125 protein-coding genes, 11 tRNA genes, 1 other RNA gene and 1 pseudogene (1 of these 138 running past the window's edge) are annotated in these 111,266 nt (G+C 36.6%); 83 read left to right on the top strand and 55 right to left on the bottom strand.

From position 1 onward, the window contains the following. Positions 1–190, bottom strand: part of the annotated coding region (locus tag ACW8TM_RS05700; RefSeq protein WP_491532299.1) for a hypothetical protein (this coding region is incomplete at its 3' end). The annotated region extends 399 nt beyond the left edge of the window; 190 of its 589 annotated nt are in view. A gap of 179 nt (positions 191–369) precedes the next feature. Here ACW8TM_RS05700 and ACW8TM_RS05695 point away from each other — a divergent pair. Beyond that, a tRNA-Asp gene (locus tag ACW8TM_RS05695) sits at positions 370–442 on the top strand. A gap of 134 nt (positions 443–576) precedes the next feature. On the opposite strand, the gene ACW8TM_RS05690 is transcribed toward ACW8TM_RS05695, so the two are convergent. Continuing rightward, entirely contained in the window at positions 577–1,248 is a 672-nt protein-coding gene (locus ACW8TM_RS05690; protein WP_491532298.1) for a hypothetical protein, read from the bottom strand. Between the two features lie 16 nt (positions 1,249–1,264). Further along, the gene (locus ACW8TM_RS05685; protein ID WP_491532297.1) at positions 1,265–1,855 is read right to left on the bottom strand and encodes a hypothetical protein; all 591 of its coding nucleotides are present in this window, start codon (positions 1,853–1,855) and stop codon (positions 1,265–1,267) included. A 99-nt stretch (positions 1,856–1,954) separates the two neighbouring features. Between ACW8TM_RS05685 and ACW8TM_RS05680 the strand changes: the two genes are divergently transcribed. Continuing rightward, positions 1,955–2,674, top strand: coding sequence for a hypothetical protein (locus tag ACW8TM_RS05680; RefSeq protein ID WP_491532296.1), 720 nt, complete (start codon positions 1,955–1,957; stop codon positions 2,672–2,674). A 429-nt stretch (positions 2,675–3,103) separates the two neighbouring features. On the opposite strand, the pseudogene ACW8TM_RS05675 reads toward ACW8TM_RS05680, so the two are convergent. Next, positions 3,104–3,246, bottom strand: a pseudogene (locus ACW8TM_RS05675) (DUF433 domain-containing protein). 202 nt (positions 3,247–3,448) lie between these two features. Here ACW8TM_RS05675 and ACW8TM_RS05670 point away from each other — a divergent pair. Both ACW8TM_RS05670 and ACW8TM_RS05665 read left to right on the top strand, forming a co-directional pair. After that, complete coding sequence (locus ACW8TM_RS05670) at positions 3,449–3,676, top strand: type II toxin-antitoxin system CcdA family antitoxin (protein WP_491532295.1); 228 nt, start codon at positions 3,449–3,451, stop codon at positions 3,674–3,676. Further along, entirely contained in the window at positions 3,655–4,086 is a 432-nt protein-coding gene (locus ACW8TM_RS05665; protein ID WP_491532294.1) for a type II toxin-antitoxin system VapC family toxin, read from the top strand. Before ACW8TM_RS05670 ends, ACW8TM_RS05665 begins: the two co-directional genes overlap by 22 nt. A gap of 1 nt (position 4,087) precedes the next feature. Here ACW8TM_RS05665 and ACW8TM_RS05660 read toward each other — a convergent pair whose 3' ends face one another. The 4 genes from ACW8TM_RS05660 to ACW8TM_RS05645 form a co-directional block, all read right to left on the bottom strand. Next, the gene (locus ACW8TM_RS05660; RefSeq protein ID WP_491532312.1) at positions 4,088–4,249 is read right to left on the bottom strand and encodes a hypothetical protein; all 162 of its coding nucleotides are present in this window, start codon (positions 4,247–4,249) and stop codon (positions 4,088–4,090) included. A gap of 325 nt (positions 4,250–4,574) precedes the next feature. Continuing rightward, positions 4,575–5,327, bottom strand: a complete 753-nt coding sequence (locus tag ACW8TM_RS05655) for an ABC transporter permease (RefSeq protein WP_491532293.1) — start codon at positions 5,325–5,327, stop codon at positions 4,575–4,577. Between the two features lie 7 nt (positions 5,328–5,334). Continuing rightward, the gene (locus ACW8TM_RS05650) at positions 5,335–6,261 is read right to left on the bottom strand and encodes an ABC transporter ATP-binding protein (protein ID WP_491532292.1); all 927 of its coding nucleotides are present in this window, start codon (positions 6,259–6,261) and stop codon (positions 5,335–5,337) included. Then, the gene (locus ACW8TM_RS05645; RefSeq protein ID WP_491532311.1) at positions 6,262–6,504 is read right to left on the bottom strand and encodes an ArsR family transcriptional regulator; all 243 of its coding nucleotides are present in this window, start codon (positions 6,502–6,504) and stop codon (positions 6,262–6,264) included. A gap of 129 nt (positions 6,505–6,633) precedes the next feature. Between ACW8TM_RS05645 and ACW8TM_RS05640 the strand changes: the two genes are divergently transcribed. The 3 genes from ACW8TM_RS05640 to ACW8TM_RS05630 all read left to right on the top strand — a co-directional run bounded on the left by ACW8TM_RS05640 (position 6,634) and on the right by ACW8TM_RS05630 (position 10,179). Then, on the top strand, positions 6,634–7,110 hold the full coding sequence (locus ACW8TM_RS05640; RefSeq protein WP_491532291.1) for a PaREP1 family protein: 477 nt from the start codon (positions 6,634–6,636) through the stop codon (positions 7,108–7,110). Between the two features lie 317 nt (positions 7,111–7,427). Beyond that, positions 7,428–9,374 (top strand): ferrous iron transport protein B, encoded by a 1,947-nt coding sequence (gene feoB / locus ACW8TM_RS05635; RefSeq protein WP_491532290.1) that lies wholly within the window; start codon positions 7,428–7,430, stop codon positions 9,372–9,374. A 166-nt stretch (positions 9,375–9,540) separates the two neighbouring features. Further along, on the top strand, positions 9,541–10,179 hold the full coding sequence (locus tag ACW8TM_RS05630; RefSeq protein WP_491532289.1) for a metal-dependent transcriptional regulator: 639 nt from the start codon (positions 9,541–9,543) through the stop codon (positions 10,177–10,179). A gap of 35 nt (positions 10,180–10,214) precedes the next feature. Here the strand turns inward: ACW8TM_RS05630 and ACW8TM_RS05625 are convergent, their stop codons facing one another. The 5 genes from ACW8TM_RS05625 to ACW8TM_RS05605 form a co-directional block, all read right to left on the bottom strand. Continuing rightward, positions 10,215–10,757: a hypothetical protein gene (locus ACW8TM_RS05625; RefSeq protein WP_491532288.1), complete on the bottom strand. Its 543-nt coding sequence runs from the start codon at positions 10,755–10,757 to the stop codon at positions 10,215–10,217. An 11-nt stretch (positions 10,758–10,768) separates the two neighbouring features. Continuing rightward, positions 10,769–11,020: a sulfurtransferase TusA family protein gene (locus tag ACW8TM_RS05620; protein WP_491532287.1), complete on the bottom strand. Its 252-nt coding sequence runs from the start codon at positions 11,018–11,020 to the stop codon at positions 10,769–10,771. Beyond that, positions 11,010–12,521 (bottom strand): nitrite/sulfite reductase, encoded by a 1,512-nt coding sequence (locus tag ACW8TM_RS05615; protein WP_491532286.1) that lies wholly within the window; start codon positions 12,519–12,521, stop codon positions 11,010–11,012. Before ACW8TM_RS05615 ends, ACW8TM_RS05620 begins: the two co-directional genes overlap by 11 nt. After that, positions 12,522–13,778, bottom strand: coding sequence for a YeiH family protein (locus tag ACW8TM_RS05610; RefSeq protein ID WP_491532285.1), 1,257 nt, complete (start codon positions 13,776–13,778; stop codon positions 12,522–12,524). An 87-nt stretch (positions 13,779–13,865) separates the two neighbouring features. Beyond that, entirely contained in the window at positions 13,866–14,981 is a 1,116-nt protein-coding gene (locus tag ACW8TM_RS05605; RefSeq protein ID WP_491532284.1) for a pyridoxal-phosphate dependent enzyme, read from the bottom strand. Between the two features lie 280 nt (positions 14,982–15,261). Between ACW8TM_RS05605 and ACW8TM_RS05600 the strand changes: the two genes are divergently transcribed. The 5 genes from ACW8TM_RS05600 to ACW8TM_RS05580 all read left to right on the top strand — a co-directional run bounded on the left by ACW8TM_RS05600 (position 15,262) and on the right by ACW8TM_RS05580 (position 19,353). Next, complete coding sequence (locus ACW8TM_RS05600; protein WP_491532283.1) at positions 15,262–15,906, top strand: cupin domain-containing protein; 645 nt, start codon at positions 15,262–15,264, stop codon at positions 15,904–15,906. A 246-nt stretch (positions 15,907–16,152) separates the two neighbouring features. Then, positions 16,153–16,308: a hypothetical protein gene (locus ACW8TM_RS05595; RefSeq protein WP_491532282.1), complete on the top strand. Its 156-nt coding sequence runs from the start codon at positions 16,153–16,155 to the stop codon at positions 16,306–16,308. Beyond that, positions 16,301–16,477, top strand: a complete 177-nt coding sequence (locus ACW8TM_RS05590; RefSeq protein ID WP_491532281.1) for a hypothetical protein — start codon at positions 16,301–16,303, stop codon at positions 16,475–16,477. The genes ACW8TM_RS05595 and ACW8TM_RS05590 overlap by 8 nt, the downstream gene beginning before the upstream one ends. 359 nt (positions 16,478–16,836) lie before the next feature. Further along, positions 16,837–18,195, top strand: a complete 1,359-nt coding sequence (locus ACW8TM_RS05585) for a hypothetical protein (protein WP_491532280.1) — start codon at positions 16,837–16,839, stop codon at positions 18,193–18,195. Positions 18,196–18,258: 63 nt separating this feature from the next. Next, on the top strand, positions 18,259–19,353 hold the full coding sequence (locus ACW8TM_RS05580; RefSeq protein WP_491532279.1) for a M24 family metallopeptidase: 1,095 nt from the start codon (positions 18,259–18,261) through the stop codon (positions 19,351–19,353). Between the two features lie 115 nt (positions 19,354–19,468). Here the strand turns inward: ACW8TM_RS05580 and ACW8TM_RS05575 are convergent, their stop codons facing one another. Beyond that, positions 19,469–20,347: a V4R domain-containing protein gene (locus ACW8TM_RS05575; protein WP_491532278.1), complete on the bottom strand. Its 879-nt coding sequence runs from the start codon at positions 20,345–20,347 to the stop codon at positions 19,469–19,471. Positions 20,348–20,777: 430 nt separating this feature from the next. Further along, on the bottom strand, positions 20,778–21,590 hold the full coding sequence (locus ACW8TM_RS05570) for a V4R domain-containing protein (RefSeq protein WP_491532277.1): 813 nt from the start codon (positions 21,588–21,590) through the stop codon (positions 20,778–20,780). Positions 21,591–21,874: 284 nt separating this feature from the next. On the opposite strand from ACW8TM_RS05570, the gene ACW8TM_RS05565 reads away from it, so the two are divergent. The 7 genes from ACW8TM_RS05565 to ACW8TM_RS05535 all read left to right on the top strand — a co-directional run bounded on the left by ACW8TM_RS05565 (position 21,875) and on the right by ACW8TM_RS05535 (position 30,936). Next, positions 21,875–22,117: a DNA-directed RNA polymerase subunit H gene (locus ACW8TM_RS05565; RefSeq protein WP_491532276.1), complete on the top strand. Its 243-nt coding sequence runs from the start codon at positions 21,875–21,877 to the stop codon at positions 22,115–22,117. Then, complete coding sequence (locus ACW8TM_RS05560; RefSeq protein WP_491532310.1) at positions 22,101–25,463, top strand: DNA-directed RNA polymerase subunit B; 3,363 nt, start codon at positions 22,101–22,103, stop codon at positions 25,461–25,463. The genes ACW8TM_RS05565 and ACW8TM_RS05560 overlap by 17 nt, the downstream gene beginning before the upstream one ends. A 15-nt stretch (positions 25,464–25,478) precedes the next feature. Next, positions 25,479–28,130, top strand: coding sequence for a DNA-directed RNA polymerase subunit A' (locus tag ACW8TM_RS05555; protein WP_491532275.1), 2,652 nt, complete (start codon positions 25,479–25,481; stop codon positions 28,128–28,130). Then, positions 28,127–29,302, top strand: a complete 1,176-nt coding sequence (gene rpoA2, locus ACW8TM_RS05550; RefSeq protein ID WP_491532309.1) for a DNA-directed RNA polymerase subunit A'' — start codon at positions 28,127–28,129, stop codon at positions 29,300–29,302. Before ACW8TM_RS05555 ends, rpoA2 begins: the two co-directional genes overlap by 4 nt. Before the next feature lie 31 nt (positions 29,303–29,333). Beyond that, positions 29,334–29,714, top strand: coding sequence for a 50S ribosomal protein L30e (locus ACW8TM_RS05545; RefSeq protein ID WP_491532274.1), 381 nt, complete (start codon positions 29,334–29,336; stop codon positions 29,712–29,714). A gap of 2 nt (positions 29,715–29,716) precedes the next feature. After that, positions 29,717–30,151, top strand: coding sequence for a NusA-like transcription termination signal-binding factor (locus ACW8TM_RS05540; RefSeq protein WP_491532308.1), 435 nt, complete (start codon positions 29,717–29,719; stop codon positions 30,149–30,151). 71 nt (positions 30,152–30,222) lie between these two features. Continuing rightward, complete coding sequence (locus ACW8TM_RS05535) at positions 30,223–30,936, top strand: acyltransferase (protein WP_491532273.1); 714 nt, start codon at positions 30,223–30,225, stop codon at positions 30,934–30,936. A gap of 2 nt (positions 30,937–30,938) precedes the next feature. On the opposite strand, the gene ACW8TM_RS05530 is transcribed toward ACW8TM_RS05535, so the two are convergent. The 5 genes from ACW8TM_RS05530 to ACW8TM_RS05510 form a co-directional block, all read right to left on the bottom strand. Next, the gene (locus tag ACW8TM_RS05530) at positions 30,939–31,382 is read right to left on the bottom strand and encodes a 30S ribosomal protein S12 (RefSeq protein ID WP_491532272.1); all 444 of its coding nucleotides are present in this window, start codon (positions 31,380–31,382) and stop codon (positions 30,939–30,941) included. Between the two features lie 356 nt (positions 31,383–31,738). Beyond that, the gene (locus ACW8TM_RS05525; RefSeq protein ID WP_491532271.1) at positions 31,739–32,695 is read right to left on the bottom strand and encodes a thiamine pyrophosphate-dependent enzyme; all 957 of its coding nucleotides are present in this window, start codon (positions 32,693–32,695) and stop codon (positions 31,739–31,741) included. Beyond that, positions 32,692–33,921, bottom strand: coding sequence for a transketolase C-terminal domain-containing protein (locus ACW8TM_RS05520; protein WP_491532270.1), 1,230 nt, complete (start codon positions 33,919–33,921; stop codon positions 32,692–32,694). The genes ACW8TM_RS05525 and ACW8TM_RS05520 overlap by 4 nt, the downstream gene beginning before the upstream one ends. A 5-nt stretch (positions 33,922–33,926) precedes the next feature. Then, complete coding sequence (locus ACW8TM_RS05515) at positions 33,927–34,196, bottom strand: 4Fe-4S binding protein (RefSeq protein ID WP_491532269.1); 270 nt, start codon at positions 34,194–34,196, stop codon at positions 33,927–33,929. Then, positions 34,193–34,753, bottom strand: coding sequence for a 2-oxoacid:acceptor oxidoreductase subunit gamma family protein (locus ACW8TM_RS05510; RefSeq protein ID WP_491532268.1), 561 nt, complete (start codon positions 34,751–34,753; stop codon positions 34,193–34,195). Before ACW8TM_RS05510 ends, ACW8TM_RS05515 begins: the two co-directional genes overlap by 4 nt. A gap of 145 nt (positions 34,754–34,898) precedes the next feature. Here ACW8TM_RS05510 and ACW8TM_RS05505 point away from each other — a divergent pair, with 145 nt between their 5' ends. The 4 genes from ACW8TM_RS05505 to ACW8TM_RS05490 all read left to right on the top strand — a co-directional run bounded on the left by ACW8TM_RS05505 (position 34,899) and on the right by ACW8TM_RS05490 (position 38,087). Next, on the top strand, positions 34,899–35,477 hold the full coding sequence (locus tag ACW8TM_RS05505; protein WP_491532267.1) for a 30S ribosomal protein S7: 579 nt from the start codon (positions 34,899–34,901) through the stop codon (positions 35,475–35,477). Between the two features lie 102 nt (positions 35,478–35,579). Beyond that, positions 35,580–36,887 (top strand): translation elongation factor EF-1 subunit alpha, encoded by a 1,308-nt coding sequence (gene tuf / locus ACW8TM_RS05500; RefSeq protein WP_491532266.1) that lies wholly within the window; start codon positions 35,580–35,582, stop codon positions 36,885–36,887. A 22-nt stretch (positions 36,888–36,909) separates the two neighbouring features. Further along, complete coding sequence (rpsJ, locus tag ACW8TM_RS05495; RefSeq protein ID WP_491532265.1) at positions 36,910–37,218, top strand: 30S ribosomal protein S10; 309 nt, start codon at positions 36,910–36,912, stop codon at positions 37,216–37,218. 197 nt (positions 37,219–37,415) lie between these two features. Next, the gene (locus tag ACW8TM_RS05490; RefSeq protein WP_491532264.1) at positions 37,416–38,087 is read left to right on the top strand and encodes an HAD family hydrolase; all 672 of its coding nucleotides are present in this window, start codon (positions 37,416–37,418) and stop codon (positions 38,085–38,087) included. A 454-nt stretch (positions 38,088–38,541) separates the two neighbouring features. Here ACW8TM_RS05490 and ACW8TM_RS05485 read toward each other — a convergent pair whose 3' ends face one another. The 4 genes from ACW8TM_RS05485 to ACW8TM_RS05470 form a co-directional block, all read right to left on the bottom strand. Next, entirely contained in the window at positions 38,542–39,012 is a 471-nt protein-coding gene (locus tag ACW8TM_RS05485; RefSeq protein WP_491532263.1) for a hypothetical protein, read from the bottom strand. Positions 39,013–39,043: 31 nt separating this feature from the next. Then, positions 39,044–39,436, bottom strand: a complete 393-nt coding sequence (locus tag ACW8TM_RS05480) for a hypothetical protein (RefSeq protein ID WP_491532262.1) — start codon at positions 39,434–39,436, stop codon at positions 39,044–39,046. 5 nt (positions 39,437–39,441) lie between these two features. Then, positions 39,442–39,771: a zinc ribbon domain-containing protein gene (locus tag ACW8TM_RS05475; protein ID WP_491532307.1), complete on the bottom strand. Its 330-nt coding sequence runs from the start codon at positions 39,769–39,771 to the stop codon at positions 39,442–39,444. 7 nt (positions 39,772–39,778) lie between these two features. Next, positions 39,779–39,898 (bottom strand) — tRNA-Ser (locus ACW8TM_RS05470). 95 nt (positions 39,899–39,993) lie between these two features. On the opposite strand from ACW8TM_RS05470, the gene ACW8TM_RS05465 reads away from it, so the two are divergent. Beyond that, complete coding sequence (locus ACW8TM_RS05465) at positions 39,994–40,431, top strand: archease (protein ID WP_491532261.1); 438 nt, start codon at positions 39,994–39,996, stop codon at positions 40,429–40,431. On the opposite strand, the gene ACW8TM_RS05460 is transcribed toward ACW8TM_RS05465, so the two are convergent. After that, positions 40,428–40,907 (bottom strand): HVO_A0114 family putative DNA-binding protein, encoded by a 480-nt coding sequence (locus tag ACW8TM_RS05460; protein ID WP_491532260.1) that lies wholly within the window; start codon positions 40,905–40,907, stop codon positions 40,428–40,430. The genes ACW8TM_RS05465 and ACW8TM_RS05460 overlap by 4 nt on opposite strands. Before the next feature lie 53 nt (positions 40,908–40,960). On the opposite strand from ACW8TM_RS05460, the gene ACW8TM_RS05455 reads away from it, so the two are divergent. The 8 genes from ACW8TM_RS05455 (at position 40,961) to ACW8TM_RS05420 (ending at position 46,867) form a co-directional block, all read left to right on the top strand. Continuing rightward, positions 40,961–42,412: an RtcB family protein gene (locus ACW8TM_RS05455; RefSeq protein ID WP_491532259.1), complete on the top strand. Its 1,452-nt coding sequence runs from the start codon at positions 40,961–40,963 to the stop codon at positions 42,410–42,412. Positions 42,413–42,536: 124 nt separating this feature from the next. After that, positions 42,537–43,418 carry a putative RNA uridine N3 methyltransferase gene (locus ACW8TM_RS05450; protein ID WP_491532258.1) on the top strand — a complete coding sequence of 294 codons (882 nt, stop codon included), beginning with the start codon at positions 42,537–42,539 and terminating at the stop codon, positions 43,416–43,418. Positions 43,419–43,487: 69 nt separating this feature from the next. Further along, positions 43,488–44,483: a 50S ribosomal protein L3 gene (locus ACW8TM_RS05445; RefSeq protein ID WP_491532257.1), complete on the top strand. Its 996-nt coding sequence runs from the start codon at positions 43,488–43,490 to the stop codon at positions 44,481–44,483. 14 nt (positions 44,484–44,497) lie between these two features. Then, positions 44,498–45,307 carry a 50S ribosomal protein L4 gene (gene rpl4p / locus ACW8TM_RS05440; RefSeq protein WP_491532306.1) on the top strand — a complete coding sequence of 270 codons (810 nt, stop codon included), beginning with the start codon at positions 44,498–44,500 and terminating at the stop codon, positions 45,305–45,307. Between the two features lie 68 nt (positions 45,308–45,375). After that, positions 45,376–45,642 (top strand): 50S ribosomal protein L23, encoded by a 267-nt coding sequence (locus tag ACW8TM_RS05435; RefSeq protein ID WP_491532256.1) that lies wholly within the window; start codon positions 45,376–45,378, stop codon positions 45,640–45,642. Between the two features lie 12 nt (positions 45,643–45,654). Beyond that, on the top strand, positions 45,655–46,395 hold the full coding sequence (locus ACW8TM_RS05430) for a 50S ribosomal protein L2 (RefSeq protein ID WP_491532255.1): 741 nt from the start codon (positions 45,655–45,657) through the stop codon (positions 46,393–46,395). Between the two features lie 63 nt (positions 46,396–46,458). Further along, the gene (locus tag ACW8TM_RS05425) at positions 46,459–46,728 is read left to right on the top strand and encodes a TRAM domain-containing protein (protein ID WP_491532254.1); all 270 of its coding nucleotides are present in this window, start codon (positions 46,459–46,461) and stop codon (positions 46,726–46,728) included. Positions 46,729–46,769: 41 nt separating this feature from the next. Further along, positions 46,770–46,867, top strand: a tRNA-Leu gene (locus ACW8TM_RS05420). Positions 46,868–47,320: 453 nt separating this feature from the next. Here ACW8TM_RS05420 and ACW8TM_RS05415 read toward each other — a convergent pair. Next, positions 47,321–49,279 (bottom strand): heavy metal translocating P-type ATPase, encoded by a 1,959-nt coding sequence (locus ACW8TM_RS05415; protein ID WP_491532253.1) that lies wholly within the window; start codon positions 49,277–49,279, stop codon positions 47,321–47,323. A 142-nt stretch (positions 49,280–49,421) separates the two neighbouring features. Here ACW8TM_RS05415 and nikR (ACW8TM_RS05410) point away from each other — a divergent pair, with 142 nt between their 5' ends. From nikR (ACW8TM_RS05410) to ACW8TM_RS05375, 8 genes are all read left to right on the top strand, one after another. After that, positions 49,422–49,838 carry a nickel-responsive transcriptional regulator NikR gene (gene nikR / locus ACW8TM_RS05410; RefSeq protein WP_491532252.1) on the top strand — a complete coding sequence of 139 codons (417 nt, stop codon included), beginning with the start codon at positions 49,422–49,424 and terminating at the stop codon, positions 49,836–49,838. A gap of 248 nt (positions 49,839–50,086) precedes the next feature. Next, positions 50,087–51,208, top strand: coding sequence for a 2-oxoacid:acceptor oxidoreductase subunit alpha (locus tag ACW8TM_RS05405; RefSeq protein WP_491532305.1), 1,122 nt, complete (start codon positions 50,087–50,089; stop codon positions 51,206–51,208). Continuing rightward, entirely contained in the window at positions 51,195–52,073 is an 879-nt protein-coding gene (locus tag ACW8TM_RS05400; RefSeq protein WP_491532251.1) for a thiamine pyrophosphate-dependent enzyme, read from the top strand. The genes ACW8TM_RS05405 and ACW8TM_RS05400 overlap by 14 nt, the downstream gene beginning before the upstream one ends. After that, on the top strand, positions 52,066–52,623 hold the full coding sequence (locus ACW8TM_RS05395; RefSeq protein WP_491532304.1) for a 2-oxoacid:ferredoxin oxidoreductase subunit gamma: 558 nt from the start codon (positions 52,066–52,068) through the stop codon (positions 52,621–52,623). The genes ACW8TM_RS05400 and ACW8TM_RS05395 overlap by 8 nt, the downstream gene beginning before the upstream one ends. Before the next feature lies 1 nt (position 52,624). Continuing rightward, positions 52,625–53,047 carry a hydrogenase iron-sulfur subunit gene (locus ACW8TM_RS05390; RefSeq protein ID WP_491532303.1) on the top strand — a complete coding sequence of 141 codons (423 nt, stop codon included), beginning with the start codon at positions 52,625–52,627 and terminating at the stop codon, positions 53,045–53,047. Continuing rightward, positions 53,040–53,939: an NADH-quinone oxidoreductase subunit B family protein gene (locus tag ACW8TM_RS05385; protein ID WP_491532250.1), complete on the top strand. Its 900-nt coding sequence runs from the start codon at positions 53,040–53,042 to the stop codon at positions 53,937–53,939. Before ACW8TM_RS05390 ends, ACW8TM_RS05385 begins: the two co-directional genes overlap by 8 nt. After that, positions 53,939–55,345 (top strand): Ni/Fe hydrogenase subunit alpha, encoded by a 1,407-nt coding sequence (locus tag ACW8TM_RS05380; protein ID WP_491532249.1) that lies wholly within the window; start codon positions 53,939–53,941, stop codon positions 55,343–55,345. Before ACW8TM_RS05385 ends, ACW8TM_RS05380 begins: the two co-directional genes overlap by 1 nt. A 50-nt stretch (positions 55,346–55,395) precedes the next feature. Then, positions 55,396–56,568: a PUA domain-containing protein gene (locus ACW8TM_RS05375; protein ID WP_491532248.1), complete on the top strand. Its 1,173-nt coding sequence runs from the start codon at positions 55,396–55,398 to the stop codon at positions 56,566–56,568. Here ACW8TM_RS05375 and ACW8TM_RS05370 read toward each other — a convergent pair. Together ACW8TM_RS05370 and ACW8TM_RS05365 are read right to left on the bottom strand one after the other, a co-directional pair. Then, the gene (locus ACW8TM_RS05370) at positions 56,558–57,073 is read right to left on the bottom strand and encodes an NOB1 family endonuclease (protein ID WP_491532247.1); all 516 of its coding nucleotides are present in this window, start codon (positions 57,071–57,073) and stop codon (positions 56,558–56,560) included. The two genes, ACW8TM_RS05375 and ACW8TM_RS05370, sit on opposite strands and share 11 nt — an antisense overlap. Beyond that, a complete protein-coding gene (locus tag ACW8TM_RS05365) occupies positions 57,066–57,905 on the bottom strand; it encodes an NAD(+)/NADH kinase (RefSeq protein ID WP_491532246.1) in 840 nt (279 codons plus the stop codon). Before ACW8TM_RS05365 ends, ACW8TM_RS05370 begins: the two co-directional genes overlap by 8 nt. 94 nt (positions 57,906–57,999) lie before the next feature. Here ACW8TM_RS05365 and ACW8TM_RS05360 point away from each other — a divergent pair, with 94 nt between their 5' ends. From ACW8TM_RS05360 to ACW8TM_RS05345, 4 genes are read left to right on the top strand one after another with little or no spacing between them, the layout of a single operon-like run. Next, positions 58,000–58,392 carry a translation initiation factor IF-5A gene (locus ACW8TM_RS05360; RefSeq protein ID WP_491532245.1) on the top strand — a complete coding sequence of 131 codons (393 nt, stop codon included), beginning with the start codon at positions 58,000–58,002 and terminating at the stop codon, positions 58,390–58,392. A gap of 11 nt (positions 58,393–58,403) precedes the next feature. Further along, a complete protein-coding gene (locus ACW8TM_RS05355; protein ID WP_491532244.1) occupies positions 58,404–58,658 on the top strand; it encodes an Asp-tRNA(Asn)/Glu-tRNA(Gln) amidotransferase subunit GatC in 255 nt (84 codons plus the stop codon). A gap of 5 nt (positions 58,659–58,663) precedes the next feature. Further along, positions 58,664–60,043: an Asp-tRNA(Asn)/Glu-tRNA(Gln) amidotransferase subunit GatA gene (gatA, locus tag ACW8TM_RS05350; protein ID WP_491532243.1), complete on the top strand. Its 1,380-nt coding sequence runs from the start codon at positions 58,664–58,666 to the stop codon at positions 60,041–60,043. Position 60,044: 1 nt separating this feature from the next. Further along, on the top strand, positions 60,045–61,352 hold the full coding sequence (locus ACW8TM_RS05345) for an amidohydrolase (RefSeq protein ID WP_491532242.1): 1,308 nt from the start codon (positions 60,045–60,047) through the stop codon (positions 61,350–61,352). On the opposite strand, the gene ACW8TM_RS05340 is transcribed toward ACW8TM_RS05345, so the two are convergent. Continuing rightward, positions 61,320–62,015, bottom strand: a complete 696-nt coding sequence (locus tag ACW8TM_RS05340; protein WP_491532241.1) for a diphthine--ammonia ligase — start codon at positions 62,013–62,015, stop codon at positions 61,320–61,322. The genes ACW8TM_RS05345 and ACW8TM_RS05340 overlap by 33 nt on opposite strands. Positions 62,016–62,080: 65 nt before the next feature. On the opposite strand from ACW8TM_RS05340, the gene gatB reads away from it, so the two are divergent. The 10 genes from gatB to ACW8TM_RS05290 all read left to right on the top strand — a co-directional run bounded on the left by gatB (position 62,081) and on the right by ACW8TM_RS05290 (position 70,256). Continuing rightward, on the top strand, positions 62,081–63,472 hold the full coding sequence (gatB, locus tag ACW8TM_RS05335) for an Asp-tRNA(Asn)/Glu-tRNA(Gln) amidotransferase subunit GatB (RefSeq protein WP_491532302.1): 1,392 nt from the start codon (positions 62,081–62,083) through the stop codon (positions 63,470–63,472). 3 nt (positions 63,473–63,475) lie between these two features. Continuing rightward, a complete protein-coding gene (locus tag ACW8TM_RS05330; RefSeq protein WP_491532240.1) occupies positions 63,476–64,813 on the top strand; it encodes a signal recognition particle protein Srp54 in 1,338 nt (445 codons plus the stop codon). Then, positions 64,794–65,372: a hypothetical protein gene (locus ACW8TM_RS05325; RefSeq protein ID WP_491532239.1), complete on the top strand. Its 579-nt coding sequence runs from the start codon at positions 64,794–64,796 to the stop codon at positions 65,370–65,372. The genes ACW8TM_RS05330 and ACW8TM_RS05325 overlap by 20 nt, the downstream gene beginning before the upstream one ends. Then, the gene (locus ACW8TM_RS05320; protein WP_491532238.1) at positions 65,359–66,717 is read left to right on the top strand and encodes a tRNA pseudouridine(54/55) synthase Pus10; all 1,359 of its coding nucleotides are present in this window, start codon (positions 65,359–65,361) and stop codon (positions 66,715–66,717) included. Before ACW8TM_RS05325 ends, ACW8TM_RS05320 begins: the two co-directional genes overlap by 14 nt. Positions 66,718–66,789: 72 nt before the next feature. Next, positions 66,790–67,095, top strand: a complete 306-nt coding sequence (locus ACW8TM_RS05315) for a 50S ribosomal protein L21e (RefSeq protein ID WP_491532237.1) — start codon at positions 66,790–66,792, stop codon at positions 67,093–67,095. Positions 67,096–67,107: 12 nt separating this feature from the next. Continuing rightward, complete coding sequence (locus tag ACW8TM_RS05310; protein WP_491532236.1) at positions 67,108–67,455, top strand: RNA polymerase Rpb4 family protein; 348 nt, start codon at positions 67,108–67,110, stop codon at positions 67,453–67,455. Between the two features lie 25 nt (positions 67,456–67,480). Then, positions 67,481–68,062, top strand: coding sequence for a DUF655 domain-containing protein (locus ACW8TM_RS05305; RefSeq protein WP_491532235.1), 582 nt, complete (start codon positions 67,481–67,483; stop codon positions 68,060–68,062). A gap of 10 nt (positions 68,063–68,072) precedes the next feature. Continuing rightward, the gene (gene rsmA, locus ACW8TM_RS05300) at positions 68,073–68,939 is read left to right on the top strand and encodes a 16S rRNA (adenine(1518)-N(6)/adenine(1519)-N(6))-dimethyltransferase RsmA (protein WP_491532234.1); all 867 of its coding nucleotides are present in this window, start codon (positions 68,073–68,075) and stop codon (positions 68,937–68,939) included. Beyond that, a complete protein-coding gene (locus ACW8TM_RS05295; RefSeq protein ID WP_491532233.1) occupies positions 68,917–69,534 on the top strand; it encodes a HemK2/MTQ2 family protein methyltransferase in 618 nt (205 codons plus the stop codon). Before rsmA ends, ACW8TM_RS05295 begins: the two co-directional genes overlap by 23 nt. Before the next feature lie 2 nt (positions 69,535–69,536). Further along, on the top strand, positions 69,537–70,256 hold the full coding sequence (locus tag ACW8TM_RS05290; RefSeq protein WP_491532232.1) for an RNA methyltransferase: 720 nt from the start codon (positions 69,537–69,539) through the stop codon (positions 70,254–70,256). On the opposite strand, the gene ACW8TM_RS05285 is transcribed toward ACW8TM_RS05290, so the two are convergent. Genes ACW8TM_RS05285 through ACW8TM_RS05275 form a run of 3 tightly spaced genes read right to left on the bottom strand, consistent with a single transcriptional unit; the run spans position 70,230 to position 72,392 of the window. After that, positions 70,230–71,339, bottom strand: coding sequence for a radical SAM protein (locus ACW8TM_RS05285; RefSeq protein ID WP_491532231.1), 1,110 nt, complete (start codon positions 71,337–71,339; stop codon positions 70,230–70,232). The two genes, ACW8TM_RS05290 and ACW8TM_RS05285, sit on opposite strands and share 27 nt — an antisense overlap. A 37-nt stretch (positions 71,340–71,376) precedes the next feature. After that, positions 71,377–71,652, bottom strand: a complete 276-nt coding sequence (locus tag ACW8TM_RS05280; RefSeq protein ID WP_491532230.1) for a hypothetical protein — start codon at positions 71,650–71,652, stop codon at positions 71,377–71,379. 32 nt (positions 71,653–71,684) lie between these two features. Then, positions 71,685–72,392: a nucleotidyltransferase domain-containing protein gene (locus tag ACW8TM_RS05275; RefSeq protein WP_491532229.1), complete on the bottom strand. Its 708-nt coding sequence runs from the start codon at positions 72,390–72,392 to the stop codon at positions 71,685–71,687. 90 nt (positions 72,393–72,482) lie between these two features. Between ACW8TM_RS05275 and ACW8TM_RS05270 the strand changes: the two genes are divergently transcribed. Together ACW8TM_RS05270 and ACW8TM_RS05265 are read left to right on the top strand one after the other, a co-directional pair. Next, on the top strand, positions 72,483–73,664 hold the full coding sequence (locus ACW8TM_RS05270; RefSeq protein ID WP_491532228.1) for a site-2 protease family protein: 1,182 nt from the start codon (positions 72,483–72,485) through the stop codon (positions 73,662–73,664). A 16-nt stretch (positions 73,665–73,680) separates the two neighbouring features. Beyond that, a complete protein-coding gene (locus ACW8TM_RS05265; protein WP_491532227.1) occupies positions 73,681–74,616 on the top strand; it encodes a TIGR00269 family protein in 936 nt (311 codons plus the stop codon). A gap of 8 nt (positions 74,617–74,624) precedes the next feature. Here the strand turns inward: ACW8TM_RS05265 and ffs are convergent. Both ffs and ACW8TM_RS05255 read right to left on the bottom strand, forming a co-directional pair. Next, an RNA gene (ffs, locus tag ACW8TM_RS05260) (signal recognition particle sRNA) lies at positions 74,625–74,953 on the bottom strand. Positions 74,954–75,030: 77 nt separating this feature from the next. Further along, positions 75,031–75,129, bottom strand: a tRNA-Ser gene (locus tag ACW8TM_RS05255). 143 nt (positions 75,130–75,272) lie between these two features. Here ACW8TM_RS05255 and ACW8TM_RS05250 point away from each other — a divergent pair. The 4 genes from ACW8TM_RS05250 to ACW8TM_RS05235 all read left to right on the top strand — a co-directional run bounded on the left by ACW8TM_RS05250 (position 75,273) and on the right by ACW8TM_RS05235 (position 77,640). Continuing rightward, entirely contained in the window at positions 75,273–76,235 is a 963-nt protein-coding gene (locus ACW8TM_RS05250) for a DNA cytosine methyltransferase (RefSeq protein WP_491532226.1), read from the top strand. Positions 76,236–76,252: 17 nt separating this feature from the next. Beyond that, a complete protein-coding gene (locus tag ACW8TM_RS05245; RefSeq protein WP_491532225.1) occupies positions 76,253–76,732 on the top strand; it encodes a RecB-family nuclease in 480 nt (159 codons plus the stop codon). Positions 76,733–76,994: 262 nt separating this feature from the next. Next, positions 76,995–77,330 carry a class I SAM-dependent methyltransferase gene (locus ACW8TM_RS05240; protein WP_491532224.1) on the top strand — a complete coding sequence of 112 codons (336 nt, stop codon included), beginning with the start codon at positions 76,995–76,997 and terminating at the stop codon, positions 77,328–77,330. 97 nt (positions 77,331–77,427) lie between these two features. Continuing rightward, on the top strand, positions 77,428–77,640 hold the full coding sequence (locus ACW8TM_RS05235; RefSeq protein ID WP_491532223.1) for a hypothetical protein: 213 nt from the start codon (positions 77,428–77,430) through the stop codon (positions 77,638–77,640). Between the two features lie 41 nt (positions 77,641–77,681). Here ACW8TM_RS05235 and ACW8TM_RS05230 read toward each other — a convergent pair. From ACW8TM_RS05230 to ACW8TM_RS05220, 3 genes are all read right to left on the bottom strand, one after another. Continuing rightward, positions 77,682–77,758 (bottom strand) — tRNA-Val (locus tag ACW8TM_RS05230). A 67-nt stretch (positions 77,759–77,825) separates the two neighbouring features. Beyond that, positions 77,826–78,308 (bottom strand): hypothetical protein, encoded by a 483-nt coding sequence (locus ACW8TM_RS05225; RefSeq protein WP_491532222.1) that lies wholly within the window; start codon positions 78,306–78,308, stop codon positions 77,826–77,828. Next, positions 78,305–79,063, bottom strand: a complete 759-nt coding sequence (locus ACW8TM_RS05220; RefSeq protein ID WP_491532221.1) for a KaiC domain-containing protein — start codon at positions 79,061–79,063, stop codon at positions 78,305–78,307. Before ACW8TM_RS05220 ends, ACW8TM_RS05225 begins: the two co-directional genes overlap by 4 nt. A gap of 150 nt (positions 79,064–79,213) precedes the next feature. Between ACW8TM_RS05220 and ACW8TM_RS05215 the strand changes: the two genes are divergently transcribed. Beyond that, positions 79,214–79,290: transfer RNA gene (locus ACW8TM_RS05215), tRNA-Ala, on the top strand. Between the two features lie 135 nt (positions 79,291–79,425). Here ACW8TM_RS05215 and ACW8TM_RS05210 read toward each other — a convergent pair. Both ACW8TM_RS05210 and ACW8TM_RS05205 read right to left on the bottom strand, forming a co-directional pair. Continuing rightward, on the bottom strand, positions 79,426–80,790 hold the full coding sequence (locus ACW8TM_RS05210; RefSeq protein ID WP_491532220.1) for an FAD-binding oxidoreductase: 1,365 nt from the start codon (positions 80,788–80,790) through the stop codon (positions 79,426–79,428). Between the two features lie 51 nt (positions 80,791–80,841). Then, the gene (locus ACW8TM_RS05205; RefSeq protein ID WP_491532219.1) at positions 80,842–81,117 is read right to left on the bottom strand and encodes a hypothetical protein; all 276 of its coding nucleotides are present in this window, start codon (positions 81,115–81,117) and stop codon (positions 80,842–80,844) included. 146 nt (positions 81,118–81,263) lie between these two features. Here ACW8TM_RS05205 and nikR (ACW8TM_RS05200) point away from each other — a divergent pair, with 146 nt between their 5' ends. Continuing rightward, positions 81,264–81,671, top strand: coding sequence for a nickel-responsive transcriptional regulator NikR (gene nikR / locus ACW8TM_RS05200; RefSeq protein ID WP_491532218.1), 408 nt, complete (start codon positions 81,264–81,266; stop codon positions 81,669–81,671). Between the two features lie 128 nt (positions 81,672–81,799). Here nikR (ACW8TM_RS05200) and ACW8TM_RS05195 read toward each other — a convergent pair. After that, positions 81,800–81,925: transfer RNA gene (locus ACW8TM_RS05195), tRNA-Ile, on the bottom strand. Positions 81,926–81,995: 70 nt separating this feature from the next. On the opposite strand from ACW8TM_RS05195, the gene map reads away from it, so the two are divergent. The 4 genes from map (at position 81,996) to ACW8TM_RS05175 (ending at position 85,290) form a co-directional block, all read left to right on the top strand. Then, positions 81,996–82,898, top strand: a complete 903-nt coding sequence (gene map, locus ACW8TM_RS05190; RefSeq protein ID WP_491532217.1) for a type II methionyl aminopeptidase — start codon at positions 81,996–81,998, stop codon at positions 82,896–82,898. 84 nt (positions 82,899–82,982) lie between these two features. Continuing rightward, a complete protein-coding gene (locus ACW8TM_RS05185; RefSeq protein ID WP_491532216.1) occupies positions 82,983–83,420 on the top strand; it encodes a hypothetical protein in 438 nt (145 codons plus the stop codon). 171 nt (positions 83,421–83,591) lie between these two features. Beyond that, positions 83,592–83,879 (top strand): hypothetical protein, encoded by a 288-nt coding sequence (locus ACW8TM_RS05180; RefSeq protein WP_491532215.1) that lies wholly within the window; start codon positions 83,592–83,594, stop codon positions 83,877–83,879. A 19-nt stretch (positions 83,880–83,898) separates the two neighbouring features. Then, positions 83,899–85,290 (top strand): SLC13 family permease, encoded by a 1,392-nt coding sequence (locus ACW8TM_RS05175; protein ID WP_491532214.1) that lies wholly within the window; start codon positions 83,899–83,901, stop codon positions 85,288–85,290. A 59-nt stretch (positions 85,291–85,349) separates the two neighbouring features. Here the strand turns inward: ACW8TM_RS05175 and ACW8TM_RS05170 are convergent. Both ACW8TM_RS05170 and ACW8TM_RS05165 read right to left on the bottom strand, forming a co-directional pair. After that, a tRNA-Thr gene (locus ACW8TM_RS05170) sits at positions 85,350–85,424 on the bottom strand. Positions 85,425–85,540: 116 nt separating this feature from the next. Continuing rightward, positions 85,541–85,696: a hypothetical protein gene (locus tag ACW8TM_RS05165; RefSeq protein WP_491532213.1), complete on the bottom strand. Its 156-nt coding sequence runs from the start codon at positions 85,694–85,696 to the stop codon at positions 85,541–85,543. Positions 85,697–85,816: 120 nt separating this feature from the next. Here ACW8TM_RS05165 and ACW8TM_RS05160 point away from each other — a divergent pair, with 120 nt between their 5' ends. The 3 genes from ACW8TM_RS05160 to ACW8TM_RS05150 are packed head-to-tail and all read left to right on the top strand — an operon-like array spanning position 85,817 to position 88,436. Next, positions 85,817–86,608, top strand: a complete 792-nt coding sequence (locus ACW8TM_RS05160) for an XdhC family protein (protein ID WP_491532212.1) — start codon at positions 85,817–85,819, stop codon at positions 86,606–86,608. Then, complete coding sequence (locus ACW8TM_RS05155) at positions 86,605–87,195, top strand: nucleotidyltransferase family protein (protein ID WP_491532211.1); 591 nt, start codon at positions 86,605–86,607, stop codon at positions 87,193–87,195. Before ACW8TM_RS05160 ends, ACW8TM_RS05155 begins: the two co-directional genes overlap by 4 nt. A gap of 11 nt (positions 87,196–87,206) precedes the next feature. Continuing rightward, the gene (locus ACW8TM_RS05150) at positions 87,207–88,436 is read left to right on the top strand and encodes a molybdopterin molybdotransferase MoeA (protein ID WP_491532210.1); all 1,230 of its coding nucleotides are present in this window, start codon (positions 87,207–87,209) and stop codon (positions 88,434–88,436) included. A gap of 70 nt (positions 88,437–88,506) precedes the next feature. On the opposite strand, the gene ACW8TM_RS05145 is transcribed toward ACW8TM_RS05150, so the two are convergent. The 5 genes from ACW8TM_RS05145 to pheS all read right to left on the bottom strand — a co-directional run bounded on the left by ACW8TM_RS05145 (position 88,507) and on the right by pheS (position 95,221). Beyond that, positions 88,507–89,376 carry an ABC transporter permease gene (locus tag ACW8TM_RS05145; protein ID WP_491532209.1) on the bottom strand — a complete coding sequence of 290 codons (870 nt, stop codon included), beginning with the start codon at positions 89,374–89,376 and terminating at the stop codon, positions 88,507–88,509. Further along, positions 89,369–90,436 (bottom strand): ABC transporter ATP-binding protein, encoded by a 1,068-nt coding sequence (locus tag ACW8TM_RS05140; RefSeq protein WP_491532208.1) that lies wholly within the window; start codon positions 90,434–90,436, stop codon positions 89,369–89,371. Before ACW8TM_RS05140 ends, ACW8TM_RS05145 begins: the two co-directional genes overlap by 8 nt. After that, on the bottom strand, positions 90,430–91,773 hold the full coding sequence (locus tag ACW8TM_RS05135; protein WP_491532207.1) for a radical SAM protein: 1,344 nt from the start codon (positions 91,771–91,773) through the stop codon (positions 90,430–90,432). Before ACW8TM_RS05135 ends, ACW8TM_RS05140 begins: the two co-directional genes overlap by 7 nt. A 234-nt stretch (positions 91,774–92,007) precedes the next feature. Continuing rightward, complete coding sequence (gene pheT / locus ACW8TM_RS05130; protein WP_491532206.1) at positions 92,008–93,711, bottom strand: phenylalanine--tRNA ligase subunit beta; 1,704 nt, start codon at positions 93,709–93,711, stop codon at positions 92,008–92,010. Position 93,712: 1 nt separating this feature from the next. Beyond that, positions 93,713–95,221 (bottom strand): phenylalanine--tRNA ligase subunit alpha, encoded by a 1,509-nt coding sequence (gene pheS / locus ACW8TM_RS05125; protein WP_491532301.1) that lies wholly within the window; start codon positions 95,219–95,221, stop codon positions 93,713–93,715. Between the two features lie 551 nt (positions 95,222–95,772). Here pheS and ACW8TM_RS05120 point away from each other — a divergent pair. Then, positions 95,773–96,441, top strand: a complete 669-nt coding sequence (locus ACW8TM_RS05120) for a class I SAM-dependent methyltransferase (RefSeq protein WP_491532205.1) — start codon at positions 95,773–95,775, stop codon at positions 96,439–96,441. A gap of 20 nt (positions 96,442–96,461) precedes the next feature. On the opposite strand, the gene ACW8TM_RS05115 is transcribed toward ACW8TM_RS05120, so the two are convergent. Then, positions 96,462–96,809 (bottom strand): hemerythrin domain-containing protein, encoded by a 348-nt coding sequence (locus tag ACW8TM_RS05115; protein ID WP_491532300.1) that lies wholly within the window; start codon positions 96,807–96,809, stop codon positions 96,462–96,464. 235 nt (positions 96,810–97,044) lie between these two features. Here ACW8TM_RS05115 and ACW8TM_RS05110 point away from each other — a divergent pair, with 235 nt between their 5' ends. Beyond that, positions 97,045–97,968: a vacuolar protein sorting-associated family 26 protein gene (locus ACW8TM_RS05110; protein WP_491532204.1), complete on the top strand. Its 924-nt coding sequence runs from the start codon at positions 97,045–97,047 to the stop codon at positions 97,966–97,968. 122 nt (positions 97,969–98,090) lie between these two features. On the opposite strand, the gene ACW8TM_RS05105 is transcribed toward ACW8TM_RS05110, so the two are convergent. Continuing rightward, positions 98,091–98,178: transfer RNA gene (locus ACW8TM_RS05105), tRNA-Leu, on the bottom strand. A gap of 75 nt (positions 98,179–98,253) precedes the next feature. Between ACW8TM_RS05105 and ACW8TM_RS05100 the strand changes: the two genes are divergently transcribed. Beyond that, positions 98,254–99,015: a DUF72 domain-containing protein gene (locus tag ACW8TM_RS05100; RefSeq protein ID WP_491532203.1), complete on the top strand. Its 762-nt coding sequence runs from the start codon at positions 98,254–98,256 to the stop codon at positions 99,013–99,015. On the opposite strand, the gene mtnA is transcribed toward ACW8TM_RS05100, so the two are convergent. Continuing rightward, positions 99,004–100,038, bottom strand: coding sequence for an S-methyl-5-thioribose-1-phosphate isomerase (gene mtnA, locus ACW8TM_RS05095; RefSeq protein ID WP_491532202.1), 1,035 nt, complete (start codon positions 100,036–100,038; stop codon positions 99,004–99,006). The two genes, ACW8TM_RS05100 and mtnA, sit on opposite strands and share 12 nt — an antisense overlap. Then, on the bottom strand, positions 100,019–100,522 hold the full coding sequence (hycI, locus tag ACW8TM_RS05090; protein WP_491532201.1) for a hydrogenase maturation peptidase HycI: 504 nt from the start codon (positions 100,520–100,522) through the stop codon (positions 100,019–100,021). The genes mtnA and hycI overlap by 20 nt, the downstream gene beginning before the upstream one ends. 70 nt (positions 100,523–100,592) lie before the next feature. Between hycI and endA the strand changes: the two genes are divergently transcribed. The 6 genes from endA to ACW8TM_RS05060 all read left to right on the top strand — a co-directional run bounded on the left by endA (position 100,593) and on the right by ACW8TM_RS05060 (position 104,517). Then, positions 100,593–101,117 carry a tRNA-intron lyase gene (gene endA / locus ACW8TM_RS05085; protein ID WP_491532200.1) on the top strand — a complete coding sequence of 175 codons (525 nt, stop codon included), beginning with the start codon at positions 100,593–100,595 and terminating at the stop codon, positions 101,115–101,117. 8 nt (positions 101,118–101,125) lie between these two features. Continuing rightward, on the top strand, positions 101,126–101,989 hold the full coding sequence (locus ACW8TM_RS05080) for a UbiA family prenyltransferase (RefSeq protein WP_491532199.1): 864 nt from the start codon (positions 101,126–101,128) through the stop codon (positions 101,987–101,989). Positions 101,990–101,995: 6 nt separating this feature from the next. Next, entirely contained in the window at positions 101,996–103,288 is a 1,293-nt protein-coding gene (gene hisS, locus ACW8TM_RS05075) for a histidine--tRNA ligase (RefSeq protein ID WP_491532198.1), read from the top strand. Positions 103,289–103,308: 20 nt separating this feature from the next. Further along, complete coding sequence (locus ACW8TM_RS05070) at positions 103,309–103,605, top strand: hypothetical protein (protein ID WP_491532197.1); 297 nt, start codon at positions 103,309–103,311, stop codon at positions 103,603–103,605. Between the two features lie 58 nt (positions 103,606–103,663). After that, positions 103,664–103,754, top strand: a tRNA-Arg gene (locus tag ACW8TM_RS05065). Positions 103,755–103,881: 127 nt separating this feature from the next. Further along, positions 103,882–104,517, top strand: a complete 636-nt coding sequence (locus ACW8TM_RS05060) for a V-type ATP synthase subunit D (protein WP_491532196.1) — start codon at positions 103,882–103,884, stop codon at positions 104,515–104,517. Here ACW8TM_RS05060 and ACW8TM_RS05055 read toward each other — a convergent pair whose 3' ends face one another. The 3 genes from ACW8TM_RS05055 to ACW8TM_RS05045 are packed head-to-tail and all read right to left on the bottom strand — an operon-like array spanning position 104,518 to position 106,564. Further along, complete coding sequence (locus ACW8TM_RS05055; protein ID WP_491532195.1) at positions 104,518–104,868, bottom strand: nascent polypeptide-associated complex protein; 351 nt, start codon at positions 104,866–104,868, stop codon at positions 104,518–104,520. A 27-nt stretch (positions 104,869–104,895) separates the two neighbouring features. After that, positions 104,896–105,363 carry a PUA domain-containing protein gene (locus ACW8TM_RS05050; RefSeq protein WP_491532194.1) on the bottom strand — a complete coding sequence of 156 codons (468 nt, stop codon included), beginning with the start codon at positions 105,361–105,363 and terminating at the stop codon, positions 104,896–104,898. A 10-nt stretch (positions 105,364–105,373) separates the two neighbouring features. Next, the gene (locus tag ACW8TM_RS05045; protein ID WP_491532193.1) at positions 105,374–106,564 is read right to left on the bottom strand and encodes a proteasome-activating nucleotidase; all 1,191 of its coding nucleotides are present in this window, start codon (positions 106,562–106,564) and stop codon (positions 105,374–105,376) included. Between the two features lie 113 nt (positions 106,565–106,677). Between ACW8TM_RS05045 and ACW8TM_RS05040 the strand changes: the two genes are divergently transcribed. Beyond that, the gene (locus tag ACW8TM_RS05040) at positions 106,678–107,169 is read left to right on the top strand and encodes a multiprotein bridging factor aMBF1 (RefSeq protein ID WP_491532192.1); all 492 of its coding nucleotides are present in this window, start codon (positions 106,678–106,680) and stop codon (positions 107,167–107,169) included. Here ACW8TM_RS05040 and hflX read toward each other — a convergent pair. Continuing rightward, the gene (hflX, locus tag ACW8TM_RS05035; protein ID WP_491532191.1) at positions 107,166–108,257 is read right to left on the bottom strand and encodes a GTPase HflX; all 1,092 of its coding nucleotides are present in this window, start codon (positions 108,255–108,257) and stop codon (positions 107,166–107,168) included. The genes ACW8TM_RS05040 and hflX overlap by 4 nt on opposite strands. A gap of 51 nt (positions 108,258–108,308) precedes the next feature. On the opposite strand from hflX, the gene ACW8TM_RS05030 reads away from it, so the two are divergent. The 4 genes from ACW8TM_RS05030 to ACW8TM_RS05015 all read left to right on the top strand — a co-directional run bounded on the left by ACW8TM_RS05030 (position 108,309) and on the right by ACW8TM_RS05015 (position 111,193). Continuing rightward, positions 108,309–108,848, top strand: a complete 540-nt coding sequence (locus ACW8TM_RS05030; protein WP_491532190.1) for a tRNA (cytidine(56)-2'-O)-methyltransferase — start codon at positions 108,309–108,311, stop codon at positions 108,846–108,848. A gap of 78 nt (positions 108,849–108,926) precedes the next feature. Further along, entirely contained in the window at positions 108,927–109,460 is a 534-nt protein-coding gene (tfe, locus tag ACW8TM_RS05025) for a transcription factor E (protein WP_491532189.1), read from the top strand. 39 nt (positions 109,461–109,499) lie between these two features. Then, positions 109,500–109,573 (top strand) — tRNA-Val (locus ACW8TM_RS05020). Positions 109,574–109,936: 363 nt separating this feature from the next. Then, positions 109,937–111,193 (top strand): hypothetical protein, encoded by a 1,257-nt coding sequence (locus ACW8TM_RS05015; RefSeq protein ID WP_491532188.1) that lies wholly within the window; start codon positions 109,937–109,939, stop codon positions 111,191–111,193. The last annotated feature ends 73 nt before the right edge of the window (positions 111,194–111,266 follow it).

Raw genomic sequence — 111,266 nt, 5'->3', positions numbered from 1 at the left:
CATCACTCAAATCAAAAGAATAAAACCCAACCCCACACAAACCACAATTATTAACAAAATCTAAAGCAGAACCATCAACCCTACAACCAAAACCACCAGGACAAAAATAAACACCACCACTCCTACCAGCCAAACCACAAACACCAACAAAAGGACAACCATCACAAACCCTAACACAACCAACCATCAACAACAACCCTCAAAATATAAAAAATCCAAAAAACACTATAAATAAACAACCCACAAACAACACAAAAAACTTATATAACCAAACAAAAATCATAAAGACGAAACCACAAATCCATTCTACTGAGAAAAACAAACAAAAAATCAACAAAACTCACAAAAATACTGAAAAAATAAAACACAGCCCCGGTGGTGTAGCGGCCTATCATCCGGGCCTGTCGAGCCCGGGACCCGGGTTCAAATCCCGGCCGGGGCGTTAAATTTTCTTTTTATTGAATTAATTTCTGTTTGATTGGTTAACTATTTATATTCTGAATAAATCCTGAGCTGTTATCTTGTTTGATGAAATGGTTTTTCTTTGGTATTTGTTTTGCTTTGAATGTTTATTAATTACTTATGAATTGATTCATGTTCTATACATTCAATTAATCCTGTTATGTATTCAAGTGTTTTTTCTCCAAATTGTGTCACTTTTTCTCTGTCTTTGCTTCGGTATACTATTTGTATTAAATATGTCTTTTCAGCTCGGACTATTGATGGGAGAATTTGTATGTCTAACCATTCTGTTGAATCTGGTTTTTGATTTTTTAGACGAAGTCTTAAACTGAATAGTGTGATGCCTTTAATTACATGGTTGAATTTTTTGATTATTTCTATTTTTTCTCCGATATTTGATAGGGTGTTGAGCGGATTTTGTTTAGTTTGTATTTCTGCTTCGGCTTGTATTTCATAGAAATATGGTTTTAAGTTTATTAAGAGTTTTTCTTTTATTGCGTCTTCGATAGTGATGAATTCTTTTATTGCGAGTAATGGATCTTGAGAGAAGATTCCTAAGATCTTTTTTTCACTATTGACGTCGACTATGATTTTTCCCTCTTTTTGAGCTATGTTACCTGAAAAGCCTATTCTAACGTTGTAACGTGGTGGTGGTAGTGGTTTAACAATGTTATAGCCGATTTTTTGAAGTAGGTTGCTTATTTCATGGAGGTCAAATATGGTGAAGATATTATTGTATTTACCAGCTATTCGGAAGTATTTGATGGGTGACGGGATTGCCTTCATTTTCTCACCTCTTGAATTATGATTGTCCTGAAATTGTCGTTCCAGAGGTTGTTATGGTTAATGGTTCTTCTTCCAATTTTTCTTGATTTTCTAAGGGGCTTGTAATTTCGAGAAGTATTTTTATGCTTGGTTTTGCTTCTTCAATTAAAATGTTATATCTTTCGCTTTTTCTTATGAGGCTTTTTATCATATCACCTATTTCTACTTCTATATGCTGTGTTAGTGGTTGATCATATCTACGTAGTATATTCATGAATCTTGAGGTTAGTTTTTCAAATTCTTCTTTTTCGCTTCGAATGGCATTTTCATAGATAGTTGATAGAGTGAGTTTTAATAGTTCGGTTGTTCTTGTGGCACTTTTGTCTGTTAAGAATTCAAGGATGTCTATTGGATGTTCTTCTAGAAGGAAGTTTAGAATTTTTCTTTTTGTCTTGACTTTTATTTCTTTGGCTGCTTTTTTCCAGTCGTAGAAGGTTTTTCTTTCTATTCCGATTGCTTTGCATGCGTCTTTTATGGTGCCAAACCTATTTTCGATTAGCTTAAACAACTCTATAGTGTCTCCTTTAGTTAATAATTCCGCATATTTTTCTGCTAAATATTCAGACATTTATTTCACCATTATGTGTATAGTATACTACACACATCTCTATTATACGTTATGTATATATATTTTATGCGAAAAATTAAAGGTTAACTGGAGATTACGTTGAATTTCAAAAAATGCTATTATGACTATGTGGAAGAGAGATTAGAAAATAGAATATATGGCGAAGCACTCTCAACGATTAAAGAAACCTTTAACTTACCAGTCTCTTTTCCTCTTAATTTAACAGTATTTGAATCTGAGAAGAAGATAAGTGTTCATTTTCGCTGTAGAACTTCTAGGTTGAGGGGCGGATACAATTATGTTGATAATAGTATCGTGCTGTATCATGGGGAGTATTGTAGGAAGACTGTGTTTCATGAGGTTTTGCATGCTTTATCCTTTTTTGCTTATAGTAGGCTTCCTGAGCTTTATGACGAGCTTCAACCTTTAATTGAGGGATTAACTGAGTTTTTGACTGGTTATGTTTTGTATAGGAATTTTAGTGTTTGTTATGATGAGTGGCTTAGGTGTAGATTTAAAGTTTGTTGTATTTCGTATAGAAGTGAGACTCGTCTTTTTGGGGCATTAGCAAGATTTGTAAGTATAGGCGAATTGGCTAACTTGTATTTGTGGAGATCTGGAGTTGATTGGTTTGAAGAGTATCATGAATTTCTAGCTAAGTATAATATTGAAGAGGTGTTATTTATTGGAAAGAGAAAAATACCCATGGAAGTGAGATTTTACATTGCTTTGCATAAAGCGTTTGGCTCTGAAATATTTGAACTAGCGAAGCAGGCACCATTAAGTGTTTGTTTAGATTATTCTCAGATGAAATTATAGGTATTGTCGAAAATAATTGGTGTTTACAGTTTTTGAATTTGGCTTTTACTTTGCTTTAAGTGATATTGCTGGATTCTTTGTGTGTATTGCTGGGTTATCATTCTTATTTTCTTTGATATTATGATTAGTCCTTTGGTTATTTTGTCTTGGTTTTAGAGTTTTCTATAGTAGTGTTTTTATGTTCTCTGGGGTGGTTGGTTTTGCTCTTATTACTGTTACTGTAAAGTCTCTTTTGGAGTAATATGTATAGGTGAAGTCTAGGTCTAGTGTGATGATTATTCTTTTTCATTTTTGCAAGGTTTATTATTTCTTCGTTTTGAAGCACCTTTTAGATTTACTTGGGATGTTCTAACTGTGTTGAAATCTTTCTCCTTAACCATTTAACTATGCTTATTGGAATGTTTTCATCTATGAGAGGTTTGGCATTTGTTATGCCTCTAATGGGAGTATTATTTCCTGTTCTAATAGTTTAAATGTGTATTGGAGTGTTGCTCTTATGTCTTCTTCGGTTAGTTCTGGGTATTCTTTTAGGATGTCTTTCATGTTATTCCTGCGGCTAGGAGTTCAAGTATAAGGTAGATTGGAATTCTCGTTCCTTTGATTACTGGTTTTCCTCTTAGTATTTATGGGTTGACTGTTATTTTCTCCATAGTTATAACCATTATTATTTCAGTCTGACAGCTATTAGAGTAAACTCTCTTAAGTTAATGTATATTTGTTTAGTTTTTATTGTTTTCGTAAACTTTATTTTTGTATACGTTTATTTGTTTACTGATGTCTGCTGTTATTAGTGTTAGGGTTAGACGTGAGTTGAAGGAGGAGGCTGAGCGGCTGGGTATTAATTTACGTGAAGTGGTGGAGAAGGCTTTGGAGGAGGAGGTTGAGCGTAGGAGGAGGCTTGAGTTTTTAGAGGCTGTTAGAGCTGTTTTGGATGGTATGAAGCGTGTTTCTGAGGAGGAGTTTGTGAGGGTGATTAGAGAGTGGAGGAGAAGGAGGAGTTAGGTTTTCTTTTTGATGCTTCAGCTTTATATCCTCTTTTTAAACGTCTTGGTGGTCGTGTTTATGATTTTATTGATGTGATTTCAATTTTAGATTTGACTAAATATGAGGTTTGTAATGCTGTTTGGGTTGAGGTTAGACGTGGCTTGATTTCTGATTGGAGGAGTGTTGTTGAGGGTTGGGCTAAAATTTTCAGTAGGCTTAAAGCTTACGTTGTGGATGATGTTGTCGGTGTTGAGGAGCTTGCTGTGAAGTTGGATGTTACTTTTTATGATGCTTCATATATTTTTGTTGCTGATAGGTTGGGTTTAGTTTTGGTTAGTGAGGATGGGATGATGAGGGAGAAGGCTTCTTCTATTGGTGTCAAGATTCTCTCGTTAGAGGGTTTTATTGAGGGGATTGTTGGAGTATAATTTAATTTTTAACTACCTTTCTAATTCCATTTACACCGAATTTATTAACCATCCATTTGAAATGAGCCTTAGCTTTACTTACATTAGTCCAATTGTCTCTGTAAATTTCTACCATATCCTTCATGAAATTGAGGGCTTCATCTATTCCTATAAATACGTTCATTGATTTAGTTAGCATGAGATTCAATATGCTATTCTTTTAGTTCTAGGGGTTAAGAGTGTTTCTAGTTGGGTTTCTAATATAGCTGTTTCAGGTGATTTTGGATGAGGAGTTGGCTTTTAGTGATATTCTTCGAAAATATTTTGAGATTCTGGATATGAATGAGACCTTTAAAATTATTGGGAAGGATAAGCTTTCATAGAATTTAACCTTCACTTTTATTTCTTTTGAGGATTAATTGTTGATGGTTAAGTGAGGCTTAACGCTTTGGATGTACTGTTTTATTTAACCTTTGTTTTTAGTGGATGTTATTGATGTTTTATTTTGTTTAGCTTATTCTTTTCATTAGTGTTTTTTCATGTATTTTTATTGCTGTGGTTAGGAATATTATTGTGAAGATTGTGAGGGCTGTATAGCTTATTATTGGTGGGTAGTAGCCCTTGTTTAGTATTAATTGTCTTGTTAGGTCTGTATAGTAGGTTAGGGGTGAGAGTGAAGCTATTATTCTAGCCCATGGTGGTAGCTTTTCTATTGAGATGAAGATTCCGCTTATGAATATTAATGGGAATTTTATGAGGGATGAGATTATCATGATGGTTGCTGGTATGTCTGTTGGTGGGTATGATGATAGGAGTATGCTTAGTGCTGAGAAGCATAGTGTTGCTAGGGTTAAGCTTATGATTAGGGATATGAAGTTTATTGGATTTATGTTTAGGGTTAATGTCATGATTGTTGGTATTAGTGTTATTAGGAATCCGAAGATAAATGATGATAGCATGTCTCCCAATAGGATTGCCCATAGGGTTATTGGGCAGCATAGGAGTCTTTCAAGTGTTTTTGATCTTGTTTCCCATGGTATTATTGATGGTCCCACTGATGTTGCTGTGAAGAATGCTGTCATGCTTATTAGTTTTGATAGCATTTCGTTTATGGGTATCTCCCTCCCTATGGTGTAGGCTAGGAATAGGAAGAGTGGGAGGATTAGGCCGAATATTATTACTGGCCCCTTTGAGTAGTAGATTTTTATGTCCTTCTTGGCTATTGTGATGGAGCGTTTAACTTGTTCGAGTAGAGGATTCATTTCTCCATTACTCCTGCTCCTTTATTAACTTCATGTAGACTTCTTCTAGGGATGGCATCATGGTGTTTAGGCTTAATATTTCTAGATTGTTCTTCCTTGAGAAGTCTACTATAAACTCGACTACTTTGCCTGGAGTGTTTGTGTAGAGTCTAATTTTGTTGCCGGCATAGACAACCTTTGTCACATGCTTGTTTGTTGAGAGTTCAGTTGCTTTGATGGGCCTGTTGAATAGGACTTCAATGTATTGTAGTTCACTATATTTCATTCTGAGTTTTTCAGGTGTGTCTATGGCTGCTATTACTCCATGATTTATTATTGCTATTCTATGGCATAGCTGATTTGCCTCTTCCATGTTGTGTGTTGAGAGGAAGACTGTCTTTCCCTCTCTACCATACTGTTGAATTATTTCTCTAACTTTTCTTGCACTTTCAACGTCTAGACCTGATGTGGGTTCATCAAGGAATAGTATGTCTGGACCGTTTATCAGTGCCATGCATAGGAGGAGTCTCTGCTTCATCCCCTTTGAGAATCCTCTTACAAGTTTATTTCTAACCTTGTAGAGTTCAAGTTCTCTTAGAAGTCTAACTGCCCTTGCTGTACATTCTTCTCTGGGAATGCCGTTGAGTTCTCCGATTAGCATCAAGTTTTCCCATGCGGTTAAGTCTACATATGCATTTGATACTTCGGGGACAACTCCAATGTGTTGCTTAACCTTAACTGGCTCCTCTAGAACGTTGTAGCCTGCAACAATTGCTCTTCCCTCATCTGGCTTTAGAATTCCAGTTAGAATTCTTATGGTTGTTGTTTTTCCAGCTCCATTTGGACCTAGGAAGCCGAATATTTCTCCTTTTCTCACCTTGAAGCTTATGTGGTTTACTGCTGTTACTCCGTTGAATCTTTTAGTTAAGTTTTCAACTTCTATGGTGTAGATCATCTATAAGTCCTCTAGGAAGTTTATCTTTATTCCCTTGATTTTCAGCCTCCATACTTTTTCAGGTGCTCCTTTGCCCATCTCCCTATATTCAGCGAGCTCTATTATTCCAGCATCTCTTAGCTCTGAGAGATGGTAGTAGAGGGCTGATTTTGAAATGTCTTCACCCATATTCTTTAACGAATTGAAAATTTCATTTGTGGTTAACTTTTTATTCGCTAGTGACTTAATTATTGTCCATCTAATTGGGCAGTGGAGTGCTTTAAAGATTTTTAGAATTTCTTGGAGCTTTCTGAGAAGGAATGTTATAGAATGCGTCTTAGGTTGATTATCACGTTTATATAGGTTTTTTGTTACTTGTATTGTGGGTTTAGTTTGTCTGTTACTATTATTCTTCCTAGTGTTATTGCTAGGGAGTTGAGGAGGAGAGCTGAGGCGAGTGACATGTCCTTGGAGGAGTTTATTGCTGAGATTGCTACTGAGGATATTGATCCTAATGAGAGGGCTAGGAGGTATGTTAAGGCTGCTTTGGAGCTTTTGGATCAGGCTAGAGTTGAGCTTGATAGGGGTAATTTGAGGCAGGCTTCTGAGAAAATTTGGGGTGCATGTGCATTGGCTGTTAAGGCTTATGCCTATGCTAGGGATGGGAAGAAAATTACTTCTCATGGGGAGCTGTGGAGGTATAGTGAGGTTTTAGCTGGTGATATGGGGGATTGGATTGCATCTTCATGGGCTCACGCTAATTCTATGCATACTAACTTCTATGAGGGTTGGGCTACAAGGTGGCATGTTGAAGAGGCTTTGAAAGCTGTTGAAAAGTTGGTTAAAAAAATAGCGGAGAAGGTTGGCTGAGTTTCTGCTACTTGTATTATATGATTTTGAGTGTTGATTTCAATAGATTTATTTCAGTGTTTAGTGGATTGTTGTTGGGGTGTGGCCTGTATTAATGGTAGAGATGTAATTTAATTTATTCTTTAAATTTGGGGTGGGGTTGGATTTTATGGGTCAAGTTTTCTTTTTATTGGTTTTATATTATTTTCTTCATTTTTGAGTTGATGTTTTGATCTTATGTGCGTGGATTAGATTTATATAACACTGTTATATTTCTTATGAGAGTTGGATTTATGAGGAATTTGGAGGGGTTGTAAATTAGACATGGACATGAGATTTTGGATGTTGGAAGCTTTAAGGGGAAGAGGATAGTTGCACTTGTGGGTAGTCCTAATGTGGGTAAGAGTGCGTTATTCTATAGGTTGACTGGTAAGTATGCGTGGATTTCGAATTATCCTGGTACTACTGTGGATGTGAGTGTTGGTAGGTTGAAGTGGAGGGATGATGTTTTCGTAATTGATACTCCTGGAATGTATTCATTGTATGCTTTAACTGAGGATGAAAAAGTTGCTAGGAGGATTCTTTTCGAATTGAGGCCTGACTGTGTAGTTCATGTTGTCGATGCGAAGAATATTGATCGTTCTCTTTGGATGACTTTTCTGTTGATGATGACTGGCTTTAATGTGGTTTTGAATTTGAATGCTGTTGATGAGGCTGAGAGAATTGGCTTGAAAATTGACTTTGAAAAGTTGGAGTGTAAACTTGGAATTCCTGTAGTACCGACGATTGCAACTATGGGTGTTGGAATTAATGATTTGAAGGATGCTATTTTGAAGGTTGTTGATGGAGTTGAAGTTGAGCGTTTTCATCTGCAGTTTAAGGGTGAGTTGGAAAATGTTGTTTTGAGTATTGAATCGCTTTTAAAGGGGAGTTATCCTGTTTCTAAAAGGTTGATTGCAATTCTTTTGCTTCTTGGTGATGAAGAAATTCGAAAACTTGTTTTAGATAGAGAATCTCAAGGTGATTTGATTATAGATAGGGTGGAGGAGTTTAGGGATGTTAGGATGAGTCTTCAGCAAGCTTTAGAGTTGAAGCTTAGAGATGAAACTACTAGGATTTTGGATGATGTGGTTTATTTTGTAGAGAGTGTTGGAGGGAAAATTTCTGAAAAATTAAGTGATTTAATGGTTAATCCGATTACTGGCTCTATATTTCTGATTTTTGCTCTTTCCCTTCTATACTTGTTTGTAGGTGTGTTGGGTGCGCAGATTATTGTTGATTTTATTGAGGAGAAATTATTTGGAGAGATTATCAACCCTGTGGTTAATAGTTTTTTAATTGAGTTTTCTCCTCATCCATGGATTTATGAGCTCTTAGGTGGTGAGTATGGTATTATCACTTTAGGTTTTAGGTATGCTTTTGCAATTATACTTCCAATAGTATCACTTTTCTTCATAGCTTTCTCGATTGTGGAGGATTCAGGTTATCTTCCACGTTTAGCATTGTTGCTTGATAGATTGTTGAAGAGGATTGGTTTGAGTGGGAGGGCAATTATACCTTTAATTTTGGGTTTGGGGTGTGATACTATGGCTACTGTTGTTACTAGGACTTTGGAGACTAGAAAGGAGAGAATTCTTACAACTTTAATGCTTGCTTTAGGTGTTCCTTGCTCAGCTCAACTTGGAGTAATTTTAGGTCTTCTACCGGATTTTAAGAGTTTAATTATTTGGGTTTTTATTGTCTCGTTGATAGTTCTAACAGTATCTTACTCGGCATCTAAAGTGATTCCTGGGGGGTGCTCCTATTTTATAATGGAGCTTCCTCCCTTGAGAATTCCAAGGCCAAGTAATATTTTAATGAAGACATGGACTAGGCTTGAATGGTATCTTAAGGAAGTTATACCGCTTTTCATTTTTGCAAGTATTTTAATATGGGTTGGGAGAATTACTGGTCTTTTTGACATAGTTATTTCACTGCTATCTATACCTACAATCTTTATAGGTCTTCCTAAGGAGGCTTCAGTAGCTTTTCTATACGGATTTTTCAGGAGGGATTATGGGGCAGCTGGCTTTTATGATCTTAAACTTGCTGGGAAACTTAATGCTAGACAAACTTTAACGTCTATGGTGACGATAACTCTATTTGTGCCATGTATAGCTCAATTCTCTGTTATGGTTAAGGAGAGGGGGTGGAAAACTGCTTTATCAATCATGCTCTTCATTATTCCATTAGCCTTTATAATGGGCTATTTAGTCAATTATTTAGCATCTCTTTGGGGGTATTAGAGTTTATGCAGTGTCCATTATGTGGATTTAAATTTAAAATGGAGGAAGCTCTTCATCTATGTAGGAGTTGCCCTTTGAAATTTAAATGTAGATTGATTAAATGTCCAAACTGTGGCTATGAATTTCCAATGAGTAGTAGAATAATTGGGCAGGAGGGTTATACTTAATGGAAAAGAAGAGAAGTGAAGATGTATTGAGGGAGCTATGGATAACTCTCATGGAAAATAAAGGTGAAGTAGAGGTAAGTCAATTGGATCGTTCCATTCTTTTTGAATTGAAAGATGAGGGATATATTACAATAGAGAATGGTAGGATTCTTCTTACTGAGAAGGGTAAAGATAAAGGTAGGAAGATGGTGAGGCTTCACAGGTTAACTGAGAGACTTCTCTCAGATGTCTTGGGAATGAGTGAAGAACTATATGAAAAGGCCACTTGCAGTGTTGAACATGCAGTCACAATGGAATTGGAGGAAGCAATTTGTACTTTACTGGGGCATCCAATTATATGTCCACATGGAAAGCCTATACCGAGGGGGGAATGTTGCATTAAAAATCAAGATAAAATTGAAAGATTAGTGTATAATCTTAGTGAATTGGATCCTGGAGAGGAGGGTAGAATAAGCTACGTCTACAGTGAGAATCCTGCGTTGATGAGTAGGATGATAAGCTTGGGAATTGCGCCTGGAAGGAAGATTAGGCTCCTAAGAAAATTTCCATCTTATATTGTTCAGATTGGTAATACGCAAATAGCCTTGGATAAGGATCTTGCGAGGTCTATTAATGTTATTAAAGCTTTAAGCCATTAATTCTTAATGATTTAAAGCTCTTTATGAAATCTCTTTTAATCCTTAACTTTGGCATGTCTTAAAATATAGTTTATTGATACGCCTAGTTTCACACCTATTATGCTTAGAAGAATGCTTTTAATGGCTCTATATGCATATATTGGAAAGGTCATTGTGAAGCCTGCAAGTCCTAGAAAGTAGATTTTTGAGATCCAATAGGGAATTACTGCTATGAAAGCGGAAATTAAACCAGTTAGTAGATAGAAGATTAAACCTCTATTTTTCTTCAAGTTTACTAGTATATCGAAAATTAGTCCAGCAAGAATATATCCTAAACCAACGATGAATGCCTCAAAGATGTTTACTCTCTGGATTCTAGTTATAATTGTAGCAGTTGTAACCATGAGGGTTATTCTCCCGAAGCCTGTAACATTTTCAGCTAATATGACCATAACCATCCAGCCTACTAATCTGTTGATAGCACCGTGAAATGATATTGGTCCAATTGATATTCTACCTATGAATTTTCCTAGTGACAATTGAAGGACTATCCATAGGGCTGAAAAGATAGCTATTAGAGATATTTCCTTTGTCTTCAATTTTCCTCCCCCTACTTTTTTATTATGATTTTCCAGAGGGTGCGTTCAATTCGCTTTACATCGATTACTTTGTGTCCTCTCTTGACAACTGTTTCAGGAATAGTTTTGCAGGATGGTTGACTATCAGTGATGACTTCAAGTACTTCATCAGATTTCATTTGATCTAGAGCTCTTAAAGTGTATAGTGTTGGGAATGGACATGCATAGCCTATGATTCTTAATAGGTATTTGCCTTCTCCAATTTCCTTAAATTCAACTTCCATCGGCTAATACCTCCTCAAATAATTTTTCAACAAAATCACGGAAATTCTCGTGAGGTCCTCTCAGATATTTTCTAATGATTTCCTCAACTTCATAATTAACATTTTCAGATAACACGTTTTTTAGGAAGAGCCTTGAGATCTTAGAGGTTTTTCCACCTAGGTATATGTTGTAGGCTGGCTTGATTTCTCCATTGACTCTGACTGCAGTAGCTTGTAGACCTATTTCAGCTATCATGTGATGGGCACAACTGTTCGGGCAACCACTAATAGCTAATCTTATTTTTAATTTTTCAATTTTTGAACCGAAGGTTTTTTCTAGGTGTTCTTCAATTTCTAGGGCTTTCTTCTTAACGTTTTCTAAGGCTTTACCACAGAAATTGGTTGGACATGCTAGAGTAGTCCATCGAATCGGAGGGTGATTTAAATTAAATCCAATGCTTTTAAGTTCGTCTTGAATGGTGGACAGTTTATCTTCAGGAATGTCTATTAAGATTATTTTTTGAAGTGGTGAAACTCTTATTCTTCCACTTCCATATTTATCGGCGAGTTCAATAATTTTCCTAAATTGTTTAACCTTTAAGATTCCGGTGAAGGTTGGAATTACAATAAAGTATAATCCTTCTTGTTTTTGTGGTTGGCATCCTATATGATCGCTCCATGAAATATTTAGTTTTTCAGTGTTGAATGGCTTTAACTTTTTACCCATGTGTTCTTCAACTAACTTTCTAATTCCATTTACACCGAATTTATTAACCATCCATTTGAAACGTGCTTTAGCCTTACTTTCACGTGTCCAATAGTCTCTATAAATTTCAACCATGGTCTTCATGAAGTGAAGGGCTTCATCTACCTCTATGAATACGTTCATTGGTTTAGCTAGCATTGGAGGTCTACCTATGCCTCCGCCGATGAAAGCTGTAAAGCCATTTCCATATTTGGACTTAACAGCAACTAAACCTAGGTCGTTAATTTCAGGTCTGACACAATTTAGAGGGCAAGCTAAGACTGCTATCTTAAACTTTCTCGGTAAATCTAGGTATTCTGGCTTCCCTGTAAAGAATTCTACAGCTCTTCTAACTAGAGGTATAGTGTTGAATAGTTCTCCTTTTTGAATACCTGAAACTGGACAGGTGACAATGTTTCTAACATCGCCATATCTTGCTTCAGGGAAGGCTTGACCACACATATCCGTATTTAGATTGACTTCTTCAAGTTTAGAGAATATTTCGAGAGCATCTTCATCTTTAATCCAATGGAGTTGAATGCTATGTCTAGTGGTTACCTCCAAGTAACCTCTACCATATTTCTCTGAGAGTTCAGCTATTACTCTTGCTTGCTCTACCGTAATTTCAGCTCCTACAATTTTAATTCTTAGAAAGTGTCTTGAACCTTCTCCCCTCTCGTATCCTAGGGCATATCTTCCAACAAATCTCTCTATATCTCTAATTTTGAGTTGGATTTTTTCAACACTAATGTTATGAGATTTTTTTTGGGCTTTCATTTAAAATATCCCTCCAAATAGAATTGAGGCTATTGTTAAGGTTAGGAGAATATTGAAAGTTTGAGCAATTAAAAATATAATTAATGGCCTTACATTACTCATTGAAGTCCATTCTGAAAGCTTTGTTTCTAATCCTATACATGTAAATGCTAATGCAAAAAACCATTTCCTAAAACTTTTTGTTACACTTAGGATGCTGTTTACTTTGTCATTACCCATAAGAGGTATCATTATTGTGGAGAAAATGAGTGAGGTAGCTATGAAGCCGAGTATAAATTTTGGAAATCTATACCATACTTCAATTAACCTTGGTTTTCCACTTTTCTTTCTCTCTATATTTAAAGTCCAGTAGAGAGCGATTATAAAGGCTGCAAATCCAATGAGAACATTTTGTGAAAGCTTTACTATGACGGCGTATTTCATAGCTTCTGAGCTGAAGAGAGCGCCAGCTGCAATTACTGCAGGTGTAGTGTCTATTGTACCTCCAATCCAAGCTCCAGCTACTGCATCACTAAGTCCCATTATATGTGCTGTAAATGGCATGATTATTATCATTGGAATAGCAATCAACAGGATCATAGATACTACAAAGCTAACTTCCTTTGGGTCACCCTTAACTGCTCCTCCAGCTGCTATAGCAGCTGAAACACCACATATTGAAACTCCTGTAGACATTATATATGCTAATGACTTTTTTAACCCGAACTTTAATGCTAGGAAATAGCAGAAGTACCATACTGCTATGACAACTAGGAGAGCTTGAATTAATCCTCTAACTCCAGCTGAAATAATTTTTTGAAATAGTATTTCAGCACCAAGTAGTACTAAACCAATTTTAATATATAGTTCAGCTTGAGCAGCTTCTCTAAGTTGACTGAAAGGATTAATATTGCCAATTAATAGGCCGAATAAAAGGGCCCATATAACATATTCAAGTCCAAATTTACTTACAATTTCTTGGCGTGATATGAGGATACCTAGAAAGGAAATTGTGAATATGATGGGGAATGCAATTAAATAAGATTTCAGAGAATTACTCTTCATATTTATTATAGCTGGTAAGGTTATTAGAAATATGAATATTGCTACTGAAATTATTGAAGCTAGATTTGTTGAGCTCAATATTTCTATGGGATTTTCAGTCCATACTTTAATTTCTGGCATCCATGTTACTGCACCGTAAGATGCTAGTGCTAATATTATTCCCCCTATTATCAAAGACCACCAGTCCTCTGACAACACAATTTTCCTTGACATATAAAATCTATAACAGTGTTATATAACAGTGTTATATTTATAGATTTCTCTAGTTCTCAACTTTAGTTAATAAATCGTCATAGAATACTAGAAGGGTAGTTCTACTGACATTACATCAGGGACTTCATATACTCTTCCTTCCTCAATCTTTGGCTTATAGGTTTTCTTGATGAGTTCAACTCTCTCTTCAAGATTTGGTTGATTTCTCAGCCATTTAACATATTCATTTAAGCTGGTTTTTAGTTCTGGATATTTCCTGATTACACTTTCTTTTATTTTTTCAAGGTTGTTTAAAATGTAATCTCTATATGCAAATACACTATCAGCTGATATTACTAGTATGCGTTTGTCTTGGACTTTATTAGCTAATTTTAAAGCATATATGAAGGTCATTCCAGTTGATGGTCCTGCATATATACCGTTTTCCCAAAGTTTTATTAGTCCAGCATAGGCATCAGTATCCCCTACTGTCACTATTCTTCTATTTAGGAGGAGTGAGAATATTTCTGGACTCCATTCACAATCACCTACAACGTAGTGAACTCCTGGGATGTGGTGGGTTTTCGGTGGCTGTATTCCTATGATTTCTGCTTCATGATTATCCATGCGGTTTCCTAGACATATTCCCATGAAAGTTCCCGTACTTCCTAGGGGTACACAGATGTAATCTAGGTCCTCAATCTCCTTGATTTCTCTCCATGTCATAAAGAGGTGAGATAGAACATTTTGCCAGCTATAGTATTGGTCAATATTTACTAATTGTAGGTGATATTTCTCAGCTAAGGCTCGAGTGAAGAAAACGGTAGTTTCCCTAGGACATAAATCATATTCTTTAGATACATGAATTATGTCAACGCCTAGGGCTGTCAATATTTTTAAGTTTTCTTCAGGTATTATTGGAGGTGTAACTCCAATAATCTTTAAATCCAGTTCTAAGGCTCTTAGAGCTAATTCTCTTAGGAAATTTCCGGATGATGCGGTAATTAGTTTTTTGCCGGATCGTATATAGCCTTTTTCAAGAAGATCATGTAAAAGTAATGATGCAGGCTTACGCTTTATAGTTCTTAGAGGATCTGTAGTAAAATCTAATGGATATTCTAATTTAATTATAATTGTTGAGTCATTATCTAATTCTATTTCCTTTGAAGGTATTGGTTTGAGATCTTTGTTGTAGAGGCCTTTAACGATGTTTTCAATCATCATGATCAATCATTATAACAGTGTTATATATTTATAAAATTTCCCCTATAATTTGGGGTTTGTGCTTCTTGGATTAGGGATTAAATATGGCTTAACTTCTAATTGAAGAAGTTTTAGGGCTATTAAGAAGTTGGTTAAAATAATAGTGGGAAGTTGGTTGAGTTCTACTATTTACTTTGTGTTATTTTGAGTGTTGATTTCAATAGATTTATTCTGTGTTTAGTGGAGAGTTATTTGGGTGTGGTTTGTATGAATAGTTTTATGGGTGCTATTGGAGAGATTGTTGAATGATGCCTTGCCTTATGTTTCATTGTTGAGGGCTGGCTTAGATGTGGTTATGGGTTGTGTTGAGCTTACTGATACAGGTGAGAGTGTAATTGTTGTTAGGGATAGATTTGAGGTTGTTGAGGATTGTGTTGATCCCGACTTTAAAATATTGATGGATAGCAAAGTTTTCAAGGGCATATTTGAGGGTTGGGTGGGTGTCTTCGTGTCTTCAGCTAGGGGCAAGGCAGATGAAAGGGGATTGGTGAAGTTTGAATTGTATAGTGAGGATGAGCGTATTTTGGAGGCTTTAAAAGCCTTCTTCACCTTCTTTTTTGTTCCGGGAAGGGTTAAGGTTGAGAGGCTTACCTTGGAGTTTGCTGGATTGGCTCATGGAGCACATCCAATACATCTAGTCTACTGGGATGGCCTTCACTTAGCTTGGTATTTGATAAAAGGTGGAGATATTCTTAATAGGACCTGTGCAACGCATTCATGGCCGGAGATATTCATATTTCTGAGGGTGGAAGGGAGGGTGGTTATCGGTGATGAGGAATTCTACTTGAAAGCTAGTATGGTGACCTATATTCCTCCAAACTTTATTCATCAAATTTGGACTGAGGAGGATGTAGAGTTGATTCGGATGGTTTGGCAGGCTCGGTGAGAGTTCATTGAAGGGTTTCCTTTATGTGACTTTATAAAGCTTCATCCATTTTATTAGCCTAGTTTATGTTGTGTTGAATGATCTTGTGTTATAGTGGAGTAGCAAATTTAGTATTATGATGTGGCTAAATTTCCATCCAGACTTTATTAATTGTGTCTATGTGTAGGTGTTATGTCTATTGTGTCGTCGTCTAGTGTTATGTTTACATTTATGTGTTCTCACTTTTTTGTGATGCTGAATATAACTTTGAGTATTCCTGATGATGTTTATAGGCGTATGAAGAGGTATCCTGAGGTTAGGTGGAGTGAGGTTGCTAGGCGTGCTATTGTGGATTATTTAAGGCATATTGAGAGTGTTATTTCTAGTGATGAGCTTTTAGAGGATTTGAGCGTTTTTGGATAAACTTAGTTTGGATGATGCTGTCAAGTTTTATGAACTGCCAAGGGAGTTGGATTTGGAGGAGGCTCTCTACAATACTGGAATCTTAATTAATAAGTTTAGGCGTGGAGTTAGGGTTCTAGAGATTTTACTACTATTTTTGAATGTAATGGAGTTTCCCAAGGCTTTATAGTTTAGGAGTTTGACTTTTAAGAGTAGTGATAGACAGTTTGATTTTATTAGGAATGTTTGAAGTGATTTGAAGCTTGAGTTAATCTAAGTTTTGTTGCTTTTCATTTCGATTTATAGATCTTATTTTAGAATTGATGTGTGATGAGAGCTATTCTTTCTAATTGAAAGTAGACACTGATTTTAAATGATTTTACCTTATTTTAATTTTAAGTTGGTAGTTCTTTTCCTCTTTATTAGTTTAGTTTTTGATTAAGGTAATAAATTTAGGTTTGAATGTGAATTTTAGCTTGTATGAGGTTTAATTGGAGTTTAATTTTCACAGTTTTTTTGATTGTGCTTTTTTCTGCTAATGTTATTTTTATGTCTTTTTTGTATTGGGGGTCTAGAATTTTTATTGAAGGTCTTCAATTGGCTATGGGTAAATTGAAGGAAAGGCTTGAGCTTCTTAGAGCTATGGGTTTGCCTATAGGGTTTGTCGATGTTGACTATGAAATTGGATGTTTGATTGTTGCTTTTGAGGATATGGAACCAGCATATGTTAAGCCTGTGAGGGAGATTGTTGGCTATCATATACCTGTTTTGTTTCGTGAATTGGAGTGGAAGAAGCTTATTGTAGGTAAACCTCCAGCTTCTATTGAAAGGCTTTGTAAAGCATATAATTTACTGGTTGAGTTAGGATTTGATGGGGATTTTTATTTTAGTATAGATTTGAGAAGGGGGCTTTTGAGGGTTGGTTTGAGAGGTAACTTGACTGATGAGGTGATGGCTAGTGTTAGGAGTGTTGTTGGTTTTGATTTGCCAATCGAGTTTAGTGAGAGGGTTTGGAGGGATTGTCTCTATGTCGGTGAGCCTACATGGAATGTTGATTTGTTGAAGAATGCTTTGAAGAGGCTGAAGGGGGTTGATGATAAATTTATTCGTGATTCAATTTATGGTATGAGCTTTAAAGATGGCTTTTTAGAGATATGGCTCTGGAGGCTTAATGGAGATTATGGACTGGTTATTGATTCTATTAGGAGAATTGTTGGCTATAATGTTCCGATAAAATTCATTTTTACTTATACTTTTAAACCTAAATTACCTACTTCGGCTATTGAAGCTTTAGAGCATTTTGCTAGAGCATTAAATCTTAAGGGTATTGATTATGAATTGAATTGGCAGAGGGGGGTTGAGGCTAAGGGGACAATTTATTTATTAAAGGGTGATGAACGTATTCCCTTTATGGAGTTGACCTTCAAAAATCTCAATGGCTCTTGGATTTTGACAAGTATAAGTACGGGGAGAAGAAGTATTCCATCTCCATCAAATAAGATTAAAATTTTAGGTTACCTATTAAAGTTTAGCTTTATTCGTAAAAGTGATTGGGTTAAGGGAAGGAGTTGTCTGTCTAATATTGAGCCGATAATTAAAAATTTGGGTGAAGAGGTGGCATATATTCAATCTGTTGAAGTTATTATTAGGAATTCAACTCATAGCTTCTATAAATCATATCCAAGTTCAGGTAGGATAATTAGAGCTGGACTTATAGGTCCAGGAGAGTTGGGACACCTATTTAGTGTTATGCCCCTTTCAAGTTGGAGGTGTAATGAGACTAATGAGTGGATTTATCTATTCCGTGACTCTTTAAAGGGTAAAACCTTTGAGATAACTATAATTTTGAGGGATGGAACTGGAACTATTATTGCTGAGAAGACATTTACATACACATTTTCAAGTTAAATTTAAGTTTAATTTATGATAAGTGATTTTAGTTTTCTAGTCCAATTTATTTTGGTGATTGCCTTGAGTGGAGTTTTTAGGGATAGGTGTTTGAGGGCTGTTGAGTTAATGGGGGAGATGGGTGTTGTTGGCATACTTCTCTTTCCAGGTGTAAATCTCTATTATCTAACTGGTTTTATGATTGGTCTTTCTGAGCGTCCTTCTGTGGCTTTAATTCCCTCTGACGGTGAGGCTGTCTTGATTGTTCCTGAATTGGAGAAGGAGCTTAGGGGTCAGAGGCCTTGGATTGAGTGTGTGGAGGTTTGGAGGGAGTGGGAGGATCCCTTCAAGTTGATTGCAGATAATATGTGTAGGAGGGGTTTAGCTGAAGGGCGTATTGGTGTTTGTGAGATGGCTCCTTGGGGTTGGGTTAAGAGGCTTGAGAGGCTTCTTCCAGATGTAACATTTGTTGATGTTACTGATGTAATTAACTCTCTTAGGATGATTAAGAGTGGAGATGAAGTTGAGAAGATTAGGAGTGCTTGTAGGATTATAGGTAGAGCTGTTGAAGCTGGATTTGAGGTTCTTGAGGATGGGCTGAGTGAACTTGAACTTAGCTTTATAATTATGGGTGAGGTTAGGAGGCTTGGTGGACTTCCAGCCTTTTGTACAGTTTTGTTTGGTGAGAGGGCTGCTCTTCCCCATGGCTCTCCGAGTAAGCGTGAGTTGAGGAGGGGTGACGTTGTTTTAGTTGATGCTGGAGCAATAGTAGATGGATATTACTCTGATATAACTAGAACTATTGTTTTCGGTGAGCCTACAGAGAGGCAGAGGAGAATTTGGAATATTGTTTTAAGGGCGAATAGAGCTGCCTTCAGCTATGTTAGGCCTGGTGTTGCATGTGAGAGTGTTGATAGGGTTGCTAGAGAAATTATTGGGGAAGCAGGATTTGGAGAATACTTTATTCATAGATTGGGTCATGGTATTGGATTGGAGGTTCATGAGCATCCATATATTGTTAGGGGTAATAAGTTGAAGTTGAAGGAGGGAATGACCTTTACTATTGAGCCTGGCATATATATTGTTGGGGAGATTGGAGTTAGAATTGAAGACACTGTTCTTTGTACTAAAGATGGATGTGAATCATTGACTGATTTGAGGTGTTCTATAACTCTATAATGGTTTTTCATCTTATGCTATAGTGTTCTTCATAGATTTAGAGTTAAGTGGTTTTCTAATGCTACATTTAATTTTAGCTATTTGGTTGAATTATATTGTTGAGGGGGTGGGGATGTTATTTTGATTTTAGAGCTTTGTTGATAGCCTTTAATATTTCTTTTATCCTCTGTTCTTCTCCTATGAATTTTATTTTGAATTGACAGTATGGATCTCCTTTAGCTATACATTTTTCTTCGGTTACATTTACTTTTGTCTGGAATAGTTGGCTTAACCATCCTGCCAATATTCCTCTTATGAAGTGTGATTCAGGTTTGTTGGATTCCTTGAACAACTCACATTCAAATGAATTGTATATTCTTATTATAGATTCTTGATTTTCTATGTTTATTTCGTTTATCTCTACTATGCCGAGGCCTATTTGTTTTATTGACTCTTTTGCTAGTGTGATAATTTTGTTTATGTCTTTTCCTGCTATTATCCTTGTCCCTTTTTCATAGTAGCTTGTTCCAATACTGTATCCAATGAGGTATAGTAGGGTTTCTGCTGCTGATCCAAGTTGCTCTCTAATTTGCTTCATCATTCCTTCATACTCTCTTTTTAAGAGTATTATTGCTCTTTCATCGAACATGTTTAATGGGAAGAAGTGGGGGTCGCATATTAATCCTTTAAATAATGGTTTTATAAGTTTAACATCTAATATGTATGGCTTGTTTTTCATCTCGTTTATTAATTCTTCTGGCTTTATGTCTTTTCTTCTAGTGGTGTCGATATATATGAAGCCTTCTATTGGTGTATTTAGGGTTACTTGGGATATGTCGAAGCCTATTATTGAGATTTTTCTCATTGAGAAGGTGGAGAGGAGGCTTACTAATACGCCGGGTTTATCGATTGCTTTATGATCTATGGAAAAATGGAATCCTATAACATCTCTGTTTGGTAGGTGGAGGAATGTTCCAATCCTGTATATAGTTGTTGGATGTGTTTCCTTCTTCATATGCTTTCCTCTATTATTCTATATTATTTAATAACTATTAATAAATAAAAAATTATTTTATTTTTCTATTTTATGTTTTCAGCTTTAATATCTTAGCTTCCTTTGATGCTTTGGGGTTTAATGGGTAATTTAACTTTTATTTTCTCTTTTCTTCATATGGATTGTGATTGTTAGAATGTTTCGTCTAGCTTGATTAACTTTATGGTTGATGGAGTTAAGATTTTAAGAGTTTTCCCTGAAATGTTTTGTTGAGGATTATAATTTACTGTGTTTTATTTTTTAAGTGGTTGGATATTTTATATCTCTTCCTAGTTGATTTTATTAGATTGGTTTGGATGTGACTTAGATGTATTAGGTGTGAGTGTTCTGTGATTTATAATTTAATTGATTCTTGAGTTGAAATTGTATTTGAAGGTTATAATGGATTTGGTTAGCTTGTTACTGGTTTTATTTTGAATTGACAGTATGGATCTCCTTTAGCTATACATTTTTCTTCTATTGCTACTGTTTTTATTTTGAATAGTTGGCTGAACCATCCTGCTAACAGTCCTCTTATTAGGTGTGATTCACATTGGTTTGATCCTTTAAATAATTCGCATTCAAATAGTTCGTAAACTTTTATTGTTGCTTCTTTTCTTTTTTGGTCTATTTTTTCTGTTTTCATTATTCCGAAGCCTGATTGCTGGAATAATTCTTCGAATAGCCTTATTAGTTTTTCAGGTTTTCTTCCAGCTATCTTTATGTGTCCTCTTTGAAATGCATTTGCTCCCATGTCATATCCTTGTAGGTATAGTAGTGTCTTGAAGGCTGAGCCTAGTTCAAGTCTAGCTCTCTTAATTATTCCTTCATATCCTCTTTTAATGAATATTATTGCTCTTTCGCCTAGTGCATATAGTGGGAAGAAGTAGGTGTCACATATTACTCCTTTAAATATTGGCTCTATTATTTTCACATCTATTATGTATGGTCTTTCTCTTAATTCTTGAAGTAACTCTTTTGGATCTACTTGTTTCTCAGTCACATCAACATATATGAAGCCTTCGATGGGTTGATTTGGCTCTACTTGTGAGATATCGAAGCCTATTATTGATATATCGTTCATTGAGAATACTGTTAATAGATTTATTATTACTCCTGGTACATCAATTGCCTTTGGCTCTAGGGTGAAGTGGAATCCTATTATGTCTTTTTCGGGGGAGTGATAGAAGGAGTCTATTTTGTATGGTTTGTAAATTTTATTCATTTTTATCACTTTCTTTCTATTATTTACTTTATATTTTTTACAGATATAGGTTGTTGTAACTCTTGCTTTAAGTGGAGGTTTAAGGTTAAGGTTAACTGGTTTGTTGCTATTTTTTTGTATGTTTGTTTCTATGATTGTGAGTTTATTGCCTGTTTTATTTAAAATTTTAATTTCTGTTTAGCGAAATATTTATTGGTTTGATTTACTTGGTTTAAGGTTAGCTTTATAGTGTAGTGTAGGTTTGAGATTAATGGGTTTAATTGTAATTGTTTTGGGTGTTGGATATGGGTGGAAAGTTTAATATTTTTGATCATGAATTGGTTCCAGAGCATATATTGCTGTCTGAGGAGGAGAAGGAGAGGGTGCTTAGAGAGTTGGGTGTTAAGCCTAACTTGCTTCCTTTGATTAGGGCTTCTGATCCTGCTGCTAGGGCTATTGGTGCTAAGCCTGGGGATTTAATTAAGATTGTCAGGCGTAGTCCAACTGCTGGTCGCACTGTTATTTATAGATATGTTATTCCTGGTTGATGGGGGTGATTTTTTGTCGTTTAATTTGACTCATGAGGATAGATGGGTTTTAATTGAGGCTTTCTTTAGGGAGAAGGGTTTGGTTAGACAGCATTTAGATTCATTTAATGAGTTTGTTAATAGTGGTTTACAGGAGATTGTTTCTGAGCAGGGTGTTATTGAAACTGATATTCCTGGTTTAAGTATTAAGTTGGGTCCAATTGAGGTTAAGGAGCCTACTGTTAGGGAGGCTGATGGATCTGAGGAGCCTATTTATCCCATGGAGGCTAGATTGAGGAATTTGACTTATGCTGCTTCAATGTTTTTGACTATGATTCCAGTTGAGAATGGTATTGAGGGTGAGCCTGTTCGAGTTTATATTGGTAGACTTCCAATTATGGTTAAGTCTGTTAAGTGTCTTCTTCATGGCTTGAGTGAGGAGGAGTTGATTGCTAGGGGTGAGGATCCTGAGGATCCTGGTGGATACTTTATTATTAATGGTTCTGAGCGTGTTTTGGTTGCTCAGGAGGATTTAGCTGTTAATAGGATTTTGATTGATGTTGCGGGGCCTGGTTCTTCTTCTACTCATGTTGCTAAGGTTTTTTCCTCCTCTGCTGGTTATAGGGTTCCAGTTACTATTGAGCGTTCTAAGGATGGTACTCTTCATGTTTCTTTCCCATCTATTCCAGGTAAGATTCCCCTTGTAATTTTAATGCGTGCTTTAGGTTTGAAGACTGATAAGGAGATTGTTGAGGCTGTTTCAGATGACCATGAGATTCAACAGTTGTTGATTCCATCTATTGAGCAAGCTTCAGCTATTATTGAGGTTAAGGATGCATTGGATTATATTGGTAATAGAATTGCTATTGGCCAGACTAAGGAGTATCGTATTCAGCGTGCTGAGCAAGTTTTAGATAAATATTTCCTTCCCCATCTCGGTAATAGGCCTAGGGATAGAAGGAAGAAGGCGTACTTTCTCGGTCAGATGGCTGAGAAGCTTTTGGAGCTTGTTTTAGGTAGACGTAGGCCTGATGATAAGGATCACTATGCTAATAAGAGACTTAAGCTCGCTGGAGACCTTTTGATGAGCTTGTTTAGAGTTGCCTTTAGGAGTTTTTGTAGGGATGTTAAGTATCAGCTTGAAAGAGCTAGGAGTAGGGGTAGGAGAGTTAATGTAACTACTCTTGTTAGGGCTGACGTTATTACTGAGCGTTTGAGGCATGCTTTGGCTACTGGTAATTGGGTTGGTGGTAAGGCTGGTGTTAGTCAGCTATTGGATAGAACTAATTATCTTTCTACTTTGAGTCATCTTAGACGTGTTGTTTCTCCATTGAGTAGAAGTCAGCCTCACTTTGAGGCTAGAGATTTACATCCAACTCAGTGGGGTAGGCTTTGTCCAAATGAGACTCCTGAGGGGCCGAATTGTGGTTTGGTTAAGAATTTAGCTTTAATGGCTACTATATCTGTTGGTTTTGATGAGAGATTTGTGGAGCGTTTACTTTATAGACTTGGTGTTGAGCCTCTTGAGAGGGCTAGAAAAGAGAGAATTAAGGGTGCTAAGGTTTTTCTAAATGGTAGGTTGATTGGTATTCATACTGATCCTAAGGCTTTATGTATAGAAGTTAGACGTATGAGGAGGGAGGGTAGACTTTCTAGTGAAGTTAATATTGCTCATTATGAAGATGAGCATATAAATGAGGTTTATGTTAATTGCGATAGAGGTAGAGTTAGACGTCCATTAATTGTCGTTGAGGATGGTGAGATTAAGCTTACCCGTGAACATGTTGAGAAGGTTAAGCGTGGAGAGTGGAGTTGGAGTGACCTGGTTAGTGAGGGTTTAATTGAATATTTGGATGCTGAGGAGGAGGAGAACGCTTATATTGCCTTGAATCCTGAAGATGTTACTCCTGAGCATACTCACTTGGAGATTTCTCCTGCAACTATTCTCGGTATTTGTGCTTCTATTATTCCTTATGCTGAGCATAATCAATCTCCTAGAAATTCCTATGAGGCTGCTATGGCTAAGCAGGCTCTGGGTCTTTATTCAGCTAATTTTCAGTTGAGGATGGATTCTCGTTCACATATACTTCATTATCCACAAAAGCCTCTAGTTAAGACTAAGGCTATGGATGTTATTGGATATGATGAGCGTCCTGCTGGTCAAAACTTTGTGGTGGCAGTTCTATCTTATAGTGGATATAATATTGAGGATGCATTGATTCTGAATAAGTCTGCTATTGAGAGGGGTTTAGCTCATTCTTCATTCTTTAGATGCTATGAGATTGAGGAGAGAAAGTATCCTGGCGGTGAAGTTGATTTAATAGAGATTCCTCAGCCTGATGTTAGGGGTTATAGGACTGCTGAGGTTTATCAGTTTCTCGGTGAGGATGGAATTATTGAGCCTGAAATTGAGGTTTCTGGTGGATATGTACTTGTTGGTAGGACTAGTCCTCCACGATTCCTTGAGGAGTCTAGGGGTATTGGAGTTACAAGTAGGATTAGGAGGGAAACTTCTCTGAGTATGCGTCATGGGGAGAAGGGTGTTGTTGATGCTGTTATGATTACTAAGACTTCTGAGGGTGATAAGCTTGTTAAGGTTAGGGTTCGTGATTATCGTATTCCTGAGCTTGGAGATAAGTTTGCTTCAAGGCATGGTCAGAAGGGTGTTATAGGTTTAATTGTTCCACAGGAGGACATGCCTTTTACTGAGGATGGAATTATTCCAGATTTAATAATTAATCCTCATGCTATTCCCTCTAGAATGACTATTGGACAGTTAATTGAGAGTATTGCTGGTAAGGTTGCAGCCTTGGAGGGTAGATTTGTTGATGGTACTCCATTTAGTGGTGAGAAGGAGGAGGATTTAAGGGAGGCTCTTAAGAGGCTTGGATTTAAGCCTACTGGATGTGAAGTCTTATATGATGGTAGAACTGGTCAAATGCTTAAGGCTGAAGTTTTCATTGGAGTTGTTTATTATCAGAAGCTTCATCACATGGTTTCAGATAAGATTCATGCTAGAGCTAGGGGTCCAGTTCAAATTTTGACTCGTCAGCCTACTGAGGGTAGGGCTAGGGAGGGTGGTCTTCGTTTTGGTGAGATGGAGAGGGATTGTCTTATTGGTCATGGTGCAGCTTTACTTTTGAAGGAGCGTTTGCTTGATGAGTCTGATAGGACTGTTGTTTATGTTTGTGAGAATTGTGGCTTCATAGCTTATTATGATAGAGTTAGAGAGAAGTATTCGTGTAGGCTTTGTGGTGATAAGGCTAAGGTTTCACCTGTAGTTATGTCTTATGCCTTTAAGCTTTTGTTACAGGAGCTTATGAGTCTTTGTATTGCTCCTAGATTGATTTTGAGTGATAGGGTGTGATGGGGTGTGGAGTTGATGTCTGAGACTTATAAGTTGGTTAAGGCTATTAAGTTTGGAATATTGTCTCCTGAGACTATTAGGAGGATGTCTGTTACTGCTGTTATTACTGCTGATACTTATGATGAGGATGGCTGGCCTATTGATTCTGGTTTGATGGATCGTAGGCTAGGTGTTATTGAGCCTGGTCAGCGTTGTGCTACTTGTGGTAATAGGGTTGGTCAGTGTCCTGGACATTTTGGCCATATTGAATTGGCTAGACCTGTTATTCATGTTGGTTTTACTAAGCTTATTCATCAAATTTTAAGGGCTACTTGTAGGAGGTGTGGTAGACTTTTAATTTCTGAGGAGGAGATGGAGAAGAATCGTAGGCTTTTGGAGAAGTATGAGGGTGTTTGGGATGAACTTGCTAGGAAGCTGAATGAGAAGTTGTTGAAGAAGGCTATTAAGACTACTGAGTGTCCTCATTGCCATGAGAGGCAATATAAGATTAAGCTTGAGAAGCCAACTACATTTTATGAGGAGTTGAGGGAGGGTAGTATTAGGCTTACTGCTATTGAAATTAGGGCGCGTCTTGAACGTATTCCCGATGAAGATTTAGTTTTAATTGGTATTAATCCTAAGGTTGCTAGGCCTGAATGGATGGTTTTAACTGTATTGCCTGTTCCCCCAGTTAGTGTTAGACCTTCAATTACATTGGAGTCTGGTGTTAGGTCTGAGGATGACTTGACTCATAAGCTTGTTGATATTATTAGGATTAATGAGAGGTTGCGTGAGAATATTGAGGCTGGAGCTCCTCAGCTTATAATTGAAGATTTATGGGAGTTATTGCAGTATCATGTTACAACTTATTTTGATAATGAAGTTTCCGGTATTCCTCCTGCGAGGCATAGGTCTGGTAGGCCTCTTAGAACTTTAACTCAGCGGTTGAAGGGTAAGGAGGGTAGGTTTAGGAGTAATCTTTCTGGTAAGCGTGTTGACTTTTCAGCTAGAACTGTTATTTCTCCTGACCCTAATTTGAGTATTAATGAGGTTGGTGTTCCTATTGAGGTTGCTAAGATATTAACTGTTCCTGAACGTGTTACTGAGTGGAATTTAGAGGAGATGAGGAGGCTTGTTTTGAATGGGCCTTATAAGCATCCTGGCGCTAACTATATTATTCGACCTGATGGTAGACGTATTGACTTGAGGTTTCCAAAGGATTTAAAGTTGATTGCTGATGGCTTAACTCCTGGATATATTGTTGAGAGGCATTTAAAGGATGGAGATATCGTATTGTTTAATAGGCAGCCTTCATTGCATAGGATGTCTATTATGGCTCATAAGGTTAGGGTTTTACCTTATAAGACTTTTAGGTTGAATTTATGTGTTTGTCCTCCATATAATGCTGATTTTGATGGAGATGAAATGAATTTACATGTTCCTCAGAGTGAGGAGGCTAGGGCTGAGGCTAGAATATTGATGCTTGTTCAAGAACAGATTTTATCTCCACGTTATGGTGGTCCAATTATTGGTGCAATTCAAGATTATATTACTGGTGCTTTCCTATTGACTAGAAAGTCTACTTTGCTTACTAAGGAGGAGGTTTGCAGATTATTGATGGCTGCTGGATATAGAGGTAGTCTTCCTAAGCCGGCCATAACTTATCCGAAGGAGCTTTGGACTGGTAAGCAATTGGTTAGCCTATTTCTTCCTGGGGGATTCAATTATTCACTTAGGGCTAGTATCTGTGCTAAGTGTGATGAGTGTTTAAGGGAGGATTGTCCTCATGATGCATATGTAGTGGTGCGTGATGGTAAGCTTTTAGCTGGAGTTCTTGATAAGAAGTTGATTGGGGCTGGTCAGCCTGAAAGTCTTCTACATTACATTATTAAGGATTATGGTACTGATGCTGGTAGAATTTTTATTGATAATGCATTGAAGATGTTTTTAGAGTATATTGATTATACTGGTTTTACTATGAGCTTACATGATGAAGATTTACCTGAGGAGGCTAAGTATAGGATTGAGGATGTTTTAGCTGAGGCTGAAGCTAAGGTTAAAGAGTTAATTGAATCATTTAGGTCTGGTGAGTTGGAGAGGCTTCCTGGAAGAACTCTTGAGGAGACATTGGAGATGAGAATTATGGAGGTTTTAGCTGATGCTAGAGATAAGGCTGGAAGTATTGCTGCTGAGTATTTGGGCTTGGAGAATCATGCTGTTGTAATGGCTAAGACTGGTGCTAGGGGGAATATTCTCAATTTAACTCAGATGACTGCTGTTATTGGACAACAGTCAGTTCGTGGAGAGAGAATTATGAGGGGTTATAAGGATAGGACTCTTCCCCACTTTAAGCCAGGTGATATTGGAGCTAGAGCCAGAGGCTTCGTTTACTCCTCGTATAAGAGTGGTTTGAATCCACTTGAATTCTTCTTCCATGCTATGGGTGGAAGGGAAGGTCTAGTTGATACTGCTGTTAGAACTTCTCAGAGTGGTTATATGCAGAGGAGATTGATTAATGCCCTTCAAGACTTGAAGGTTGAGTATGATGGTAGTGTTAGGGCTCCTGGCGGTGTAATTGTACAGTTTAGGTATGGTGAGGATGGAATTGATCCTGCTAGGAGTGATCATGGTAAGGCTACTAGTATTGATAGGATTATTGAGAAGGTTCTGTCTAGGAGGCGGTCATAATGGATTTTCTTTCATATGATGAGGTTAATGAGAGGATAGATAGGCTTCAAAATATTCTTCCTCCATCTATTATTGATGAGTTAAAGGTGAAGTTACGTGAAGTTGAAGTTACATCTGAAGAGTTGGATGAAATTTTAAGGGAGGTTGTATTGGCTTATAAGCGCTCGCTGGTTGAGCCTGGTGAAGCTGTTGGCGTTGTGGCTGCACAGTCTATTGGTGAGCCTGGCACTCAGATGACTCTTCGAACCTTCCATTATGCAGGTGTTAGAGAGTTTAACGTGACTTTAGGTTTGCCTAGATTGATTGAGTTGGTTGATGCTAGGCGTGTTCCATCTACTCCTATGATGACTATATATTTGGATGAGGAGCATAAGTATGATGAGGAGAAGGCTAAGGATGTTGGAAGGAAGATTGAGACTACTTTAATAGAAAATGTTACTAGGAGTGTTGAAGTTGACTTGATTTCTGGCTCAATAATTTTGGATTTAGATGATGAACTCATGGAGGATAAGGGTGTAGATGTAGAGCTTATTGAGAGGGTTTTAAAGAAGCTTAAGATTGGTGAAGTTATTATTGCGGGTGAAAATAGAATTATAATTCAAACTGACTTGGTTGATTTAACTAAGCTTCAAAAGTTGAGGGATAAAATTTTGTCTTTAAAGCTTAAGGGAATTAAGGGTATTAAGCGTATTATTATTAGGAAGGAGGCTGGAGAATATGTTATCTATACTGAGGGTTCAAATTTAGCTGCAGTTTTAAAGGTTGATGGTATTGATTCCACCAGGGTTTACACTAATAATATTTATGAGATTGCAGAGGTTTTAGGTATTGAGGCTGCTAGGAATGCTATTATCAGGGAGGCTATGAAGGTTTTAGAGGAGCAAGGTTTAGATGTTGATATTCGTCATGTAATGCTTGTAGCTGACATTATGACTTTGACTGGTAGAATTAGGCAGATTGGTAGACATGGAGTGAGTGGTGAGAAGCCTAGTGTTCTTGCTAGAGCAGCCTTTGAGGTTACAACTAAGCATTTATTGGAGGCTAGTGCACGTGGAGAAGTTGATGAACTTTTAGGTGTAACTGAAAATGTTATTGTGGGTCAACCTATACCTCTTGGAACTGGATTTGTAGAGTTGCTTATGAGGAGGGGTGGGGGTAGAAGGAAAACTTAAAAAGTGTAGTGATATTTAGCGTAGTGAATGTATGTGTAGTTATGGTGTGGCTGAAACTACGTGGATATTAAATTTCACTATTTCAGGAGTTGAGTGGATGTCAATAGATATTGAGCGGGAACTAAAGATTGCCTTGAGAACTGGTAAGGTGGTTATTGGCTCTAACATTACGATTAAGAATGCTAGGCTTGGGAGGGGTAAACTGATTATTATTGCAAGTAACTGTCCTGAGGATATTAAGGGTGACATTTTATATTATTCTAGGCTTTCTAAAATTCCAGTGTATGTTTATCCTGGTTCAAGTTGGGATTTAGGTGCTATTTGTGGTAAGCCTTTTATGGTTGCTTCTCTGACGATTATTGATCCTGGTGATTCTGAAATATTATCTTTAGTTGAGGAAGGGGAGGGGTGAGCATACCCTCAATTAAGTTGACTGCAGAGGAAATGCGGTATATCTCTCTATTTGAAAGTATGACTGGTGCAGTTACTAGGGATTGTATTATTGACAATAGAGTTAATCGCTTAATTTTTATTGTTCGTAGTGGGGATATGGGGTTGGCTATTGGCAGGAGGGGAATCAATGTTAAGAGGCTTCAGAGAATGATTGGTAAGAGTATTGAGGTTGTTGAGCATGCTGATACTCCAGAAGATTTAATTAGGAATAGTCTTGCTCCTGCTAGGGTTAGGGCTATTAAGATTTCTAAGTCTCCTAATGGTAAGAGGATTGCATATGTAACTATTGAGCCTCAGGATAAGGGTATTGCTATTGGTAAGGAGGGTAAAAATATTGCTAGGGCTAGAATTTTGGCTAAAAGATATTTTGATATTGATAATGTCATTATATTGTAGATTTTAGTTTAATTTGTGTTGAGGGGAATTAATGAATTTATGTGTTTCGCTGTTGTTTAGGTGGAATTGGTATGGTTTTACATGTTTCTAAGAGGGCTTCTTTAGGTAGAGTTTTCTTTGAGGGTGACGTTATTGTTTTGGGTGGAACTACTATTGGTGATGGATGCTTTATAGGTAATAATTGTATAATTGGTTTTCCAGTTCGCAGTTCACTTAAGAATTTAATTTCTCAAGGTTGTATTGATTTTAATGTTTATGATGATTTAAGTGAGGGTGCAGTTATCGGTGTTAATTGTCTTATTCGTTCCGATTCAATTATATATGAGCGTGTAAGGATTGGTGATAATCTTGAGACTGGTCATAGGGTTTTGATTAGGGAGAATACTGTTGTTGGTGATAATGTTAGGATTGGAACTAACACTGTTATTGATGGCTCTGTTAGGATTGGTGACAATGTTAATATTCAGTCTTCAGTTTATATTCCTCCTGGATGTGTTGTGGAGGATGATGTATTTATTGGTCCTAGAGCTTGTTTGACAAATGATAGATATCCTCCTAGTAGAAGGCTTGTTGGAGTAGTTGTTAGGAGGGGTGCAGTTATTGGTGCTAATTCAACTTTGATTTCTGGTGTTACTATTGGGGAGGATGCAGTGGTTGGTGCTGGTGCTGTTGTTGTAAGGGATGTTCCAGATAGAATGGTTGTTGTTGGAGTTCCAGCTAGAATTCTCTGTTCACGTGAAGAATATGATGAGAAGAAGTTTTCTTGGGAGATGGTTGAGGAGTGATTTTATCTCATTGGTTTCTGTTTTTTACCTAGCATTAATGCTTTTAGTGATACTCCATTTACTTTGATTACTTTATATCTTACTCCTGGCAAGTCTCCGTAGGATTTGCCTAGTGGTCCACCTATTCCCTCTATTATTACTTCATCATGTTCATCAACAAAGTTTAATGCTCCGTCTCCCGGTAGGAATGCTGTTACTTGTTTGCCATTTTTTATTAATTGTACTCTCACACATTTTCTTACTGCTGAGTTTGGCTGTCTGCTTTCTACTCCTACTTTTTCAATTACTATTCCTCTTGCTTGTGGTGCCCCTTCTAGGGGGTCTGCTTTAATGTCTAGTCTGAGCATTCTACGCTTAAATTCTCTTTGACTCCACCTAAATTTCAGTCTTTTTCTTCTTAGTTTTCTTGCTGCATATAGTCCCTTTGGTGATTTTGATCCTGGCATTTCTCCACCCCATTTAGACTATCGTTCTTTCTACATTTTTCTAAATAAATTTTCCTCTAGAATTTATGATGGTTGCCCGTGCATTATATTTTTGATATTTTCGTTATTTTGATGACCTGCACGGGCTTCCCCCTCAGCCCCCTCATGTGGTTCGGTGGTTTATTGGGAGCTACATCGGCGACTACCACAGGAGCCGCCTTACGGGGAGTGCCGTCATCGGCAAAGCCTGATGGCTTACTACATGTACCAGTACATAACCTCACATATAAACTCAGTGTTTCCATAGCATCTAAAAGACCCATAGTACCCAAATAAGTGAATAGACTAGATGATTATTTTATAAAAATTTGAGGAGTTTAGGTATTTTGGCAGCGTTTAAGTAGGTCTTCCCATATTCTATCTACTCTTTCCTGTAGTTCTTCTATGACATGTCTGTTTTCTGGTTTAAATAGATGGCGGAATCTTCCTTGTGGTTTGAGATATTCTTCTACTGGTTTCTTTAGTTTTGGATTTCTTGCTATTGCTAGGCTTCTGTCTGTTAGTCTCCATTCTCCATTCTCATATTCCCATAGTGGGAAGAAGCATGTGTCAACTGCTAGTTTTGCTAGTGTAATGCTTATTTCAGATGGGGTTCTCCATCCTCTTGGGCATGGTGAGAATGCATGTATGAAGGCTGGGCCTTTAACTTCTATTCCTTTACGTGCTTTTCTCATTAAGTCTGCCCAGTGTGCTGGTGTTACTGTTGCTACATATGGTATTCTATGGGCCACCGCTATGTCTGCTATTGGTTTTTTATGCTCGGTTTTTCCTGGAATTACTGTTCCTGCTGGTGATGTAGTTGTTGCAGCTCCTAGTGGTGTTCCTCCACTTCTCTGTATTCCTGTGTTCATGTATGCTTCATTATCATATAGTACGTAGAGGAAGTCGTGTCCTCTTTCGAAGGCTCCGCTTAGAGCTTGTAATCCAATATCATAGGTTCCTCCATCTCCTGCAAAGCATATGACGTCTACATGGTTGTACTTGTATCTTCCCTTTCTTATCATTGCCTTTATTCCTGCTTCTATTCCAGCTGCTGTTGCAGCTGCATTTTCGAAGGCATTGTGTATCCATGGTAGCCGCCATGAAGTATATGGGTATATTGATGTGGAGACTTCTAGGCATCCAGTTGCATTTACTAGGATTGTTGGTCCGCGGAGGATATGCATTATCTGTCTTACTATTATTGATGCTCCACATCCTGCACATAATCTATGTCCTGGTAATAGGAGTGGCTCCTTTAAGGCTAATTCTTTAAGATTTAACTTTAAACTCATTCTCTCACCCCTATAAATTTAACAGGTCGTTCAATTCTGCCTGTTTCAAGTGTTTTCTGTAGGTCGTCATAGACTTGTTTTATTAATTCTGGGTGCATATCTCTTCCCCCTAGACCGTAGACATAGTTTATTATTAATGGTCTTGGATCCATATCATAGAAGGCTGCTCTTGTTTCTAGGAATACTGGTGCACCATAGCCTCCGAAGGGTCCACTTCTATCTAGTACTCCTATAACCTTTACGTTTTTGAGGGCTTCAATAATTTCTTCTGCGGGGAATGGCCTAAAGGTTCTTAGTCTTAATACTCCTGCCTTTACACCCTTTTTCCTTAATTGTTTTACGACGCTTCTTACTGTTCCTGCTGTTGAGCCTAATACTATGGTTGCTATTTCAGCGTCTTCTAGTCCATAGGTTTGTATGAGTCCGTCTCCATATTTTCTTCCACTTATTTTTGCATATTCTTCATTGATTATTTTTATTACTTCTCTTGCATTTTCTATGGCTTCGTGTTGCTGCATTTTATGTTCATAGTAGTAGTCGTATAGGTCTAGTGGTCCGAAGGTTAATGGTTTTTCTGGGTCTAAGATTAGGGGTGCTTTTCCTCCAAGATAGGGTATTTCTACTTCTACTGGCTTTCTTATACCTACAAATTCCTTTACTACTTCGTCTGGTAGGATCTTCACGTTTTGCATGGTATGGCTTAATAGGAAGCCGTCTAGCATTACCATTACTGGTAGCTGGACTTTGGGGTGTTCTCCTATTTTGAAGGCTTGTATTATTGTGTCGTATACTTCTTGGGCATCTTCACAGTATAGTTGTATCCAGCTTGCATCTCTACATCCCATTGAGTCTCCATGGTCGCAGTGAATGCATATTGGTCCTGATAATGCTCTGTTTACTATGGCCATTACTATTGGTAGTCTTAGGCTTGAGGCTATGTAGACTATTTCCCACATTAAGGCTAGTCCATTTGCTGCTGTTGCTGTGAATGTTCTAGCTCCTACAGCTGCTGCTCCTATACATGCACTTAATGCTGAGTGTTCAGATTCACATGCCACAAATTCTGTTTTTACTTCTCCATTAGCTACGAATTCTGAGAATTTTTCTACGATTATTGTTTGTGGTGTTATTGGATATGCTGCCACCATGTCTACATCACATTGTTTTACTGCCCATGCAACTGCTTCATCTCCATTTAATCCCATAACTTTCTGTTTTACCATCATGTCTATCACTCCAAAACCATTTCTATTGCCTTTACTGGGCATTCATTGGCACATATGCCACAGCCTTTACAGTAGTCGTAGTCTACTGACACTTTTTCTCCATCCCATTTTATTGATTCATCTGGACAGTATACCCAGCATATTAGGCATTTAATGCATTTATTTTGATCTATTATGGGTTTGAATGTTCTCCAATCTCCAGTTTTGAATTCTGTTGATAATTTCCAGCATACGCCTGATATGGGTACTTCACGCCAACCTTTAAGTTTACTCATACTTCAGCCCCCACAGTTTCCTTATAGGCTTTCTCTACTACTTTAATATTTAACTCTGCTATTTTTCCTGGGAATCTTTCTTTTAATGCCTCGTATATGCTTTCAAGCTTGACTATTCCTATTGCCTTTATTAATGCACCTAGCATTGCAGTGTTTGTTATTCCTCTTTTTAGTATTTCAACTGCAATGTCTGTTGCTTCTACTGTGTAGACTTTAAATCCCCTCCCTTTTACACCTAATTTTTCTGCTAGTTTCTCTGGTTTTTCTCTGAAGTTCACTATTATATATCCTCCACTTTTTAGTCCTTCAATTATTCTTGAGCTCAGTAGGGTTGGATCTAGAACAACTATTGCATCTGGATTGTATACATGGCAGTGTATTTCTATTGGTTTTTCACTTATTCTTGTGAATGCCATTATTGGTGCGCCCATTCTTTCTGGTCCGAAGGTTGGAAAGGATTGAACATATTTTCCTTCTTTTAATGCTGCTGAGGCTAGGAGGTTGCTTGCAGTCCAAGCGCCTTGTCCTCCTCTTCCATGCCATCTTATTTCTATCATCTCGTCCACCACAATTAGGTATTTTACGTCGTGTTAATCTATTAATGTGAACCTTAAAGTCTTTCGATTAATGGGAGCGAAAGATTTATTGATTTCCCTTGAAGTTATAGCTAAGAGTGTGTTTAGTGGCATGGGTGTGACGTGGATGAGTAGAGCTAAAATTGAAATTAAACTGTTTGGTAAGTGGTCATTTGATGATGTTGAAGTTAGGGATCCTGGTTTAAAGAGATATGTTTGTCTTAAGCCTGTTTTTCTACCTCATACTGGAGGTAGGCATGAGCATAAGCATTTTGGTAAGGCTGAGGTTCCAATTGTTGAAAGATTGATAAATAAGGTTATGAGGCCTGGTAAGAATATGGGTAAAAAGGCTTTGGCTATGAATATTGTAAAGCAGGCCTTTGAAATTATATATTTAGAGACTGGTGAAAATCCAATGCAGGTTTTAGTTAGAGCTCTTGAGAATGCAGCTCCTAGGGAGGAGACTACTAGAATTGTTTATGGTGGAATTGTCTATCATCAAGCAGTTGATATTTCTCCTATGCGTCGTCTAGATTTGGCCTTAAGATTTATTACTGAAGGTGCTAGGAAGGCTTCCTTTAGTAATCCTAAATCTATTGAGGAGTGTTTGGCTGAAGAGATTATCCTAGCTGCTAAGGGTGATTCTAGATCCTATGCTATTCAGAAGAAGGAGGAAATTGAGAGAATAGCTTTGTCTTCAAGGTAAGTTATGATAAAGTTTTTCTATAACTTTTAATATTACTAATCACAAAAACCTTAAATAGCGGGTTTAAGGATTTATTTCGCCGAGTAAGTGGGAGTGATTGAAATGTCTGAGAAGCCACATTTAAATCTTGTAGTGATTGGACATGTAGACCATGGTAAGAGCACCTTAATGGGACATGTGCTTTTCCTAACTGGGAATGTTGATGAGCGAACTATGAGGATGCTTGAAGAGGAGTCTTCAAAGATTGGTAAGGCTTCATTTAAATTTGCATGGGTCATGGATAAATTGAAGGAGGAGCGTGAACGAGGATTAACAATTGACCTAGCCTTTTGGAAGTTTGAGACACCAAAGTACTACTTCACTATTATTGATGCTCCTGGTCATCGAGACTTCGTAAAGAATATGATTACAGGTACTTCTCAGGCTGATGCTGCTATTCTTGTTGTGTCAGCTAAGAGAGGTGAGTATGAGGCTGGTATGAGTGCAGCTGGACAGACAAGGGAGCATGCCTTCCTTGCAAAGACATTAGGTGTAAATCAATTGGTTGTTGCAATTAATAAGATGGATGATCCTAGCGTGAATTGGAGTGAGGCAAGATACAAGGAAGTTAAGAATGGTGTGGCAAGATTTCTTAGAATGATTGGCTATAATGTCTCCAAGATTCATTTTATTCCAGTATCTGCATGGTATGGGGACAACTTGGTTATGAAAAGTGATAAAATGCCATGGTATGATGGACCTACACTAGTTGAAGCATTGGACATGTTTGTTCCCCCGCCAAAGCCTATTGATAAACCTTTAAGAATACCAATTCAAGATGTTTATACAATTACTGGTGTAGGAACAGTTCCTGTAGGTAGAGTTGAGACCGGAGTTTTGAAGGTTGGAGATACAGTTGTCTTTATGCCACCTAACAAGTCCGGTGAAGTGAAGTCTATTGAGATGCATCATCAAAAAATACCTAAAGCTGTTCCAGGAGACAATATTGGCTTTAACGTGAGGGGTGTTTCTAGGGTTGATATTAGACGTGGAGATGTTTGTGGACATTCAGCTAATCCACCAACTGTAGCAGAGGAATTTACAGGTAGAATATTTGTACTATATCATCCAACAGCCATTGCTGCAGGCTATACTCCAGTTATGCATATCCATACTGCTACAGTGGCAGTTAGATTTTATGAGTTGATTAAGAAGATTGATCCGAGAAGCGGAGCTACTATTGAGGAGCATCCAACCTATTTAAAGCAGGGTGAAAGTGCAATTGTTAGATTTAAACCATTAAAACCAGTATGCCTTGAAAAATATGCTGAATTCCCTCAGTTAGGCAGGTTTGCTATTAGAGACATGGGAAGAACTATTGCTGCTGGAATTGTAATGGACATTAAGGAAGCTAAAATTGGAAAGAGATAAGAGTAACTAAAAGGTGTCAACGATGGTCAGAAAAGCCAGAATACGATTAACCAGCACTGATGCATATAAGTTAAATGAGGTTTGTGAGCAGATAAAGCGTATAGCCCAGAAGACTGGAGTTAAAATTTCAGGTCCCATACCATTACCTACTAAACGCTTAGTTGTAACTACCATGAAAAGTCCATGTGGTGAAGGTACAAAGACATGGGACAAATTTGAATTAAGAATTCATAAGAGATTAATTGACATTGATGCTGATGAACGTGTGATGAGACAGATCATGCGGATACGCGTACCAGATGACGTAAAAATCGAAATAGAACTAACATAACATTAACTTCACGTATTTTCTTCTTTATTTATATTGGATTGAGGTATTCTTGTTTCTTTTAGTTAAAGTCGCCGCCTAGTAGATTTAATGAAGCGTATTGATTATCTGTTGGTCTATATTCTTCATGCTTATCTCTTTACGTTTAATGCAAAATAGATATAATTGACTGCTTAATGGTATTTGTTGAGGAGTATTTTATGGTTGAGGCAGTTTTATTCGATTTACATGGAACTTTGGCTTATGTGGAGAATCCTGTTAGTGATGTTGAGATTTCAGACTATCTTTTTAGTAGGGGTTATGAAGTTTCACCTCAACAGCTTAGGGCTGCATGGTTCTTTGTTTCAATGATCGATTATCCAAGATATGGATATAGGAGTTGGTTTTCCTATTTTTCACGTATTCTTTGGAGGCTTAGAGTTAAGGTTGATAGGGAGACGTTGACTTCAATAGTTGAGCTTCTCCAGAGTAGACCATATCAATTGTATCCTGATGCAACTGATACTGTGATTCGTGCTAAGAGAAGTGGCTTCAAAACAGCTATAGTTACTACAATAGCTTATTTCCAGTTTAAAGAGGCGATTCATCCAATTCGAAATTACTTTGACTTCATTATGACTGGGTATGAGGCTGGATGTGATAAATCCAATCCTAAAATGTATAAGCGGGTCTTAGAGGTTTTAGGTGTTAGCTCGGATGAGGCAGTTGTGATTGGTGATAGCGTTTTCATAGATGTTATTTTACCTAAAAGACTAGGTATGAAAGCTATATTGCTGAATAGAAGTAAAAGATATGTGAAATGTGAAGAAGCAGATGCTATTGTAGGTGATTTGAATCAAGCGTTGGATGTTATAGTAAATCAACTCAGTTAGATGTGTTCCATGAAGATTTATAGCGTTGAGGTTAAAGAATGATATGTGAGTATTATGTCATATTTATACTTTATAGTTTCTATTGAATTTTTGAAATAATTCTAATGATGTCACGGTTATTCATGAGTTGTATCGCTATGTTTTTCATCGCTGAAGGTTCATGATTTGTCTTCATTTTTGTAGTGGACTAATCACTCTAGGGGTTTCCTCCTCTCATTTTCTTTGAGTGAATAGCTGAAGGCTCTGAATTATTTTATTGGAAGATTGTGAGGATTTTGAGTTTTATCTTCTAAATTAGAGTTATTTTGTTTAAGTCTTTGCCTATATTTAGAGTTTCGAAAGAAGATGATTAGTATTCATTTCATTATAACAATGGTGGGCATGATGGATACTTAGATGTTGAAGAAGATACAGTTTCTTGGAAAATGTTGATGAGGTCTTTTAAGGTTTAAATTTAGAGTTCAGAGTATTTTATGTTGAGTAATGCTTTTAACTGCTCATTCAGTTCGTAGAGTACTTCATCTCCACAATCCATATGGATCTTGCTGATAGTATGCTCACATGTAATTATTAAGATACGCCGTTTAGTATTTAGTGTTACATTCACAATGTCATCTAAGTAGAAGGAAAAACCTCCCAGTTCAGAGATAAATGTGTCTAAACTCTTCTGTGATACTTGTATAATGAGTGGTTTATTTTTGGCGGCAAGTTCATCGATGTTACTGCTACTTATAACTGGTATGCCTATTATTTCTTTAGATACTTCTTTTCCTCTGTCTGTTTTTAGGTTTTCTTTAATAACGTTTAATGGTAGAAAGGCAATCCTTTTCGATGTTAGAAGAAGTAAGCCTTTACTTCTCCTTAATAGTTTCCTTTTAATTAGAGCTGGAAATATGCCGGTTAAAAGTTCGAATTCAGAATTCAATTAGGCCCACCATGTTTTAAGTTTTCCCTATTTATTCAGTAAATTCTTCAATGGTTAGCCTACAGGTTCTCGGGAACTCTAAATTTTCAAGTAATTTTATGATGGTCTCAGTGACATTTTCTCTATCAATTTCAATAGTCAGGTATCCGAAGTATTTGTTGGTTGCGGGGCGGTCTTCCAAAAAATTAACATTACATCTGTCACTTAAGAACCTTTTAACTTTAGTGTAATCTGAATCTTTGAGTTCTGGAATGTTAAGGATATATTTCCTTGGGTCATGGCTACCTATAGTCAACTGGATTCTCTGTTTCTTATCATCTTCCTCTGCGAGAATTGTGGCGAATGGGTATTGTCCCAATTTTGAGGCTGTGTCAAGCTTATCTAAGACGTAAACTAAAATTTTCATCCACTTACTTTCATACATTTCGCCTAGCTCCAAACAGTCTTAATCTTAAATGGGCGGGTATGAAATTGACACTCTCCCCGCTGAAGTGGAGGAGATTCTCTGCTTTCTGCTATGCCTCCTTTATGGCTACAAGCCTGAGGCATAGCTTCATGCAGAGTTATGGGCTGTGTCAAGGCAACTCCACCCCTCAACATATAGTCGAAGGACAATTTAGCTATATTTATTACACCATTCAAATCTGCATTATATTCTAAGTTACAATTAGGACATTTGAACAGTCCTTGACTTACTCTGATTCCTTCCTTCCCACATCTATAGCCGTTGACTGTTAAGAGACTGAAGGAACTGTATATTTGATAATGGCGCCGGGGGTGGGATTCGAACCCACGCGCCCCGTGTGGGGCACAGGCTGTCTCGTTTTTCTCAAGGCCTGCGCCTTTACCTGAGTTTTTCTCATTTAGTCCGCTCGGCCACCCCGGCCCATTATTTTTTAGCCTTTCTCTGTTTATATAATTACCTAGGGGTTTGATAATAATTTAAGTGGCTTGAGCATATTTATTCTTGGTGTTACTGTTATGGTTGGCGGTGGGTTTAGATTTCTTGATCATACTGCAGATGTACTTGTCGAGGCTTATGGCTCTGATTTGAGGGAGGCTTTTGAGAATGCTGCTAAGGCTATGTTTGAGGTTATGACTGATATTTCTACTGTTAAGCCTGTGGTTAAGAGGCGTATTAGTGTTGAGGGTGAAGATCTTCAGGCTTTGCTTTATTCTTGGCTTGAGGAGCTTCTATTCATATTTGATGTTGATTTAATTGTTTTTTCTAAGTTTGTGGTTGAGGAGATTAGGCGTATTGATGGTGGAGGCTATTTGCTTACTGGTTATGCTTGGGGTGAGAGGTTTAATCCAAGTGTTCATCCAAGGAAGACTGAGGTTAAGGCTGTTACTTATTCTCTAATGGAAATTAGGGAGAGTGCCGATGGATGTGTTATTAGGTTTGTACTTGACATTTAAATTAATTCTATGGTGATTTTCTCTGCAATTATTTTGGGTATAACGTTTTTACCTGTTTTTTCCATTTTTATTATCTTTAGTTTTTCTAGTGTTTTTAGGTCTCTATATACGTTTGTTACGTCTCTTTTCACTTTTCTCGCTAGGTCGCTTATTGACTCTACTCCCTTTGCAATTTCATTTAGTAGTTGGATTCTCTTTTCAGTTAGTATTTTTAGGAGTTCTTTTATTGGTTGGTTGAAGTTTTCTTCGTATATGTAATAGTTTTCACCTTCTTCTTCATATGCTTTGTATGCGTAGTGTAGGGTTGCCCATTTAGTGTATATTAGCCATTTCTTCTTCATGTCTTCGTTTGATTTTATTTCCATTTTCCTTACGTCGAAGCCTATGTTTTTTTCTATTTGTTTTTCCATTTCAAGTATTTCTTCTGGTGTTAGTCTTCTGGCTATTTTTATTTGCATTTCAATTATCTTTATCATTTGACTACCAAAAAGCTTTTTGCTATACATTCTATCTTAAATTGGGGATTGTTATGTCTAGGATTTCACTTAGAAAGATTGATGCATATGTTTGGGAGATTCCTAAGGGTACTAAGCATTGTATGCGTGTTCCTGGAATTATCTATGCAGATGAGCAGTTACTTCAGAAGATGAAGATGGATTTAACTTTGGAGCAGTGTGCAAATGTTGCTTGTTTGCCGGGGATTTATAAGTTTGCTATAACTTTGCCTGACGGACATCAAGGTTATGGTTTTCCCATCGGTGGAGTTGCTGCCTTGGATGCTGAGGAGGGTGTTATTAGTCCTGGTGGAGTTGGATATGACATTAATTGTGGTGTGAGGTTGATTAGAACTGATTTGAGTAGGGATGATGTTGTGAAGGTTATGCCTAAACTGCTTGATACATTGTTCAACTATATTCCTTCAGGGGTTGGTTCAACTGGTAGAATAAGGCTTTCTTCTCATCAGCTTGATGAGGTTTTGGTTGATGGGGTTCATTGGGCTATTGAGCATGGATATGGATGGGAGGGTGATGCTGAATTTTGTGAGGAGAATGGTAGGTTAAAGTATGCTGATCCAGATAAGGTTTCTAGTAGGGCTAAGGCTAGGGGTTCAAGGCAGCTTGGAACTTTGGGTAGTGGTAACCATTTCTTAGAGATTCAGTATGTTGATAAGATTTATGATCGTGAGGCTGCTAAGCGGTTTGGAATTACTCATGAGGGTCAAGTTACAGTTATGATTCATACTGGTTCCAGGGGGTTTGGCCATCAAGTATGCTCGGATTATCTTAGAGTTATGGAGAGGGCTGTTCATAAGTATGGTATAAGGATTCCTGATAGGGAGTTGGCTTGTGCCCCTGCTAAGAGTAGGGAGGCTGAAGATTACTTTGCAGCTATGTCTGCTGCATGTAACTTTGCTTGGGCTAATAGGCAGTGTATTATGCATTGGACTCGTCAAGCTTTTGAGAAGGTTTTCGACTCTTCTGCTGAGTCCCTTGGATTGAGATTGGTTTATGATGTTGCTCATAATATTGCTAAGCTTGAGGAGCATAGGATTAATGGGGAGAAGAGACAGGTTTATGTGCATCGTAAGGGTGCAACTAGGGCCTTCCCTCGGGGTCATTTGGAGATTCCAGCGAGATATAGAGATATTGGGCAGCCTGTTTTAATTCCAGGTTCTATGGGTACTGCTTCATATCTATTATTGGGTCAGCCTAAGGCTATGGAGATAAGTTTCGGTTCAACTGCTCATGGTGCTGGTAGGTTGTTGAGTAGGGCTGCTGCTAAGAGGATGTTTAGGGCTAGTGATATTAGAAGACAGTTGGAGGCTAGGGGTATTCTAGTTAGGTCTGCAAGCTTTAGGGGTGTTGTTGAAGAAGCCCCTCAAGCATATAAGGATATTGATCGTGTTGCACAGGTTTCACATAAAGTTGGAATTGCCACTTTGGTTGCAAGATTGCTTCCATTAGGTGTTACTAAAGGTTGATTTGCCTCAGATATTAAGGGGTCATCATATTTCAGTACTCGGCAAAGCAATCATCGGCAGTTAATAATGGTGAAATACACTTTAATTTATATTTTGGCTTTTTAATTTTTATTTGGTGTAAGTTTTGTCTTGGCCTCCTCCTAGAAGGCATGGTTTATTGGCTATTGGTATTCCTGCTGGCTTTCTATCTGATGTTTCTCATTTGAGGGATAAGACTGTCAAGGTTGGAGTTGTTGGTAGAGCTGCTGCTATTTTTAGGGTTAATGAGATTTTGGTTTACTTGGATAAACGTGAATTTGAGGGTGATGGTGAATTTATCTGTCAGATTCTACGTTTCATGGATACTCCTCAATATTTGAGGAGGAGGATTTTTGGAATATCTTCTTCTCTTAAGTATACTGGTCTTCTTCCCCCTCTTCGTACTCCTCCCCACACAGTTGAGTCTAAATTGGAGTTTGCTGGTAGAGATGAGTATAGGGAGGGTGTAGTTGTTAAGAGTGGTAGGCGGGGTTCTCTTGTTGATGTTGGTCTTGAAAGACTTTTCCCTATTTCTAGGCGTCTTCCAGTTGGTAGTCGCCTTGTTTTTAGGGTGATTAGACGTAGGGGTGGAGTTAGGGTTAAACCTGTTTCTAGAAGTGAAGTTGATGTTTATTGGGGTTTTGAAGTTAATTTTACTCGTAAGGGTTTGAGGAGGAGTATTTTGGATTTTAGGGCTGACTTGATTGTTGCAACTTCAAGGTATGGGGATCCTGTTTATAGGGTTTATAGAGAGCTTTCTAAGCGATTGGCTTCTTCCAAGAGGACTTTGATTTTGTTTGGTTCTCCTGATGAGGGTTTGTTTGATATAGCTAGTCGTGAGAAATTTAATTTGAGAGAGTATTGTGATTTTATAGTTAATATGGCTCCTTTTCAGGGAACTAAGACTATTAGGACTGAGGAGGCTATTTTAATTTCACTTTCCATAATAAATTTCTTGTCTTATTTACATCATTCTAACTCTAGATAGTGTAAAATATATATGCATGATTTTATGTTACTTTTCCAGCAGTTTAAGTTAAGTTGGAGGAGTTAAGCTATGGGTCATAGACGTACACATGCTCCTAGAAGGGGGTCACTTGGATTTAGACCTAGAGTTAGAGCTAAGAGTATAGTAGCTAGGATTAGGTCTTGGCCTGAGGTTGAGGGTGAAACTAGACCTTTAGCCTTTGCGGGTTATAAGGTTGCTATGACCCATGCAGTTGTAGTTGAGGATTGGCCTAGAACTCCTCTTTATGGTAAAGAGGTTGTTAAACCTGTAACTATAATTGAGGTTCCTCCACTCTATGTTTGTGCAGTTAGAGCTTATTCTAAGACTGTTAATGGATTAAAGAGTATTGGTGAAGTTTGGGTTGAATCTCCACCTAAGGATTTAGAGCGTGTTTTCACTGTTCCAGAGAAGTTTGATTTTAACTCTGCATTGGAGAAGTTGAAGTCTTCTATTGATCGTATTTCAGATTTGAGATTTATTGTTTGTTGTCAGCCAAGGAAGGCTGGTATTAGGAAGAAGAAGCCTGAAGTTTTTGAGGTTAAGATTGGTGGGGGCTCTATTGAGGAGAGATTTAATTATGCATTAAAGTTTATTGGTAGGGAGTTGTCTGTTAGGGATGTTTTTGATGAGGGTCAATTTGTTGATGTAATTTCAGTTTCTAAGGGTAAGGGTTTTCAAGGTGTTGTTAAGCGTTTTGGAATTAAAATTATGCCTAGATGGCATAAGCATAGGAAGGGTCATAGAAGAATAGGTTCTATTGGTCCTGCTCATCCAGGTACTATGTGGACTATTCCTAGGGCAGGTCAACTTGGTTTTCATCAGAGAACAGAGTATAATAAGAGGATTTTAAAGATTGGTGATTCTGGTGATGAAATTACTCCTAAGGGCGGCATTCCACATTATGGTGTTGTAAGGAGTAGCTATATTGTTCTTGAGGGTTCAGTGCCTGGTCCTCCTAAGAGACTTGTAAAGTTAAGATATCCTATTAGACCTCCAGTTAATGCTCCTACAACTAAGCCTAGAGTTCTCTATGTACATGTTTAGTGGAGGGAATATTGATGGTTGAAATGTTTAGTGGTAAGTTAGATTTACAAGTGAGGGTTTATGATTTAGAGGGTAGGCCTGTAAAGGATTTGAAGCTTCCACATGTTTTTACAACTCCTTTCCGTCCAGATTTAATTAGACGTGCCTTCATATCTTCTCTTACTGCTAGAATTCAGCCTCAGGGTAGAGATCCAATGGCTGGAAAGCGTACAACTGCTGAGAGTTGGGGTGTTGGTTATGGTATTGCTAGAGTTCCAAGGGTTAAGGGTAGTAGATATCCCAAGGCGAGTCAAGCTGCATTTATTCCTATGGCTGTGGGTGGTAGAAGGGCTCATCCACCTAAGGCTGAGAAGGTTGTTTTTGAGAGGATTAATAGGAAGGAGAAGAAGTTAGCTGTAATGTCTGCTATTGCTGCTACAGCTGATTTTAAGTTGGTTTCAAGTAGGGGGCATGTAATTGATGGTGTTCCTGAACTTCCACTTGTGGTTGTAGATGACTTGGAGAAGTTGGATAGAACTGCTTCTGTCAGAAGTTTCTTGAAGCAGTTAGGTGTTTGGAGTGACGTTGAGAGAGCGAAGAGGGGTAGGAAGATTCGTCCTGGTAAGGGTAAATTTAGAGGTAGGAAGTATAAGAAGAGGAAGGGTCCGTTAATTGTTATTGGTGAAGATAAGGGGATTGTTAGGGCTGCTAGGAATCTTCCTGGTGTTGACGTTGTTCATGCACGTGATTTAAGTGTTATTCATTTAGCTCCTGGTGGTCATGCAGGTAGACTTACTATTTGGACTGAGTCTGCTATAAGAAAGCTTGAAGAGCGATTTAAATAGTTGGAAAGATTTATGTTGTTGAGTGTTGTTTATATGGTAAGTTTAATGGTTATGAAGGGGTGTTGGAATTGACTGTTGATTTATGGAGTATAATTATTAGACCTGTAATGTCAGAGGTGGCTATTGAGAAGATTGAACGTGAAAATAAGTTAACCTTCATAGTTAACATTAAAGCTAATAAGCATATGATTAAGAGGGCTGTTGAGGAGCTCTTTGGCGTTAAAGTTGTGAAGGTTAATGTCTTGATTACTCCTCGTGGAGAGAAGAAGGCTTATGTTAAACTTGCACCTGAATTTAAGGCTTCTGATATAGCTACTCGGCTTGGAATATTGTAGTGGTGGTGAGTTATGGGTAAAAGGATTCTTGTTCAAAGGAGGGGTCGTGGAGGATCTGTATTTAGGTCTCCTTCATGGAAGAGGGTTGGTGCAGTTAGATATGCTCCTCTAAGTAAAGAGGAGATGACCTTAACTGTTCAAGGAAAGATTGTAGCTTTGCTTCATGATCCTGGTAGAGGTGCACCTGTAGCTTTAATTAAGTTTGAAGATGGCTCTAGACAGTTGATTGTTGCACCTGAGGGTGTATATGTTGGTCAGAAGGTTATGAAGGGTCCTGAAGCTCCTCTTAAAGTTGGAAATATTTTGCCTGTTGGAAAGATTCCTGAGGGTACTCTTGTATGTAATGTTGAAGCTAGGCCTGGTGATGGGGGAAAGTTTGCTAGGTCTTCTGGCTCATATATAACTATTGTTGCTCAGTCACCTAATAGAACAATTATTCGTCTTCCCTCTGGAAAGTTGAAGTCTATTGATCCTAAGTGTAGAGCTACTATTGGCATAGTTGCTGGTGGAGGTAGAACTGAAAAACCCTTCGTTAAGGCTGGAACTAAATATTATAGAGTTAAGGTGAAGGCTTGGAAGTGGCCTGTAGTTAGAGGTAAAGCAATGGTTGCAGCAAGTCATCCTCATGGTGGTGGCCATCATCCAAAGGGAAGTCCACCTGTCTCTCGTCATGCCCCACCTGGAAAGAAGGTTGGACATATAGCTGCTAGAAGAACTGGTAGGAAGAAGGGTACCCCGAGGAAGAGAAGATAGATGCGTAATGCTTATAAATTCTGTTTACTTATGTGGATGCAATTATGCGGATAGGGATCCTTAATGCCGAGAAGATTGTCTAAGAGAAGGTCTAATAAGAAGGGTCAATTAAAGAGGGCTTCTGTAAGATTAAGGGAAGGAGATGTATATACAGTCTTAGTAGAGGATATTAGTGCAAAGGGTAATGGTATAGCTAGAATAAAGGATAAAACCATATTTATCCCTGGAGCAAAAATTGGCGAGATAATTAAAGTTCGAATTAAAGCCATTAAACATAATAAAGCGCTTGGAGAAATTATTGAGAAGAAATCTACTTCAACATATGAATATTAGCGAAAAACTAAAGTTAAAGCATTTACATTCATTTTAAATGAGCGGGGGTTGCCGAGCCAGGTCAAAGGCGCAGCCCTGAGGAGTCTTCTCAGAGCGGCTGTGGCGAAGGCCTTCGTGGGTTCAAATCCCACCCCCCGCACTACTAAACTTAAACAGTATTTTATTGGCGTTTTAAAGTCTAAATGTGTCTTTTATTTGTTCCGTGTATCTCTTTAGATTCTTTTCTTTCTAACTCTTCTATATCTGGTTCTTCTTTCTCTAATTTCCTTATCATTTCTCTAGCCTTTCTTAGTACTTCTCTTTCCTCTTCATCTAATAATGTGGATACTATTTTTCGCTCTGTAATTTTTAGTGGGTTGTTGAGATCCGATATGGGCCATACTCCAATGTTTATTAATTCTTGTAAGTGGACTTCAGACCAGAGTTTTTCTATTTTATCTTTATGTATGTGTGCTAAAAGTTTAGCTTCTTGAATTAAGGCTATAGGCGGGTTTTGTAATACTACTCGTTTTATCTTAGCTTCTTAGATTTTTGTCAGAGATAGTTTTCCCTCTCTAGCTAGTTTTTGATTATGTCTATTCCTCTTTTTATGCTATTTGCTTCTACCTGTATAATCATGGGCTTTTATTAGTGAGAGGCGCATGGCGTTTAATATTACTGCTAGGGAGAGTCCCATGTCTCCTATTGCTACTGCTAGCCATAGGGTTACTAATCCTGGGAAGGTGAGTATTGCAAAGCTTCCCTTTATTGAGATTGATGCTAAGATGTTTTCTTTTACTATTTTAAGTGTCTTTTTGCTTAGTTCGATTAGGTAGGGTAGTTTTGATAGGTCGTCTTGCATTAGGGCTATGTCTGCTGTTTCTAGGGAGACGTCGCTGCCTATGGCGCCCATGGCTATTCCTACGTTTGCTTTTGCTAGGGCTGGTGCATCATTTACTCCGTCTCCAACCATGGCTACATGTCCATATTTATCTATTAATTTTTCAATCATGTGTACTTTGTCTTCTGGTAGTAGTTCTGCATGGTATTCGTCTATTCCTATTTTCTCTGCTATTGCTTTAGCTGTTCTTTTATTGTCTCCTGTTATCATTATTGTTTTTATTCCTCTCTTCTTCAGTTCACTTATGGTTATTATGGTTGTGTCTCTTATTTTGTCCATTACTGCAATTATGGCGATGATTTCTCTATTGTTTCCAAGGAAGACTACTGTTTTTCCTTCATTTTCTAGTTTTTGGGCTATTTCTTCTGGAATGGTTATTGCTATTTCTTCGAATAATTTTCTATTACCGATAAATAGTTTTTCTCCATTTATTTTTCCTGTTACTCCTTTTCCTGGTATTGCCTTGAATTCATCAACCTCTTTTAGGGTTGCCCTTATTTTTTCAGCTTCTTGTACTATGGCTTTTGCTATTGGATGTTCTGATAATGCTTCTAGGGATGCTGCTTTGATTAATATTTCTTTTTCTGAGCTTTTTAATGGTATAATGTCGGTTACTTCTAATTTTCCTTCTGTCAGTGTACCTGTTTTGTCGAAGGCAAAGACCTTTATTTTACTTATTTCTTCAATGTAGGCGCTTCCCTTTATTAGTACGCCGTTTCTTGCGGCACTTGTTATTCCTGAGACCATTGCTACTGGTGTTGATATGGCTAGTGCACATGGACATGAAACTACAAGTAGGACTAGGGCTTTATAGAACCATTCATTGAAGGTTTGTTGGAAGATTAATGGTGGTATTATTGCTACGCATACTGCTAGGAATATAACTGCTGGTGTGTAGTATTTTGAGAATTTGTCTATGAATTTTTCTGTTGGAGACTTTATTCTCTGTGCTTCCTCTACTAGTTTAACTATTTTTGAGAGTATTGTTTCAGTTGATTTCTTTGTTACTTTTATTTCTAGGAATCCTTCATTGTTTATTGTTCCTGCATAGACTTCATCTCCTATTCTTTTTGTTACTGGTATTGATTCACCTGTGATTGGAGCTTGATTGACACTTGAGATTCCCTTCAGAACTATTCCGTCTAATGGTATTTTTTCTCCTGGTCTAACAACTATTATTTCTCCTGGATTTACTTCTTCTACTGGTACTTCTATTTCTTTACCGTCTTTTTTTACTGTTGCAATTTCAGGTGCGAGTTGCATTAATGCTTCAATTGATTTTCTAGCTCGGTCTGCTGCATATTCTTCTAGGAATTCAGCTACGTAGAATAGGAATATGACTGTGGCTCCTTCTTCTCCATGACCTGTGAAGAAGCTGCCTATTGCGGCTACTGTTATTAGAAAGTCTATGCTCAATTTTCTTCTAATTATTAATGAGGATAGACCATTCTTTATGATTTCATGTCCTGATATTATGGTTGTTGCTATGAACAGTATTTCTGCTGGTATTTCAAATTTTAGTTTGAACTCAAAGATTAACCCTATTGATAGGATTATGGCTGAGGATGTTATGAGTATTATTTCTCTACTTTTCCATATGGAGGATGCTTCTCTTATATGGTCTTCTCTGCTTCTCTGGCATTTTATTTCTTCTTCATGGTGTATATACATTTTTACACCTATCTAGCTTATTGATGGAGTTTTTATGTTCACTTTCATGTTTTTCGATAGTCTTATTAATATGCTGTTAACTTTATTTTTGTTTTTAATAATTTTTATTAATTTATGCTTGTATTTTTATTATGGTGGTTCTATGCCTATTGTAAGTGTTTCTCTGACTTTTAATTTGCTTGAGAGGCTAGATAGGTTTATGAGGGAGACTGGTTATTCTAGTCGCTCTGAAGTTATTAGGGATGCTATTAGAAATTTGCTTTCAGATTATGAGTTGGCTAGAATTGAGGCTGGTAGAGTTATGGCTACAATAACTGTTGTTTCTAGGCATGATAGGCATGATGTAGATGAGAGGCTTATGCGTTTAAGGCATGAATTTGATGATATTGTTTCTTGTAATATGCATATTCATTTAGGGGTTGATTATTGTTTAGAGATTTTTATAACTGAGGGTGATGTGAGGGAGATTTTGAATTTTATTGGTAAGATTAGGGCTTTGAAGGGTGTTGGTGTGGTTAAATATATGATGTTTCCTGTTATGGTTGATGAAGAGTTCTAGTTTAGTTATATCTAGTCTTTGCTTATGTTTGATTTTTATATTTTTTAAGTTTTACTTTTATTTTTTATTCTTATATTAATTTTGACTTTGTTCTTTTATTTTCTATTGTTAAGTAAAGAGACAAAGTTTATACTATTCTGTAACGTTACCTATATCCAGCGTTAAGTAGTTGGTTTAAAATGAATAGTGTAGAGTAGGTGGATGTGGTGTCAAGAATTAGTCCTAAGTTTCTTAAGGGCACCTTCTTTATGCAGGGTGATGAAGCCTGTGCTGAGGGTGCTATTGTTGCTGGCTGTAGATTGTTTGCTGGTTATCCGATTACTCCTTCTACTGAGATTGCTGAGAGGATGGCTAGGCGTCTTCCTGAAGTTGGAGGTTTGTTTATTCAGATGGAGGATGAACTTGCCTCTATAGCCCTTGTTATTGGGGCTTCTTATGCTGGAGTTAAGGCTATGACTGCTACTAGTGGGCCTGGATTTAGTTTGATGCAGGAGAATATTGGTCTTGCTATTATGACTGAGACTCCTCTTGTAATTGTAAATGTTATGAGGGGTGGGCCGAGTACTGGTCAGCCTACTAGGGCTGGTCAAGGTGATGTAATGCAAGCTAAGTGGGGTTCTCATGGTGATTACGAGATTATTGCTTTAGCGCCTTTTTCTGTTCAAGAGATGTTTGATTTGACTATTGAAGCTTTTAACCTTGCTGAGAAGTATAGGGTTCCAGTAATGGTGCTTTCAGATGAGATTATTGGACATATGCGAGAAAAGGTTGTTTTGAAACTTCCAAGTGAAGTTAAGATAGTTAATAGGAAGAAGCCTAAAGTTCCGCCTGAAATGTTTAATCCCTTTGAACCTGATGATGATCTTGTTCCTCCTATGGCTTGTTTTGGTGAGGGATATAGAATTCATGTTACAGGTTTAACTCACACTGTTAGGGGTTATCCTAAGTCCACTGATCCTGAGGTTCATTCCAGCTTGATTCGACGGCTTTGTGATAAGATTAGATTGAATGCTGATGATATTATTCGTCTTGATGAGTATTATGTTGATGATGCTGAAGTAGTTGTTGTTGCTTATGGCACTCCTGCTAGGAGTGCTATTAGGGCTGTTAAAAATGCTAGGTCTGAGGGGTTGAGGGTTGGTTTAGTTAGATTAGTTACAGTTTGGCCTTTCCCAGCGAAGTTTTTTGCTTCTCTTTCAAGAAGGGTTAAGGCTTTTATTGTTGCTGAGATGAATTATGGGCAAATTGTTGGTGAAGTTAGAAAGTATGTGGGGGGGAAACAAGTATTTTTTGTTCCTAAGCTTGGTGGTGATCCACATACTCCTGATGAGTTACTTAGTTTAATTAGAGAGGTGTATGGAAATGTATAGTAATGCTGGTTTAAGTCATCCATTGGAGGATTTGATTAGAAGTGATAGGTTACCTCATATTTGGTGTCCTGGATGTGGTATTGGGGCTACTTTAGGGTGTTTTTTGAGGGCTGTTAAGGAATTAGAGCTTGACCCTAATAATTTAGCATTTATTTCTGGTATTGGTTGTACTGGACGGGCTGCTGGATATGTTCTTTTCGATTCCTTTCATACTACTCATGGGCGAGCTATTCCTGTTGCTATGGGAATTAAGGCTGTTCGGCCTGATTTGAATGTTGTTGTATTTAGTGGTGATGGTGATCTCTTCGCTATTGGTGGGAATCATTTTATTCATGCTGCTAGGAGGAATGTTGATTTACTGGTTGTTTGTGTTAATAACTTTAATTATGGTATGACTGGTGGTCAGCTTGGTCCAACAACTCCCTTTGGTTCGCTTACTACTACTACCCCTTATGGAAATATTGAGCATCCATTTAATTTAGCTTATTTAGCTGCAGCTGCTGGGGCAGTTTATGTTGCTAGGTGGACTGTGGCTCATCCTGTTCAGCTCATTAAATCTATTAAGAAGGGGCTGGGGAAGAAGGGGTTTGCTTTTATTGAGGTTATTGCGCCTTGTATTACGTTGTATGCAAGGTATAATCGGCTTGGCCGTCCCTTAAATGTTATTCAGAGTCTTAGACAAAATAGTGTTGTCAAAAACTTTATTGATCCATCTTTAGCTGAGATTCAAGTTGGTGGGAAAATAGTTGTTGGTGAGTTTGTTGATACAGAGAGACCTGAATTTATTTCTGAGCTTTATAGATTGATTTATGAGAAGACTGGGGTGGAACTTAGAAATTTAATTGAGGGTTTACATGGTGATTGAGTTGCGTTGGGAAATTAGGATTTCAGGTTTGGGTGGACAGGGAATATTGATGGCTGGCTATATTTTGGGTAAGGCGGCTTCACTTTTTGATAATAGGTATGCCGTACAGACAGAGTCTTATGGTCCTGAGGCTAGGGGGAGTAGAGCGAGAACTGATGTTATAATTTCAGTGGAGGAGATAGATTATCCTTATATAGGTAGTCCTGACGTTTTGATAGCTTTGTCACAGGATGCCTTCAATTATTATTATAAAACTGTTAGGGAGAATGGTGTGGTTATTGTTGATGAAGATTTAGTTAAAGTTGAAGAGGATTTAGGTGGTGTTAATGTTTATAGGGTTCCAGCAACTAGAATTGCACAAAACTTGGGAAGGAGAATTGTTGCAAATGTTGTTATGCTTGGAGCCTTTGCTGCAATAACTGGTATTGTAAGTTTTGATGCGTTGAGGAATGCTGTTTTAGATAGTGTACCTAGGGGGACTGAAGAATTAAATTTGAAGGCTCTAAAGGCTGGCTGGGATTTCGGTGTTAAATTGCGTGGAGTTGGTTAGGTTGCAGGATTTTTCACCTAGAATTATTGGTTTTCTCTGTAATTGGTGTGGGTATGCTGCTGCCGATCTCGCTGGAACCATGAGGTTGAAGTATCCTGTTAATGTTAAAATTGTTCGTGTAATGTGTACTGGACGTATTGATCCTATTCATGTTTTAAAGGCTTTAAGGTATGGTGCTAATGGCGTTATAGTGATTGGCTGTCACCCTGGTGATTGTCACTATTTGACTGGAAATGTCAGAGCTGAACGTAAAATTGCATTGTTAAAGGTTCTTCTTAATGAGTTGGGTTTGGAGGCTGAGCGATTAGAGTTTAATTATGCTTCTGCTGGTGAAGGGATTCGCTTCGCTGAGATTATAACCGGCTTTGTTGATAGGATTGTTAAGCTTGGACCTAATCACCTTAGGTGTGGTAGTCATGACTAGTAGATTTAAAGTTGCAATTACGTCTTTAACTACTTGTGCTGGATGTGAAAATGCCTTTTTAGATTCAAGTCCATTATTTCTAGATTTGATTGGCGATGTTATTGAAATTGTCTATGCACCTATAATTATGGATTCTCCTCCCCCTAAAAAAGTTGATGTAGTTTTTGTTACTGGTGCAGTTAGGACTGGAGAGGATTTAGAGAAGTTGAATGAATGGAGAGGTAAGAGTAATGTTTTAGTGGCTTTCGGTTCATGTGCTTGTTTTGGAGGATTACCTGGGCTAGCTAATCTTTTTGAGTTGAGTGAATTATTGAAGTATTCTTACTTGGAGCAGTTGAGCACTATTAATGATGAGGATATTCTTCCAAGCGATGGTGTTCCTAGTCTTTTAGATAGTATAAAGTCTTTGGATGATTATGTTAAGGTTGACTTATTTTTGCCTGGTTGTCCTCCTCCTGGCTCATTGATTGTTGATCTGCTTAAATCCTTTGTTGAGGGTAGAAAATTTTCTTTATCTAAGAAAAGTGTTTGTGATGAATGTCTATTGAATTCTGGTGAGGCAAAAGTGTTTCTAGATGTTAAGCGATGGAGTTTTGATGAAGTTGATACTGGCAAATGTTTTCTTGAGCAGGGATTTATTTGTTTAGGGCCATGTACTAGGGGGGGCTGTGAAGCTAGATGTATTAGGGCTGGTTATCCTTGTAGGGGTTGTATGGGTCCAGCTGAGAAGTGTGAGGATCAGGCTGCTAAAATGATTAGTGTATTGGCGTCTACATCTTCAATTGAGGATGTTTCGATTAATGATTTGATGAAGCTTCGTGATTTAGTTGGCTTCTTATATCGTTTTACTCTACCTGTTTCAATTCTTAAGCGTTATAGGAGGGGCAGTTGATGTGTGGTAAAACTATTTCAATAAAGCCTATAACAAGAATTGAGGGGCATGCTAAGGTTTCTATTATAGTAGATGATGAAAATAGAGTTAGGGATGCATATTTTCATGTTTTGGAGTTTAGGGGGTTTGAACGTTTTCTTCGTGGTAGGCTTGTTGAGGAGGCACCTATAATTGTGCCTAGGATATGTGGTTTATGCTCTGTTTCTCATCATTTAGCTTCTGTTAAGGCTGTTGATTCTATTTTTGGTTTGGAGGTTGATGAATGGGCTGAGAAGTTGAGGTTGATCATTCATCTCGCAGGTTTTATGCATAGTCACTTATTACATTTCTTCATACTTTATGCTCCTGATTTATTACTTCGTGATGTTCCTCCTTCTAAGAGAGGGTTTACACTGCTTATTAAGAGGTATCCTAAGCTTATTAAGCAAGTGTTGAGGATAAGGGGTTTTTCACAGCGCGTAATTGAAGTGCTTGGTGGATCTTCTGTACATCCTACAGCTGCAGTTCCAGGTGGTTTTGCTAAGCCCATTGAGAGGGATGAACGGCTAAAGTTGATTGATTTAGCTGGGAAGACTAGGAGGATATACCTAGAAGTTTTGGATTCAATTGAGGATTTAGTTAGGTCATATTTGGAGGATGTTTATGATTTTCCAACTAATTTTATGGCATTATACTCTGATTTTGACTTAGCTTTATATGATTCTTCTTCCATTAGATGTCTTTCTAGTGATGGTCGTGTTATTGACGAGTTTAAACCTGATGAATATTTTAATCATATAAATGAATTTGTTGTTCCTTGGAGTTATGCGAAGGCACCCTTTATTTCGAAGTTGGGTTTTCCAGAGGGGATATATAGGGTTGGGCCATTAGCTAGATTTAATATTGCTGGTAAAATTGATTCTGATTGGGCTTGTTCGCTTTCTGAGAGATTTGGTTTAGATGGTGGGCGTCCACTTTGTGCTTCTAAGTATTATAATGTAATTCGATTGATTGAACTTGCATATTGTATTGATAAGATTTCAGAGTTACTTGGTGATTCGTCTATTGAGTTTTCAAGGCAATTGGAGAGGAAGGTTCGTGTTGAATTTAGTGAGGGTGTTGGGGTTGTTGAGGCTCCTCGAGGTACACTTATACATCATTACTCAGTTGATAGGGATGGATTGATTACTGATGCCAACATGGTGGTTGCAACTGTTCAGAATACGCCTATAATTGGTGAGGAAATTAAATTGATTGCTTCTAAGTATATTGAGAATGGAGTTATGGGTGAAGATTTGATTTTTAGTGTTTCTAATTTAATTAGAGATTATGATCCATGTTTATCCTGTTCTGTTCATAGTGGGAACTTACCTTTACAGATTGAGATTGTTTCAATGGATGGTCGGGTTATCGCTAGGTTGCCATAAGGACTTTAAGTATTTTTTCCTTCAGTTTCTTGATGGATGGTAGGTTTGATTTGGCTCTTAAATTAGCTTTGAAATATGATTATCCTATTGATTTAGTGGAATTGTTGCTTAATTATTTTGATTTTAATCGTTTAGATTCTATTTTAAATAGTTTGAAGTCACCGTCTAGGTATTATAGTTTTAGAGTTAATACGTTGAAGATTAGTTCTGAATGTTTACTGGCTTTACTTCGGAGGAGGGGATTTGAAGTTTATTTACATCCTAAGATTGAGGAGGCATTATTGATTGAGGTTGAGGGTCCCTTTGATATCCCACTTCTTGATAAAGTTGTAATTGTAGATAAATTTGCAGCTGAAAGTGTTATGCAAGGGGCTCAATTATATGCCCCTGGTGTTATTTCTGCTTTTAATGTTTCAGTTGGTGATGAGGTGTCTGTAGTTGATGAGAGGGGTAGAGCTGTTGCCATTGGTGTTGCATTGATGGATGGATCTGATATGGTTAAGAGGAGAAGGGGGTTGGCTGTTAAGATCTCATTATCTAGATTTAGATCTATTTCTTTAAGGGAGTTGGATGAATATTCTTTCGGTTTCATTTATGAGCAGAGTATTCCTGCTATGCTTACTTCTTTAATTCTCTCTCCATCTCCAGGTGAAGTTGTTGTTGATATGTGTGCTGCTCCTGGGGGTAAGACTTCTCATATAGCTCAATTGATGGGTAATACTGGTAGGATTTATGCCTTCGATAACTCTAGAAGTAGGCTGGCTAGACTTATGGAGAATATGAGTCGACTTGGAGTTAAGAATGTTGTTGCAATTAATAGTGATTCCCGTTATATTCACTTGGATTATCCTAATTTAAGGGCTGATAGGATTTTGATTGATCCTCCCTGTTCAGCTTTAGGTGTGAGGCCTAAATTGTTTGAGAGGAAGAGTAGACGTGATGTTTTTTCTTGTATGCGTTATCAGAAGCAGTTCTTTAAGGCTGCTGTTGAGATAGTTAAGCCTGGTGGTATTATTGTTTATTCTACTTGTACCTTAACATTTGAGGAGAATGAGTTTATTGTCGATTTTGCCCTTAACAATTATCCATTGGAATTGGATGAGCAGCCTGTTTATTTAGGTTCTCCTGGGGTTAATTTTTCTAAAGGTAGTTTGCTTCAGCGTTTTTATCCTGATGTTCATGGTGTTGCTGGATATTTTATTGCTAGGTTTGTTAGGATTTAATTTTTCTTTTAAGTTTTGATCCACATATCTCACATGTTGAAATATTTCTATGTGTATAGGTTGCTCCGCAGGCTGGACAGTATATTATCCATTTTACCTTGTTTTTTATGCCAGTGGTGATTATTGGTTTATATGGTATTTTCATGTGTGATAGGATATTTTGTATGGTGAAGTCGTCTGTTATGATTATTGGTTGTAGTCCTTGGTTTTTTATGTCTAGTGCAATTGCTATTGTTTCTATGTCTGCTTCTGATAGATATCTTAGGTCTCCAGTTTTTTCTGCATTTTCTCTTACTTTTTGAATTGATTTTTCACTTGCTTTAGCTATTTTTACTTTTCCAATGTTTATTGCTGTTTCTAATATTCTTCTTGATTTATTGTCTTTTACTTCTTTTATGATTTTTTCACCTATTATGTGGCTTTTATTTGATGATGCTGGATTGTATCCATTTATTATGGCTGAGGAGTCTAGGATTAATATTTCTCTGGTTTTTCCTTTATACATTTTTTATAAGCCTCTCTCTTAATTTTTCATAGAAGCTTTTCTTTAATCTTATGAAGACTGTTTTTCTATTGCTTTTTTCTATGGTTATTTCTGATTTTATGGGGGCTTCTTTATACATTTGTCCATCTGCAACTACTAGTGCGTTTGACCCTTTCCTTCTTATCTTTACTTTTATTTTTGATGTTGCTGGTATTATTATTGGTTTTTGATAGATCTTTAGAGGGCAAACTGGAACTATGGATAGGGCGTCTAGTTCTGGGTCTATTATTGGTCCTCCAGCTGATAATGCGTATGCTGTTGATCCAGTTTTTGTTGCTATGATTACTCCGTCTGCTCTGCCTGAGAATATGGTTTCTTTATTTTTAATTACTTCTAAGTTTAATACTTTTACTGGTTTTTTTGTTATGATTGTTATTTCGTTTAGTGCATCTGCTATTTCAATGTTATTTATTTTTGCTTTTATTCTTGTGCATTTTTCCAGTTTGAATTCATTTTTTTGAATCATTTCTATTGCCTTCATTGTTTCTTCCGGGTTTATTTCTGATAGGAATCCTATTGTTCCTGCATTTATTACTAGTATTGGTGTTTCATCTTTTTTTATTAGTCTGGTTGCTCTTAATACTGTTCCGTCTCCCCCTATGATTATTATTAAGTCGACATTCATTTTCTCTATTTTTTCTTTATTTTTCTTCCATTGGATTTTTTCAGCTAACACTTCCTCTACTGTTATTTTAATGTTTGTTTGATCTAGTTTTTTAATGATTTTTCCAGCTATTTTTATTGCATTTTTAGAGTTTATGTTTGCTATTAACCCTAGGTTTCTTATATTCATTTATTCCACCGCATTTTTCTCTATTGTTAGAAACGCTATTGTAAGCTAAATACTTTTAAGTTATTTTATTTCTAATGATGTTGAGGTGTGAGATTTGAAGAGACCTGCGGAGGCTGGAAGTCTAAAGCCTGGTTCATTTATAATTTTGAATGGTGAGCCTTGTAGGATTATTAGTACTGAGAAGTCTAAGCCTGGTAAGCATGGTTCAGCTAAGGTTAGAATTGTTGCTATTGGTATTTTTGATGGTGCCAAGAGAACTTTTGTTGGTCCAGCAAGTGCTCAAGTGGAGGTGCCAATTGTTGAGAAGAGGACTGGACAGGTTATTTCGATTACTCGTCATGGTCTGCAAATAATGGATATGGAGACTTATGAAGTATTTGAATTACCTATACCAGAGGATGTGGAGATTAAGGATAGATTGGCTGCAGGGGTTGAAGTGGAGTACTGGAATATTCTTGATAGAAAGAAGATTATGCGAGTGAAATAGGTGTAATTGGTTTGAGGGGTAGGCGATTTAAGCAGGTTGAAGAGGAGGTTGAAGTTTTACTTAGGCATTTCATGGAGGATTTGAAGGTTCTCCCTAAAACTCGAGAAACATATTATGATTCAACTTTTACTAATATGGTTAGGAGGGAGCGTAGGGTTAGGGGGAAGAGTGACTTTAGAAAATTTTTCTTGGATAATGCTCCTAGGGTTGATGATCAAGGTTTTATAGTTACTGAGGCGGCTTCATGGACAAGGACTTCTAGATGATGCTTATGTTTGAGTTTAAAGGTGTTTTCGATAAGGTTAATGCTTTGCAGAGTGGTGAATTGTCCGCTGTAGAGAACTTAGAGTTTTTTATTGAGCGTATAGAGAAGTTTAATTCTAAGTTGAATGCATTTATTGATTTGAGGTTTGATGAGTCTAGACGTCAGGCTGAACTTGTCGATAAGCAGTTGAGTCGAGGTATTGTTGGTAAGCTTTCAGGTCTTTGTATTGCTGTTAAGGCTAACATTAATGTTAGGGGTTTTATTGTAAGTTGTGCTTCAAAGACTCTGTCTAATTATGTTGCTCCATATGATGCTGAGGTTATTAAACGTATTAAGCGTGAGCAGGGAGTTATTATTGGTATTACTAATATGGATGAATTTGCATGTGGCACAACTGGTTGTAGGAGTTTTTATGGTCCAACATTTAATCCTAGAGTTGAGGGTAGAGTTCCTGGTGGTTCTAGTAGTGGTTCTGCTGTTGCTGTAGCTGCTAATCTCTGTGATCTAGCTTTGGGTAGTGATACTGGTGGTAGTATTAGGGCCCCTGCATGTTGGTGTGGTATTTTTGGTTTAAAGCCTACTTATGGTTTGGTTCCTAGGCATGGTTTAATTGATTTAGCTATGTCCCTTGATCAGATTGGTCCATTTAGTAGGGATGTTTATGGTTTGGCTTTGCTTTTAGAGGTTATTGCTGGTTTTAATCCTGATGAGGTTACGACGCTTAATGTTAGATTGGATGGTTTTTCATCTAGAATTGATGGTAATATTGATGGTTTAACTATTGGTGTTGCTAAGCAGTATGAAAAGTTATGTGATTCTAAAATTTACTCTGTAGTTGAGGGTGTCCTTAATCGTTTAGAGAGGAAGTTTGATGTGGATGTTGTTGAGCTTGATTTACCGAGTATTGAGAAGGCTTTGTCTGCGTATTATATTATTGTGAGTGCAGAGTTTTATAGTGCTACGAGGAGGTTTGATGGTAGGAGGTATGGTTTTAAGATTGAGGATGTTTGTTTAGATGAGGTTTTGAGGAGGATTATTAGGGGTAGCCTTGTTACTCAGAGGGAGTTTCGTGGCCGTTATTATGAACGGGCTTTACAGGTTAGGACTATTGTTAAGGATGAGTTTTTAAATGCCTTTGAGAGGTGTGATGTTATTGTTGGTCCTACTATGCCTACTTTTCCACCTAGAATTGGTGAGGAGCTTTCACCTTTAGAGGAGTATTCACTTGATGTCTTCACTATTCCAGCTAACTTGGCTGGTATTTGTGCTGGTACTATGCCTGTTGGTTATGTGGATGGGGTGCCTGTTGGCCTTCAAATTCAAGCTCCTCATTTACATGAGCTTCTAATCTTTAATTTTATGGAGGCTATTTGTGGAGTGATATGACGTGTCTTCTATTTTAATTAAGAATTGTCGATGGATTGTTACTCAAGATGATGATCGCTCTATTCTTAGGGGTTACTCTATTTATGTTGAGGATGGATTTATCGTTGAGGTTTCTCCTAGAATTTCTGTGGAGGCTGATGTTGTAATTGATGGTAGTGAAATGATTTGTATACCTGGCTTAGTTAATTTACATACACATTCACCTATGTCTCTATTTAGGGGTTATGCAGATGATCTTCCATTGATGGAGTGGCTTGAAAATAAAATTTGGCCTGTTGAGAGGAGATTGTCTCCTCATCATTGCTATTTGGGTGCTTTGATTTCTTTTATGGAGATGGTTAGGACTGGTACGACTTTCTTTGTGGATATGTATTGGAATCCAATCGAAATAGCTAGAGCTGCTGAGGAGATTGGTTTAAAGGGTGTTGTTTCAATTGGTGTTTTAGATAATTTTAAGTCTTATTTGAGGGATTTAATGATCCGTGAGGTTGAGAAATTTATCTCTGAAGTTAAAAGATTTTCACCTAGAATTATTGGTGCTATTGGTCCTCACGCCCCTTATACTTGTTCTGAGGAATTGCTTTTAAAGTGTAGAGATATTTCTGAGAGGGAGAATTGCTTGCTCCATATTCATTTAGCAGAGACTAGGAGGGAGCAGGTTTTATTTGAGAAGAAGTTTGGTATTCGTGAAGTTGTTTTTCTTTCTGGCATTGATTTTCTTTCTTCTAGGGTTTTAGCTGCTCATTGTGTTTGGCTTTCAAAGAATGAGGTGAAATTGTTGGGTGAGAGTGGTGTTAGAGTTGCACATTGCCCTATTTCTAATATGAAGTTGGCTGTTGGTGGTGTAACTCCTCTTCCCGAGCTTGTTGAGTGTGGGGTTGTTGTTGGTCTTGGTACTGATGGTCCTGCTAGTAATAATAGTTTAGATATGTTTGAGACCATGAAGTTTTGTTCTTTGATACATAAGCATCATCGATGGGATCCTACTATTGCTCCTGCACAGTTTGTCTTGGATTTGGCTACTATTAATGGTGCCAGAGCTGTTATGCTTGAAAATACTTGTGGTAGAATAGTTGAGGGTTTTGCTGCTGATTTGGTGTTGATTAATTCTGCTGCAGTTAATATTTTGCCAAATATTTTTCAACATAGTATTGTTTCTCATTTGGTTTACTCTGTTAAGGGTTTTAATGTTTCACATGTTATTGTTGATGGTGAGTTGATTTATTCTAATGGTTGTTTTATGAGGGTTGATGAGGAGAGGATTTATAGTATGTTTTTAAGGGAGGTTGAAAAGTTGTTTTCTCTTTAATGTTGCTTCTTCTATTATGTATTGTCCTGAATATCTGTTCCATAGGATTTTGCTTTTTATGATTTTAATTTTCTTTTTGAATATGGGTGCGTCTAGGACGAAGGTTTCAAATTCTCCTCCTTCTCCACATGGATGTATACCGTATTTTTGGCTTAGTTTTTGGAGCTTTTTTATTGTTTCTTTGTTTATTTCTTTTCCTAACCATTTTTGGTTAAAGCCGTAGGCTGCTACGCTGACTATTATGACTTTAAATCCTGCGTCTACTACTTCTTTTAGTATTTTGATTGGATTTTTCTGCCATAGTGGTGTTATTAGTTTTAGGTTTAATTCTTGACATATTTTATCTAGTTTGTTTTTTTGGTAGTCTGATGCTATTACTCCTGATAATAATCCTTCTATTTCTTCTTTTCCAGCTAGTGTTTTTAGTGTTCTCTTTAGTTCTTCTATTTCATTCTCTGATTCTACTTGGATTTCCATATGTCTTGTTTGTATGGCTTGGGCTTGGAGTTTTGTCCATTTTATTGCTGGATAGTGCCATAGTTTTGATTCTTCACTTTTTGGTTTAAGTGTTAATATTATTGGGACTTGCCATGCTTGACTTAAAGCATAATATATTGCATATGTTGAGTCTTTTCCTCCACTGTATAGGGCTGCTAGCTTCATTTTCATCACACTTTAATTTAAGTATTAGCATTATTTATTAAGGAGTGGGGTTTACAGTGAAGTCTATGGTGCTTTCACCTATTATTGGCTTTGAGGTTCATGTTCAAGTTGATTCTAGGGAGAAGTTGTTTTGTAGGTGTTCAACAAATTATCTTGATGTTCCCCCTAACACTAATGTTTGCCCTATTTGTACTGGTCAACCTGGAGCTAAGCCCATGCCTCCTAATATTACTGCGATTAAGGCTGCAGTAGCTATTTCACTTCTCTTGAATTGTAGAGTTAGGATTGGTGAGCCTATATATTGGCTTAGGAAGCATTATCCTTATCCAGATTTACCGAAGGGGTATCAGATTATTAGTCAGCCTATAGGAGTTAATGGCCATGTAACTTTTAAGTTGAATTCTAGTTTTCATGAGGTTAGAATTAAGGAGGTTCATATTGAAGAGGATGCTGGTAGGTGGGATCCTAGGTCTGGACGTGTTGATTATAATCGCTGTGGGGTTCCATTAATTGAGATTGTTACTTTTCCTGACATGTATTCCCCTGAGGAGGCTAGGGCTTTTGCAGATGTACTTATACGTGTTTTAAGGTATTCTGGGTGTGTTAGGCTTGAAGGCACTAGGTTTGATACTAATGTTTCTATTAGGGGTGGCTCCAGAGTTGAGATTAAGAATATTAATTCTATTAAGGGTGTTTATCGTGCTTTAATGTTTGAGATTTCAAGGCAGAGGAATTTGATCTCTAAGGGTTTAGCTGTTAAGCGTGAGACTAGGCATTTTGATGAGGATACTATGTCGACTATTTCTATGAGGATTAAGGAGACTGTAGAGGATTATCGTTATATTCCTGACCCTGATTTATATCCATTTACTATTAGTAAGAGTTTGTATTATAGGGTGAAACGTTCACTGCCTGAATCACCCTATATGCGTTTGAATCGATTTATTGAAGAGTATATGCTTGGCTATGATGATGCATATGTTTTAACTAGTGAGAGGGAGTTGGCTGACTTTTTTGAGGAGGTAGTGAAGCATGTTCCTGTTCAATTGGCTGTTAATTGGGTTAGATATGAAGTTAAACGTGAACTTAATTATAGGGGTCTTCCTGCCTCTAAGCTTCCGATAAGTCCTCTGGACTTAGTAAAGCTTATTAAATTGGTTTCAAGTGGGGTTATTACTGTTCCTGTTGCTAAGAGGGTTTTGGGATTAATGTTTGATGAGCATGCTGATCCAGAATTCTTGGTTAAGAAGTATGGACTTGAGAGGCAGGAGGGCATTGAAATTGTATTGTCTGAGGTTCGAAGGGTTATTGAAATGTATCCTCAAGCTGTTAAGGATTATAAGTCTGGTAATAGGAAGGCAATTTTCTTTCTTGTTGGTAGGGTTAAATCTGCCTTGAAGGGTAGGGTTGATCCGCAATTAATTTTAAAGTTGTTGGAGAAGGAGTTGGAGGGATAATTTATGGTGCTTGAGCGTTTGGGGGCAGCTATAAATTCAGCTATTAAGCGGGTTATGCGTGCTCCTCTTGTTGATGAGAGGGTTGTGAGGGAGCTTATTAGGGATATTCAGCGTGCTTTGCTTCAGGCTGATGTTAATGTTAAGCTTGTTTTTGATTTGTCGAAGAAGATTGAGGAGCGTGTTTTGAAGGAGAAGCTTCCGCCTGGAATAACTAGACGGGAGTTATTGTTGAAGGTTGTTTATGAAGAGCTGGTTAATTTATTGGGTGGTGAAGTTACTCCTAGTGTTTTACCTAGTGGTGGGAAACCATATGTTTTAATGTTGGTTGGCATTCAAGGTTCTGGTAAAACTACTTCTGTTGCTAAGTTGGCTTTATTTTATAAGAGGCGTGGATTTAAGGTTGGTGTTGTTTGTGCTGATAACTATAGGCCTGGTGCATATGCACAGTTGAGGCAGCTTGGTGAGTTAGTAGGTGTTCCTGTCTACGGTAGGGAGAGGGCTGAGAGTTCTATAGCTCTTGCTTTAGAGGGTGTAAGGCGTTTTAGATCTGAGGGTTTTGACATAATAATTGTTGATACGGCTGGTAGGCATAAAGAGGAGAAGGGTTTAATTGATGAAATGAAGCAAATTGCTGAGGCAATTAAGCCTGATGAAATAATGTTGATTGTTGATGGAACTATTGGTCAGCAAGCCTTTGTGCAGGCTAAGGCTTTTCATGAAGCAACCAGGATTGGCTCTATTTTTATAACTAAGCTTGATGGCTCCGCTAGGGGTGGAGGTGCAATCTCAGCTGTTGCAGCTACTGGTGCGCCTATTAAGTTTATTGGTGTTGGGGAAAAGGTTGATGAAATTGAAGTTTTTTCTCCGCCTAAATTTGTTAGCCGCCTCTTAGGTATGGGTGACTTGGAGACTTTAGTTGAGAAGGTTAAGGCTGCAGAGGCTATGCCTAGAAGGGAGGTTGCTGAGCGTTTAATTTCAGGTAGATTTACTTTGATGGATTTACTGGAGCAATTTCAGTCTATTAGGAAGATGGGTCCATTAAGTAAGATTTTAAAGTTGCTTCCTGGCTTCAGTTTCTCTTTGCCTGAGGGTTTTGAGGAGGTTACTGAGGATAAGATTAAGCGGTATATTGCTATTATGCAATCTATGACTGAGGAGGAATTGCTTAAGCCTGAAATTATTAATCGTTCTAGGATGAGGAGGATTGCTTTAGGCTCTGGTACCACAGTTAGGGATGTTAGGGAACTTTTAAGTCAGTATCGTGCAATGAAGAAGATGCTTAGACGATTTAAGAGAAGGGCTAGACGTTTTCCATTTAAGGGTGATTTTAGGAGGATTTAATATCAGAACTTTTATAGTTAAGTTTCAGTATTCAGCTGGCTATGCTTTAAAGCATTTTTCCCCATTAATTACGAATTGTATTTCTGCAGCTCTTCTTATTTCTCATGGTATGCGATTGGATGTTAATTTAATTTTGCTTTTTGATGATAATATTTTTTTGAGGTTTGAGCCTAAAAGATTGAGGTATATTCGTCCTGATGAACAATCTACTTATGGAGTTGTTAGGAAGGCTATTTGGGGTTCAATGCATTTGCCTTCTCCATCTAGTAAAGAATTTTCTCCCGGTGTTTTTGGAGGTAGGGCGACTTTTTCTTATTTTTTGAAGAGGCGTGGTAGAATATATTTCTCTCATAGAAGAGGATTGAGGTTAGATCATATTAAGATTAACAGGAATCCTACACTAGTTATTTGTTATCCTGATTATAGGGATGATGATTTATCTATACTTTCAAGCTTTGATGCTAAGCCTATTAGAATTAGCTTTACATATAGTTATCCACCAAGTTTAATAATTATCTTCCAAAATCATTGTGATAGACTTTTCCGTGGAGGTAGGTGAATTGAGATTTACTTCTGATATACTTGAAATTTCACTTAGAATATTGGAAAAGTATTGTTTGTGTGATCATTGTTTGGGGAGACAGTTTGCATTATTAGCTAGGGGTACTGATAATTCTACTCGTGGATTTTCCATAAAGCTTCTTCTTACAATGATGGCTTCTAAGCTGGTTAAGGAGGGGTTTGAAGATCGGGGGCTTCATATTTTAAGGGTTTTAGCTGAGAATGGCAGGTTTTCTCTTGCGAATAGAATTCTTTCAAAGATGAGTGTAGAGGTTCCTAGTGAAAAGCCTTGCCATATTTGTGGTGATGTTTTGCTTAATTTGGATAAGTATGCTGATAGAATTTCATCTTTAATTTCACAATATGAGTTTTCAACTTTCCTTATTGGATCTAGATTTCCAGGTGATATTGCTGAAAGGGAGGATTCTTTGAGATCTGAGTTTAAATTAATTTATGGTGAATCCTTTAAGTCTGAGTTTAATAGAGAGTTGGGGAAGCTTCTTCAAATTCGAATTGGGAAGCAGGTTGACTTTTCATCTCCTGATCTGGTTATAATTGTTGATTTTATAAATGATAGTATTGAGTTTCATTCAAGCCCCCTTTTTATTTATGGTAGGTATAGGAAGCTAGTGAGGGGTATTCCTCAGTGTACTTGGGTTTGTAGTAGTTGTCGTGGTGTTGGATGTGAATATTGTAATTATACTGGTAGGAAGTATCCTACTTCTATTGAAGAGTTGATTGCTATTCCTGTTCTTAAATTTACTTTGGGTAGAGATGTAGTTTTTCATGGTGCTGGGAGGGAGGATGTTGATGCAAGAATGCTTGGTAAGGGTAGGCCTTTCATAGTTGAAGTTAAGGAGCCTAGAAGGAGGTTTATTGACTTAAAGAAGTTGGAGGAGGAGATTAACTGTTTTGCAGAGGGTAAAATTGAGGTTTCTAATTTAAGGTTTTCAAGTAGAAGTGAGGTTAAGCGTTTAAAGGTTCTTTCATCTCTTACTCAGAAGACTTATAGGGTTCTGGTTAGGTTTAAGGGTGAAGTTTCTATGGATGATTTGAAGAGGCTTGAAAGGTTTTTTGTTAATAGGGAGGTTAAGCAGCGGACTCCTTTAAGAGTTTTGAAGAGGCGTGCTGATAAAGTTAGAGTTAAGACTGTTTATTCTGTTAAAATTAAGTCTTTATCACATGATCTTATTGAAATGATAATAAAGTGTCAAGGTGGTTTGTATGTTAAGGAGCTTATTAGTGGTGATAATGGTAGAACTTCTCCCAGTATATCTGAAGTTTTAGGTGTTCCTCTAGAATGTATTGAGCTTGATGTTATTGATGTTTCTGATACTGTGTAATGTGAGAAGTATTTATTAGTTGGACTTTTCTATACGTTAGCGATTGTAATTGTCTATAATTGGTGAGTTGGCATGGTGAAGCATTCGCGTGGATATAGGAGTAGAACTAGGAAATTGTTGAGAAAGAAGCCTAGGGAGAGAGGTTTATTTCCGTTGGGTAGATTACTTCATAAATATGAGGTTGGAGATAGAGTTACTATTATTATTGATCCAAGTGTCCATAAGGGTATGCCTCACCGTAGATTTCATGGAAAGATTGGTGTTGTTACTGGTATGAGAGGTAGATCCTATATTGTCGAAGTAATGCTTGGGAATAAGAAGAAGATTTTAATTGTTAGACCTGAGCACTTAAGACCTTTTCCTATGAGTTCTAGATGAGGTGGAGATGTTATGCCTAAAAGAGTTATTGAGCGGAAGGAGATTACGGTTTCAAGGGTTAAGGATTTTCTTGAGGAACTTAAAAAACGTGTTGAGCTTGCACCTATTCAGCGTGTTACTTTAGATTATGCTTCTAAGCTTGTTAGGATTCCAAGTAATGTGGCTGAAGAGCTTGTTGAAAGATTGATGGAGGAGTTTAATCTTTCTCGTTTAACTGCTGTTCAGATAGTGAATATTATTCCTAGGCATATTGATGAGTTAAGACCATTACTGATTATTGAGGGGAGGGTGTTTTTAACTTCGGAGCTTGAGAGAATTATTGACTTAATTGATAAATACATTAAAGAGCTTAATGAATAAATAAGTATTTGGAGGGGTTAATTTATTGAGTCTTCTTCCTCAAAGAAGAGATAAGAGTAGAGAGCAATATGAAGAGTATGCCTATATTCTTGATTATCTACCCCATGGCCATCCCTTAGAGTCTACTCCTATTTTTAAGCGTGAGCCTATTGCCCAGGCTGTTGGAGAGATTTATTTTACATTGCTTGAAGTTGTTCCTAAACCTGGAGTTTTCCTCATTCCAGGTGAGAGGGTTTTTATTGGTAGGGGTGAGAGGGATAAGATTGCTCGTGTTAGGAAGAGAATTTCTTATAATGATTTAACTATTGCTGCGAGGGATGAATTGCCAGGTGTAATTGAGAAGATTGTCTCAAAATATGAGCATAGGTTTGTAGAGTTCTTTAATACTTCTTCCTCAATTACTACTAGATTGCATTCACTTCAACTTTTACCTGGCATTGGTAAGAAGCTTTTATGGATTATACTTGATGAACGTAAGAAAAGGCCTTTTGAGAGCTTTGAGGATATCAGGAGGAGGATTAAGATTTCTGATCCTAAAAAGTTGATTGTGAAGAGGATTCTTATGGAGTTGAGTGGAGAAGACAAATATAGGCTCTTTGTTAAGTGAGATATCGATTATGAATCGCCCTAGTAGTGTTGACTTACTTAGTGAGACTAAGCGTCTTTTAAAAATTTTTAATATAAGGCCTAGGAAGTCTTTGAGTCAGAGTTTTATTGTTTCTGTTAATTTAATTGGAGATATTCTTGATGCATCTTTTCTTTCATCTAGTGATACGGTATTGGAGATTGGTGCTGGTTTAGGTACTCTTACGAGATTTTTAGCTGATAGAGTTGATGAAGTTATTGCAATTGAGATTGATTCTAGGTTGATGAGAGTTTTAAGATGGGTTTTGAGGGATTATAGTAATGTTAAATTGATTCATGGTGATGTACTTAAAATTGATTTGCCATCTGTTGATAAGGTTGTTTCTAATCTTCCCTTTAAGATTTCTTCTCCAGTAACTTTTAAGCTGATTGAGGAGCCTAAGTTTAGTCTTGCTGTTTTAACTTATCAGCGTGAATTTGCAGATCGTTTGATTGCTAAGCCTGGTACTGGTCAGTATGGTAGGTTGACTGTGGCTGTTAGTTTGTTTGCTGATGTAGAGTTGGTAAGATATGCTTCTAGATATTGTTTTTATCCTCCTCCCAGTGTTGATGTTGCAGTTGTTAGAATTTATCCTAAAAAGAGGTATTTAAGTGATGATGAGCATTTTCTTTTGGAGCTTTTAAGATATCTTTTTTCTCAGAGAAATAGGAAGCTGCGTTCTCCTTTGTTGCATTACTTGGTTAAGATTAGAAATTTGAGTAGAAGTGAGGGTATGAGTATGCTTAGTAGGGTTCCTTACTTAGATAGTAGGGTTCGTGATTTAACTCCTTCTCAGTTCCTAGAGGTTGCAAGGATAGTTAGGGAGGAGTTGATGGATGGTCAAGGAGTTTTCCTTTAATGGAAGGCGTTTTATTGTTTTTGATACAGTTTATATGCCTTCTGATGATAGCTTTTTAATTTTAGATGCAATTTTGAATGATATCATAAATGAGTCTGATTTAAGTGTTGATGTGGGTTGTGGTTGTGGATTTCTATCGATTTTTCTAGCTGAGAAGTCTAAGTTTACTGTTGCAGTAGATTTGAGTTTGGATGCTGCCAGGAATACTAAGCTTAATGCTAAACGAAATAATGTCTGGTATAAAGTAGATGTTGTAGTTGGTGATTTATTGGAAGTTTTTAAATGTAAGTCTATTTTTAACTGTATTGTCTTTAATCCACCCTATCTGCCTGAGAGTGAAGATGACTTATTGATTCCTTTTCGGATTAGGATTGCTTGGTGTGGTGGAGAGAGTGGAAGAGTTTTGATTGACCGTTTCCTGAGGATGTTTCCTGTTTTCTTGAAGGATGGAGGCAGAGTTTATTTAATTCAATCATCACTCTCTAATCTATATGAAACTTTGTCTTTCTTGTCATCCTTGGGTTTGAGGGTTGAGATTTTAAGTGAGAGATGCTTCTTTTATGAGAAGATTTTTTTAGTTAAGGTGGTGAAGTAGAGTTGAATAGTCGTGTTTACGTGGTTTTGGTTGAACCTGAATTTTCTGGTAATATTGGTTTTATTGCACGTGTAATGATGAATTTTGATTTTCATAATCTTGTAATTGTTAATCCTAAGGCTGGTTTGGATGGTACTGCTTATGCCTTTGCTTCTCATGCTACTAATGTTTTGGATAATGCTAGAATTGTTGCTTCATTAGATGATGTTGCTTCTGAATTTGATTTTGTTGTAGGGACTACTAGTAGAGTTGGTGGTGATTATAATGTTTTGAGGGTTCCAATTACACCTAGAAAGTTGGCTGAGACTCTTACTGATGTTGACGGTAAGATTGCTATTTTGTTTGGTAGAGAGAGTATTGGTTTAACTAATAGGGAGTTGGGTTTATGTGATGTTATTGTTACTATTCCTTCTAGTGGGGTTTATCCTGTTTTAAATGTATCTCATGCAGTTGCCATAATATTGTATGAGCTTTTCATCTCTAGATTGAAGGTTATGGGGAGGTCTTTTAGGTTTAGGGAGGCTTCAAGGGTTGAGAAGGAGTTTTTGCTTAAATATTTTGATAGGATTCTGGAGGCTGTTGATTATCCTAGGTATAAGAGGAATATCGCTAGACTTATTTTTAAGCATGTTATTGGTCGTAGTTTTATTTCTGGTAGGGAGGCTCATACTCTGATGGGTGTTTTTAGAAGTGTTTTAGTTAAGTTGGGTGCTACGCTTTAGTAATGGGGTTCTTGTAACTTCTAGTCTTTGATCTGTTGGGTATTCTTCTATTATGTAGATGTTTATTGTCTTGTCGAGCTTTTTGTTTTTTGCGAGCTTTATTGCTGTTTCAATTGTGGTTTCAATTCTTTTTTTATCTAGATTTATTATGATTTCATCTTTAGGTATTTTATGTTCTCTAATTATTTTGCGATATACTTCATGTAGTTTGTTTTTGTTCTTTACTTCTATTACTCCCTTTATTATTAGTCCTTCATTAGTTATTTTTTCATGCCTCTTAGCTATTTGAAGTGCTCTTCTCTTTAATCTACTTTTTAACTGGACATGGTCTTTTAATTTACTTGGACAGTAGTGTACATTTAGGTTTGTGTTTTTTGCTGCCCATTCCAGTACTTCTATTGCTACTTCTTCACTTCCTTCAACTGCTGTTATACTTTCTGCCTTTAATTTTAGTCCTCTCATTTTTAAGTTTAGGGTGTTGGTTGGTGAGAATTCAAGTTCATTTATGTTTATGAAGTCTGCTTTTAATTTTTCTAGTTTTTTAAGTATTCTTTTTATTTTCTCTTCTTCTCCTGGTATGGCTGGTATTTCTATTCCTGTTGTTAAGTTAACCTTTTTTCCTAGGGCTACTTTGTATATGTCTCTCTTTCTTATTGGATGTATTCTCAGCTCATCTAGGCCTGCTTCTTTTAGTTTTAATGTTTTTTTCCTTGTTAGGTGTATTGCATTTGTGTAGAGGTGTATGTGATGTTCTTCTCCCAATTCCTTTTTTAGAAGTTTTATTGCTTCTATTGTTCTTGGTAGTACAATTAGTGGGTCTCCTCCAGTTATTCCTGTTCCTTCAGCTTTCATTATTTTTGCTTCTTCAATTGCTTCTTCTAGTCTTGATATTTTTCTTTCATTGGCGTAGATTACGTCTTTCCATCTTCTTTTTTCGCTTAATGGGCAGTAGAAGCATTTGGCTGTGCATAGGCCTGTGATGAATAATACCATTTTTTTCCCTTCAATGCATAGTTGACATCCTGTGGGAAGTTTTCCTACTACTAGTGATTTTCCCTTTGTTTCCCAGATTTTTCTTTTCATCTCTTTTGAAATTTTATTATGTGCTTAAAAGTGTTTCTTATTTTAATAGGATTTCAGATATTAATGCTATTATTGATCCTCCAATTATTAGTTTTCTTCCAAAGTATCTTTGTATTCCTGAGGCCCATAATATTACTCCTAGTATTATCATGGCTGAATATGATGTTCTAGCTATTATTAGGGTTGTGGTTGTTATGGTTGAGATGAGCCATGAAATGTTTCTTTCTATTGTTTTTATCCAGTTTAGTATTGTTTCTCGAAATTTTTCTTCTAGGCTTTGACTATATATTATGCCTAGTATTGTTTTGTTCATCATCCCTTCATATAACTTGAAGACGTAGATATTTAAAGCCTCATTCTTCTCCTTATGGCTGGATCTTTATCCATTAGTCTTTTCAAGATTTCTTCGAAGTTTTCATTTTTGGATAGTGTTCTTTTGAGGTATACTCCCGTTCTTCCTATTTCATTTCTTCTAGTTAATATTCTCACTCTCTCATTGACAACGTCTATTGACACGTTTAGTTTTCTTGCTATTTCTGCTTCTCTTCCAATTACTGGTGTTTCTAAATGTCCTTTTTCCGTTGGGGTTATTAGTATTAATCTTTTGTCTACTCCTGGCACTCTTTTATTCTTTAATAATTCTTCTAGTGTTAGTTCCCCTCCAAATTTGTAGAATTCTCTTTCTAGTCTTCTTAGTCCTATTAGAGGGAATGTTATGGTTGTATTTTCATCTATTTGTATATGTGCTTTTATTGCATGTTTTGGTGTTGCTTGAACTAGTATTCTTTGCTGAGGGGTTATTCCCGCTCTTTCTAGTGTTGTTTCAACTTTGAAGGATGGTATTTGGTATGGTATTACAATGTCTATGTCGCTACTTGGTTTTACATCTCCTCTTGCTACACTTCCATGTATTATTGGTGTTAGTCCTGCTTTGCTTAGTATTTGCATTAATTCTATTGCTTTTCTCCTTAGTTTTTCTAGTAGTTTCCAGTGTTCTTTGCTGTATATTACTTCTTTTATGTCTCCTGTTTTCACTGGCTTTATTTTTCTCATACCAAATCCATTTATTTAGGTGTAAATGTTAAAGTTTTGGGTGTTATATGTTATTTTGATGTGGAGGGTTGAAGTCTGTCTCCTGTAGTAATGCTGATTATTGTACTAGCTGTTTTTTGGTCTATGATGATTATTTTACATTATCTGTTTAAGTTGGATAGATATGGAGTTGAGCTTAAGCCTTACTTGGCGATTTTTTGGAGGACTAGGAGGCTTAATCGTTTTATTGACTCAATTGCTTTTAAATATTTTAAGTTTTGGAAGGTTTTCTTTACTATTGGTGTTTTTCTGGCTGTTGGTGAATTGCTTTTTACTTTAAAGTTTTTTGCTTCTAATTTATTAGCTTCATATTATGGTGGTAGTGCTCAGCTAGTTTTACCTTTAATTCCTGGTGTTACGATTTCATTTTCTTCTCTACCCTACTTTTTAATTGCTGTTGTTATTGTTTTTTGTGTTCATGAATTTGCTCATGGAATTGCAGCTAGGGTTGAGGGTATTAGATTGAAGAGTATTGGGATTATGTTTGTTGTTTTGATTTTTGGTGGTTTTGCTGAGCTTTTTGATGAGGATGTTAATAGGGCTAGGATTGCTTCTAAGTTGAGGTTGTTGGCTGCTGGTTCTATGGCTAATTTGCTCTGTGGCATTATTTTCACTATTTTTATTATTAATTTTTCATTGGTGATTAGCCCATTTTTCAGTGGTCCTGAGGGTGTTTTGATCGTTAGTGTTGTTGATGGTTCTCCTGCTGATAGGGCTGGCTTAGTTGTTGGTGATGTTATATTATCTATTAATGGTACTAGAATTACTGACACCTATAGATTCGTTAAGTATATGTATGGTACTCCTGCTAATAGTACGTTGCTGGTTTCGCTTTTGAGGGGTGATGTAATTGTTTATAGTTCTTTTCATCCCTTAAATTCTTCTATTGCTTTTCTTGGTGTTAGAAGCTTTAATTACTATGCTCCTAGAGTTTTAGTTGGTTTTCTATCTCCTATGTTTGTATGGTATACTTATAATGTCTTTGTTTGGGTTGAGCTTTTATCTATTAGTGCTGCTCTGGTAAATATGCTTCCCATACCATTTTTTGATGGTGGGGGATTTTTTGAGGCTTTATTTCAGTTTCCTGTTTTTCAGAGGAGGACTGTTTACTTTCTTAATAGGAAGATGACTGTGGGGGAGGCTTTACTTAATGTTATTCGCTTAGTTTCTCTTATGCTTTTATTTGCTAATATTTCTCAGTCCTTTATTTTTGGTGGTTTTAGGCTTCCCTAGAATGGTGGTGTTTGATTTGAAGTGTAGTTTGTGTGGTGGTTCAGCTGTTTATTTGCGTAGGTTTTCTGGTCTTAGGCTTTGTCGTAGATGCTTTTTGAAGTCTATTGAGAATAAGGTTAGGTGGACTATAGGGAAGTATAAGCTTTTGAAGAGGAATGACTATACTCTTCTTGCTGTCTCTGGTGGTAAGGATAGTATTGTTATGATGCATATTATGGCTAGAATTGAAAGTGAGTTTCCTGAAGCTTCTCTTATTGCTGTGACTATTGATGAGGGTATTCCTGGTTATAGGGAGGTTGGATTTAAGATTGCGAGTAAGCATGCAGATTTGCTTGGCATTCCCCATAGAGTTTTCTCCTTTAAGGATTTCTACGGTTATTCTTTAATTGAGATTGTTGAGGTTGCTGAGAAGAAGAGTTTTCCCTATCATGCATGTACTTTTTGCGGTGTCTTGAGGAGGAAGCTTTTAAATGTTAAGGGTAAGGAGCTCGGGGTTACTAAAATCGCTACTGCCCATAATTTGGATGATGAGGTTCAAACCATATTTATGAATATTGTTAGAGGCGACGTTAATCGTTTAATTAGAGTTTTATCTTTAGAGTCTGTTAAGCATCCAGGCTTCATTCCTAGAATTAAGCCCATGCGTTTCATTCCTGAGGCTGAAATGGCCTTATATGCATATTTTAAGGGGATTGAATTTTATACTGTTGATTGTCCTTATGCTCAAACTTCTCTTAGAAATGAATTTAGATTATTTATAAATGAACTTGAGTGGAAGCATCCTGGAGTGAAATTTTCAGTATTTTCATTTTTTGAGAAGATTTCAAATCTCTTATTAAACTCAACGCCTTCTCTTGAGTTAAAGACTTGTAAGTATTGTGGTGAACCCTCAGTTAAGGATGTATGTAGAGCTTGTGAGTTATTAGAGGAGCTTGGCTTGCTAAGCATCTAAATAGAGGGGCGGCGGCATGCTGATGCTGGACGCCCATCCCGACCCCAGATCACCCAATGTCGGTCTAAGCCCCGCACCCCCATGAACGCCGCCGTCCAGGCTTAGGGCCGCTCCATTCCTGGCCTAACCCAATTCGCCTGGCAAGGATGATTCGACCCTTCCTCCGAAGGGTCTATCATCCTCCGGCGACCCCATGGGACGAGGCTTCATCGCCGAGTCATTGGGGTCTGTGGTCATTCAAGGCGCCTCGCATCAGCTTTCGGCCCGCCATATCGACCGTTTGCGGTGCAGGGTTTTTCCCTGCAAGGGGAGGCCGAGCCCCCCACCTAGCCGCCGCCCCATAGTTTTCTTTGAAAGGTGAGGTTTAAATTTTATGGCTTGATTTTAAATAGAAATTGGATTTGATGGGATTTACGCCGGGGGCGGGATTCGAACCCGCGCGGCCTTTCGGCCATCGGCTTTCTGCATCATATATAGCAAGCCGACGCCCTAACCAGGCTAGGCGACCCCGGCTCAATATTTAAAGGGAATTATTTGGTGATAAAATTTTCCTTTCACTAATATCTTACTTCACATTCTTTGTGTTATATTTTAATTTATGTTTGTATTATGATTTTGTGGAACTGGTGTTGTTTGGTGTTTAGGGAGAGGGCGGAATGGGATATACTGTGATTGACTTGTTTGCTGGTGCAGGTGGCTTTTCAAGGGGTTTTAGGGATGCTGGCTTTAGAATTGTAGCTGCCATTGAGAATTTTAAGCCTGTGGCTAAGACTTATGCTGAAAATTTTCCAGAGGCTTTATTGATTGTTGAGGATATTAAGAGGGTTCATTCGAGGGATATTCTTGACTTAGTTGGTTTTTCTCCTGATGTTGTGATTGGTGGCCCGCCTTGTGAACCCTTTACTTCATTGAATATAAAGAGGAGAAAGAATCCTATTGATAGACTATATAGTGATCCTATTGGACGGCTTGTTCTGCATTTTATAAGGATTGTTGGAGACTTACAGCCTAAAGTCTTTGTTATGGAGAATGTTCCTAGTATTTTGAATGGTGAATTAAAGTATTACTTAAAGTATGAGTTTGCTAGAGCTGGTTTTCCAGAAGTTTACTTTAATATTTTAAGAGCTGAAAATTATGGGACGCCTTCTAGGAGGAGGAGAGTTTTCATTTCAAATATTCCTCTTCATCCTGTATCTTTAAGAGTTAGAATTCCAGTTATTAAGGCCATTAGTGATTTACCTGATCCATATGGTTTCCATGATGTTCCAAATCATCAACCAGTTCCTTTATCTCCTTCTAAGCTTAGGAAAATTGCGAGGTTAAAGTGGAATCAAGCACTTTTCTATTTTAGTGGTTCTGGTGGCCGTTTTTATTCTAATTGGATTCGTTTACATCCGTATAAACTTGCCCCTACAGTTCTCGGTAATTCAAGGTTTATCCATCCCTTTGAAAATCGTCTTCTAACTGTCAGGGAGCAAGCTAGATTAATGGGCTTCCCTGATGATCATGTCTTTTATGGTGGTCGTGACGTTCAGTTTAATCAAGTTGGTGAAGCTGTTCCAGTACCTTTGGCTAGAGCTATCGCGAAAAGTGTTAAGAGTTACCTAGAAAATCATTAATTGTGGATGGATTGATTATGATGATGCAGAATGTTATTGTTGTATTACACAATGTACAGTCTGTTCAACGAGTTATTGAAACTGCTAAAATATGCTATGGTCTCGGTTATAGTACATTGGTAATTTCAAAGGCTATTGGAACTGCTGCTCAATCAGGTGTACCTGAAGCAAATAAGATTGCCATGAGGCTAGGTAAAAGATTGTTATGTGTTCCAGATATTCAAGATGCAATAGAACTGCTGAAACCTGATAAAGTGTTTTTATATGCTCCTAAACCATACGCGAAAAACTTGTTTGATCCAGAAAAAATAATTGAGGATATAAGTCGGGGAAGATTAATTATGATAATTTTTGGCGGTTTAGAGCCTGGATTAAGTTCAAGAGAACTCTCATTAGGAGAAACTTTCTACATTGACTTACCTGGAGAAGTTAGCTCTATTGGTGCCATGACAATAGTCTTATACTTGATATACCATAAATGTTCTTTTCATAGTTAATTGTAGGTCTAATTCCAATATTAATGAAGGTGAAAGCTGATACTACATTTACATGATTATCGGAGTTGCAATAAATTGTAGTTGATGGATTTTGCCATATTGAAGTGTTTAAAGTAGATGCGTATGGCTATTTAAACTATAACATTGTAATTGCCAATTAAGATTCACTTGTTAGTGAGTAATTTATGGATGGTAAAAGTAGATGTTAGCTTGTTCTGTGTTTATATAATAGTTTAATTAAAATGAATTGGCATGTGAAATTATGAGTTATAAAAAGAAAAGCATAAGGGAATTATTTGAAAAATATGCTGAAAATTATGATAAATGGTATGATGTAGCTGAGAATAAATTGGCTTATATGGCTGAATCAAATGCGCTAAGTAGTTTCCGAGAACAGGGTTTAGCAATTGAAATTGGTGTTGATAGTGGTAGATTTGCATCTAAATTAGACATCCATTTTGGTGTGGATATATCTTTAAAATTGCTTTTAAAAGCTAAGGAGAGAGGTGTTAATGTTATTCTTGCAGATACAAGTTATCTTCCAGTTAAAAATAAAGTTTTTGATGAAGTATATTTTATATTGACCCTATGTTTTTAGTTGAAGTTGACAAAGCTATAATTGAAGCTAAAGGAATTTTAAGGAAAAATGGAAGGATGGAAGGTTAATTGTAGCTTTTATTCCTAAAGACAGTCTATTGGGTAGAAAGTATATTGAAAAAGCTATTAAAGAACATAAATTCTATTCTAAAGCTAAGTTTTATAGTTTAAATGAAATATTAAACTTAATTACTAAACTTGGATTTAAAGTTGGGAAGATAGCTTCTACACTTGGACCTAAAATTGATTATATGATTGAGGGCTATGATTCAAAGCATAGTTTTTGCTGTATTGAATTTAGGACTTTATGATCTAAATCCTAGTGAGCTACTAATTATTCTTTAAATAGTTTTGGTGGGCGGGCTGGGATTCGAACCCAGGACCTCCGCCGCGTCAGGGCGGCATCCTAGCCAGCTAGACGACCCGCCCTCTCCACATAATCTATGTTCTAAATTGTCAATTTAATATTTCGCTTGACATAAAAAGTAGTGGGGGTTTATAGTTTTTCTATTAGTTGGGTGAGTGTTGACTTTACTTTCTCTATTTTTTCTTTTAATTGCTTGTTTTCTTTCTCTTTCTGTTTTATTTTGTCTTCTAGTTCCTCTATTTTCTTCTTCATTTCTTCTATTCCCTCTATCGGTATTGTTGGCATTTCCATTTTTACTCCTTCTTTAATGAATTTTTGGAGGGTTTCTCTTACTAGTTGTCCAGCTTTTGTTTTTCCTGTTAGGTGGTTTCTTATTGTGGCTTCACTTCTTCCTAGTTCTTCTGCTATTCTCGGTATAGTCATTTTCGCTCTTTCTCTTGCTATTGCTCCTGCAGCTACTGCTAATGAGTCAACCCATGTTAGTCTTTCCCCTGATTCTCTTAGCATTTCTAATACTTCTGACCTGAATAATGTTCCGATTAGTAGGGCTGCTTCTAGTCTATGTATTTCCTCTCTTCCTATTGGGTTTAGATTAACCGTTATTTCACTCATCTTATTTCCTCCTTTACTACTCTTCTACCTAAACTTAATGTCTTTTTAGGATAAACAATTATTCCTTTATCAGTTATATCAAATGGATGTCTAGTCATTGAGTGGGAGGTTCCCCTCATTTTCCATACAATTAGACTTCTAAATAGTCTTCCATTTATTTCGTCTAGATCTAGTCTTATTATGCCGTCAGCTGCATGTTCTACTCCTGGTCCGCCAAATCCTCTTTCAGTTACGCTTACCTGTGAAACTAATATGGATGTACATCCCAATCCAGCTAACACCTTTTTTAGTTGCATTACTACTCCTCGAGCAATTGCTGGCTTTGTTATATATAGTGTTGTAACTGAGTCTATTACTGCTCTCTCAGCCTTAACGTCTCTTATAGCTCTTCTTACAACATCTACAAGTGATGTAAAATCATCTGGTGCTGGTACTACATATTTTTCTCTTTTTGCGGCTTCTCCGATTCCTCCAGTAAATGCATCTACCACTGCCATTAATCCTTCTTCCTCGAATTTTCTAATATTCCATCCAAATTGCGACATGTTTACTCTCACTTGTACTGGGTGTTCTTCTAGGGCTACTAGGACACCTGGTTCACCTCTTAATAATCCATTGTATAGGAATTGTTGGCCGAATATGCTTTTACCTGTTCCTGGCCCTCCTGAGAGTAGAACTACATTTCTTCTAGGTATTCCTCCATGTAGTATTTCATCCATGCCTGGTATTCCTGTTTTTACTCTTTCTACTGGCATGTTTACACCTTCTAAAATGATTTTATTTTGCTCTTTAAATAAAGTGTTATATTATAAATTAAGTTTATCGCAATAAAGTTGAAATAATTTCTTTTAATGTTAATTTAAATTGGATAAGTCTATAAGGGTTAATTTGTAATTATTGTCTGTGGGCCGGTAGCTCAGCCTGGAAGAGCACCTGCCTCGCACGCAGGGGGTCGCGGGTTCAAATCCCGCCCGGTCCACCATTTTAAACTTCAAGTTAAGTCTGAATCAAGCTCTTTTAATCCCTTAAAGAGGAAGATTTCCTGACATTTTCACTTATCATTTCTTTTCTCTTTAACGAGTGATGACTTTTCTCAGCTAAGACTCTGTGAAATTGTTTAGATTATCTTTTTTCCTGGGTTCATTATATTGTATGGGTCTAACGTATTTTTTATTAGTTTGAATATTTCAAGTGTTTCTTTGCTGTGTTCTAGGTGTAGGTATGGTTTTTTGGCTAATCCTATGCCATGTTCCCCGCTTAGTGATCCTTCTAGCCTTATTGCTGCTTTGAATACTTCTTCTTTTATTTTATTTATTTCTGGTTTCCATGCTCTGCTTTTTTCTATTAGTATGCATGGGTGTAGATGTCCGTCTCCTGCATGGCCGAATACTGCTATTGGTATGTCATGCTGTTTGGAGATTCTTTTTATTTCCTTTATTAGACTTGGTAGTTTTGATATGGGTACTACTATGTCTTCATCTACTCTTCCACCATATATTGTTTCAAGGGATTCTCCTGCTAGTTTTCGTTTGTTCCACATTTCATTTGCATTGAAGAAGACTAGTGGTCCTGGTTTTTCTATTTTGAATTTTTCTATTGTTTGTGCTAGTTTTTCTAGTTCTAGGTTTATTTCCTCTGTTTTTCCTTCAATCTCCATTAGGATGGCAGCTTCAGTTAGGGGGAATTCTGCTTGATGTACTTTGTTTATTGCTTCCATGGTTAAGTAGTCGATTATTTCTAGTGCTGAGATGTTGATTGTACTTCTTGTTAGGTTGACTATTGCTTTTCCTGCTTCTTCAATGTTATTGAATGGGATTATTATTCCAATTCTTTTTTCAGGTATGGGTGCTAGTTTTAATAGGATTTTTGTTATTAGGCCTAGGGTTCCTTCACTTCCAATGAATAATCTAACTAGATCGTATCCTGAAACCCACTTTTTTGTTCTAGATCCAATCCATATTTTGCCTATTGCTGATGTTATTACTTCTAGTCCTAGAACCCAGTTTCTCATTGTTCCATATTTGAAGCTTCTTGGTCCGGCTGCATTTTCAGCTACCATTCCTCCAATTGTGCATTGATCGCCTGTGGAGGGGTTGGGTGGAAGGAATAAGTTGTATTTTGCTAGATGTGCATTTAAGTCATCATATATCATTCCTGGTTCAACGAGAACTTGCATGTCTTCTGGATATATTTTTAGAATTTTATTCATTCTTCTAAAGTCTATAACTATTCCATTTTCTACTGGTACTGCTCCACCGCTTAGTGATGTACCTGCCCCTCTAGCTGTTAGTGGAACTTTATATTTTACTGCAATTCTTACTGTTTCTTCTATTTCCTCTACATTTTCTGGGATTACTGCTGCTATTGGCTTTGCTTTTAAGTATGATTCATCCTCCATGTATGGTTTTAACATGTCTTCCTGGATTATTAATCTTGATTCGAAAATTTCCCTTAATTCAAGTATTGCTTTATTTATGGTCAAGTAGACCGCCCCTCACGTTTTACTCTGTACTGACTTTTAATTTAGGAAATTTTACTGTTTATTTAGTTCCTTCTCTAGTACTACTAATATCTCTCCATATGACTCTAGTATATGGCTGAATATATGTTCAATTCTTCCAAGACTATTTATTATGTCTCTGATTTTCTCCGCCATTTTTATCCTTAATTCTCGTTGTGGTTTTCGGTGGAGTTGGATGATTTGTTCTTTAAGTTCTTCTAAGTCTTTCATTAGTATCTTGCTTTCCTCTGTTAGATTATTTATTCTTACTTCCATTTTCCTAACTTCTTTCTCTAATATTCCTGACATTTTATCTCATGAAAAGTAGATTAGTGTTACTTATAATGGTAACGTTAACACTTTCCCAGCTTGTATGATAAATTTAATGTTTAGATTGCTAGAAATATTTGTACAGTGGAGTTTGGGTAATTTAATTTGACTTTGTGGTGTTGTGTATGGTGAAGATTGTTAGGTTTGGTGTTTCTGTTCCAAGAGAGTTGCTTAAGGATTTTGATAAAAATTTGAAGTATATGGGTTTCAGAGATAGGTCTAAGGCTATTCAAGTTGCGATGCGTAATTTGCTTAGTGAATATAGATGGACCAGGGATATAGAGGGAACTTGTACTGGTGCTATAATTTTACTTTATGATCATACTGTTAAAGGTTTAGAGGATATGTTAACCGATGTTCAACATGATTTTACCAATATTATTACTTCTACAATGCACATACATTTGGATGAGAGAAATTGCTTAGAGATTATAGCTGTTAAGGGAGAAGCTAAATCTATTAAGAAATTAGCATATAAGTTGACTAATATTAGAGGAGTGAAGCAATTAAAGATTGCAGTGGTTGCAGTTTAAATGTCGTGAAACTCATCTATTAAGAAATGTTAGTGTGAAATGACTTACTTTCCATTGTCATCCTATAATTTTGTTGTTAAATTAATTTGAACTTTGAATATCGGTTGCTAAGGAATTTACTTGTTTGATGGGCCCGGGGGGATTTGAACCCCCGACCCCTCGGTCTCTATAGGAGTTGTGGTTGCCATGGATTTTCTCTATTTATTCTAACTCCATATCAGCCGAGTGCTCTTACCGAGCTGAGCTACGGGCCCTGATACATTAGTTTATTTCTTCTCAATAGGTTTAAAGTTTTCTTTTACTTAAAATTTTAATGGTGTGGGTATGGGTGTTGCTGATGATGAGTTTGACTTTATTGTTAGAGCTGGTAGTATTGTTTCTTCAATTTTAAGGTATGCTTCCAGTATTGTGAAGCCTGGTGTTCCAGTTATTGATATTTGTGAAAAGCTTGAGGGCTATATTATTGATTTAGGTGGTAAACCTGCTTTTCCTTGTAATGTTTCAATTAATGATGTTGCTGCTCATTATACTTCTCCTTTGAATGATTCTTCTATTATACCTGAGGATTCCCTGGTTAAAGTTGATGTTGGCGTTCATGTTGATGGATATATTGCTGATGCTGCTGTGACCTTTTGTTTTAATTCTAATTTTACTGATTTGGTGGAGGCCTCCAAGGCTGCTCTTGAGAGGGCTGTTGAGGCCATTAAGCCTGGAGTGTATATTAGACAAGTTTCAAGGATTATTGAGCGTACTATTAAGAGTTTTGGTTTTAAGCCTATTCGTAACTTGTCTGGTCATTTGATGAAGAGATATCTTCTTCATGGTGGTAAAAGTATTCCGAATGTCTCAAGTAGTTATGATGAAGTTTTCTTGGAGGGTGAGGTTTATGCAATTGAGCCCTTCGCTACAGATGGTGCTGGATATGTTGAAGATACTCGTGAAGCCTACATTTACAGTTTTTCTAAGATGAAGGGTTTTGAGAGTTCTTTTGAAAAAAGGATTTTGAGGAAGATTAGGTCTAAGTTTAGAAGTTTACCCTTCTGTGAGAGATGGCTTGTTAACTTTGTTCCTCCTTCTATGGTAAAGCTTCTTCTTAGAAGGATGGTGGATAGGGGGGCTTTACATTCATATCCAGTGTTAAGAGATGCAGGTGGAGGAATGGTTTCTCAAGCTGAGCATACTATTATTGTCCTTAAGGATAGCGCTATGATTGTTACTGGTAGTTAATTTCATTCCATATCTGTCCGTCTTATTATGGTTTTTGTTATACAAACTTGTTATCTATTGAGGTTTGGGAATACTGAACATATATTGTCCTTAACTCCTCGGATTTCATGTGATTCCTTCCTGAAGATATGGTTTGACCATGTTTCGATTAGGGGTAGTAAGGTTATCATCACGACAGCACCAAGAAGATATATCGAATTAAGACTTGTGATAGGTGATTATCAACAGAGGTTTATTGATGCTTGGAGGAAAGGTGAATTTAAGGTTGAGGAGATAATAGTAAATGAGAGACATGTCTTAATACCGTTTAGGAAGACTATCGATCTGACTAATCCAAATGAGTGGATAGCTCTCGACATGAACGAGACGAATATCACAGGAGTAAATACCAATCCACACATCTATCGCTGGAACATATCTAAATTACGTAGAATCTACTTGACATACCGCGAGATAATGTGTAGAATTCAAGCTATCAGGGGAAGGAGAAGAAAGAGGGTATTAGAGAAGTACTCCATATAGACTTTATTTTATCCAGTTCAGATTGTATCAAGGCGATCCTTGCCATAGAGATCAATCCCATGAACCACTTTAAGGGTTTATTGTTACATTGTAGTTGGCATGGAAAATTTTAGGATGGGTGAATATGTAAAATTTAAATTGACTTTCATCATAATTTTGATGGTGACTGTTTTGGGGAAGATTGTTACTCTTGAGATTGTTATTCGCGGCGATATTATTGAGAAAAACTTTATTCTAAAGCTTGGCAGTTGTTTGTCTGAGTCTAAGCTTAGAGCTGATTTTAGTTCTTCAATTATTGTACCACCTTTTCGTAAGGCTGTTGCTAAACGGTATCCCTCTCTTGGAGTTTTGTATGTTACGGTTGATGTAGAGGATCGTTTTGCCTTTGAGAATATGTTGAAGAAGCTTTGTGATCAATATGGAGTGAAGCTTATTTCTCTTGAGGAGTTATATGAGTAGAGTTTAGAGGATGAATAATTTGAGTTTAAATCTTAAGAGAAGGGCTGTGCTTCTAGTTGTTATTACTCTTTTTCTTTTGATTGTTTATTTTTTAACCAGCGAGCTTGAGGGGAGGTTGCGTTACGGTCTCTTAATTTTTCTTATGGCTGCGTCTCTTTGGATTACTGAAGCTGTTCCCTTAGTTGCTACTTCGTTTCTAATAGCTTTTTCTCAGCCCTTACTTGGAATACAGTCATTTAGTGGTGCTTTGAAATCTTTCTTTGATCCTGTTGTTGTCTTGCTTTTAGGTGGTTTTCTTTTAGCTATAGCTCTTGAGAAGTATGATTTAGACGAGTATTTCGCTTATAGAATTGTTCGGTTGTTTGACTCGAGACTGAAAATAGTTGTTCTAGGACAGATGCTTGCGACTGCATTCTTATCGATGTGGATAAGCAATACTGCTAGTACTGCTCTAATGATTACTATTGCCCTTAGACTCATAGCTAGCGTTAAAGATGAAAAAGGGAATTTCTCTAAAATAATGGTTCTTTCAATAGCTTACTCTGCGACTGCTGGTGGAATAGCAACATTGATTGGGACAGCACCAAATGTCTTGGCGGCTGGTTTCCTGAGGAAAACTGTTGGTTATCAGCTTGGATTTCTAGAATGGTTCATGTATGGCTTACCAGTAACTCTTCTCCTCATATTTCTGATCTGGCTTCTACTTTTTACAATTTTTCCGGTTAAAATTCAAGAATTTCGGTTTAAACAAGAAAAATATTGTAAGCCACTAAATAAGAAACAGAAACTGACATTAATCATTTTCTTCTTCGCAGTGGCAATGTGGCTTACAGAGGATCTCCCTGAACCCTTAGTTACTATAATTGGTTGGAAGGGTCATGGCTTGTCCTCGAGTATGGTGGCTCTTTTCGTCTCCATCATTCTTTTCTTGATAGGCTTATTAGACGAGCATGACTTACCGAAGGTGAGTTGGAATACTTTACTATTATTTGGCGGAGGTTTAAGTTTAGGTGCTGGTCTGGAGGCTTCTGGCTTAACGGATTGGTTTGCGAAGATTTTGCTTGAAGCTGCATTAATAGATTCAGGGGCAATAACTATTTTTCTCTTCGGCTTTTCAGCCTTAATCTTCAGTATAATAGCAAGTAATACTGCAAGTGCAAGTATTTTCATTCCGATAGCCATTTCAGTTGCCCTTGAGACAGGTATGAATCCCGTAATTCTCGCAGTTTTAGTTGCAATATGTTCAAGTCTAGACTTCATGCTTCCAGTAGGAACACCACCAAACGCCATAGCCTATAGTACTGGAAAGGTGAAAATGCGAGAGATGATAAAGGCGGGAACATTACTTGACATATTTGGGTGCTTATTCACTATAGTTTTGGCGATAATTTTGTGGCCTCTACTTTCCTAGTATATGTAAAGACTGATGTTATAAATTGCCTCAATGGATGGAGAATAAAGTTTAGATGAAGCCCCGGGCGGGATTTGAACCCGCGACCACTGCCTTACCAAGGCAGCGCTCTAACCCGACTGAGCTACCGGGGCTCTTTATTTTATTAACGTTTTTATGGTATTTGAGTTTAACTTTATTTGGAGTTGTAGATTTCATTTACTTTTTGAGAGAAATAAGTTTGATTTACTTGTTCTTTGGCTGTTCTCTGTCATCCTACTAGGTCCATGAATCTAGCGCATCTTACACATACTTCCTGGCCTTCTCTTTCTGTTATACAGTTTGGACATACTCTTACAAAGCACATTTCACATTTAGTTAGTTTTTCGTCACTTATTTCTACACCACATATGGGGCATTTAACCATGACTTCACACCTTGTCTATTTGTTTCACTTAATTATAGTTTCTTAGTATTTATTAGCTTAATTATGGTGTATGCGTTTGATTTATTTAATATTACTGGTTATCATAGTCTAGTGTAGATTATGTCGGATTTAGAGTTGCTGAGTGTTGCTATAGACTTGTTGAGGTGTGGTAGGATTATTGCTCTTTGTACTATTATTGCTAAGGAGGGTTCTGCTCCTAGAAATGTAGGTGCTAAGATGATTGTATGTGAGGATGGTAAAGTTTATGGAACTATTGGTGGAGGTGTTTTTGAGAGATTACTGATTGATGAGGCGTTAAGGGCTATAAGATTGAAGAGGTCTCGTGTGAAATCATTTTCTTTTGGTGATTTTAGGAAGGGTGATATTTTGACTGGCTTAATTTGCGGTGGGAGACTTTCAGTTTTCATTGATGTTATTGAGCCAAAGCCTAGATTGATAGTCTTGGGTGCTGGGCATATTGCTAAGCCTTTAGTTGAATTTGCTCATATTATTGGTTTTGAGACTATTGTAGTTGATGATAAAGGTGATATAGCTAATAGAGAAAGATTTCCAAGGGCAAGTGAAATTTATGTTAAATCTGTAAATGAATTTTTCAATGACTTCAATTTTAGGAAGGATGACTTCCTAGTTATTATCTATGGTGATATTGATCGTGATTATAATGCTTTGAGAAGAGCGCTTAGATTAAATTTAAGATATGTTGGATTGATTGGTAGTAGGGGTAAAATTGATAGTTTTAAGAGTAAGTTGATGGATGAAGGTTTTTCCGTTGATTCCCTTAATTCTCTTCATGCACCAATTGGAATTGATATTAATGCTGAAACTCCAGAGGAAATAGCAGTTAGCATTATTGCTGAGATAATTAAGGTTTATAGGAGTAGGGGGAGTTGATTTCACTTATAATTTTAGCTGCAGGTGAATCTAGGAGATTTGGTAGAAATAAGTTATTATTTCCAATTCTCGGCGTTCCAATGATTAAGAGAGTAGTTACTGCCGCTTTAAATTCAATGGTGGATGAAGTTATTGTTGTTCTGGGTTTCGAGGCTGAACTTATAGAGCAGGTGATTAAGGATCTTCCATGTAAAATTGTTGTTAATAACTGGTATTATCTTGGAATGAGTTCATCAGTTAAGGTTGGCCTCGGAGCTGTTCCTAAGAATGCTGAAGCTGTTGTTATCCTTCCCGGCGATTATCCCTTAATTAAAAGTAGTGATATAGATTTAGTTATTGAAACTTATAGGAAAACTAATTCCCCTATCGTCATAGCTTCTTATGGGGGGAGGCGTGGCCATCCAGTTCTTTTTAGCCAAAGGATTTTTCCAGAGTTGATGAATATTGATGAAGAGACGATGGGATTAAAATCTATTCTCCATCGACATGAGAATGAGATTGTCTTAGTTGATACTAATAATGTTGGCGTCTTAATTGACATTGATTCCCCCGACGATTTAAACCGTATAGAGGGGTTATTAACTTAGTCTTGGGGAAGGTGAAATTTGACTTGTCAAGGGGGGATTTTCGCTACATATCTGCTGATGATGCAATTAACATTGTTCTAAGCTCTTTTGAAGCTCCTCCAAGGAAAACTAAGGTCATACCTGTAGAGAAGGCTTTTAATGAAGTTTTAGCTGAAGACATTGTAGTTGAAGGTGATATTCCTCCCTATGATGTTTCACATTTTGATGGGTATGCTGTGAATCATAGAGATTTAATTAATGCCTCTCCTAATAATCCTGTTCGCTTAAAAGTTGTTGGCAAACTTTTCCCTGGAGATGAGGATATTCCTGAGATTAAGCCTGGTGAAGCATGCTATGTATCAACAGGTGCATTTATCCCTAGGAATACTAATGCCATTGTACCCATTGAAGCTGTAAGGTTAATTAATGAGGATTTAATTGAAGTTCGCTATACTCCTAATATTGGCGATCACATTATCTTTAGGGGAAGTGATCTAAGGGAAGGTGAATTTCTATTTAAATCTGGCCATGTATTGAGAGCATTTGATATCGGCTTATTATCTTTCCTCGGCTTAAGTAAGGTTAGGGTTTATGTTAAACCTAAAATTGGAATCCTATCTACTGGTGATGAACTGACTTATAAAAGCTATACAAGTCATGCATTAATGCTTTATTATTTAGTTAGGCGATACTGTGGTTGTCCTTCTAATCTTGGTGTTGTGAGGGATGATAAGATTGAGATTATGGATGCAATAAGCATGGGATTAAGGGATAATGATTGTTTAATGACTATCGGTGGATGTTCGAGGGGTGTTAAAGATCTTGTTCCTAATGCTATTCTATCTCTAAGTAGTTCTAAGATTGTTTTAAGAGGCCTGAAGCGTGTGCCCGGTCGACAAACAAGCTTTGCAGTTGTTGATGGAAAACCTGTTTTAATGTTGCCTGGTCTATGTCAGTCAATGGTTGTCGGCTTCTACACTATTGGTATTCCAATCATTAAGAAGCTTGGCAGAATTAATTCTCAATTAATATTTAAATTGAAAGCCAAGTTTTCAGAAGATTTAAACGCTGAATTTATGCTTCCCTTTGAGCGTGTATTCTTCGTTAGGTTTTCAAGATTTAACGATCTACCATTAATTCGCTTTGTTACTGGGCCTTCAATGCATATGAATGTCCTAGTTAAATCTAATGGCTTCACCATACTTCCACCCTTTAAACATTATATAAGAAATGGTGAAGTTGTAGATGTCATACTTTTCTAAATATGAACGTGACTGTCTAACCTAAATTCAATTTACTGAATAATGTTACATTTTCATAGCCAATTAGGTTTTAATATGCTGTTGCTCTTTTCCTTTCTAAGGTGAGAGAGAACTTTAGTAACAACATACCTATGGGTATTAATATTATGCTTTGGAGAATTAACGTCAATAAGTAACTTGAAACTTCATCTAGACCAGCTTGATTCAATAGAATGTTTCTCATAGCGTTTACAGCGTAAGTTTGAGGTAAAATATCTCCTATAACTCTTAACTCTTGGGGGAGAACTTCCCTTGGAACATAAACTCCGCAGGTCAGTGGAACAAGAATTCTTATAAACCATACAATTGGTTCTATTCCTCTATATGCACCTGCAAGCCAGTACATGGAAGCGGATATTAGACCTATTCCACTACATGCCACTATGCTTAACAATATCACTATGATAATGTTCAAACTAAAATTCATTAATGCTTTAATTCCAAAGAAGTATACTCCTATTATAATGTACATTATGAACATTATAGTTTCCATCAGATATCTCCAGCTAGACCTGGCGAAAATAAATATGTAGGGGGATATTCCAGCCATCTGCAGGTAGTCTTTTCTTGAGAGGCTTAATCCTCCGAAGCCAATTACACGGCCATAATATAATGCTGCCATGGAGACATAGTAGATGTCCATCGAGGCATTCATATATGTATTTAGCATTAAGCCTGAGATTATATAGGCCATGTAGTCTGTCCTAAACAGAGAGCTGGAACCCTTGAGGGCTAATGCATAGTACTTGAATAGTAGAAGTGAGAATAATATTTGGAAAAATTGAAATGGAATATTCCAAAGCCACCAAGCAATTACTTTTGTTGATTCTTCATAGTAAAATGTCATGATGTACTTTAAGTTTAATTTAATTTTTTCTTGTAAACGTGAAAGATTAATCATGTTTACCACCAATATAATATAGGTATGCATCCTCTAAGTTTGCTCTTCTTACATTTAGCCTGTCAATTTTAATGCCTCTAGAAATTAATTTTTCTAAGATTTTGGGCAAGACGATATCGCTATCCTTAACCCCTAGGGTAATCTCATATTCACCTATCTCTCTCCTTAAGGGTTTAATGTTAAAGTATTTTACTTCAATACCATTTAGAATGCTTTTTAAGTTGAAGTAGGCTCTATGGATTTTAAGGGTTATTGACTCCTCTACATTGCTATTCTGAATTAAAGTTTTTGGTGTATCATCTGCAATTACTTTGCCTCGATGTAAAATGATAACTCTACTAGCTATATCTTGAGCTTCTATGGGGTGATGTGTTGCATAAAGAATGGTTATTTTGAATTTTCTGTTTAAATCTGAAATGTAATTCCGTATGAATCTTGCAGCCTCAGGACTTAGACCCATTGTAGGTTCATCTAATAGATAGACTGGTGCCCTCTTAAGAATTCCAATTAATAGTCCAACTCTAGCTTGTTGCCCTGTTGAAAGTGCACCAAATGGTCTATCTAATATATCCTTGATTTCAAGCTTCTCAGTCATATCTAAAACATCTTTAATGGGAAACTGGAAGAGCCTAGCCATAACTTTAAGATTCTGTCGTACAGTTAATCTAGGTTGAGCCCATGCAATAGTACCCAATAAAGATGGAATATATGTAATATTCTTCATAGCTTCTTTTCTATTTCTCTCTACGTCATACCCCATAATTTCAGCTCTTCCACTACTAGGCGGTATAATGCCAGCTAGAATTTTAATTAGAGTAGTCTTACCAGAGCCATTCGGCCCTAATAGACATACAAATTCACCTCTCTTCACAGTAATGGAAACACCCTTCAAAGCATAAATAGTCTTCTTCTTTACCGACAATCGCATGAAAACTTCATAAATAAATCTTGCACCAGTAGCTTCATAAAAAGCTCCAGGATCATAAAATCCTGCACCAAGAACAGTATACACTCTTGTCAAATTCTTGGTTATAATGCATATGTCATTCTTCCTTAGCAATTTTCCACCGTAATCCCTTTTTCTTTTAAGATGTTCTTAAATCTACTAATTACATAAAGTTTAACAATTTTTTCTAAAGAGCCTCTGCTAAACGTTTTGCCACAAATAATATTAAAAGGATTTTTCGTTACATAGTACGCTTCATATAAGCAACCACCATTACAGTAAGGCAAAATGTTACACTTCCAACATTTAGCAGGAATCTGTTGCATTCTTGTGAGAAAATTGTAGTAAATCGGTTTGTATTTATTTGCATATATATTTCCTACTGCAAATTTTTTCAAGCCTACGAATGCCCAACACTTATAGATTTCGCCACATGGATCTATAATTTGCGAATTTTCTTGCATAGCTGTACACAGTACAGGTTGCGGTTCCAAGTGGTATGCAAAGCCTTTTTTAATAGCGATTTTCCATAAATTGAACACTCTATCAGTAATTTCTTCATCACTAAATTGCATTTTTGTACAATATGGAAAGACACCTCTTGGGATACCTATTCCAAGTTTCACTTTGTTCTTTAACCCAACACTTTCTAAATAGTCCAAGAAAGCAGGGAAATTGGCGTAGTTCATTTTATCTATATTTACTCTTATTATTATAGTTTTAGGAGGAAGTATCTCAACTACATCAAAAATATTTTCCATTATTTTGTCGAAGGATCCTTTACCATTTTTAAATGGTCTTCTCTTATTATACATTTCTCTTGTCCCATCAATGGAAATTTGTATCCTTTCAAGGTTATACTCATATAACGTTCTTATGATCACTCTATTCATTAGAGATCCATTAGTAATCAACCCAATACTTAATTTTATATTATTTTTTAAACAAAAACTCTTAAGTCTTTTCAAGATTACTATGCCAGCTTTTATATTTAATAATGGCTCACCACCATAGAAAGCAATACTGAGTTTTTCAGGTCTTGTTATCTTTGCCTTTTTTTCAATATATCCTGCAATATCCTTAGCTGTTTTAATGTCCATATAAATGGGAGCTATTACGTTCCCATGCTTTTCATAACAGTAAATACATGAAAAGTTACAATCGTAAGTTGTCAATATTACAAAGCTTAACACATTGGAGGTATATCTAGATTTGCTAAATAAGTATTGATAATATTTCAGCTCATCTAGATTACAATTAACGAGGAATTCTTCTTCTTTAAATGTGTTAATAATGTGTTCAGGAATTGCTGAAATGTTACTTTCTAAACATTTCTTTAGCTCGTTGTCAATTAGTGCAATAGCACCATTGAGAGTATTATATAGTATCCACCATTTTTCGGATAAGGGTATCAGAAGAGTAAAAATTGATTTTTTGAGATGTGATGACATTTCTATTCACATTAATCTCTGTCACTAACAGGTGAACAGAATTTGCCACAATTTATAATGCAACACAAATATGGATTTACATTTTTCTGTTTTAATATTATAACTTCCATTTAGACACCTCCTATGGAAGTTATAATATTCCATTAATTTATATTTCAAAAAGTAATATATATATCGTTAAAATTAAGAAAGATAGGTTAAAATTATAAACTCGACTTTACGTCATGTTTTAATTCAGCTAAGCCATTCTGCCTTTATTCCATTTCTTATTGTTAATGGTTTTTTATTGCTGTTTGGATATTCGGGTTTGTAGTGTGTTATTTCCATTGCTACTACTGGTACTTCTATTTCGAAATTGTTTAGAACTTGTGGGTGTATTTCACCTATTATTCCTATTGTTTCATTGTTAACTATTATGGCTGCTGTTCTACCAGTTATGAAGGATGGATGCTCTCTTCTCTCCAACTTTATGTTTAATCCTAAGTCTAGTGTGAATGCTTGTAGTACTCCTTGGATTTCAGCGAAGGTTGTCTTTGCTGATGCTATTGCTATTGCTGTATTTCTTAAGGTTATTACTTCCTCTCCGTGTGGTATGGCTACATAGCCTATTTCAAATATTTTTTGTGGATAGCTTACATGTTTGTTTAGTGATAGGAATTTCATTAGGTGTGGAAGTATCCATCTTCTATAAACGTTTAATTCTGATGTTATTGGGTTTTCAATTTCTACTAGTTTCATTTCTTTTATGTTCATTTGTTTTGTTTGGAGTTTGCTGCTTGATAGGGTGAATGTTAAGATTTCTTGGAATCCTAGGCCTATTAGGGATTGCCTTATTTTTGCTTCAATGATCTCCATTTTTGATGGCTTTCCGACTGTCACTATGCTGGGTATTTCTGGGGTTAATTTATCATATCCATATGCTATTGCTACATCTTCTATTACGTCAACTTTGTGTAGGACGTCTACTCTGTAGGGTGGTATTAGAATTTCAATTTCTTCATTGTTAATTATGTCTGTAACGCCATATCTCATTTTTTCTAGTAACTTGGCTATTTGATTGGCATTTATCTTAATTCCTATTAGGTTTAATATTTCCTTTATCTTTAACTTCATTTTTCTTGGCATTAGGTTTGGTGTTACTTCTACTTTGTTTTCATCAACGTATTCTATGTTTACTGTTTCTATTTCTCCTCCTCTGTCTATTAGGTTGAATATTATTATGTTTAGTGTTTGATTTACTGCTTTACTGTCAATTCCAGTTAGCTCTATGAATAGGTTTTCTGTATTTTCTGTTACTCTTGTTCTTTCACTATTTATTATTGGTGGGAAACTGAATACTCCTTTTTCATCTATATATACTGGGTATCCCTCTTGGACTAGGTGTTTGTATTCTATTCCCTTTGGATGATTTATTAACACTTCTTCCAGCGTCATTGGTATTGGCATGTCGAGTGGTATAATTTCTGTGGTTGCATCTGCTTCTGTGTATATTATTGGTGGTTTGATTGCGTTTAGGTCGTGGAATCCTATGGCTACTTTTCTTCGATTTCTTCCTATGGTTAGGTGGAGTGCTTCCTGCATTCGCATTAGACTTCTAACTGCTCTGTCGTCTAGATCTAGATTTCTAACTATTGCGCATGCTATGTATGGTCTGACTTTTGCATTAACCACTTTTACTGTTAAGTTTGATTTTTTAAGTTGAATTGTTGATGCTTTGTGTAGTCCTGTTTCGATTTCAAAGTATCCCTTTAATGCTCTTGCTAGTCCTTCAACACTTAGTAGGTCTGGTCTATCTGGTTCTAGTTCTACTGTTATTTCATCTTCCGTTATTTCCTTTACTTCTCCTTTAAATTGTGTTATCGCATTTATAATGCTGTTTAGATCTGCTATTTTCGTCATTTGCATCAGTTCTTTTAGGTCTATGGTGAGGGTTGGCATTTTACCACCTCCATATTGAGGGTATAGGTTTATTTCTAAGCCAGTTTAAGTCATGTGTTAATAGCATTCTGATGTCTTCTATGTCTAATGCAACCATGGCAAGTCTATCTATGCCTAGTCCCCATGCTAGTACTGGAACTTTTATTCCTAGTGGTAGTACTACTTCTGGTCTAAAGATTCCTCCTGGTAGTGCTTCCATCCATCCTAGCTTTGGATGCTTTATGTAGCCTACTACACTTGGCTCGGTGAAGGGGAAGAAGGCTGGCTGGAATTTAACCTCTTTTATTCCAAAGGCTTCAGCTATTGTTTTAATGAATCCTATTAGGTGTCTGAGGTTTACGCTTTCTCCAACAACTATTCCTTCACATTGATTGAATTCTGGTAGGTGCGTGGAGTCTATTTTGTCCGGTCTATAGTTTTTGTCTATTGTGAACATTTTCTTTGGTAGGTCTTTCTCTGTTAATGTTGATAGATATCTTGCGGAGACTGCGGTTGTTTGACTTCTTAATATTAGTCTTAATGCTAGCTTTGGATCCCAGTGTCCCCATCCAGTTGAGCTGGTTATCCATCCATTTTCATGTGTTTTCTTTACGTTGTTCCAGATTTCCTCTTTAGCGACTTGTCTAATTTTTAAGTCTTTTATGTAGAATATGTCATGGATTCCTCTAGCTGGATGATCTGATGGCATGAATAATGCGTCACAATTCCAAAAGTTTACTTCTATTGGGGGACTTGATACTTCTTCAAATCCTAAACCTATTAGTAGTTCTCTTATTTCGTCAATTATTTCTCTATATGGATGCTTTCTTCCCCTTATTGGTGTTGCAACTGGTACATGAATGTTGTAGGGTCTCAGAAACACTTTTTTCCATTTACCTGTAATTATTAACTCTCTAGTTAATTCACTTACTTCTTCTTCTGGCTTAATTTCCTTGGCTATTTTTTCTCCTTCATCTGTTAGTTTTACTCGCATAATCTTTGTTTTTAATTCTCTTAGTATGTCTCCTCTACCTTTAAGTTCTTTGATTATTCTTAAGTCTTCTTCTGATAATTTCTCTTTATTTTTTATCTTCATGAGAACTTGCATTGGCTTATAGGTTTCATCTAAGGCTTTTAATCCTTTTTCTGTTAGGATTAATGTTATTTTTCCTTCTTTTCTTACTATTCTAACCCATTTCCTTTTTAATGCCCAGCTGACACCATATTTTAATTCATCTTCTTCTAGCTTTATTTTGCTTAGTTCTACTTGCCCTCCCGCCTTTTTTAGCTTGTGTATTAGTCGGATTTCAGGGAAGCATTTTTCTAGATATTTTTCTCCTTCTCTTCCAATTTGATATTTTGTTTGTATTAGTTCTTCTAGTTCTACAAATCTCCTATTTTTTAGCATTTGAGAGGCCCAAACAACCGTATCAACGCTTATTCCTAGCTTTTTGGCAATTTTCTTTACGCTTTGCTTTCTCTTTGATAGTACAGTTAATACGAGCTTTTCTTTAGGATGTAATTCTGATATTATTGCTTCTAGGAGTTTTTTGGAAATTGGCGCTTCATCACCATCCCCAACTTAGCTTAAATTAGATTTTATTCAGTTAAATCTTTTACGCTTTTAAGTATTACATTTAACTTGTTGTTCCGGAACCTTTAAGTGTTACTTTCTATTTTAAGGATGTGGTATTAATGGTGGATGAAGAATCCTTCAGACTTATTGGAGCTTGTGTATATATATTGTGCTACTTGTAATATTTATCAAAGCTATTTTTCCTCTGAACTTTTAGAGAATTCTTGGAGTAAAGTTATGACGATGCTAGGAGGAATGCTTTAAGGCAAAGGGAAATTGGTTTGAAGCAATAGTTAGAAGAAATGTAAAATAAGCATTGAGTTAAAATTTAAAATTTTCTAGAATAAGTTTTCTTTACACTTCATGAAGTAATCATAGCGTTTTTATTTGCATAAGTAATATTTGATTGGTGGGAGATGGAAGTGGCTTCTTTTAATGATTATTTATTAAACGTTAATGTTCGTGAGTTTTTGGAAGAGCTGAATTATTCCTATTTGGAAATGATTATGAATCAAATTAAGCATTTTTCTGAAAGGGAAGCTGAGAGACGTGATCAGATTGTTTTGAATTATTTTGGTGAGGATGGTGTGAAGCGTATTGTAGCGGCTATAGTGGAGTATCTATTTAAACCACCTAGATTATCGAGTTATTCGAAGATTTTGGATGTTGGCGCTGGTTCTGGCTTCTTTACAGTTAGAATTGTTGATGAAGTTTATCGTCGCTTACCCCATGCTTCTTTTTATGCAATGGATATTACTCCTGCAATGCTACGTGTCTTGATGAAGAAGTCTGAGAATATTATACCCTTTATAGGTGTTGCTGAAAATATTTCTAAAAGTATTGAGTTTTCAAGTAAATATGTTAGTCTTCCAAGGAAGTTTGATGCTATTTTCTCGATTCTTACTTTACATCATTGTTTAGATGTTGAGAGGGTTTTTGAAAGTTTTAGTGGTGTTCTTACAGATCGTGGGAAGGTGATAATTGTTGATTTATGTGAACATTCATTTGTGGAGTTTAGAGAGGAGATGGGTGATATACATCTTGGCTTTAATTTATCTTTTATCAGAGGATGTGCAGAGAAATATTTCTCTCATGTTTGTATTGAAAAGTTGCCTGGAATATGCTGTGAATGTTCTGGTAGGTCTGCTCAGCTTTTCATAATGTATTTGTATTAAATTGAACTTTAACTGTAAATTTAGTTACTTCTTTTTAATACTTCCTTGAGTAGAAGTGTATATAGTGGTTTTTCATTTTTCACATGTATTTCAATTTTCTTAGTTAGTTCTTCTATTAGTTTTGCACTTAAACTAATTTTTCCCATAGTCAAATTCTCTCTTATGATTCTATATTTTTCCATCATTTCTTTATGATCGCTTTCTAATTCTTTTGTAAGATCCTTTTTTGACCATTGTTTTTCAGCTATTGGAAATAGATTTTCTTCTTCCTTTTGTATATGAGGTATGAATGCTTCTAAGAAGAAGTCTAGGAACTTCTTCATTCCCCTTAAGATGTTTTTCTTCATTAATTCACTTAATTCTTTAATTCTTTTAGGGAATGTTTCTTGTTTATAGGTAAGTTCCTTTAAGGCTTCTGAGATTTTTTGTCATGATGAGTTGTCGTGAATTATTTCCCTATAACTAATTTATCTAACGTTTTCCTAATAAATAAATTGTTAGTTATTCTTAAAGACTTAATGTTTTAATTTGAATTTAATTGGAAATTTTTAAATACTTTTATTAATACTATTTTTAATTAGCGTTTTGTAAGAAGGATGAAGTATGCTGTTTGGCCCTAAAGTTAAATTAAATTTGGAGACTGATAGGGATTCTTACTTTCCTGGTGATTATATTAATGCTCAATTGAACATTGAGACTAATAAGAAATTTAGCTTTAAGGAATTGAGGCTTGAGCTGTTGTGTCAGTCTGATTTGAAGTGGGATGTTGTAAGAGAATATTCACTTTATTCTCAACCTTCTGAGGATGAAGATCCTAGAGAAATGGTTGCAGAGTCATCTACATTTAAACTCATGGGGTTGAAGGAGAAAATTAGAGGTGAAGGTGAATTTTTAAAGCCTGGTATGAAGCTTTCTGGCGGTATTAAAGTTCCACTAGACGCTCCACCAACCTTTTATGGTGGCCGAATTAGAACTACATGGCTTCTCAAGGCTGTTATAGATAGAAAGATGAGGAGGGATATAGTAGCTAAAAAGCAGATAACTGTTTTATCTGAAATATCTGGCGAAAAATTTTATGGAGAGGTTTTCAAACCCATTGATAGGGAATATTTTTCTGGATATGTGAAATTGCCAAGAAAAATCTTCACTTCCGGTGAAATACTGAAAGGCGAAGTAGAAATAACCTCCACTAAGAATTTTGAGGTAGATGAGTTGAGAGTTAACATGCTCAATTGGATTGAGCTCAATCCAGAAGAAATTCTATCAGTACCAATTTCAAGTTCCTTAGATTTCAGAGGTTCAGAAACTTATTCTTCTCCTGTTAAAGTGTTAAGAAGTAATTTTAAATTGATTGAAGGTTTAAAATTTACTTTTCCATTTAGCTATAAAGTTCCAAGTGTTCATAGGCCAAGCTGTAAAACTAGATATTACCAGTCAGAATGGTCCTTAAATATAAACTTCATCAAGGGGAGACTGCCTATCTTAGCTTTGAGAATTCCTGTTGAAGTTGTAGATCGAAGAGGATAGTCCAAGGATATTCCAGTAAAATCTAAAGTACCCTTAATTTTTTGTGTTGTCTAGAAAAGTAGAAATGTACAGAGACATGCTTAATTAGTTTTGAACTAATTGGGAGTCTACTCTTATTTTAATGGTGCGGGGGGTGGGATTTGAACCCACGAAGGCCTTCGCCAGCGGATCTTGAGTCCGCCGCCTTTAACCTGGCTCGGCAACCCCCGCTCTATGATTGATTAATGCTCACCTAATAAATAAAAGTTAATGTTATACAAGTAATTATTATTTTATGGTGATTTTGTGATTAAGATTGGTTGTTGTGGTTGGGCTGTTAAGGGTGGTAAGGAAGCTTACTTTAAGGTTTTTAATTTAATTGAACTTCAGAGCACTTTTTATAAGTTACCTAGGGTTTCTACTGCCGAGAAGTGGAGGAGGATTGCTCCTGATGGTTTTGAGTTTACCTTGAAGGCTTGGCAGGTTATTACTCATCCTCCCAGTAGTCCCACTTGGAGAAGAGCTGGAATTAAGGTTGAGCCTGGCTTAGAGGATAAGTATGGTTTTCTTAGACCTACTAGGGAGAATTTTGAGGCTTGGAATAAAACTCTTGAGATTTGTCGTGTACTTGGAGCTAAGATTTGTGTTTTTCAAACTCCTCCCTCCTTCGGCTTTTCTCATGATAATGTTAGGAATGTGAGGGAGTTCTTTTCCAGTATTGATCGTGGTGGATTGGAGATTGGATGGGAGCCTAGGGGGACTTGGCTTAAGCATTTAGATGTAGTTAGGGATCTTTGTGTCTCACTTAATCTAATTCATGTTGTTGATGTTTTTAGACGTGAGCCTGTTTCAAGTAATCCTATTTGCTATATTCGTTTGCATGGTATTGGTAGAGGTGAGGTTAATTATCGCTATAAGTACACTGATGAGGATCTCAATGTTCTATTTGGAAAGGTTAGGGATTTGATTGAGAGAGGTTATGGGATGATTTATGTCTTGTTTAACAATGTTTTTATGGCTGATGATGCCTTGAGGTTTAAGCAGTTGATTTCAAGTTCATTGTCCTAGTATTTTTGATATGTTTTCTTTGAATGGTGGATATATTACTTCTTTCTCAGTTATTATTGCTGTTATTAATTCTGGTGGCGTCATATCAAATGCATAGTTTACTACTTCTATGTCTTCTGGAGCTATTTTGCATCCACATATCTCTGTTACCTCTCTTGGGCTTCGCATTTCGATTTTTACTTGTTCTCTTGTAGCTTTTAGGTCGAAGGTTGATTTTGGTGCTGCTACATAGAATGGTATTTTATGGTTTTTTGCTAGTATAGCTATTGTATAGGTGCCTATTTTATTGTAGGTTGTTCCGTCACTCAGTATTCTGTCTGCTCCAACTATTACTTTGTTTATTTTTCCTTTTTGCATTAGTAGTCCTATTGAGTTGTCTGTTACTAGTGTTACTGGTATTCCATCTGCTTTTAATTCGAAGGTTGTTAGTCTTGCTCCTTGAAGTTTAGGTCTTGTTTCTGGTGCTATTACTCTTATTTTTTTCCCTTGTTTCCATGCTGATCTTATTACTCCTAGGGCTGTTCCATAGTATACGCATGCTAGTGAGCCTGCATTGCAGTAGGTTAGTATTGTGTCTCCATCTTCAATTAGTTTTGCTCCATTTTCACCTATTTTCATGTTGATTTGCTCGTCTTCTCTAAGTATTTTTACTGCTTCATCGATTACTGCCTTTATAATCTGATTTATGTTTCCCTTAGTTTTCCTTGCTATGTTCATTATTCTTTCAGTTGCCCAGAATAGATTTCTAGCTGTTGGCCTTGTATTCTTGATCATATTAGCTGTTTTCAATAGTTCACTTATTAGTTCTTTAGTGTTTTTGGCTTTTGTATGGTATGCTGTTAATGCTAGTGCTAGTGCTGCAGCAGCACCTATAGCAGGTGCTCCTCTTATTTCCATTGTTTTTATTGCTTTTGCAATTCTTTCTGGTTTTTCTGTTTCTATGAATTCTAGTTTTTGGGGTAGTAGTTGTTGATTGATTAAGATGACTTTTCCGTTTTTCCATTCAATTGTTTTGGGGAGCATTTTTTGCCTCCAATACTTCTTTTAGTATGTTTACTATTATGTCTATGGATTTTTCTACTTCTGGTGTAAGTTCTTCTCCGAAGTCTATGTTTTTTGGTTGTATTCCTATTATTATTACTTTGGCGCCTATAACTTCTTCTATGTAGCTTATGAGAATGTGTGGTGATGGTTTATGTGTTGAAATTGTTGGATAGTCTAGAAGGTTTTCCTTTGCTTGTATTGATATATATCCTGCTGGTTTTCTCATGTCAATTGCATCGATTAATATTACGTGTGTAGGTTTGATTTTTTCAACCATGCCTAGGAAGTTTTCTGGTGTTTCTCCGCATTTGATTATTTTTAGTTTCTCGTTTTGAATTTTTAGTAGGCTGAGTTTTTCAGCTACTATTACTCCTGCTGCATCATCTTTTCTTAATTTGTTTCCAATTCCCATAATCACTATTTTTTCTGCATTTTTTAATTGTTCATTTAATTGTTCCTTCATATCAATGGATAAGTATCTTTAAAGGAATATATAATGATGTGTTAAGTTACATTTATTGGAGGTTGTCGGTTTGGGTGAAGCGTCTTTTAGGGGGTTTATAAGGGATTCAAGTGTTGTGATTATGGGTGAAGATGCAAATAGGCTTTGGGGTTCAGGTTATTATGGAGAGCTTAGAGATGATTGTTTAGTTTTAGCTTCCTTTGAAGCCTTATACTTGGTTGAGAGGGGTCGTTTAGCTGTTTATGATGATGGTAATCGTTTTAGTTTTAAGGAGCTTTTAAATTATTTTTTGAGGAGGGATCCTGATATTTGGATTAAATATTTAATTTACTCTGATTTGAGGCGTAGGGGATATGTTGTTAAGCCTGGTTTTGGTGGGAGGATCTCCTTTAGAGTCTATAGGCGTGGTGCTATTGTTGGAAAGGAGCCTGCTAAGTATCTTGTTTATGGTTCTGTTGAGGGTAAGCCTATTGAACTTGAAGTTTTATCTGAAATGGTTAGGGAGGCTAGAAGTGCTAGGAAGGATTTAATTTTAGCTATTGTTGATCGTCAGGGTGAGGTAACCTATTATGATGTAACTCAAGTTAACCTTTAGGTGATTAAATGTCCAATAGGTTTTCAGCCTTTCTAATTATTATTCGTCCAGTTAATTCGATTATGATGGGTTTGGGTGTTGTTTTAAGTGAGATCATTGCTTTTCAGGGTATTCCTAGTCTTCATTTATTGTTTTTTGGTTTTTTGACTGCCTTTTGTCTGACAGCTTCTTCTATGGTTTTGAATGATTATTTCGATTTTGAGGTTGACTTGGTTAATGCACCTTGGCGTCCTCTTCCAAGTGGTTTGATTAAGAAGAGTGAAGCTATAGTTTACTTTGTTGCTTTGACTTTTATAGGTATTTTTTCTTCTTTGCTTATTAGTTTTGAGTGTTTTCTTTTAGCTTGCTTTGCAATCTTTATTTCTTCATTTTATAATGCTCGGGGTAAGAGGTATGGTTTACTTGGTAATTTTATGGTTAGTTTTTGTGTGGCTTTGCCTTTTCTTTTTGGTTCTATAGCTATTAGATCATATGGTTCATTATTGCTTCAAGTTTTTTCTTTAGCTGCTTTTCTGTCTAATACTGGGAGGGAGGTTGTGAAGGGAATTGTTGATGTTGAGGGTGATAAGGTTAGGGGTGTTAGGACTGTTGCTATGGTTTATGGTGGGAGATTTGCAAGTATTGTTGCTTTATTTTTCTTTATTGGAGCTATTTTAATTGGCTTTATACCTATATGGCTTGGAATTGTTTCATGGCTTTATTTTCCATTTTATTTTATGTCATGTATTGGTTTTCTTTTTGATTCATTTGTTTTATTTTGTGATCCTTCTCCTAATAAAGCTAAAACTATTAAGAGGCGTGTTTTAATTTATATGTTGTTGGCTATGCTTGCAGCTTTCCTAGGTGGTTTTCCTAAATTTGTGGTTTGGTGATTTAACGTGGTGAGAAAGTATAGGCGATTGCGGGGTATGCGTGATTTACTGCCTGAGGATGTTGCTAAGTTAAATTATGTTAAGGATGTGGTTAGGAAGCTGTTTAGGCTTTATGGTTATAAGGAAATTTTAACTCCTACTCTAGAGTTCTTCTCTTTGTTGGCTGCTAAGTCTGGGGAGGAGATTAGACAGAGAATGTATGTTTTCACTGATCTTGGAGGTAGGAAGGTTGCATTAAGACCTGAGATGACTGCTCCTGTTGCTCGATTTTATATTAACAATATGTCTAGTTATCCTAAGCCCTTACGTTTAGGGTATATTGTCAATTGTTTCAGGTATGATGAGCCTCAGTATGGTAGGTATAGGGAGTTTTGGCAGGGTGGTTTTGAGCTTATTGGTTCTAGTGAGCCTGAATCTGATGTTGAAATATTGGAGATAGCTGATTCTCTATTGAAACGTCTAGGTTTCCGTAATCATTACATTAAAGTTAATCATATTGGTGTGATGAGAGAGTTACTTAAATTTGAGGGAATTTCAAGTGATAATCAGAATCGAATATTTACTTTGCTTGATAAGGGTAGGTTAGTGGATGCTCTTAACTTGCTTAGAGAGTTTAGAGTTTCTGATAAATTTGTGGAGATTGCTAAGTCTCTTTTTGCATTGAAGGGCTTCAATTATAATGATTTTATAGGTAAGGTGGAGAAATTACTAGCTGACTATGAGGATGCACTAGTTGCTCTTGAGAATTTTAAGCAGATTCTCGAATTAACTGAGAAATGTGATTTAACTGGTAAGTTGCTTGTAGATTTTAGTTTTGCTAGAGGTTTAGAATACTATACGGGGATGATCTTTGAGGTTTATGCACCGCCAGTTAGAGTTGCCTTAGGTGGTGGTGGGAGATATGATAAGTTAATAGAGCTTTTTGGAGGTGAACCTACACCTGCTGTTGGCTATGCACCTGGACTTGATAGGATTGTACTTGCAATGAAGGAATTGAAGATCCCCTTCAACTATGAAAAGTATATTAGAGTTTTCGTGATTCCTGTTGATGAGAACGTTAAATCTGAGGCTGTTAAAATTGCTTATAGACTGAGGGAATTTGATATATCCGCTGAGTTAGAGATTTTAGGTAGAAGTTTGAAGAGGGCATTATCATATGCGAATAATATGAATTTTACTTATGCAATAATAGTTGGTGAAAGAGAGCTTTCTAGAGGAAAGATTGTGTTAAGAAATTTGGAGGAAAATATTCAATTTGAAGTAACTTTAGAAGAGGCTATTAAGCTGCTAAAGCAATAATATATTTGAGGGATTAGAAGATGCTATCTGAATCTGATGTTATTGAAATTTTCAGGAAGCTCAGATCTATGAGGGCGAGGGCATATTTTTTCTTTAAGGACTTTAAGTATATACTTGCAATGTCTGGTTTAATTCATGCATGTGATAAGGGTCTTAAAGCTGTTGAATGGCCTAAAGCTTTCGGTTCTAAGACTCCTAAGGAGGTTTTGAATTCTCTTCCTCTAGAGAAAATAGAGGTTTATAAGAGAAAGCAGATTGAGCCGAGAATTTTCTTTTCCTTAAAGAATTTTCTTGACTGGCTAGATAAAATGATTTAGTATAGTATTTTTCTTTGAGATGGAAAAATATTAAATTTAATTTTACACATGATTTCATGGGCCCGTAGCTCAGCTAGGATAGAGCAGCGGCCTCCTATAGACTTGGAGGTAGCCGTTGGTCGTGGGTTCGAATCCCACCGGGCCCGCCATACAATTTTCTTTTGAATGTTTTAAAGTTTGAAATGTTAATTTTCTAATGATGTTTTCATCAAACCTTAAATTTCCCTTTAGTAATAATTTTATTAGTCTAATTGTTAATGTGAGTGTGGCGATTGTATGGCTGGAATTGAAGTTAAGCCTACGAGAATGGAGTTACTTGCTTTTAAGCGTAGGTTGAAGTTGGCTAAACGTGGATTAGAGCTTTTACAGGAGAAGCAAGATGCTCTTATAATGGAGTTTTTCGCTGTAGTTCAAGACTATAAGGCTGTTAGAGAGGAGGTTGTCTCTGCTCTTAAGGATGCTTTCCTGGCTTTAGGTAGTGCTGAAATGGAGCTTGGTGCATTAAAGCTTGAGAGAATTGCTGCAGGGATACCTGAAGCAATTGAGGTTAGTATGAGAACTAGGAATATTATGGGTGTTTTGATTCCAGTTTTCAGTGCTAAGATTGAGAAGATTGAGAGGCCGTATAGCTTGATTGATACTTGTGCTAGTCTTGATGTTGCTGTGAGTAAGTTTAGTGATGCTCTTAGTAGGATTGTTAAATTAGCTGAGGTTAGCGCTACTTTAATTCGCCTCGCTGAAGAGGTTAGAAAGGTTAGGAGGAGAGTTAATGCTCTTGAATCTATGGTTATACCTAAGCTTGAAGAGGCAATTCGATATATTGAATTTTACCTATCTGAAAGGGAGCGGGAAGACATATTTAGGGTGAAGAGGATTAAGAAGAAGTTGGAGTTGAGAACGGCTAGAAGATAATTATTTTTTCATTGAGGTTAACATTAAAATTGCTTTAGCTAGATCTCCTTCTGATTGAATTAATGCTTTTCTTGCTTCTTCTATTGACACGCCTGCTTGTGCTGCTACTAGCTGTATATCTTCTTCTGGTATCTCTATTTTCTCTTCCTTTCTGGTTATTATTGGTTCTCCTATTACTTGGAATATTGTTTGACCGCTGACTTTCATTATTGAGACTGTTGGCTCTGGTATTTTTATGATCTCATTTCCTCTTATGATTAGTACTTCTTCTACGTTTGATAGTTCTTCTAATGCTAGTCCAAGTTTTTTCATAATTCTTCTCATTTCTCTTGGAGACATTCTCCGCATCATGTAATCGCCAACCTATATTTATACACTTTAATCCTTTATTCCTTTTCTTACCTTTACTGCTATTCCTGTTTTAAATGCAAGCATTTCCTCTCCATTTAAAATTGCTTTTCCTATAGCTAGTAGATTATCATTTTCATCTACTATGATTACTTCGCTTCCTGGCCTTATTTGTGGATCTGCGTTTATTATGTGTTTTGCAAATACGTTTCTTCCTTTCATTATGTATTCTGCTACTTCGTTTTTAACTATAACTCTTAGTCTTGGTTTTTCTGTTGCTTCTAATATTCTCTTGGCGCCTTCAATTGATAGAGCGAATAGGCCGTCTTTTGGCCTTTTCGTTGCAATTAGTTTTCCTTTGTAATATATCTCCTTTATTTTTCCTGTTCTCCTTGATTTCCTAAATTTTACTTCTTTTGGGAAAAGTTTTTCACCTATGCCTAAGCCAAATTGATAGTCTGCGATTCTTCTTAGTTTATAGAGGTCTGTTGATGGCATAGATTTCACTTTAAATGTATGCTGTTGGTGGAAATGGGGTTCTTTTTCCTCTTAAAATTTTATTTATGGCTTTTATGAAGTCTTTCATTGTTACTTTTTTATTTCTGTTTCTAATGGCGTTCATTCCTGCCTCTGTACATATTGCCTTTATATCTGCTCCACTTGCGCCAATCGTCATTTTAGCTAGTGTTTCGAGTGAAATGTCCCTTGAGAGTTTCATTTTTCTAGTGTGTACTTTGAATATTTCTAGTCTTGCTTCTTCATCTGGCATTGGAACCTCTATTATTCTATCGAATCTTCCTGGTCTTAGTAGGGCTGGATCTAATAGGTCTATTCTGTTGGTTGCTGCTATTATTTTAACGTTCCCTCTAGGGTTGAAGCCATCTAATTCACTTAATAGCTGTGCCATTGTTCTTTGTACTTCTCTTTCGCCACTTGTTGATAGACCTGATCTTCGCCCTCCAATTGCATCTATTTCATCGATGAAGACTATGCTTGGTGCTTTTCTTCTTGCTAGTGCGAATAATTCTCTTACCATTCTTGCTCCTTCTCCAATATATTTTTTGACTAGTTCTGATGCTACTACTTTGATGAAGGTAGCTTTTGTTTCATTTGCCACTGCCTTTGCTAGTAGTGTTTTTCCACATCCAGGTGGACCATATAATAGTACTCCTTTAGGTGGGTCAATTCCTATTTCTTCAAATAATTCTGGTTTTAGTAGTGGTAGTTCTACTGTTTCTCTTATTTCTCTTATTTGTTGTTTTAGTCCGCCAATATCCTTGTATGAAATGGTTGGTTTTTCAATTACTTCCATTCCTCTTATATATGGATCTTCAAGTTGTGGTAATATTTCCACTATAGCAAAGGTTCTTTGGTTTAATGCTACTCTAGTATTTGGATATAGTTTGCTTTTATCAATGTCATTGGATATTTGAACTATTAAGTTTGGTCCAGTAGTGCTCTTAACTATTGCTCTATCATCTCCTAATACTTCAATTACATATGCTTCGATTAGTGGTGGTGTTAACAGTTTCCTTATTTTATCTCTAAGCATTTCTATTTCCTGTATTAGCCTTTCTCTTTCCTCGTTAAGTGCTTGAAACTCTATTTCTAGATCTCTAATCCTCTGCTCTAGATATCTAGTATAATCTCCAAGGTCTCTAAATAATATGGCATCTCCAGTTTCTGATGGTGCTGGCATCATCGTCCCCCATTATTTACCATGACATAAATTGTTTTGGTGTATAATTAAAATTTCTACATTAAGCGTAAATTGTATAAGTTTAATTGTTAATTTTTTCTTGGTGTTTAATTTTGAGTTGTGAACTATGTGGGAGGCCTATTCGGGGGAAGGCACATAGGGTTATGATTGCTGGTGCAATATTGTCTGTTTGTTCTGCTTGTTCTAAGTTTGGTGTTCCTGTTAAGAGGCCGGTTAAACCCTTTAGGGATGCTAAGAGTACTATTGTGAAGAGGAGGTATAGCGTTCGAAGAGCTAGTTCCAGGTTTGAAGATGAATTTGAAGTTGTGGAGGACTTTTCAAGGAGGATTAGGGAGGCTAGAGAGGCTCTAGGTTGGACTAAGGAGATTTTAGCTGAAAGAGTTAAGGAGAAGTTTTCGGTTATCCGTAGAATTGAAGCTGGAGAAATGGTTCCTACTCTAGATTTAGCTAGGAAGCTTGAGCGTATCTTGAAGATAAAGTTGCTGGAGCGTGTTCCTGAATATTCTCCTCCTATCACTAGTGAAAAGTCTAGTGAATTAACCCTTGGAGATATAGCTGAGATTAAATTTAGGAAGAAGCGTTAGCTAATTTGCTGTTTTATTTGTTTTTTCACTTCTTCTAGGAGTTTTTGTAGGTTTGTTTTTCTTTTTGCACTTATAGCTATTATGGGTTGATATGGAAATATTTCTTTTACAATACTTGCTTTCCTACCTATTTCTTCCCAGTTTATTAGGTCTATTTTATTGAGGCATATGATTAAGGGTGTGGCTGGGGCAACTCTTCTTAATATTTCATCTGATGCTTCGACTTTTCTTTTTATGTTTTCATTACTTTCACTTACATCTATTACTAGTATTATGAGATCTGCGAGTGATAGTTCATGTAGTGTGGCGTAGAATGCCTCTAATATTAATGGATGCATGTCTTCTATGAATCCAATTGAGTCTACTAGTATGAAGTATTCTTTTTTCCCAATGTTTACTCTTCTACCATAAGTTGCTAGGGTGGTGAATGGTCCTAGTCCTACATCCTTTTTTTCCTTTGTTAGTTTATTGAATAATTCAGTTTTACCTGCTTGAGTATATCCTGTCAGGATTACCACTGGTACTCCCAGTTCATGTCTTCTTACCATTAGCATTTTACTTTTAAATCTTACTTTTTCCAGCTTTTTTTCTAGGATGGCTATTCTTTTTCTAACATGGCTTTCATATACTTTGTGTAGGTATTCTCCTAAGGCTCCCCATCCTACTTGTTCTCCGTATAGATTTCTGAATCTTACATATTCCCTTGTCCATGGAAGCGTATAGTATAGGCGGGCTAATTCTATTTGGAGTTTTGCTTCAGCTGTTCTCGCTCTTTCCTCGAATATTTCTAGGACTAATAGATTTCTATCTATTACATTTATTTGCCATCCTAATTCTCTTCTCAACCTGAATGCTTGACTTGCCTTTAATGTGTTTGAGAAGATTACTGTTTCTGCCCCTGTTTTTTCTACAACTTCCTTTAATTCCTGTACTTTTCCTCTTCCAATATAGAAGGCTGGATCTGGTGCCCTTCTTTTTTGAATAATTTTTCCAACAACCTTGTATCCTCTACTTTGGGCTAATTCCTCTAGTTCTTTTAATTTAGATTTATATCCGCTTGTAATGCATTCTACTAGTACTGCTTTCATCTTCACATTTCAATTGAAATCTTTAAATTAAAATTTTGTGTGGTTTATATTATGAAGAAATGGTCATACAAGATTTATGTTTTACGTATTGGCCATAGACTTGAACGTGACAAACGTGTTACTACGCATGTGGGATTGGTGGCTAGGGCTTTTGGTGCAGATGGAATATTTATTGATTCTGATGATAAACATGTATTTAACTCGTTAATTAAAGTAGTTGAATTGTGGGGTGGTCCATTTACCATTAAAATTGGTGTTGATCCTCTAAGATTAGTTAAGGAGTGGAAGGAGAATGATGGAGAAGTAGTTCATTTAACTATGTATGGTCTTAATTTGCCTAGTGTAATTGATGAAATTAAAGCTTCTAAGAGAGATAAGCTGATAATTGTTGGAGCAAAGAAGGTTCCTAAGATATACTATCTACTAGCAGACTGGAACATTGCAATTGGTAATCAACCTCACTCTGAGATAGCTGCTCTAGCTATCTTCCTTGAAAAATTAACTGATGGATGGGTTTTTAATTCCATCTTTCATAACGCTAAACTTAAGGTTATTCCCTGCACTAGAGGAAAGAGGGTTATAAAACTTTAATTAAGTCAAAGAGTTTAAATTCATATAAAACAATAAATTAAGTAGCATCAGTCAATAATGTTGGAGTGATCCAAGTAAATGTTATATGAATATTATGAAGAATTCGAAATAGACGAAAGTTTCATTGCAGTTATCCGGGAAATCGGCGGGGAAGATGCTGTTTCAATTGCAGTTTTACTAGCTGAAAATCCAGAAATGACTGATGAAGCAATAGCTGAAAAAACAGGAATAAAATTAAATAATGTAAGAAAAATACTTTACACCCTATTTGACAATCAACTAGTCTCCTATAGAAGGATTAGGGATAGATCTTCAGGCTGGTTTGTCTATCTTTGGAGATTAAATAGAGACAATATTGAATCACTTGTAAACTTGAAGAAGCAACTTGTACTAGAAAAATTAAGACAAAGACTTGAATATGAAAGAAACCACATGTTTTTCTACTGTCCAGATGATGGTGTAAGAATGACCTTCGAAGAAGCAGTAGAATACTCCTTTAAATGCCCAATCTGCAATAAACCATTACAACCACACGACAACACCACAATAATAGATTTCCTTGAAGAACGTGTCAAAAAGCTAGAAGAAGATTTATCTAAGTCTAAGGGATAAGCTATAATTGCCATAGACATTACCTTCCTAGAAGTAGGTGGGCGGGTGGTCTAGCTGGTTAGGATGCCGCCCTTACACGGCGGTGATCGTGGGTTCAAATCCCACCCCGCCCATATTTCATCTTCAAATTGAAGATAAAAATCCATGATATTTAAGGTGCCAAGTGGATACAATTTTATAGTTGATTTCAATTTTACACATCAAATTGTATAATCACTTCCATAAATAAGAAGGCAATGACTTAGTAATTAAGTAGCTCTTATTCAAGCTAAGTTAATCAAATTTAAGTAGATTACCTACCAAAATTTCAATAAATCCTATCTAAAACTATCAAAAATTGAAGTTATTGTTCTTGAAAATCGATATATTTCAAAATAAACAAAACTCAAGCAAATAAATATATTTCAATGAAAGTTAAAAAAATAAAAATTTAAATACAAGCCATGATATACTTATTTTAGGAGTGGTCTGAAAATATGAATAAAAAATTGCCTTTGACAATAATAGCGATATTTCTAATCCTAAACACACAACCCTACCTTGCAACAGCCGCAGAATGGACAGTAAACTCAGACTTCAACAACAATGGAGAAAAATGGGTAGCAAGAACATGGGTATGGGATATATTTGACATCTACTATTATGAGTCTCCCTCACCAGGTCAACAAGAAGGTGTAGATTTTGCCGAATTTATAGTGATAAACAATGATTGGATGGCATATTTACAAGCTGACTATGATTATAAAGTTGGAGAACCTCCCTTTGGCTATTATAGAACTGTTTGTGCTGGTGTTACCCAAGGTTGGGTTTGGGGTGAAGAAAAGAAACCAGATGGAATAGTTCAGCCAGATCCATTGCCAATTACACCGGAACTATCAAGTTTAATGATGTATACCGATATTTATGAAAAGTGGGGGTGGAGTTTAAGTTGGGAATATGGTGTACTCACAGATGTATGGTTTAAGGCCTATGATGTTGTTAAAGAAGTAGATGGAACTTATTATTACTATCCAGAAACAGTATTTGGAATAGATTTCTATTATGATATTGGAGGCCGCATATATCCATCAGATGGTTCAGTATACGATCGTCTTCCAGTAGCTTTCATATACATTAAATATAATTTAGGATCGGGTTTACGTGTAAATGACATTCTCGCAACAATGATAGAAGCATCACAAACTTCACCAAACTATGGAATATACTTCTCCCACTGGAACTGCAAACTATATCAAGTAGAAGCCCTAGTCGAAGAAGCAGGAGGATACGCTACAGCCAAATACAAATATTTGAGAATTGAGTATACATATTCATCTTCCTCAAGCAATGATTACCCAACACTACTAGTTTTAAGTGAAAATGGATGGAAAAACGAAGACCCAATACTAATTTGCACTAACAAGGACGTCTATGACATACATATAATCAAAACGTTCCCAATCGAATATAATGGAACTTATAGATTAATACTAAAGGGAGCTAAACAACATACGATACAAATTGATGAAATCTTCCTAATAGCAATCAATTCTACCACAAATAAAGGATTCAAACTACCATTAATAAAAGCAATTCACTCATCAAAAGGAAACATAGAAAAACAAGTAAAATCAAGAGACAAAATATACATAGAAATAAAACCAAATGAAAACTTAAAACTACAATTCAAAGCACTAAATACAAGCAGAGGACAATGGAAACTCATAATTATAATAAAAGGAAGAGTAAAATAACTATAATTTTCTTTTTTAATTGGAGGCTTAAATTTGAATGATAGTTTTGAATCTGAGATTCATACTCCAAAAG

This window comes from Candidatus Culexmicrobium sp. (genome assembly GCF_058356305.1).
The sequence above is the reverse complement of the archived record's forward strand: the minus strand, read 5'-3'. Positions and strand labels throughout refer to the sequence as shown.

What these genes read in the sequence shown, in the direction of transcription:
- gatA (WP_491532243.1), top strand. Translation starts at nt 58,664, where the DNA reads ATGTTTGAGTTTAAAGGTGTTTTCGATAAGGTTAATGCTTTGCAGAGT.
- ACW8TM_RS05630 (WP_491532289.1), top strand. Translation starts at nt 9,541, where the DNA reads ATGGAAAAGAAGAGAAGTGAAGATGTATTGAGGGAGCTATGGATAACT.
- ACW8TM_RS05445 (WP_491532257.1), top strand. Translation starts at nt 43,488, where the DNA reads ATGGGTCATAGACGTACACATGCTCCTAGAAGGGGGTCACTTGGATTT.
- rsmA (WP_491532234.1), top strand. Translation starts at nt 68,073, where the DNA reads ATGAATCGCCCTAGTAGTGTTGACTTACTTAGTGAGACTAAGCGTCTT.
- ACW8TM_RS05315 (WP_491532237.1), top strand. Translation starts at nt 66,790, where the DNA reads ATGGTGAAGCATTCGCGTGGATATAGGAGTAGAACTAGGAAATTGTTG.
- rpl4p (WP_491532306.1), top strand. Translation starts at nt 44,498, where the DNA reads ATGGTTGAAATGTTTAGTGGTAAGTTAGATTTACAAGTGAGGGTTTAT.
- ACW8TM_RS05670 (WP_491532295.1), top strand. Translation starts at nt 3,449, where the DNA reads ATGTCTGCTGTTATTAGTGTTAGGGTTAGACGTGAGTTGAAGGAGGAG.
- ACW8TM_RS05240 (WP_491532224.1), top strand. Translation starts at nt 76,995, where the DNA reads ATGAGTTATAAAAAGAAAAGCATAAGGGAATTATTTGAAAAATATGCT.
- map (WP_491532217.1), top strand. Translation starts at nt 81,996, where the DNA reads ATGGGTGTTGCTGATGATGAGTTTGACTTTATTGTTAGAGCTGGTAGT.
- ACW8TM_RS05505 (WP_491532267.1), top strand. Translation starts at nt 34,899, where the DNA reads ATGAGTAGAGCTAAAATTGAAATTAAACTGTTTGGTAAGTGGTCATTT.
- ACW8TM_RS05610 (WP_491532285.1), bottom strand. Translation starts at nt 13,778, where the DNA reads ATGTCAAGGAAAATTGTGTTGTCAGAGGACTGGTGGTCTTTGATAATA.
- rpsJ (WP_491532265.1), top strand. Translation starts at nt 36,910, where the DNA reads ATGGTCAGAAAAGCCAGAATACGATTAACCAGCACTGATGCATATAAG.
- ACW8TM_RS05220 (WP_491532221.1), bottom strand. Translation starts at nt 79,063, where the DNA reads ATGCCAGTAGAAAGAGTAAAAACAGGAATACCAGGCATGGATGAAATA.
- ACW8TM_RS05285 (WP_491532231.1), bottom strand. Translation starts at nt 71,339, where the DNA reads ATGAAAAGAAAAATCTGGGAAACAAAGGGAAAATCACTAGTAGTAGGA.
- ACW8TM_RS05250 (WP_491532226.1), top strand. Translation starts at nt 75,273, where the DNA reads ATGGGATATACTGTGATTGACTTGTTTGCTGGTGCAGGTGGCTTTTCA.
- ACW8TM_RS05045 (WP_491532193.1), bottom strand. Translation starts at nt 106,564, where the DNA reads ATGCCAGCACCATCAGAAACTGGAGATGCCATATTATTTAGAGACCTT.
- ACW8TM_RS05520 (WP_491532270.1), bottom strand. Translation starts at nt 33,921, where the DNA reads ATGATGGTAAAACAGAAAGTTATGGGATTAAATGGAGATGAAGCAGTT.
- tfe (WP_491532189.1), top strand. Translation starts at nt 108,927, where the DNA reads ATGTTATATGAATATTATGAAGAATTCGAAATAGACGAAAGTTTCATT.
- ACW8TM_RS05165 (WP_491532213.1), bottom strand. Translation starts at nt 85,696, where the DNA reads ATGGTTAAATGCCCCATATGTGGTGTAGAAATAAGTGACGAAAAACTA.
- ACW8TM_RS05655 (WP_491532293.1), bottom strand. Translation starts at nt 5,327, where the DNA reads ATGAATCCTCTACTCGAACAAGTTAAACGCTCCATCACAATAGCCAAG.
- ACW8TM_RS05110 (WP_491532204.1), top strand. Translation starts at nt 97,045, where the DNA reads ATGCTGTTTGGCCCTAAAGTTAAATTAAATTTGGAGACTGATAGGGAT.
- ACW8TM_RS05490 (WP_491532264.1), top strand. Translation starts at nt 37,416, where the DNA reads ATGGTTGAGGCAGTTTTATTCGATTTACATGGAACTTTGGCTTATGTG.
- nikR (WP_491532218.1), top strand. Translation starts at nt 81,264, where the DNA reads ATGGTGAAGATTGTTAGGTTTGGTGTTTCTGTTCCAAGAGAGTTGCTT.
- ACW8TM_RS05530 (WP_491532272.1), bottom strand. Translation starts at nt 31,382, where the DNA reads ATGCCAGGATCAAAATCACCAAAGGGACTATATGCAGCAAGAAAACTA.
- ACW8TM_RS05225 (WP_491532222.1), bottom strand. Translation starts at nt 78,308, where the DNA reads ATGAGTGAAATAACGGTTAATCTAAACCCAATAGGAAGAGAGGAAATA.
- ACW8TM_RS05430 (WP_491532255.1), top strand. Translation starts at nt 45,655, where the DNA reads ATGGGTAAAAGGATTCTTGTTCAAAGGAGGGGTCGTGGAGGATCTGTA.
- ACW8TM_RS05055 (WP_491532195.1), bottom strand. Translation starts at nt 104,868, where the DNA reads ATGATGCGGAGAATGTCTCCAAGAGAAATGAGAAGAATTATGAAAAAA.
- ACW8TM_RS05295 (WP_491532233.1), top strand. Translation starts at nt 68,917, where the DNA reads ATGGTCAAGGAGTTTTCCTTTAATGGAAGGCGTTTTATTGTTTTTGAT.
- nikR (WP_491532252.1), top strand. Translation starts at nt 49,422, where the DNA reads ATGCCTATTGTAAGTGTTTCTCTGACTTTTAATTTGCTTGAGAGGCTA.
- ACW8TM_RS05400 (WP_491532251.1), top strand. Translation starts at nt 51,195, where the DNA reads ATGGAAATGTATAGTAATGCTGGTTTAAGTCATCCATTGGAGGATTTG.
- ACW8TM_RS05560 (WP_491532310.1), top strand. Translation starts at nt 22,101, where the DNA reads ATGTTATTCCTGGTTGATGGGGGTGATTTTTTGTCGTTTAATTTGACT.
- ACW8TM_RS05270 (WP_491532228.1), top strand. Translation starts at nt 72,483, where the DNA reads ATGCTGATTATTGTACTAGCTGTTTTTTGGTCTATGATGATTATTTTA.
- ACW8TM_RS05615 (WP_491532286.1), bottom strand. Translation starts at nt 12,521, where the DNA reads ATGAAAGCCCAAAAAAAATCTCATAACATTAGTGTTGAAAAAATCCAA.
- ACW8TM_RS05425 (WP_491532254.1), top strand. Translation starts at nt 46,459, where the DNA reads ATGCCGAGAAGATTGTCTAAGAGAAGGTCTAATAAGAAGGGTCAATTA.
- ACW8TM_RS05145 (WP_491532209.1), bottom strand. Translation starts at nt 89,376, where the DNA reads ATGATTAATCTTTCACGTTTACAAGAAAAAATTAAATTAAACTTAAAG.
- ACW8TM_RS05275 (WP_491532229.1), bottom strand. Translation starts at nt 72,392, where the DNA reads ATGAGAAAAATAAAGCCAGTGAAAACAGGAGACATAAAAGAAGTAATA.
- ACW8TM_RS05460 (WP_491532260.1), bottom strand. Translation starts at nt 40,907, where the DNA reads ATGATAAAGATAATTGAAATGCAAATAAAAATAGCCAGAAGACTAACA.
- gatB (WP_491532302.1), top strand. Translation starts at nt 62,081, where the DNA reads ATGGTGCTTTCACCTATTATTGGCTTTGAGGTTCATGTTCAAGTTGAT.
- ACW8TM_RS05515 (WP_491532269.1), bottom strand. Translation starts at nt 34,196, where the DNA reads ATGAGTAAACTTAAAGGTTGGCGTGAAGTACCCATATCAGGCGTATGC.
- ACW8TM_RS05280 (WP_491532230.1), bottom strand. Translation starts at nt 71,652, where the DNA reads ATGAACAAAACAATACTAGGCATAATATATAGTCAAAGCCTAGAAGAA.
- ACW8TM_RS05650 (WP_491532292.1), bottom strand. Translation starts at nt 6,261, where the DNA reads ATGATCTACACCATAGAAGTTGAAAACTTAACTAAAAGATTCAACGGA.
- ACW8TM_RS05525 (WP_491532271.1), bottom strand. Translation starts at nt 32,695, where the DNA reads ATGAGTTTAAAGTTAAATCTTAAAGAATTAGCCTTAAAGGAGCCACTC.
- ACW8TM_RS05620 (WP_491532287.1), bottom strand. Translation starts at nt 11,020, where the DNA reads ATGGAAGTTGAATTTAAGGAAATTGGAGAAGGCAAATACCTATTAAGA.
- pheT (WP_491532206.1), bottom strand. Translation starts at nt 93,711, where the DNA reads ATGCCAACCCTCACCATAGACCTAAAAGAACTGATGCAAATGACGAAA.
- tuf (WP_491532266.1), top strand. Translation starts at nt 35,580, where the DNA reads ATGTCTGAGAAGCCACATTTAAATCTTGTAGTGATTGGACATGTAGAC.
- ACW8TM_RS05405 (WP_491532305.1), top strand. Translation starts at nt 50,087, where the DNA reads ATGCAGGGTGATGAAGCCTGTGCTGAGGGTGCTATTGTTGCTGGCTGT.
- ACW8TM_RS05605 (WP_491532284.1), bottom strand. Translation starts at nt 14,981, where the DNA reads ATGATGATTGAAAACATCGTTAAAGGCCTCTACAACAAAGATCTCAAA.
- ACW8TM_RS05330 (WP_491532240.1), top strand. Translation starts at nt 63,476, where the DNA reads ATGGTGCTTGAGCGTTTGGGGGCAGCTATAAATTCAGCTATTAAGCGG.
- ACW8TM_RS05690 (WP_491532298.1), bottom strand. Translation starts at nt 1,248, where the DNA reads ATGAAGGCAATCCCGTCACCCATCAAATACTTCCGAATAGCTGGTAAA.
- ACW8TM_RS05465 (WP_491532261.1), top strand. Translation starts at nt 39,994, where the DNA reads ATGGTTGGCGGTGGGTTTAGATTTCTTGATCATACTGCAGATGTACTT.
- hflX (WP_491532191.1), bottom strand. Translation starts at nt 108,257, where the DNA reads ATGAAAGCAGTACTAGTAGAATGCATTACAAGCGGATATAAATCTAAA.
- ACW8TM_RS05205 (WP_491532219.1), bottom strand. Translation starts at nt 81,117, where the DNA reads ATGTCAGGAATATTAGAGAAAGAAGTTAGGAAAATGGAAGTAAGAATA.
- ACW8TM_RS05565 (WP_491532276.1), top strand. Translation starts at nt 21,875, where the DNA reads ATGGGTGGAAAGTTTAATATTTTTGATCATGAATTGGTTCCAGAGCAT.
- ACW8TM_RS05380 (WP_491532249.1), top strand. Translation starts at nt 53,939, where the DNA reads ATGTGTGGTAAAACTATTTCAATAAAGCCTATAACAAGAATTGAGGGG.
- ACW8TM_RS05120 (WP_491532205.1), top strand. Translation starts at nt 95,773, where the DNA reads ATGAATCAAATTAAGCATTTTTCTGAAAGGGAAGCTGAGAGACGTGAT.
- ACW8TM_RS05340 (WP_491532241.1), bottom strand. Translation starts at nt 62,015, where the DNA reads ATGAAGCTAGCAGCCCTATACAGTGGAGGAAAAGACTCAACATATGCA.
- ACW8TM_RS05080 (WP_491532199.1), top strand. Translation starts at nt 101,126, where the DNA reads ATGTCCAATAGGTTTTCAGCCTTTCTAATTATTATTCGTCCAGTTAAT.
- ACW8TM_RS05570 (WP_491532277.1), bottom strand. Translation starts at nt 21,590, where the DNA reads ATGAATAAAATTTACAAACCATACAAAATAGACTCCTTCTATCACTCC.
- ACW8TM_RS05455 (WP_491532259.1), top strand. Translation starts at nt 40,961, where the DNA reads ATGTCTAGGATTTCACTTAGAAAGATTGATGCATATGTTTGGGAGATT.
- ACW8TM_RS05510 (WP_491532268.1), bottom strand. Translation starts at nt 34,753, where the DNA reads ATGATAGAAATAAGATGGCATGGAAGAGGAGGACAAGGCGCTTGGACT.
- hycI (WP_491532201.1), bottom strand. Translation starts at nt 100,522, where the DNA reads ATGAAGGAACAATTAAATGAACAATTAAAAAATGCAGAAAAAATAGTG.
- ACW8TM_RS05050 (WP_491532194.1), bottom strand. Translation starts at nt 105,363, where the DNA reads ATGCCATCAACAGACCTCTATAAACTAAGAAGAATCGCAGACTATCAA.
- ACW8TM_RS05060 (WP_491532196.1), top strand. Translation starts at nt 103,882, where the DNA reads ATGGCTGGAATTGAAGTTAAGCCTACGAGAATGGAGTTACTTGCTTTT.
- ACW8TM_RS05575 (WP_491532278.1), bottom strand. Translation starts at nt 20,347, where the DNA reads ATGAAGAAGGAAACACATCCAACAACTATATACAGGATTGGAACATTC.
- ACW8TM_RS05660 (WP_491532312.1), bottom strand. Translation starts at nt 4,249, where the DNA reads ATGAACGTATTTATAGGAATAGATGAAGCCCTCAATTTCATGAAGGAT.
- ACW8TM_RS05310 (WP_491532236.1), top strand. Translation starts at nt 67,108, where the DNA reads ATGCCTAAAAGAGTTATTGAGCGGAAGGAGATTACGGTTTCAAGGGTT.
- ACW8TM_RS05070 (WP_491532197.1), top strand. Translation starts at nt 103,309, where the DNA reads ATGCTATCTGAATCTGATGTTATTGAAATTTTCAGGAAGCTCAGATCT.
- ACW8TM_RS05135 (WP_491532207.1), bottom strand. Translation starts at nt 91,773, where the DNA reads ATGTCATCACATCTCAAAAAATCAATTTTTACTCTTCTGATACCCTTA.
- ACW8TM_RS05685 (WP_491532297.1), bottom strand. Translation starts at nt 1,855, where the DNA reads ATGTCTGAATATTTAGCAGAAAAATATGCGGAATTATTAACTAAAGGA.
- ACW8TM_RS05555 (WP_491532275.1), top strand. Translation starts at nt 25,479, where the DNA reads ATGTCTGAGACTTATAAGTTGGTTAAGGCTATTAAGTTTGGAATATTG.
- ACW8TM_RS05245 (WP_491532225.1), top strand. Translation starts at nt 76,253, where the DNA reads ATGATGATGCAGAATGTTATTGTTGTATTACACAATGTACAGTCTGTT.
- ACW8TM_RS05585 (WP_491532280.1), top strand. Translation starts at nt 16,837, where the DNA reads ATGTCTTTTTTGTATTGGGGGTCTAGAATTTTTATTGAAGGTCTTCAA.
- ACW8TM_RS05160 (WP_491532212.1), top strand. Translation starts at nt 85,817, where the DNA reads ATGTCGGATTTAGAGTTGCTGAGTGTTGCTATAGACTTGTTGAGGTGT.
- ACW8TM_RS05015 (WP_491532188.1), top strand. Translation starts at nt 109,937, where the DNA reads ATGAATAAAAAATTGCCTTTGACAATAATAGCGATATTTCTAATCCTA.
- ACW8TM_RS05385 (WP_491532250.1), top strand. Translation starts at nt 53,040, where the DNA reads ATGACTAGTAGATTTAAAGTTGCAATTACGTCTTTAACTACTTGTGCT.
- ACW8TM_RS05415 (WP_491532253.1), bottom strand. Translation starts at nt 49,279, where the DNA reads ATGTATATACACCATGAAGAAGAAATAAAATGCCAGAGAAGCAGAGAA.
- ACW8TM_RS05365 (WP_491532246.1), bottom strand. Translation starts at nt 57,905, where the DNA reads ATGAATATAAGAAACCTAGGGTTAATAGCAAACATAAACTCTAAAAAT.
- ACW8TM_RS05535 (WP_491532273.1), top strand. Translation starts at nt 30,223, where the DNA reads ATGGTTTTACATGTTTCTAAGAGGGCTTCTTTAGGTAGAGTTTTCTTT.
- ACW8TM_RS05370 (WP_491532247.1), bottom strand. Translation starts at nt 57,073, where the DNA reads ATGTATAAAGGAAAAACCAGAGAAATATTAATCCTAGACTCCTCAGCC.
- ACW8TM_RS05030 (WP_491532190.1), top strand. Translation starts at nt 108,309, where the DNA reads ATGAAGAAATGGTCATACAAGATTTATGTTTTACGTATTGGCCATAGA.
- ACW8TM_RS05545 (WP_491532274.1), top strand. Translation starts at nt 29,334, where the DNA reads ATGTGTAGTTATGGTGTGGCTGAAACTACGTGGATATTAAATTTCACT.
- ACW8TM_RS05480 (WP_491532262.1), bottom strand. Translation starts at nt 39,436, where the DNA reads ATGTATGAAAGTAAGTGGATGAAAATTTTAGTTTACGTCTTAGATAAG.
- mtnA (WP_491532202.1), bottom strand. Translation starts at nt 100,038, where the DNA reads ATGCTCCCCAAAACAATTGAATGGAAAAACGGAAAAGTCATCTTAATC.